The 113,993-nt window shown below is 72.7% G+C and carries 99 protein-coding genes and 2 tRNA genes (1 of these 101 running past the window's edge); 66 read left to right on the forward strand and 35 right to left on the reverse strand.

Features of this window, described 5'->3' with window-relative positions; genetic code table 11:
* Positions 1–128: 128 nt before the first annotated feature.
* Positions 129–2,690 carry an aminopeptidase N gene (gene pepN, locus ACFVQ3_RS07730; RefSeq protein WP_387637116.1) on the reverse strand — a complete coding sequence of 854 codons (2,562 nt, stop codon included), beginning with the start codon at positions 2,688–2,690 and terminating at the stop codon, positions 129–131.
* A 202-nt stretch (positions 2,691–2,892) separates the two neighbouring features.
* Between pepN and ACFVQ3_RS07735 the strand changes: the two genes are divergently transcribed.
* From ACFVQ3_RS07735 to ACFVQ3_RS07750, 4 genes are all read left to right on the forward strand, one after another.
* Positions 2,893–3,540: a disulfide bond formation protein DsbA gene (locus ACFVQ3_RS07735; protein ID WP_387637398.1), complete on the forward strand. Its 648-nt coding sequence runs from the start codon at positions 2,893–2,895 to the stop codon at positions 3,538–3,540.
* 159 nt (positions 3,541–3,699) lie between these two features.
* Positions 3,700–4,170 (forward strand): hypothetical protein, encoded by a 471-nt coding sequence (locus ACFVQ3_RS07740; protein ID WP_387637119.1) that lies wholly within the window; start codon positions 3,700–3,702, stop codon positions 4,168–4,170.
* A 164-nt stretch (positions 4,171–4,334) separates the two neighbouring features.
* On the forward strand, positions 4,335–5,465 hold the full coding sequence (locus ACFVQ3_RS07745) for a hypothetical protein (protein WP_387637122.1): 1,131 nt from the start codon (positions 4,335–4,337) through the stop codon (positions 5,463–5,465).
* A gap of 196 nt (positions 5,466–5,661) precedes the next feature.
* Complete coding sequence (locus tag ACFVQ3_RS07750; RefSeq protein WP_387637125.1) at positions 5,662–8,274, forward strand: LuxR C-terminal-related transcriptional regulator; 2,613 nt, start codon at positions 5,662–5,664, stop codon at positions 8,272–8,274.
* Positions 8,275–8,349: 75 nt separating this feature from the next.
* Here the strand turns inward: ACFVQ3_RS07750 and ACFVQ3_RS07755 are convergent, their stop codons facing one another.
* From ACFVQ3_RS07755 to ACFVQ3_RS07810, 12 genes are all read right to left on the reverse strand, one after another.
* Positions 8,350–8,670: a ferredoxin family protein gene (locus ACFVQ3_RS07755; RefSeq protein ID WP_387637128.1), complete on the reverse strand. Its 321-nt coding sequence runs from the start codon at positions 8,668–8,670 to the stop codon at positions 8,350–8,352.
* Complete coding sequence (locus ACFVQ3_RS07760) at positions 8,667–9,971, reverse strand: FAD-dependent oxidoreductase (RefSeq protein WP_387637130.1); 1,305 nt, start codon at positions 9,969–9,971, stop codon at positions 8,667–8,669. Before ACFVQ3_RS07760 ends, ACFVQ3_RS07755 begins: the two co-directional genes overlap by 4 nt.
* Positions 9,968–10,867 (reverse strand): electron transfer flavoprotein subunit alpha/FixB family protein, encoded by a 900-nt coding sequence (locus ACFVQ3_RS07765; protein WP_387637133.1) that lies wholly within the window; start codon positions 10,865–10,867, stop codon positions 9,968–9,970. The genes ACFVQ3_RS07760 and ACFVQ3_RS07765 overlap by 4 nt, the downstream gene beginning before the upstream one ends.
* A gap of 31 nt (positions 10,868–10,898) precedes the next feature.
* Complete coding sequence (locus ACFVQ3_RS07770) at positions 10,899–11,675, reverse strand: electron transfer flavoprotein subunit beta/FixA family protein (RefSeq protein ID WP_387637136.1); 777 nt, start codon at positions 11,673–11,675, stop codon at positions 10,899–10,901.
* Positions 11,672–13,171 carry an MFS transporter gene (locus ACFVQ3_RS07775; protein ID WP_387637138.1) on the reverse strand — a complete coding sequence of 500 codons (1,500 nt, stop codon included), beginning with the start codon at positions 13,169–13,171 and terminating at the stop codon, positions 11,672–11,674. Before ACFVQ3_RS07775 ends, ACFVQ3_RS07770 begins: the two co-directional genes overlap by 4 nt.
* Positions 13,162–14,016: a MaoC/PaaZ C-terminal domain-containing protein gene (locus ACFVQ3_RS07780; protein ID WP_387637141.1), complete on the reverse strand. Its 855-nt coding sequence runs from the start codon at positions 14,014–14,016 to the stop codon at positions 13,162–13,164. Before ACFVQ3_RS07780 ends, ACFVQ3_RS07775 begins: the two co-directional genes overlap by 10 nt.
* 92 nt (positions 14,017–14,108) lie before the next feature.
* Entirely contained in the window at positions 14,109–15,641 is a 1,533-nt protein-coding gene (gene caiC, locus ACFVQ3_RS07785; RefSeq protein WP_387637144.1) for a crotonobetaine/carnitine-CoA ligase, read from the reverse strand.
* A 93-nt stretch (positions 15,642–15,734) separates the two neighbouring features.
* Entirely contained in the window at positions 15,735–16,940 is a 1,206-nt protein-coding gene (caiB, locus tag ACFVQ3_RS07790) for an L-carnitine CoA-transferase (RefSeq protein WP_387637146.1), read from the reverse strand.
* Complete coding sequence (gene caiA / locus ACFVQ3_RS07795; protein WP_387637148.1) at positions 16,940–18,073, reverse strand: crotonobetainyl-CoA dehydrogenase; 1,134 nt, start codon at positions 18,071–18,073, stop codon at positions 16,940–16,942. The genes caiB and caiA overlap by 1 nt, the downstream gene beginning before the upstream one ends.
* A 44-nt stretch (positions 18,074–18,117) precedes the next feature.
* Positions 18,118–19,083 carry an acetyl esterase gene (gene aes / locus ACFVQ3_RS07800; RefSeq protein WP_387637150.1) on the reverse strand — a complete coding sequence of 322 codons (966 nt, stop codon included), beginning with the start codon at positions 19,081–19,083 and terminating at the stop codon, positions 18,118–18,120.
* Complete coding sequence (locus ACFVQ3_RS07805) at positions 19,083–20,459, reverse strand: MFS transporter (RefSeq protein WP_387637152.1); 1,377 nt, start codon at positions 20,457–20,459, stop codon at positions 19,083–19,085. The genes aes and ACFVQ3_RS07805 overlap by 1 nt, the downstream gene beginning before the upstream one ends.
* A gap of 407 nt (positions 20,460–20,866) precedes the next feature.
* On the reverse strand, positions 20,867–22,921 hold the full coding sequence (locus ACFVQ3_RS07810) for a M13 family metallopeptidase (protein WP_387637155.1): 2,055 nt from the start codon (positions 22,919–22,921) through the stop codon (positions 20,867–20,869).
* Between the two features lie 59 nt (positions 22,922–22,980).
* Between ACFVQ3_RS07810 and ACFVQ3_RS07815 the strand changes: the two genes are divergently transcribed.
* Both ACFVQ3_RS07815 and ACFVQ3_RS07820 read left to right on the forward strand, forming a co-directional pair.
* Complete coding sequence (locus ACFVQ3_RS07815; protein ID WP_387637158.1) at positions 22,981–23,439, forward strand: ribose-5-phosphate isomerase; 459 nt, start codon at positions 22,981–22,983, stop codon at positions 23,437–23,439.
* Between the two features lie 39 nt (positions 23,440–23,478).
* Positions 23,479–24,507: an Fpg/Nei family DNA glycosylase gene (locus tag ACFVQ3_RS07820; protein WP_387637160.1), complete on the forward strand. Its 1,029-nt coding sequence runs from the start codon at positions 23,479–23,481 to the stop codon at positions 24,505–24,507.
* A gap of 88 nt (positions 24,508–24,595) precedes the next feature.
* Here the strand turns inward: ACFVQ3_RS07820 and eis are convergent, their stop codons facing one another.
* Positions 24,596–25,936, reverse strand: coding sequence for an enhanced intracellular survival protein Eis (gene eis, locus ACFVQ3_RS07825; protein WP_387637162.1), 1,341 nt, complete (start codon positions 25,934–25,936; stop codon positions 24,596–24,598).
* Between the two features lie 84 nt (positions 25,937–26,020).
* On the opposite strand from eis, the gene ACFVQ3_RS07830 reads away from it, so the two are divergent.
* Entirely contained in the window at positions 26,021–26,413 is a 393-nt protein-coding gene (locus tag ACFVQ3_RS07830) for an MGMT family protein (RefSeq protein ID WP_387637165.1), read from the forward strand.
* 67 nt (positions 26,414–26,480) lie between these two features.
* On the opposite strand, the gene ACFVQ3_RS07835 is transcribed toward ACFVQ3_RS07830, so the two are convergent.
* The 7 genes from ACFVQ3_RS07835 to ACFVQ3_RS07865 all read right to left on the reverse strand — a co-directional run bounded on the left by ACFVQ3_RS07835 (position 26,481) and on the right by ACFVQ3_RS07865 (position 33,055).
* Entirely contained in the window at positions 26,481–27,515 is a 1,035-nt protein-coding gene (locus ACFVQ3_RS07835; RefSeq protein ID WP_387637167.1) for an LLM class F420-dependent oxidoreductase, read from the reverse strand.
* A 252-nt stretch (positions 27,516–27,767) separates the two neighbouring features.
* The gene (locus ACFVQ3_RS07840; protein ID WP_387637170.1) at positions 27,768–28,769 is read right to left on the reverse strand and encodes a DUF1648 domain-containing protein; all 1,002 of its coding nucleotides are present in this window, start codon (positions 28,767–28,769) and stop codon (positions 27,768–27,770) included.
* Entirely contained in the window at positions 28,766–29,119 is a 354-nt protein-coding gene (locus tag ACFVQ3_RS07845) for a GntR family transcriptional regulator (protein WP_387637173.1), read from the reverse strand. The genes ACFVQ3_RS07840 and ACFVQ3_RS07845 overlap by 4 nt, the downstream gene beginning before the upstream one ends.
* 103 nt (positions 29,120–29,222) lie before the next feature.
* On the reverse strand, positions 29,223–29,831 hold the full coding sequence (epsC, locus tag ACFVQ3_RS07850) for a serine O-acetyltransferase EpsC (protein ID WP_387637175.1): 609 nt from the start codon (positions 29,829–29,831) through the stop codon (positions 29,223–29,225).
* Positions 29,831–30,766: a cysteine synthase A gene (cysK, locus tag ACFVQ3_RS07855; protein WP_138824888.1), complete on the reverse strand. Its 936-nt coding sequence runs from the start codon at positions 30,764–30,766 to the stop codon at positions 29,831–29,833. Before cysK ends, epsC begins: the two co-directional genes overlap by 1 nt.
* A gap of 601 nt (positions 30,767–31,367) precedes the next feature.
* A tRNA-Gly gene (locus ACFVQ3_RS07860) sits at positions 31,368–31,441 on the reverse strand.
* A gap of 69 nt (positions 31,442–31,510) precedes the next feature.
* Positions 31,511–33,055, reverse strand: a complete 1,545-nt coding sequence (locus ACFVQ3_RS07865; RefSeq protein ID WP_387637177.1) for a hypothetical protein — start codon at positions 33,053–33,055, stop codon at positions 31,511–31,513.
* Between the two features lie 120 nt (positions 33,056–33,175).
* Here ACFVQ3_RS07865 and ACFVQ3_RS07870 point away from each other — a divergent pair.
* Positions 33,176–33,249 (forward strand) — tRNA-Pro (locus tag ACFVQ3_RS07870).
* Between the two features lie 3 nt (positions 33,250–33,252).
* Here ACFVQ3_RS07870 and ACFVQ3_RS07875 read toward each other — a convergent pair.
* Positions 33,253–33,444 (reverse strand): hypothetical protein, encoded by a 192-nt coding sequence (locus tag ACFVQ3_RS07875; RefSeq protein WP_387637180.1) that lies wholly within the window; start codon positions 33,442–33,444, stop codon positions 33,253–33,255.
* 254 nt (positions 33,445–33,698) lie between these two features.
* Here ACFVQ3_RS07875 and ACFVQ3_RS07880 point away from each other — a divergent pair, with 254 nt between their 5' ends.
* From ACFVQ3_RS07880 to clpX, 8 genes are all read left to right on the forward strand, one after another.
* Positions 33,699–35,450 carry a glycosyltransferase gene (locus ACFVQ3_RS07880; RefSeq protein WP_387637183.1) on the forward strand — a complete coding sequence of 584 codons (1,752 nt, stop codon included), beginning with the start codon at positions 33,699–33,701 and terminating at the stop codon, positions 35,448–35,450.
* A complete protein-coding gene (locus ACFVQ3_RS07885) occupies positions 35,447–35,647 on the forward strand; it encodes a hypothetical protein (RefSeq protein ID WP_387637185.1) in 201 nt (66 codons plus the stop codon). Before ACFVQ3_RS07880 ends, ACFVQ3_RS07885 begins: the two co-directional genes overlap by 4 nt.
* Entirely contained in the window at positions 35,644–37,731 is a 2,088-nt protein-coding gene (locus ACFVQ3_RS07890; protein WP_387637188.1) for an acyltransferase family protein, read from the forward strand. Before ACFVQ3_RS07885 ends, ACFVQ3_RS07890 begins: the two co-directional genes overlap by 4 nt.
* 308 nt (positions 37,732–38,039) lie before the next feature.
* Entirely contained in the window at positions 38,040–39,428 is a 1,389-nt protein-coding gene (gene tig / locus ACFVQ3_RS07895) for a trigger factor (RefSeq protein ID WP_387637191.1), read from the forward strand.
* A gap of 221 nt (positions 39,429–39,649) precedes the next feature.
* Entirely contained in the window at positions 39,650–40,951 is a 1,302-nt protein-coding gene (locus ACFVQ3_RS07900; RefSeq protein ID WP_387637193.1) for a hypothetical protein, read from the forward strand.
* A gap of 194 nt (positions 40,952–41,145) precedes the next feature.
* The gene (locus ACFVQ3_RS07905) at positions 41,146–41,772 is read left to right on the forward strand and encodes an ATP-dependent Clp protease proteolytic subunit (protein WP_387637195.1); all 627 of its coding nucleotides are present in this window, start codon (positions 41,146–41,148) and stop codon (positions 41,770–41,772) included.
* Between the two features lie 50 nt (positions 41,773–41,822).
* A complete protein-coding gene (locus ACFVQ3_RS07910; protein WP_030150967.1) occupies positions 41,823–42,539 on the forward strand; it encodes an ATP-dependent Clp protease proteolytic subunit in 717 nt (238 codons plus the stop codon).
* A gap of 148 nt (positions 42,540–42,687) precedes the next feature.
* Positions 42,688–43,959, forward strand: a complete 1,272-nt coding sequence (gene clpX, locus ACFVQ3_RS07915; RefSeq protein WP_138824872.1) for an ATP-dependent Clp protease ATP-binding subunit ClpX — start codon at positions 42,688–42,690, stop codon at positions 43,957–43,959.
* Between the two features lie 234 nt (positions 43,960–44,193).
* Here the strand turns inward: clpX and ACFVQ3_RS07920 are convergent, their stop codons facing one another.
* Positions 44,194–46,014, reverse strand: a complete 1,821-nt coding sequence (locus ACFVQ3_RS07920) for an AMP-dependent synthetase/ligase (protein ID WP_387637198.1) — start codon at positions 46,012–46,014, stop codon at positions 44,194–44,196.
* Positions 46,015–46,123: 109 nt separating this feature from the next.
* On the opposite strand from ACFVQ3_RS07920, the gene ACFVQ3_RS07925 reads away from it, so the two are divergent.
* Together ACFVQ3_RS07925 and ACFVQ3_RS07930 are read left to right on the forward strand one after the other, a co-directional pair.
* Positions 46,124–46,477 carry a chorismate mutase gene (locus tag ACFVQ3_RS07925; RefSeq protein ID WP_387637200.1) on the forward strand — a complete coding sequence of 118 codons (354 nt, stop codon included), beginning with the start codon at positions 46,124–46,126 and terminating at the stop codon, positions 46,475–46,477.
* A gap of 107 nt (positions 46,478–46,584) precedes the next feature.
* Positions 46,585–47,784, forward strand: a complete 1,200-nt coding sequence (locus tag ACFVQ3_RS07930) for a Vms1/Ankzf1 family peptidyl-tRNA hydrolase (RefSeq protein ID WP_387637203.1) — start codon at positions 46,585–46,587, stop codon at positions 47,782–47,784.
* A 177-nt stretch (positions 47,785–47,961) separates the two neighbouring features.
* Here ACFVQ3_RS07930 and valS read toward each other — a convergent pair whose 3' ends face one another.
* Positions 47,962–50,697 (reverse strand): valine--tRNA ligase, encoded by a 2,736-nt coding sequence (gene valS, locus ACFVQ3_RS07935; protein ID WP_387637206.1) that lies wholly within the window; start codon positions 50,695–50,697, stop codon positions 47,962–47,964.
* 213 nt (positions 50,698–50,910) lie between these two features.
* Here valS and ACFVQ3_RS07940 point away from each other — a divergent pair, with 213 nt between their 5' ends.
* From ACFVQ3_RS07940 to ACFVQ3_RS07970, 7 genes are all read left to right on the forward strand, one after another.
* Positions 50,911–52,839: a DUF4914 family protein gene (locus tag ACFVQ3_RS07940; protein WP_387637209.1), complete on the forward strand. Its 1,929-nt coding sequence runs from the start codon at positions 50,911–50,913 to the stop codon at positions 52,837–52,839.
* A gap of 295 nt (positions 52,840–53,134) precedes the next feature.
* A complete protein-coding gene (locus ACFVQ3_RS07945) occupies positions 53,135–54,133 on the forward strand; it encodes a TIGR03557 family F420-dependent LLM class oxidoreductase (RefSeq protein ID WP_138824860.1) in 999 nt (332 codons plus the stop codon).
* Positions 54,130–55,086, forward strand: coding sequence for a coenzyme F420-0:L-glutamate ligase (locus tag ACFVQ3_RS07950; protein WP_387637211.1), 957 nt, complete (start codon positions 54,130–54,132; stop codon positions 55,084–55,086). Before ACFVQ3_RS07945 ends, ACFVQ3_RS07950 begins: the two co-directional genes overlap by 4 nt.
* A 100-nt stretch (positions 55,087–55,186) precedes the next feature.
* Positions 55,187–55,696, forward strand: coding sequence for a hypothetical protein (locus ACFVQ3_RS07955; protein WP_387637213.1), 510 nt, complete (start codon positions 55,187–55,189; stop codon positions 55,694–55,696).
* Positions 55,697–56,717: 1,021 nt separating this feature from the next.
* Positions 56,718–57,293 (forward strand): DUF6318 family protein, encoded by a 576-nt coding sequence (locus ACFVQ3_RS07960; RefSeq protein ID WP_387637216.1) that lies wholly within the window; start codon positions 56,718–56,720, stop codon positions 57,291–57,293.
* A complete protein-coding gene (locus tag ACFVQ3_RS07965) occupies positions 57,290–58,177 on the forward strand; it encodes a hypothetical protein (RefSeq protein ID WP_387637218.1) in 888 nt (295 codons plus the stop codon). The genes ACFVQ3_RS07960 and ACFVQ3_RS07965 overlap by 4 nt, the downstream gene beginning before the upstream one ends.
* Before the next feature lie 401 nt (positions 58,178–58,578).
* Positions 58,579–58,968, forward strand: coding sequence for a hypothetical protein (locus tag ACFVQ3_RS07970; RefSeq protein ID WP_387637221.1), 390 nt, complete (start codon positions 58,579–58,581; stop codon positions 58,966–58,968).
* A 41-nt stretch (positions 58,969–59,009) separates the two neighbouring features.
* Here ACFVQ3_RS07970 and ACFVQ3_RS07975 read toward each other — a convergent pair whose 3' ends face one another.
* Together ACFVQ3_RS07975 and ACFVQ3_RS07980 are read right to left on the reverse strand one after the other, a co-directional pair.
* The gene (locus ACFVQ3_RS07975; protein WP_387637223.1) at positions 59,010–59,375 is read right to left on the reverse strand and encodes a VOC family protein; all 366 of its coding nucleotides are present in this window, start codon (positions 59,373–59,375) and stop codon (positions 59,010–59,012) included.
* A gap of 144 nt (positions 59,376–59,519) precedes the next feature.
* Positions 59,520–60,125, reverse strand: coding sequence for an HhH-GPD-type base excision DNA repair protein (locus ACFVQ3_RS07980; protein WP_387637226.1), 606 nt, complete (start codon positions 60,123–60,125; stop codon positions 59,520–59,522).
* 88 nt (positions 60,126–60,213) lie between these two features.
* On the opposite strand from ACFVQ3_RS07980, the gene ACFVQ3_RS07985 reads away from it, so the two are divergent.
* Entirely contained in the window at positions 60,214–60,852 is a 639-nt protein-coding gene (locus ACFVQ3_RS07985) for a TetR/AcrR family transcriptional regulator (RefSeq protein ID WP_387637228.1), read from the forward strand.
* Complete coding sequence (locus ACFVQ3_RS07990) at positions 60,849–61,502, forward strand: NAD(P)-dependent oxidoreductase (protein ID WP_387637231.1); 654 nt, start codon at positions 60,849–60,851, stop codon at positions 61,500–61,502. The genes ACFVQ3_RS07985 and ACFVQ3_RS07990 overlap by 4 nt, the downstream gene beginning before the upstream one ends.
* A gap of 111 nt (positions 61,503–61,613) precedes the next feature.
* Here ACFVQ3_RS07990 and ACFVQ3_RS07995 read toward each other — a convergent pair whose 3' ends face one another.
* Together ACFVQ3_RS07995 and ACFVQ3_RS08000 are read right to left on the reverse strand one after the other, a co-directional pair.
* Complete coding sequence (locus ACFVQ3_RS07995; protein WP_387637234.1) at positions 61,614–62,024, reverse strand: hypothetical protein; 411 nt, start codon at positions 62,022–62,024, stop codon at positions 61,614–61,616.
* 168 nt (positions 62,025–62,192) lie between these two features.
* On the reverse strand, positions 62,193–63,146 hold the full coding sequence (locus ACFVQ3_RS08000; protein WP_387637237.1) for an AraC family transcriptional regulator: 954 nt from the start codon (positions 63,144–63,146) through the stop codon (positions 62,193–62,195).
* A 144-nt stretch (positions 63,147–63,290) separates the two neighbouring features.
* Here ACFVQ3_RS08000 and ACFVQ3_RS08005 point away from each other — a divergent pair, with 144 nt between their 5' ends.
* The 4 genes from ACFVQ3_RS08005 (at position 63,291) to ACFVQ3_RS08020 (ending at position 65,781) form a co-directional block, all read left to right on the forward strand.
* Positions 63,291–64,223: an NAD(P)H-binding protein gene (locus tag ACFVQ3_RS08005; protein WP_387637240.1), complete on the forward strand. Its 933-nt coding sequence runs from the start codon at positions 63,291–63,293 to the stop codon at positions 64,221–64,223.
* Positions 64,223–64,804 (forward strand): DUF1772 domain-containing protein, encoded by a 582-nt coding sequence (locus ACFVQ3_RS08010; RefSeq protein WP_387637242.1) that lies wholly within the window; start codon positions 64,223–64,225, stop codon positions 64,802–64,804. The genes ACFVQ3_RS08005 and ACFVQ3_RS08010 overlap by 1 nt, the downstream gene beginning before the upstream one ends.
* 107 nt (positions 64,805–64,911) lie before the next feature.
* A complete protein-coding gene (locus ACFVQ3_RS08015; protein WP_387637245.1) occupies positions 64,912–65,349 on the forward strand; it encodes a CoA-binding protein in 438 nt (145 codons plus the stop codon).
* A gap of 9 nt (positions 65,350–65,358) precedes the next feature.
* Entirely contained in the window at positions 65,359–65,781 is a 423-nt protein-coding gene (locus ACFVQ3_RS08020; protein ID WP_387637248.1) for a TIGR03667 family PPOX class F420-dependent oxidoreductase, read from the forward strand.
* 95 nt (positions 65,782–65,876) lie between these two features.
* On the opposite strand, the gene ACFVQ3_RS08025 is transcribed toward ACFVQ3_RS08020, so the two are convergent.
* The 3 genes from ACFVQ3_RS08025 to ACFVQ3_RS08035 are packed head-to-tail and all read right to left on the reverse strand — an operon-like array spanning position 65,877 to position 68,916.
* A complete protein-coding gene (locus ACFVQ3_RS08025; RefSeq protein WP_387637250.1) occupies positions 65,877–66,749 on the reverse strand; it encodes a putative F420-0 ABC transporter ATP-binding protein in 873 nt (290 codons plus the stop codon).
* On the reverse strand, positions 66,746–67,819 hold the full coding sequence (locus ACFVQ3_RS08030; protein WP_387637253.1) for a putative F420-0 ABC transporter permease subunit: 1,074 nt from the start codon (positions 67,817–67,819) through the stop codon (positions 66,746–66,748). Before ACFVQ3_RS08030 ends, ACFVQ3_RS08025 begins: the two co-directional genes overlap by 4 nt.
* Positions 67,820–67,851: 32 nt before the next feature.
* Entirely contained in the window at positions 67,852–68,916 is a 1,065-nt protein-coding gene (locus ACFVQ3_RS08035) for a putative F420-0 ABC transporter substrate-binding protein (RefSeq protein WP_387637400.1), read from the reverse strand.
* Between the two features lie 263 nt (positions 68,917–69,179).
* Between ACFVQ3_RS08035 and ACFVQ3_RS08040 the strand changes: the two genes are divergently transcribed.
* The 3 genes from ACFVQ3_RS08040 (at position 69,180) to ACFVQ3_RS08050 (ending at position 72,425) form a co-directional block, all read left to right on the forward strand.
* The gene (locus ACFVQ3_RS08040; RefSeq protein WP_387637255.1) at positions 69,180–70,844 is read left to right on the forward strand and encodes a molybdopterin-dependent oxidoreductase; all 1,665 of its coding nucleotides are present in this window, start codon (positions 69,180–69,182) and stop codon (positions 70,842–70,844) included.
* A 71-nt stretch (positions 70,845–70,915) separates the two neighbouring features.
* Positions 70,916–71,755 carry an SDR family NAD(P)-dependent oxidoreductase gene (locus tag ACFVQ3_RS08045; protein ID WP_387637258.1) on the forward strand — a complete coding sequence of 280 codons (840 nt, stop codon included), beginning with the start codon at positions 70,916–70,918 and terminating at the stop codon, positions 71,753–71,755.
* 418 nt (positions 71,756–72,173) lie between these two features.
* Positions 72,174–72,425 (forward strand): hypothetical protein, encoded by a 252-nt coding sequence (locus tag ACFVQ3_RS08050; protein ID WP_387637261.1) that lies wholly within the window; start codon positions 72,174–72,176, stop codon positions 72,423–72,425.
* A 49-nt stretch (positions 72,426–72,474) separates the two neighbouring features.
* Here the strand turns inward: ACFVQ3_RS08050 and ACFVQ3_RS08055 are convergent, their stop codons facing one another.
* From ACFVQ3_RS08055 to ACFVQ3_RS08065, 3 genes are all read right to left on the reverse strand, one after another.
* Positions 72,475–73,284 (reverse strand): DUF2306 domain-containing protein, encoded by an 810-nt coding sequence (locus ACFVQ3_RS08055; RefSeq protein WP_387637264.1) that lies wholly within the window; start codon positions 73,282–73,284, stop codon positions 72,475–72,477.
* Between the two features lie 188 nt (positions 73,285–73,472).
* Positions 73,473–74,981, reverse strand: a complete 1,509-nt coding sequence (locus ACFVQ3_RS08060) for a carboxylesterase/lipase family protein (protein ID WP_387637266.1) — start codon at positions 74,979–74,981, stop codon at positions 73,473–73,475.
* Positions 74,978–75,580 (reverse strand): TetR/AcrR family transcriptional regulator, encoded by a 603-nt coding sequence (locus ACFVQ3_RS08065; protein ID WP_387637269.1) that lies wholly within the window; start codon positions 75,578–75,580, stop codon positions 74,978–74,980. The genes ACFVQ3_RS08060 and ACFVQ3_RS08065 overlap by 4 nt, the downstream gene beginning before the upstream one ends.
* 99 nt (positions 75,581–75,679) lie before the next feature.
* Between ACFVQ3_RS08065 and ACFVQ3_RS08070 the strand changes: the two genes are divergently transcribed.
* From ACFVQ3_RS08070 to ACFVQ3_RS08225, 32 genes are all read left to right on the forward strand, one after another.
* Positions 75,680–77,056 carry an MFS transporter gene (locus tag ACFVQ3_RS08070; protein ID WP_387637272.1) on the forward strand — a complete coding sequence of 459 codons (1,377 nt, stop codon included), beginning with the start codon at positions 75,680–75,682 and terminating at the stop codon, positions 77,054–77,056.
* The gene (locus ACFVQ3_RS08075) at positions 77,053–77,823 is read left to right on the forward strand and encodes a phosphatase PAP2 family protein (RefSeq protein ID WP_387637275.1); all 771 of its coding nucleotides are present in this window, start codon (positions 77,053–77,055) and stop codon (positions 77,821–77,823) included. Before ACFVQ3_RS08070 ends, ACFVQ3_RS08075 begins: the two co-directional genes overlap by 4 nt.
* A 26-nt stretch (positions 77,824–77,849) precedes the next feature.
* Positions 77,850–80,126 (forward strand): glycoside hydrolase family 3 C-terminal domain-containing protein, encoded by a 2,277-nt coding sequence (locus ACFVQ3_RS08080; RefSeq protein WP_387637278.1) that lies wholly within the window; start codon positions 77,850–77,852, stop codon positions 80,124–80,126.
* A gap of 369 nt (positions 80,127–80,495) precedes the next feature.
* Positions 80,496–83,861, forward strand: coding sequence for an isoleucine--tRNA ligase (gene ileS / locus ACFVQ3_RS08085; protein ID WP_387637281.1), 3,366 nt, complete (start codon positions 80,496–80,498; stop codon positions 83,859–83,861).
* Positions 83,858–85,306 carry a bifunctional folylpolyglutamate synthase/dihydrofolate synthase gene (locus tag ACFVQ3_RS08090; RefSeq protein ID WP_387637283.1) on the forward strand — a complete coding sequence of 483 codons (1,449 nt, stop codon included), beginning with the start codon at positions 83,858–83,860 and terminating at the stop codon, positions 85,304–85,306. Before ileS ends, ACFVQ3_RS08090 begins: the two co-directional genes overlap by 4 nt.
* A 211-nt stretch (positions 85,307–85,517) precedes the next feature.
* Positions 85,518–86,513 (forward strand): dihydroxyacetone kinase subunit DhaK, encoded by a 996-nt coding sequence (gene dhaK / locus ACFVQ3_RS08095; RefSeq protein ID WP_191790569.1) that lies wholly within the window; start codon positions 85,518–85,520, stop codon positions 86,511–86,513.
* A gap of 85 nt (positions 86,514–86,598) precedes the next feature.
* Positions 86,599–87,243, forward strand: coding sequence for a dihydroxyacetone kinase subunit DhaL (gene dhaL / locus ACFVQ3_RS08100; protein WP_387637285.1), 645 nt, complete (start codon positions 86,599–86,601; stop codon positions 87,241–87,243).
* Positions 87,244–87,250: 7 nt separating this feature from the next.
* Positions 87,251–88,012, forward strand: coding sequence for a dihydroxyacetone kinase phosphoryl donor subunit DhaM (gene dhaM / locus ACFVQ3_RS08105; RefSeq protein WP_387637288.1), 762 nt, complete (start codon positions 87,251–87,253; stop codon positions 88,010–88,012).
* A gap of 121 nt (positions 88,013–88,133) precedes the next feature.
* The gene (locus ACFVQ3_RS08110; RefSeq protein WP_387637291.1) at positions 88,134–88,766 is read left to right on the forward strand and encodes a TetR/AcrR family transcriptional regulator; all 633 of its coding nucleotides are present in this window, start codon (positions 88,134–88,136) and stop codon (positions 88,764–88,766) included.
* Positions 88,767–88,854: 88 nt separating this feature from the next.
* Positions 88,855–90,594 carry an MDR family MFS transporter gene (locus tag ACFVQ3_RS08115; RefSeq protein ID WP_387637293.1) on the forward strand — a complete coding sequence of 580 codons (1,740 nt, stop codon included), beginning with the start codon at positions 88,855–88,857 and terminating at the stop codon, positions 90,592–90,594.
* A 5-nt stretch (positions 90,595–90,599) separates the two neighbouring features.
* Complete coding sequence (locus tag ACFVQ3_RS08120) at positions 90,600–91,106, forward strand: DUF4233 domain-containing protein (RefSeq protein WP_387637296.1); 507 nt, start codon at positions 90,600–90,602, stop codon at positions 91,104–91,106.
* Between the two features lie 23 nt (positions 91,107–91,129).
* A complete protein-coding gene (gene ndk / locus ACFVQ3_RS08125) occupies positions 91,130–91,594 on the forward strand; it encodes a nucleoside-diphosphate kinase (RefSeq protein ID WP_387637299.1) in 465 nt (154 codons plus the stop codon).
* A gap of 126 nt (positions 91,595–91,720) precedes the next feature.
* The gene (gene smc, locus ACFVQ3_RS08130; protein WP_387637302.1) at positions 91,721–95,296 is read left to right on the forward strand and encodes a chromosome segregation protein SMC; all 3,576 of its coding nucleotides are present in this window, start codon (positions 91,721–91,723) and stop codon (positions 95,294–95,296) included.
* Between the two features lie 168 nt (positions 95,297–95,464).
* Positions 95,465–95,884 (forward strand): hypothetical protein, encoded by a 420-nt coding sequence (locus ACFVQ3_RS08135; RefSeq protein WP_387637305.1) that lies wholly within the window; start codon positions 95,465–95,467, stop codon positions 95,882–95,884.
* Between the two features lie 49 nt (positions 95,885–95,933).
* Entirely contained in the window at positions 95,934–97,103 is a 1,170-nt protein-coding gene (ftsY, locus tag ACFVQ3_RS08140; RefSeq protein WP_387637307.1) for a signal recognition particle-docking protein FtsY, read from the forward strand.
* Positions 97,104–97,296: 193 nt separating this feature from the next.
* Positions 97,297–98,604 carry an ammonium transporter gene (locus ACFVQ3_RS08145; protein ID WP_387637309.1) on the forward strand — a complete coding sequence of 436 codons (1,308 nt, stop codon included), beginning with the start codon at positions 97,297–97,299 and terminating at the stop codon, positions 98,602–98,604.
* Positions 98,601–98,939 carry a P-II family nitrogen regulator gene (locus tag ACFVQ3_RS08150; RefSeq protein WP_377678366.1) on the forward strand — a complete coding sequence of 113 codons (339 nt, stop codon included), beginning with the start codon at positions 98,601–98,603 and terminating at the stop codon, positions 98,937–98,939. The genes ACFVQ3_RS08145 and ACFVQ3_RS08150 overlap by 4 nt, the downstream gene beginning before the upstream one ends.
* 79 nt (positions 98,940–99,018) lie before the next feature.
* Positions 99,019–100,851 carry a [protein-PII] uridylyltransferase gene (locus ACFVQ3_RS08155; RefSeq protein WP_387637312.1) on the forward strand — a complete coding sequence of 611 codons (1,833 nt, stop codon included), beginning with the start codon at positions 99,019–99,021 and terminating at the stop codon, positions 100,849–100,851.
* Between the two features lie 10 nt (positions 100,852–100,861).
* Positions 100,862–102,484 carry a signal recognition particle protein gene (gene ffh, locus ACFVQ3_RS08160; protein WP_387637315.1) on the forward strand — a complete coding sequence of 541 codons (1,623 nt, stop codon included), beginning with the start codon at positions 100,862–100,864 and terminating at the stop codon, positions 102,482–102,484.
* Positions 102,485–102,604: 120 nt separating this feature from the next.
* On the forward strand, positions 102,605–103,723 hold the full coding sequence (locus tag ACFVQ3_RS08165; protein ID WP_387637317.1) for an amidohydrolase family protein: 1,119 nt from the start codon (positions 102,605–102,607) through the stop codon (positions 103,721–103,723).
* A gap of 315 nt (positions 103,724–104,038) precedes the next feature.
* Entirely contained in the window at positions 104,039–104,473 is a 435-nt protein-coding gene (rpsP, locus tag ACFVQ3_RS08170) for a 30S ribosomal protein S16 (RefSeq protein WP_030150614.1), read from the forward strand.
* Positions 104,473–104,712, forward strand: coding sequence for an RNA-binding protein (locus ACFVQ3_RS08175; RefSeq protein WP_030150613.1), 240 nt, complete (start codon positions 104,473–104,475; stop codon positions 104,710–104,712). Before rpsP ends, ACFVQ3_RS08175 begins: the two co-directional genes overlap by 1 nt.
* A 291-nt stretch (positions 104,713–105,003) precedes the next feature.
* Positions 105,004–105,615, forward strand: a complete 612-nt coding sequence (gene rimM / locus ACFVQ3_RS08180) for a ribosome maturation factor RimM (protein WP_387637321.1) — start codon at positions 105,004–105,006, stop codon at positions 105,613–105,615.
* Between the two features lies 1 nt (position 105,616).
* Entirely contained in the window at positions 105,617–106,444 is an 828-nt protein-coding gene (trmD, locus tag ACFVQ3_RS08185) for a tRNA (guanosine(37)-N1)-methyltransferase TrmD (protein WP_387637324.1), read from the forward strand.
* Between the two features lie 162 nt (positions 106,445–106,606).
* Entirely contained in the window at positions 106,607–106,966 is a 360-nt protein-coding gene (rplS, locus tag ACFVQ3_RS08190) for a 50S ribosomal protein L19 (RefSeq protein ID WP_030150610.1), read from the forward strand.
* A gap of 237 nt (positions 106,967–107,203) precedes the next feature.
* Positions 107,204–107,905 carry a signal peptidase I gene (lepB, locus tag ACFVQ3_RS08195; protein WP_387637402.1) on the forward strand — a complete coding sequence of 234 codons (702 nt, stop codon included), beginning with the start codon at positions 107,204–107,206 and terminating at the stop codon, positions 107,903–107,905.
* Positions 107,902–108,690 carry a ribonuclease HII gene (locus ACFVQ3_RS08200; RefSeq protein ID WP_387637327.1) on the forward strand — a complete coding sequence of 263 codons (789 nt, stop codon included), beginning with the start codon at positions 107,902–107,904 and terminating at the stop codon, positions 108,688–108,690. Before lepB ends, ACFVQ3_RS08200 begins: the two co-directional genes overlap by 4 nt.
* Positions 108,691–108,868: 178 nt before the next feature.
* A complete protein-coding gene (locus ACFVQ3_RS08205) occupies positions 108,869–109,168 on the forward strand; it encodes a DUF2469 domain-containing protein (protein WP_024840525.1) in 300 nt (99 codons plus the stop codon).
* A 174-nt stretch (positions 109,169–109,342) separates the two neighbouring features.
* A complete protein-coding gene (locus tag ACFVQ3_RS08210; RefSeq protein ID WP_387637330.1) occupies positions 109,343–109,699 on the forward strand; it encodes a YraN family protein in 357 nt (118 codons plus the stop codon).
* The gene (locus ACFVQ3_RS08215; protein WP_387637333.1) at positions 109,699–111,237 is read left to right on the forward strand and encodes a YifB family Mg chelatase-like AAA ATPase; all 1,539 of its coding nucleotides are present in this window, start codon (positions 109,699–109,701) and stop codon (positions 111,235–111,237) included. The genes ACFVQ3_RS08210 and ACFVQ3_RS08215 overlap by 1 nt, the downstream gene beginning before the upstream one ends.
* The gene (gene dprA / locus ACFVQ3_RS08220; protein ID WP_387637336.1) at positions 111,230–112,453 is read left to right on the forward strand and encodes a DNA-processing protein DprA; all 1,224 of its coding nucleotides are present in this window, start codon (positions 111,230–111,232) and stop codon (positions 112,451–112,453) included. Before ACFVQ3_RS08215 ends, dprA begins: the two co-directional genes overlap by 8 nt.
* Before the next feature lie 17 nt (positions 112,454–112,470).
* Positions 112,471–113,550 carry a tyrosine recombinase XerC gene (locus tag ACFVQ3_RS08225; protein ID WP_387637339.1) on the forward strand — a complete coding sequence of 360 codons (1,080 nt, stop codon included), beginning with the start codon at positions 112,471–112,473 and terminating at the stop codon, positions 113,548–113,550.
* Positions 113,551–113,925: 375 nt separating this feature from the next.
* On the opposite strand, the gene ACFVQ3_RS08230 is transcribed toward ACFVQ3_RS08225, so the two are convergent.
* Positions 113,926–113,993: the 3' end of a murein hydrolase activator EnvC family protein gene (locus tag ACFVQ3_RS08230; protein ID WP_387637342.1), read on the reverse strand. Its footprint extends 631 nt past the window's final position; the window shows 68 of its 699 coding nt (coding positions 632–699); the start codon falls outside the window, past its right edge; it ends in the stop codon at positions 113,926–113,928.

The following is a 113,993-nucleotide window of genomic DNA, read 5'->3' on the forward strand; positions in this document are numbered from 1 at the left end:
AGGTAGACCTCCGGGAGGTCTACCTCGCGCACACGGGTCTACCTCGGCCAGCGGTCTACCGCGGAGACGGCCGACGCCGGGGCGGGAGGTCAGCCCTCCTGCCCCGGCGTCCGCCGTCCGTCAGACCGTCAGGCGTCGGCGCCCTGCGCCGTGAGCGCCCGCTCGACGCCCGCGAGGTTCTCGACGACCAACCGGCGCAGCGCCGGGGCCGCGTCGGCGTGGGAGTCGAGCCACGCCTGCGTCGCGTCGCGCAGCCCGGCGTTCGCGAGCGGTGCGGGGTACAGGCCCACGACCAGCGTCTCGGCGATGTGGTAGCTCCGCTCGGCCCACAGCGTGGTCAGCGAGGAGAAGTACTTCTCGACCAGGGGCGCCAGGACCGCGGGGTCGTTGACGTGCTGGAAGCCCTGCGTCGTGGCGCGCACGATCGCGTTGGGGGCCTCGTCCGAGTCCACGAGCGACGCGAACGCGGCGAGCTTGGCCTCGGTCGTGGGGGCCGTCGCGGTCGCGCGGGCCGCGGACTGCTGACCCGTGGCCGTGTGGTCCTGCGCGAGCGCGGCGTCGACCTCGGCCTGGTCCGCGCGGCCCAGGAGGACGAGGCCCTCGAGGATCTCCCAGCGCAGGTCGGTGTCGATCTCGAGGCCCTCCAGGGCGACCGAGCCGTCGAGCAGACCGCGCAGCGCGTCGGCGTGCGCGGGCGTCGAGGCGAGGTGCGCGAAGAACTTCACGAACTGGAACTGGGAGTCCGTGCCGGCCTGGGCCGACTGCGCGAGGCGCCACAGCTCGTCGCCCACGACCGCGAGCGTCGCGGCCTGCTTGCCGGGCGTCACGTAGGACTTCGCGGCCAGCGCGAGCTGGTTGAGCGTCGTCCGGATCGTCGTGGACTCGGTCTCGCGGGCGATGTTGCCCAGGACGAGGCGCACGTACTCGCTCGCCGGGGTCTCGCCGTCGCGCGTCGCGTCCCACACCGAGCCCCACACGAGCGAGCGCGCGAGCGGGTCGGTGATGTCGGCGAGGTGCTCGACGGCGACCGCGAGCGACGCCTCGTCGAGTCGGATCTTGGCGTACGCCAGGTCGTCGTCGTTGAGCAGGACGAGCTGCGGCCGGTCGAGGCCCGCGAGCTCGGGGACCTCGGTCCGCTCGCCGTCGACGTCGATCTCGACGCGGTGCTCGCGCACCAGGTTCCCGCCGACGACGTTGTAGAAGCCGATCGCGAGACGGTGCGGGCGGATCGTCGGGTAGTCGGCCGGGGCCTCCTGCAGCACCGCGAACGAGACGATGCGGCCGTGCGCGTCGAGCTCGATCTCGGGTCGCAGCGTGTTGACGCCCGCGGTCTCGAGCCACAGGCGCGCCCACGAGCCGAGCTCGCGCCCGCTCGTGGCCTCGAGCTCGGTCAGGAGGTCGGTGAGCTCGGTGTTCTTGTACTCGTGCTTCTTGAAGTACTGCGCCACGCCCGCCATGAACGCGTCGATGCCGACCCAGGCGACGAGCTGCTTGAGGACCGAACCGCCCTTGGCGTACGTGATGCCGTCGAAGTTGACCTGCACGTCCTCGAGGTCGTTGATGGTCGCGACGATCGGGTGCGTCGAGGGGAGCTGGTCCTGCCGGTAGGCCCAGGACTTCTCCATGGCGGCGAACGTCGTCCAGGCCTCGTGCCACTCGGTGGCCTCGGCGGTCGCGAGGGTCGAGGCCCACTCCGCGAAGGACTCGTTGAGCCACAGGTCGTTCCACCACTTCATGGTGACCAGGTCGCCGAACCACATGTGCGCGAGCTCGTGCAGGACCGTCACGACGCGACGCTCCTTGATGGCGTCGGTGACCTTGGACCGGAAGACGTACGTCTCGGTGAACGTCACGGCACCGGCGTTCTCCATGGCCCCGGCGTTGAACTCGGGCACGAAGAGCTGGTCGTACTTCGCGAACGGGTACGGGTAGTCGAACTTCTCCTCGAAGAACGCGAAGCCCTGGCGGGTCTTCTCGAAGATGTAGTCGGCGTCGAGGTGCGGCGCGAGGGACTTGCGTGCGAACACGCCGAGCGGGATCACGCGGCCGTCCGAGGACGTGAGCTCGCTGCGCTCGACCACGTAGGGGCCCGCGACGATCGCGGTGATGTAGGTCGAGATGACCTGCGTGGGCTCGAACGTCCAGGTCGAGGCGTCCACGGCGGGGTCGGTCGCGTGGGCGGCGGGGACGGGCTCGGGCGTGGGCGAGTTGGACACGACCTGCCAGGCGGAGGGCGCCGTGACCGTGAACTGGAACGTGGCCTTGAGGTCGGGCTGCTCGAACGCGGCGAACACGCGGCGCGAGTCGGGGACCTCGAACTGGCTGTACAGGTAGACCTCGCCGTCGACCGGGTCGACGAAGCGGTGCAGGCCCTCGCCCGAGTTGGTGTAGGCGGCGTCGGCGACGACGCGGAGCTCGTTCTCCGCGGCGAGACCGTCGAGCTGGATGCGGGAGTCGGCGAAGACGCGGGCGACGTCGAGCGTCTCGCCGTTGAGCACGACCTCACGCACGGCGGGTGCGATCAGGTCGATGAAGGTGCTCGCCCCGGGGGTCGCGGCGAACCGCACCACCGTGGTCGAGCCGAACGTCGTGGGTCCGGTCGTGAGGTCGAGGGCGACCTCGTAGGAACGGACGGTGACGACACCGGCGCGCTCGGCGGCTTCGGCGCGGGTGAGGTTCTCTCCGGGCACAAACATCTCCTCAGTACGGATCGGGCTGGCCGGGTGGGCCGCGTCGATTCTCCCACGGGGCGTCCCGCGGGTCGCTGTGTTTGGCGCATCTTCCCGGGAACCGGAATGTCCGGGTCGCCGGGCGTGTTGAGCCTCCCGGGGCGCGGTCGCGCGCACCCGCCCGACCTTCCCACCCGCTGAGGAGACCTGCCCCGTGACTGCTGTGACGACGTCGGACACCACGCGAGACCTGCACGCGAGCGACGCACCCGTGCGGACCGCCGACTTCTGGTTCGACCCGCTGTGCCCGTGGGCGTGGATGACGAGCCGGTGGATGGACGAGGTCTCGACGGTCCGCGACGTGAGCGTGCGCTGGCACGTCATGAGCCTGTCGGTCCTCAACGAGGGCCGCGAGCTGCCCGAGAAGTACCAGGACCTCATGGAGCGCGGCTGGGGCCCGGTCCGCGTCGTGGTCGCGGCGCAGCAGGAGCACGGTGACGAGGTCGTCAAGCCGCTCTACGACGCGATCGGCACGCGTCTGCACCCGGGCGGGCGCAGCGACTTCGACGCGGTGATCGCCGAGGCGCTCGCCGAGGTCGGCCTGCCCGCGTCGCTCGCGGAGCACGCGACGAGCGACCGCTACGACGCCGAGCTGCGCGCCTCGCACGCCGAGGGCATCTCGCGCGTGGGCGAGGACGTGGGGACGCCCGTCGTCGCGTTCGGCGACGTCGCGTTCTTCGGCCCGGTCGTGACGCCCGCGCCCAAGGGCGAGGACGCGGGCCGGCTGTGGGACGGGTGCGTCCTGGTCGCCTCGACCCCGGGCTTCTTCGAGCTCAAGCGCACGCGCACGCAGGGCCCGGTCTTCGACTGACCGCCGCCTGACCGCCGCCTGACCACCGGCCCCCGGCCGGCGCACCGGCACCGCCCTGCCCGACGGCGCATCCTCGCTCCCGCGCGAGGGTGCGCCGTCCGCACGCCGGGCGCGGGACGACGACCCGGGTGCCCCGACCGGCGTGGAAGGATCGACGCCATGGCCACCTGGAAGCAGCTCGTCGACGACGCCCCCGACCTCGCCGCCCGCGTGCGCTCCCGCTTCGAGGCCGCCCGTCGGCACGTCCTGGCGACCAGGACGCTCACGGGCTCGCCGCGCGTCAGCGGGACCGAGGTCGGGTTCTGGGAGGACGACGTGTGGATCGGTTCCACGTCACGTTCGGGCAGGTCGATGGACCTGCTCGTCGACCCACGGTTCGTGCTCCACTCGAACCCGGGCGACGGGTCGCGGACGGACGGGGACGTCAAGGTCGACGGGACGGTCCGCACCGCTCCCCAGGACGACCCCGGCCGGTCGGCGGTCCTGGCCGCGACCGGTGGCACCGAGCCGTTCCAGCTCTTCTGGCTCGACCTGTCCCGGGTCGAGCTCACCACGGTCGTGGCCGGTGCGACGCGGGTCGAGACCTGGCGTCCCGGCGCGGGGACGGACGTCGTCGAGCAGCGGGACTGACGTCGAGCCCGGACGCCGGCGAGGGCTCGGTGGAACCGACCTCACGTCGGGGGCATACGGGACCGATCGGACAGGGGTGCGGTTCGACCGAGGCGGGACGGCCGTGCAATGCTGCGTACTTCTGCCCCGAAACTGCGGGGTCCGAGTCCCCCTGAGGAGCTGTGATGTCCGGCAACGCCCCCGTGCCTCCGCCGCCCCCGCACTCCGAGCCTGCCCAGCAGCCTCCGGCCTTCCAGCCCCGGTCGCAGCAGCCCGCGACCCCGCCTGCCCCCGTGCCGGCAGCCCCCGACCAGCAGGCCACGGCGTACCAGCCCGTGCAGCCCGCGTACGGTCAGGACCAGGCGACGGCCTACCAGCCGGCGCAGCCCGCGTACGGTCAGGACCAGGCCACCGCCTACCAGCCGGCGCAGCCCGCGTACGGTCAGGACCAGGCCACGGCGTACCAGCCTGCGCAGCCCGCGTACCAGCCGCCGGCCTACCAGCAGCAGCCTGCGCAGCCCGCGTACCAGGCGCCGCCGCCCGCCTTCGCGCCCGGCAGCGGACAGCAGGCCGCCTACCAGGCGCAGCCGGCTGCGCCGCAGCCCGCGTACGCCCCGCAGCAGGCGGCCCAGCCGCAGTACGCGGCCCAGCCCCAGTACGCCGCCCAGCAGCCCCCGCAGCAGGCCTACCAGCCCGCGTACGCCGAGCAGCCGGCAGCGGCCGCCCCGGGCGGCGGCCCGGGCCGTGGTGGGGACGGACGCCCGGGAAAGGGCGGTCGTCGGCTCAGCCCCGGGTGGATCGCGTTCATCGCGCTCGACGTGATCCTGGTCGGTATCGTCATCGCGTTCGCGATCAACCTCGCCGGTGGTGCCTCCGGCCAGGCTCCTGCCGAGGGCCCCGGCACGTCGGCCGAGGCGCCGGCCCCGACCCCCGACGCCCCCGCAGAGGGCCCTGGTCCGGTCGCCGTCACGGGCGAGTCGGTGACCAGCCCCAGCCGGAACATCACGTGCACGATCGGTGAGCAGGGTGTCTCGTGCGGCATCGCGGAGCTCGCGAGCCAGCCCGCGCCGGTGGACGGGTGCACCGGCACCACGGGCTACCTGGTGACGCTCACGGCGGACGGCGTCGAGATCCCGTGCGTCCCGACCGCGGACCAGCCGAAGAAGGCGGGGGACGACGTCGCCGTGCTCGACTACGACCAGTCCAAGACCGTCGGGTCGTTCACGTGCACGAGCTCCAAGTCCGGCATGCGCTGCACCGACAGCGAGACCGGCAAGGGGTTCAACGTGGCCAAGGCGGGTCTCTCCTCGTTCTGAGCAGGCAGAGCTCGCGGCTCGCTCCTTCCCGACGGCGTCGCTCGCCCGGGTGCACCACGCACCTGGGCGGGCGGTGCCGTCGGGCGTCTCGGGGAGGACCCGGGACGCCGCCGCGGACACGAACCGACCACTCAGCGGTCTCAGGGCCCGCGCGCCGGAACGGTGGGCAGAATGGTGGCGGAGGGAGACGCCCCACATGCCCAAGCCCGTCCCCGGGTCCGCACCCGCGACCCACCCTGAGCCCTCGCCGGTCCGTCCCACCAAGGACGACGTCGTGCTCCACGCCCGCCACCTCGAGCAGGTCCTGGGATACCTGCGCGACGGCACCAACGTCAACGTGGTCGGCATGCGCTCCTCGGGCCGCTCGGCGCTCGTGCGCCGCGTCATCGAGAGGCTCAACGCCGGCGGTTCCTCGGTGACCCGCATCTGCGGGGTCCGCGCGCTGCAGGACCGTCCGCTGAGCGCGCTCGCGGTCGCAGGGGTGCAGATCGCCACCACCCCCGGGCAGCTGCCGGCCCTCAGCTCCGCCGTCGGCTCGCTCGAGGTGCTGCTGTCCGCCCGCCCCTCCGTGCTCGTCATCGACGACGCCGACGACCTGGACCCCACGACGGTCGGAGCGATCGTCGCCGTCCACTCGCGCGCCCGGACACCGGTGCTCACCACGTCCCGCCCGGGCGGCCGCCGCCAGCCGGGCACGAGCGCCCTGACGGCCGAGCTGCAGCCCGGAGCGCGCGTCACGCTCGCCCCGCTGCGGTTCGAGGGGGTCCACACCCTGGTCCACGACCTGCTCGGCGGCGCCGTCGACCCGGCGACGGTCGCGCGGGTCGCGGCCAAGTCGGGAGGGCTGCCCGGCCTCGTCGCGGCCATCGTCGACACGGGCCGCCGGGAGAACCGGATCGTCCAGCGCGACGGGCTCTGGGTCACGCGGGACAGCCTCTGGACGACCGCGATGTCGCAGTCCGTCGAGCCCTTCCTCACCGACATCGACGACGCCGGGCTCGATGCCGTGACCCTGCTGTCCTTCGCCGGGACCCTGCCCCTGCGCACGGCACAGCGCATGGTGGCGCCCGACACCCTCGCGTCGCTCGACGACGCCGGGCTGCTGCAGGTCCTGGCCGACGGGGACGAGCCGGTCGTGGGCGTGTTCCCGCCGCTCGTCGCCGAGTTCATCACCCACGAGGGGGCGACGATGCGCAACCTCCTGGCCCGGGACCGGCTCGCCGAGGTCGACCGGCACGTCGTCCCGGTGGTGCCCGTGGGGGGCGAGGAGGCCGCGGGCGGGCCTCTCGAGGCGCGGCTCCTCGCGCAGCACTGGACCGCCGAGCGCGTCGCCCGACGGGTCGCCTGGGAGCAGGACCCGACCCCCGGGGCCGCGGTCGCGCTCCTGGAGTCGGTCGTCCTCACCGCAGGAGCCCACCACGAGGTGGAGGCCGTCCTGCAGGGCACGTCCTGCGAGGGCACCGCGCTCGAGCGTGCCCGGCTCGTGGCGTGGACCGCGACCCACCGCGCCCTGTCGTCGGGCACGGCCGCCGACGCCCTGGACGGCCTCGCCCGGCACCGTGGCACGCTGCCGGGCTGCGAGAGCCTGCTCGACGCGGCGGCGATCGACATCAACCTCCTGGTCGGCGGGGTTCCCGCCGCCGATCTCGACGCCGCGGCACCGCCGGCCGACGACGAGCCCGTGGCCCGTGCTGCCCTCCTCGTGAGCCGGGCCGCGGCCGCGCTCGCAGCCGGTCGCCCGACCCGCGCCGACGAGCTGCTCGACGCCGTCCCGGACGTGGACGGACGCCAGGAGCACGTCGCCTCGCTGCGCGCCCTGTCCAGGCTGCTGGCCTGCGACGTGCGCGGCGCGGTCGACGACGCTCTCGCCGGGGTCGAGCGCGCCCGTCGCGACCTGGCGCCGGAGGCGCTGCACGAGCACGCGTACGTCGCGGGCTACGGGATGCAGCTGCAGGGGCGGGTCGTGGAGCTCGACGAGCTCACGTCGTCGGTCCTGGCCCTCGGCACGGCGCCACGGCATCTGCCGCACGTCCAGGCCGCGCTGCTGACCTTCGCCGCGAACGCGGCGGAGTGGCAGGGCAGGCGGGACTACGCCCGCACCACGGCCCTGCAGGCCTCGGCGCTGCGCGGGCCGCGTGGTCCGCACCCGTGGATGGCCGCGGACCTGCTCACGGCGCTCCTGCACGACCCCGACGACGACGCGGCCGCCGACGCGGTCTGGCAGGTCGCCCTGGAGCGGGCCGAGGCCGGGTTCCTCGCCGCCGCGGTGACGGCCGGCGTGCGGGCCGTCGAACGGTCACCGTCGGTCGAGCGGGCCGAGCAGGTGGCCGCCATGGCATCGACCTGTGACGCGCCCTTGCTCGGCCTGCTCGCCGACTACGCCGTCGCGATCGCGTCGGCCGACGAGGAGCAGCTCGCGGTGCAGGAGTCCGCGCTGTACCGGGCGGGCCTGCGCCAGTTCGCCGTGCGCACCGCGGTCGCCCGGTCCGTCCTCCTGCTCGAGGCGGGCGAGGCGCGGGCCGCGCTCGAGCACGCCGACTCCGCATGGAGCCAGGCAGGCCTGCGTGGACGAGACCTGTGCGGCCTGTTCGCACCGCTCGACCGCGCGGTCAACCTCACGGTGCGCGAGCGCGAGGTGGCCGTGCTCGTCGCCCGCGGGTACTCGATGCCGGAGATCGCCGCACGGATGGTGCTCAGCGTCCGCACGGTCGAGAACCACGTCTTCAGCGCCAGCCACAAGGTCGGCGCGGACGGTCGCGAGGGACTGGCGCGCGCGGCGCGCACCTGGCTCACGTGCGGCCAGCGCTGACGTCCGCGCACGGGGGCGGCGGGGTGGTCCGGGCGGGCCGCCCGAGGGCGCCCGGACCACCTGGTCCGCGACGGCTCAGCCCTCGCGGAGCGAGATTCCCATGCCGCCGCGCGGGTAGCGCCAGGTGAGCACCCCGGGCTCGGCCACCGCGGCGCAGGCGCCGCACTCGAAGCAGGCGGCGTACTCGACGGAGATCGTCCCGTCGGCCTCCTCCGCGTAGACCTTGGCCGGGCAGATCGCGACCAGCCGTCGCGCGCACCCCGTGGAGCGGGCGAGGTCCTGGTCGACCTGGATGTGGCTCTCCTCCTCGTCGGTCTCGTAGCGGTTGCCGGCCAGGCGCTCGGCCACGGTCCCGACCTTGAGCCCCCGGGTCCCGGACCCAGTCGTCGTCGTCACAGTGCACGCACCCCCGCCAGCCCGTCGGAGAACAGGTCCCGCAGGCGCACGGGCGAGCGCTTGAAGGCCCTCTTCGCCACGTCGCGCAGGTGGCGACGTGGTCGGAGGTCGTGGTTGAAGGCGCCGTACAGGATGTCGGCGAGGAGCGAGCCGTACTGCTCGTACATGCGCTCGCGCTCGAGGAACGCGGGCGCCTTGGCGTAGGTCTGCATGTCCTGGCCGGCGAACGACGCCGTCAGCGCCGCCCGGTAGCCCGCCAGCCCCGCCTTGGACGTGTCTCCCGCGGCCAGCGCCGACTCGATCCCCGTGGCCGCGGCGATGCCGGACGCCGTGGCGAGGTCCATGCCCCGGACGGTCAGGCCCGTGTTGAGCGTCAGGCCTGCGGCGTCGCCCACGACGACCATGCCGTCCGTGGTGATCTCGCGGACCATGTCCAGACCGCCCTCGGCGACCAGGTGGCTCGCGTACTCGGACACCTCGCCGCCCGCGAGCAGCGGAGCGACGAAGGGGTGCGTCAGGAAGTGCTCGAACACCTCGGACGACGGCACGCCCTTGGCGACGAGGTCGTCCAGCCGCAGCACCACGCCGACCGAGATCGAGTCGCGGTTCGTGTACAGGAACCCGCCGCCGCCGATCCCGAGCGTGCAGTCGCCGACCACGGCGTAGGCCACGCCCTCGTCGTCGGTGCAGTGGAACCGCTCCTCGATGGTCGCCGCGGGCAGCGAGACGACCGCCTTCACGCCCAGCGCCAGGTGGTTCGTCGGTTCCTGGGGGCGCAGACCTGCTGCGCGCGCCAGGAAGGAGTTCACGCCGTCCGCTGCCACGACGACACGGGCACGCAGCTCGTCGTCGCCGGCCCGGACGCCCACGACCTTGCCGTCCTCGGTGAGGACCTCGTCGACGCGGACGCCCGGCATGAGGAACACACCGGCCTCCTCGCACTTCTCGCCCAGCCATGCGTCCAGCCTGGCGCGCAGGACGGTCACCGCGTTGACGGGGTCGGACAGCCGCGAGTCCTGGTAGTCGATCCCGACCGACGACGTGCCGTTGAGGAACTGCACGTAGTTGCGGGTGATGCGGCGCTCCACGGGCGCCTCCGTGAGGAAGTCGGGGAAGACCTCCTCCATGACCCGCGAGTAGAGCACTCCGCCCGACAGGTTCTTCGAGCCGGGCGCCTCGCCCCGCTCGATGAGCACGACCGAGCGTCCGGCCTCGGCGAGCCGGTACGCGGTCACGCACCCGGCGACGCCGGCGCCGACGACGATGACGTCGAAGTCGGGCTCTACCGCCTCGCTCGTCATGACAGCGCCGCCGTGAGGGCCGGGACGACCTGGTACAGGTCGCCGACGACGCAGTAGTCGGCCTCGGCGAAGAAGGGGGCGTCCTTGTCGGAGTTGATCGCGACGACCGTGCGCGCCCCGCGGGCACCGACCGTGTGCTGCAGCTGCCCGGAGATCCCGATCGCGAGGTAGAGCTCGGGGGAGACCTGCTGGCCCGTGACACCGACGTAGCGGTCGTGCGTGTACCACCCGAGGCCCTCGGCGAGGGGGCGGGAGCACGCCGTCTCGGCGCCGATCGCCGCCGCGAGGGACTCGACGAGCCCGAGGTCGTCCTTGGCCTTGACACCGCGGCCCGCGGACACGATGCGCTGCGCGCGCCCGAGGTCGACGACGGCGCGCTCGGCCGGGCGGTTCTCCGTGACGGTGAGCGTGGGGGCCGCCGAGGCCGTGACCTCGGCGATCGCGGCGCTGCCGCCCGTGGCGACGGCGCCGCCGTCGACCACGACGACCACCGGGCCGGAGACCTTGTCGGTCTCCTGCGCGATGCCGCCGAAGACCGACCGGGTCAGCTCGACGCCGTCGGTCACGACCGTCACCGCGGAGACCTGCGTGAACGCCGGGGCGCCGAGGACGGCGGCCGCGGCGCCCGCGAGGACGCGGTCCGCGGGGCGGCTCGACGCGAGGACCACGTCCGGCTGGGCGGCCGCGACCAGGGTGGCGACGGTCGAGGCGTAGGCCTCGACCGGGGCGTCGGCGGGCTCGCCGAGCCAGGTGACGGCGTCCACGCCCGAGGCCGCGACGGCCTCGGCGACGGACCGGGTGCCGACGACGACCGCGGTGGTGCTGGTGCCCTGGGCGAGCTCGACGAGGGCGTCGATGCGGGCGTCCCCGGCGACGAGGATGTAGGTGCTGCTCATGAGGGTGTTCCTTCCCGGGAGATCGGGGTGGTCAGAGGACGTTGTCGGCGCGCAGGGCGGCGACGAGCTCGGCGGCCGCGGCCACCGGGTCGGAGCCGTCGATCACGTGCTGCTTGCGCGCGGCGAGTGCGGGGCGGGCCGTGCCGACGACCTCGGTGAGGGCGACGGGTGCGGCAGGCGTGACGTCGGCGAGGGAGAGGACCTCGACCGGGCGCTTGCCGGCGGCCAGGATGTCCTTCATGCCGGGCACGCGCGGCACGACGGCGTCGGTCGCGGCTGCGAGGACGACGGGGCCCGTGGCGTGCAGCACCTGCGAACCCGAGTCCTGCAGGCGCTCGACGACGAGGTCGCCCGCGCCGCCCGAGATCGCCGTGACGTTCGCGAGGGCCGGCCAGCCGAGCGCGCCGGCGAGGATCGCGGGCACGAGCTGCGCGCCGACGTCCTGCGAGGAGTCGCCCGTCAGGACCAGGTCGACGTCGCCGACGTGCTTGACGACCTCGGCGAGGACCGTGGCGGTGAGCGTCGGCCCGGCTCCTTCGAGCGCCGGGTCCGCGACGACGACCGCGCGGTCGAACCCGCGGGACAGCGCGGACTTGCGGGCCATCGGCGACGCGACGTCGGGACCGCCGACGCTGATGCCGACGAGCTCGGCGCCCGTGGCGTCCGCGAGCCGGCGACCGAGCTCGGCGGCGACCGGGTCGTACTCGGAGACCGACGCCTTGGCGCGGCCCCAGTCGACGGTCCCGTCGGCTCCCACCGCGGCGTCCTGCGGGTTCGGTGCCCACTTGTAGGCAACGGCAATCTTCATCGTGATCCATCTCCTTGGAGGTCGCCGCGGGGTCCGCGGGCGCTGGTGGTGAGGGGGGTGCCCGGTCCTGTCGGAGAGTCGGGCGTCCCGGCCGTGCGGGGGCCGGAGCCCGCCCGCCGGCCGCGGATGCCGAGGCGCAGCGCGCTGGCCTCGACGAGGGTCAGGCCGCGGGTCTCGGGTGCCCACAGCACCGAGACGAGCAGGCCCAGGCCGGAGATGACGGCACCGGCCGTCATCGTCGCGCGGGTGCCGTAGGCGGCGAGGAAGCCGGGCAGCACGTAGGTCGAGACCACGGTGCCGATGCGGCTGAAGGCCATGGCGGCCCCGACGGCGGAGGCCCGGACGTCCGTCGGGAACAGCTCGTTCGGGTACAGCCATTGCAGGTTGCCCGGGCCGCCCGAGAAGAACGCGTACAGGGCGAGGCAGACGATCACGACGGGCATGGCGGCGGTGGGCAGGATGCCCAGGACCGCGAGCGCGACGGTCATGATCGCGAAGCTGCCGATGAGCAGCTTGCGCCGCCCCATCGAGTTCGCCCAGAACATGGCCGGGATGCACCCGACCATGAAGAACGTGCCGATGATCATCTCGCCGATCGTCGCGGTCTGGCCGGCTCCGAACCCGAACTCCGTCATGATCCGCGGCCCGAACGTGTAGATCGCGAACATGGGCACGGCCTGGCACATCCAGATCGTCCCGACGAACAGGATCTTGCCCACGTACCCGCGTCGGAAGAGCGTCGCGTACCCGACCTTCGACGTCGTCTCGGGCTCGAGCTCGACGTCCGCACCGAAGATGCGCCGCACGATCGCGTGCGCCTCCTCGGCCCGCCCCTTGCGGGCGAGCCAGCGGGGCGACTCGGGGATGTCCCACCGGCCGATCAGGATGACGAGGCACGGCACGACGGCGCTCGCGAGCATCCAGCGCCAGCCGCCGTCGACGTCCATGAGCAGGTAGCCGACGAGGAAGGCGACGTTCGCCCCCAGGTACCACGCGGCCGCGACGATGCCCATGGAGATCGCCCGGTGCTTGCGCGGGGTGAACTCCGCGATGAGGGACGTCGCGATCGGGTAGTCGGCGCCGATGACGATGCCGATGAGGAACCGCATGACGACGAGCATGAGCGGCGTGCCCACGAAGGCGGAGGCGACCGACAGGACGGCGATCGCGACGATGTCGATGACGAACATCTTCTTGCGCCCGATGACGTCGGTCAGCCAGCCGCCCACCGAGGTCCCGAGGAAGAGGCCGACGAGCGCAGCCACCCCGACGACGGCCGTCCAGGTCGCGTCGAGGTCGAGCGCGGGGCCGAGCTGGATGAGGGCGACGCCGATGATGGACAGCACGTAGCCGTCGAGGAACGGGCCTCCCGACGAGAAGAGGGTGACCCGCTTGAGGAACGGGGTCATCTCGACGTCGTCGAGCCCGACCCGCCCGGGGGCCGCGGCGGCGACCGCCGCCCCCGTGGGGCGGCGGTCGTCCTGGCTCAGGCCCACTCGATCACGCCGAAGTTGAGGAACGGCTTGGCCGACGGGTCGTCGGCGTCCACCAGACGGAAGTGCACCCGCCCGTCCTCCATGCGCCACATCTGCGTCGCCACCCGTGTCCCCGGGAGGACGGAGGCCGTGATGCGCGTCTTGAAGCGCTTGAGCCGCTCGGGCTCGCCCGGGACGAACGCGCGCACGAAGTGCCGGCACACGATGCCGGCGAAGCTCACGGCGTGCAGGATCGGGCGGGGCTGGCCGTTCTCGGCCGCGTACTCCCAGTCGACGTGCTGGGGGTGGTAGTCGCCCGACAGGCGGTAGATCAGCGCCTGGTTCTCGGGGATGGTCTCGATGGTCTCGACGTCGGGCTCGCGGTCGGGCATCTCGACGATGTCCTTCGGCGCGGCCGGCCCACCCCACCCGCCGTCGTAGATGAGGCAGTCCCAGCTCTCGTTCGTGAACAGGAGGTTGCCCTCGTCGTCGTACGTGTCGCCGACGTGCTGGGCGAGCAGGCCCCTGCCCTCGCCCCGGTCGTACAGGCCCTTGAGCAGCACCTTGGTCGAGAGCTTCCCGTCCAGCCGGGTGATCGGCCGGTGGAAGGTGACGTCGAAGCTCCAGTGCAACGACCCGGAGTAGTCGTAGCCGTAGTCGATGGTCCGGGTGACCTCGGAGTCGACGATCGGCATCGCGGCGAAGGTCGGCAGGACCTTCATGTCCTTCTCGTACACGTACTCGAGGTCGGTGCGACCGTCGATCGCGCAGCCGGAGCCGAGGGCGAACAGGCTCAGGTCGCGGAAGGTGTACTCGCGCTCGAACGGGCCGAACCACTGGCCGACCATCTCGGTCTTGATGACCATCGTTTCCTACTCTCTGCGTGCTCTGCGCGTGTCCGGGGGGACGTGCGCGGGGTTCGGGGCGCGGGAGCCGACCGGCCTCCGCGACGTCGGCCTCAGACCAGTGCGGCCTTGGCGACCTTGAACGTGCTGGTGCGGGGCAGGTCGTCGACGACCTCGACGATCGTGGGGACCTTGAAGTCCGCGAGGTGCGCGGCGCAGTGCGCCACCAGTTGCGCCACGGTGACGGACCCGCCCGGGACGAGCACGACGAACGCCTTGACGGCCTCGTCGTGCACGGGGTCGGGGACGCCGATCACGGCGGCCTCGGCGACCGCCGGGTGCCGGGCGAGCACCTCCTCGACCTCCGTCGGGGAGACGTTCTCGCCCGAGCGCTTGACGAAGTGGGTGCGGCGGTCGACGAACCAGTGCCAGCCGTCGGCGTCCACGCGACCGAGGTCGCCGGTGCGGAACCAGCCCTCGGGGGTGATCGCGGCCGCGGTGGCCTCCGGGTCGCGGAAGTACTCCTTCATGAGCGTGCGCCCGGGGACTCCGCGGACCTGGATCTCGCCCACGGTGCCGACCGGGACCTCGTGCCCGTCGCCGTCGGCGATGCGCACCTCGTACCCGAGGCCGACGCGGCCCACGGACGGCCATCGGCGCTCGCCGGCGGGCGGGTCCGTGAGGACGCCGACGAGGGTCTCGCTCGTGCCGTAGGAGTTGAGGAGGCGCACCCCGAAGCGCTGCTCGTAGGCGACCTTCTCCTCGTCGGTGACCGGCAGGTAGTAGAGGACCTCACGCACCTGGTGGTCGCGCTCGTCCGCCGCGACGGGCTGGAGCATGGTCGTGCGCAGCATCATGGCGATGCTCTGGACCACGGTCGCGCGGTGCTCGCGCACCTGCGCCCAGAAGCGCCGGGCGCTGAACCGCTCGACGGCCACGAGGGTCGCGCCGACCGTGAGGACGGGCATGAGGGCGTTGAGCTGGAAGTTCACGTGGCAGGCCGGCATCGTCGTCAGGAGCCGGTCCTGCGCCGTCATCGTGGCCTGCCAGTCGACGAACATCCCGCTGAACAGCAGGTTCGCGTGCGTCAGCACGACGCCCTTGGGGCACGCGGTGGAACCGGACGTGAAGACGATGCCGACCGGGTCCTCGCTCGTGAGGGAGACACGGTCCGCCAGGACGTCCGGCTGGGCGTCGCGGGCGGGGCCGTACGGCGTCGTGCCGGGCACGTCTGCCCGCGAGCGGGCGAGCAGGATGCGCGGGTCCCCGCAGTAGCCGTCCTCGGGCAGGACGTCTGGCTCGGCGACCACGACGCGCGCCCCGACCCTGCGCTGGATGTCGTTGCACTCGGTCGCCGTGCTGCGGGGGTGGAACGGGACGCTGACGGCGCCGACCAGAGCCAGACCGAAGAGGCACTCGAGCATCTCGGGGCAGTTGCCGAGGTGGATGCCGACGTGGTCGCCCGGGGCGACGCCCCAGGAGCGGAAGAGGTTGGCGGCCCGGACGATCCGCACGGCGAACTGCCCGTACGTCCATTCCGTCACGACGCCGTCCCGGTCCTCGAAGACGAGGAAGGTCCTGTCCGCGGAGGTGCGGGCGAGCTCCTCCCACAGGTCGCGCAGCGTCCTGTTGCCTACGATGTCCATCCACCTCACCCGTTCCCTGGTGCGTCCGGCTCCCCGGGCACGCTTCGTCGGTCGGTGGGTGCGCGCGGTTCCGGCCCGCGCGCACCCGCTCGCTCAGCTCCTGCGGATCGTGCCGTTGTCGGCGAGCGCCTGGATCTGCTCCGGGGTCCAGCCGGCCTCGGTCAGCACGGCGTCGGTGTCCATGCCGAGCGAGGGCATGGGGCGCCAGATCTTGCCGGGGTTCCGGGAGAACTTGGGCACGATCCCGACGCCCTTGACGGGCGTCCCGTCGAGCGTGTCCCACTCGACGATCGCCTCGCGCTGGGCGACGTGGTCCTCGGCGAGGAGCTGGTCGAACTCCAGCACGGCGTTGGCGGCGATCCCCACGGCGGAGAACTCCTCCTCCAGCTCGACGGCCTTCTGCGTGAGGCAGAAGGCGTCGAGGTGGCGCTCGATGAGCTCGGCCTGCGGTCCGTCGAGCCACAGCGCGCTGGTGTCCTCGGGGTACTCCTCGGTGCCCCAGAGGTGTCCGAGGCCGATGCGCTCGAGCAGGTACTTGTTCTGCTTGACGCCGTAGACGCACAGGCCCACGAAGCCGTCCGACGTGCGGTACTCGCCGATCCCGCACAGGTTGGGGTGACGGGCGCCGGGGCGCGGGTAGACGGTCCCGGCGTTGAGGAAGTCCATCATGTAGTAGGCCCCGACGCGCAGGAGGACCTCGTACATCGCGACGTCGACGCTCTCGCCCTGGCCGGTCGTGCGCGCCTTCTGCAGTGCGGCGAGCGCGGACGAGGTCACCATGAGCGACGTGAAGTAGTCGCCCACGTACGGCACCGCGGCCATCGGCTGGTCGGGGGTGCCGTTCTGCGCCATGTACCCGCTGTAGGCCTGGACCGTGAGGTCGTACGCGGCGCGGTTGACGCGCGTCTCGACGCCGTACTGGCCGAAGCCCGACACGTGCACGATGACCAGGCGCGGGTTGTGCTCCCACAGGAGCTCGTCGGTGATCCCGCGGCGGGCGTAGGTGGGGCCCTTGGAGGACTCGATGAAGACGTCCGCGTCCTTGACGAGGGAGAACAGGACCTCGCGGCCCTCCTCGGTGAACGGGTTCATCGAGATCGACCGCTGGTTGCGGCGCTCCATCTCCTTGACGAAGGTGGTGTCGCGCATCGAGTCACCCGTGCGGGTGTTCTCGATCCAGACGACGTCGGCACCCCACTCGGCCATGACGGCGGCCGCGGACGGTGCGGCGATCTCGACCGCGGAGTAGACGACCTTGACGCCCTCGAGGACGCCGAACCCGGGGATCGCGCCGGACATCAGCGGTACTCCTTGAGTGCGGCGCGGCCCGTGGCGAGGATCATCATCTCGTCGGTGCCGCCGGAGATCCGCTCCACGCGCAGGTCGCGGTAGAAGCGGGCGACGCGGTGGTCGCCGGTCACGCCGAGGCCGCCGAGCACCTGGATGGCGTCGTCGACGACCTCGGACGCGGCGCGCGTGCAGTACAGCTTGGCCATGGAGCAGTCGCCCTTGCCGAGCTGCCCGTTCTCGGCCTTCCAGGCGATCTCGTAGACCATGTTGCGCATGTTCGTGAGCTTGATCCTCATGTTCGCGAACTTCTCCTGGATGAGCTGGTAGCGCGCGATCGCCTCGCCCCCCTGCACCCGCTGGTTCGCGTACCGGGCCGCGTCCTCGAACGCGCACAGCGCCCACCCGTAGTCGCACGCGGCGACGAGGAAGCGCTCCAGGTCGAAGTCCGCCACGGTGCGCGCGAAGCCCTCGCCCTCGCCGCCGAACATGTCCTCCTCGCGGAGCTCGACGTCGTCGAGGTAGATCTCGCAGCACGAGTCCATGCGCAGGCCGAGCTTCTCGAGGGGCTCCTTGCTGATTCCGGGGAGCGTCATGTCGACGAAGAACTCGGAGTACTGGTCCATGTCGTCGGAGTTGCGTGCCATGACGACGAGATAGGGCACGTGCTTGGACGACGTGATGAAGGTCTTGTGGCCGTTGAGGTAGATCTTGCCGTCGCGGCACGTGTAGGTCGTCGCCATCTTGGCGAAGCTCGAGCCCGCGCCCGGCTCCGTCATCGCGAAGTTCCAGATCTGCTTGCCGGTGCCGACCAGGGCCAGGATCTTCTCGATCTGCTCGGGGCTGCCGACGCGCAGGACCGTCTCGAGCGTGGGGAGCTGGTAGAGCACGTACGTGGGGACCCCGAGGCGTCCGAGCTCCTCCCAGACCGCCGCGATCGTGGTCCAGCCGGCGTCGAGGCCGCCGCGGTCCTCGGGCAGGAGGATCGTGTCGACGCCGAGCTCGGCGAGCTCGGCGACGAACCGCTCCGGGTACTCGTGGTCCTTGTCGCACTGGGCGAAGTAGGTGTCCCAGCTCTCGCGGGCCATGAGCTCGCGGATGGCCTGGACCATCAGCTCCTGGTCCTCGGTGAGGGAGAAGTCCATGAGAGGGCCTTTCGTTCGGGGTGGTGGGGGAGTCGTGGGTGCGCTCAGACGAGCGCGGCGGTGACGTCGCGGTGGAACGCGGCGCCCTCGGCGAGGACCTCTCGGGCCTCGGGCAGCATCCGCGAGTGGTGCAGGAAGCCGTGCAGCACGCCGTCGACGACGTGCAGGCGGTGCTCGACACCGTGCGCGGCGAGCAGTGCGGCGAGGGCTCGGCTGTCGTCGAGCAGGGGGTCGAGCGAGCTCGCCACGAGGTAGGTCGGAGGTATGCCCCGCGAGAGATCCGCGGAGAGGCAGTCCAGGTAGGGGCTGCGAAGGTCCTGCGGGCCCGAGGTGTACGCGGCCAGGTAGCCGTCGAGGTCGTCCGGGGCCAGCCCGTCCCACGCCCCGCCGAGAAGTCGGCGGGACACGGAGTCGCGCAGGCCGAAGAGCCCGTAGTAGAGCAGGAGCGACTCGATCGCGGGGCCGCCGTGGTCGCGGAGCCAGAGGGTCGCGGCGAGCGCCAGGTTGGCGCCGCCGGAGTCGCCTGCGAACGCGACGCGTCCACGGGCGACCCCGATCTCGTCCGCGTGCTCCGCCACGTGGCAGGCGACGGCGGCACACTCCTCGACGGCCTGCGGGAACTTCGCCTCGGGGGACAGGGCGTAGTCCACGCCGACGACCACGGCCCCCGTCGCGTCCGCCAGGGCGCGCATGATGCGGTCGTGCGTGTCGAGGTTCCCGACGACGAACCCGCCGCCGTGGACGTAGAGCAGCGCGACGCCGTCGGCCTGCTGGACGGGGTGGTACCGGCGGATCCGGACCGGCCCGTGCGGCCCGGCCACGGTGTCGTCGACGGTCCGCGCCATGCGGGGGCCACCCTCGTTCCAGTACACGCGCTCGGTGGCGTAGCGGCAGCGCTGCTCGCGAGGAGTGGCGTCCGGGGCGAGCGCGGGTCCCTGGAGCCGCTCCTGGAGGGCGAGCACCTCGCGCATGCGGGGTGTCAGACGGGCGAGGACGTCGACGGCGGACATCAGGCGTTCACGGGCTCGGTCTCGGTGGACTCTCCGGCGGCGAGGGCCTGGGCTTCCTCGTACCTCGCGTCGAGCCTGGCCTGGTTGGCGCGCACGTAGCGGTTCAGCAGCAGTGCGCAGGCGGACGCGACGACGGCCGAGCCGACGAGGATCCAGAAGATCTGCGGGTAGGCGGCGCCTTCGTTCCCGGCGGCGTCGGCCTTGTCGATGATCGAGCCGAACCAGGTGCTCGAGAAGGTGTCGGGCAGGAAGCCGACGAGCGACACGACACCGGTCGCGGCGCCGAACGCTGCGAGCGGGACCTTGCCCTCGGTGAGCTGGGACGACACGATGCCGAACACACCGTTGGCGATGAAGCCGAGCGCGACGCCGATGAGGGCCACGGACAGGATCAGGCCGGTGCCCGCGGGCAGGACTCCCGGCACGGGGACGATCGCGAGCACCGCGATGCCGGCGGCGGCGATGAGCGAACCGATCCAGATGACGCGCGACGGCTTCTTCGCCCGGAAGGCGAGGGCGCCGAACACCGGGCCGGCGAACAGGGTCACGCCGTACTGGCGCAGGACGCTGAGGATGTTGTTGAGCGTGGCGTCGGCGCCGAGGTAGGTGAGGTACGTCGTCGCGTAGTTGACCCCCGTGTAGTAGAAGTACACGAAGAAGACGGTGACCGCGGTGATGAGGACGACGGGGTTCGTCAGGGCGCGCGCGGTGTCGAGGAGCACCTGCTTGGCGGAGCGGACGCTGCCGATCTCGCCCTCGAACTTCGGGATCATGAGGAAGGCGAGCACGCCGAGAAGGAGGATGAGCACGGCGTAGAAGAGGAGGAAGGTCCGGAAGGCGCCGGCGGCGTCACCCGCCGCGCGGGCGAGGACCCAGGTGCCGACGAGGCCCGCGAGGAAGCCCGCGAGGCCGTAGAAGCCGTAGCTGATGCCGATGTTGCGCGAGTACTCCTCCTCGGCCGAGATCAGCCGCACCAGCTTGTAGCGGCAGCCCCACCACAGCAGGATCGTGGTGATGCCCATGGCGACGAAGATCAGCAGGAGCGTGCCGTAGGACGGCAGCATCGCGTACCAGAAGGTCAGTGCTGAGGTGAGGACGAACCCGGTCGAGCAGAGGGTGCGCATGCGGACGCGGTCGGCGACGAGGCCCGAGGGCAGGTAGCAGATCGTCGCGGTGATGGCGTAGGCGCCCAGCAGCGCGCCGATCTGCGTGTTGGTCAGGCCGAGCGCGGACTTCTGCGCGTCGTAGAAGGCCTGCTTCAGGTAGGCCGGGCCGTAGATGGTGCTGCTCCCGGCGCTGACCAGGATCAGGATGAACCACCGACGGAAGGTCGTGAGGTCCGCGGCCTTCTTCTCTCCTTTGGCGACGATCGCCATGTGCCCTCCTCAGAGCTGTCGCGCACTCTCGTAGTGCGACCTGGACCACACTGGGCCCTCGACGAGATGACAGAGGAGGGTTTCGGCGTCATGACGACAAGGTGCGTAGGGGGTCGAGCAGACCTGAGTAGTGGAGTGGTCGGACCTGAGTGCGCGAACGTACTTACCGAGCGGTTGGGTTCTTGCCGAAGGCTCGCGAGGCCCGGAATCAAGCGCCTTGTACGTTTCTTCACAAGGAATGGGGTGTTCTGCCCGGTACGCCGGGACGGTCGGCAGGGGGGTGCGCGGGGCGTCCCCGGCCCCGGACCCGCGCGAGACGACGAACGGCCGGCGCAGCACCCCGAGGGGGCTGCACCGGCCGTTCGGCCGTTCAGGTGCGACGCCGCGAGACGCGCGCCGTCACGGTGTCACCAGATACGGACGCGCTCGGCAGGGGCGAGGTACAGCGCGTCGGACTCCGACACGTCGTACGCCTCGTAGAACTCGTCGAGGTTGCGCACCACGCCGTTGCAGCGGAACTCGTTGGGCGAGTGCGGGTCCGTCGCGAGGCGACGCACGACCTCCTCGTCACGGCCCTTCGACTGCCACACCTGGGCCCAGCCGAGGAAGACGCGCTCGATGCCCGTCAAGCCGTCGATCACGGGTGCCTCGGACACGGGACGGCCCAGCGCGATGCGGTAGGCCTTGAGCGCGATCGACAGACCGCCCAGGTCGCCGATGTTCTCCCCGATCGTCAGCGCACCGTTGACGTGCGGGCCGTCGTCGGGCAGCTGGACCGGGCGGAACGCGTCGTACTGGGCGATGAGGGCCTTGGTGCGGACCTCGAACTCGGCCCGGTCCTCGGGCGTCCACCAGTCCTCGAGGCGCCCGTCGCCGTCGTACTTGGAGCCCTGGTCGTCGAACCCGTGCCCGATCTCGTGGCCGATCACGGCACCGATCCCGCCGTAGTTGACCGCGTCCTCGGCGTCCGGGTCGAAGAACGGCGGCTGGAGGATCGCCGCGGGGAAGACGATCTCGTTCATGCCCGGGTTGTAGTAGGCGTTGACCGTCTGCGGGGTCATGAACCACTCGTCACGGTCGAGCGGCTTGCCGATCTTGCCCAGCTCGCGGTCCTGGTCGAACGCGTTGGAGCGGCGCACGTTGCCCAGCAGGTCGTCGGCCTCGATCACGAGCGCCGAGTAGTCGCGCCACTTGACGGGGTACCCGATCTTGGGCGTGAACGCCTCGAGCTTGGCGAGCGCCTTGACCTTCGTCTCCTCGGTCATCCAGTCGAGACCCTCGATGGACTCGCGGTACGCCGCGACGAGGTAGTCGACGAGTTCCTCCATGCGCGCCTTGTGCGCGGGCGGGAAGTGCCGCTCGACGTACACCTCGCCCACGGCCTCGCCCAGGGCGCCCTCGACGAGCGAGACTCCGCGCTTCCAGCGCTCACGGACCTCCTGCGCCCCCGAGAGCGTGCGGCCGTAGAAGTCGAAGTTCGCCTCGACCAACTCGTCCGTGAGGTAGGGGGCGCGTGCCGAGACCAGGTGGTACACGGCCCACAGCTTCCAGTCCTCGACCGGGACCGACTGCCACAGCTCCGCGAAGCCCGTCGCGAAACCGGGCTCGCGGACCACGAGCGAGTCGAGCGAGCCCGCGGGGGCGCCCAGGGCCAGGACCCACGCGTGCCAGTCGAAGCCGGGGGCCGAGCCGGCGAGGGCGCCCAGCGTCATGGGGTTGTACGTGAGGTCGGCGTCGCGGTCGCGCACGACGTCCCAGTGGTGCGCCGCGAGCTGCGTCTCGAGGGCCAGCACCCGCTCGGCCGCGTCCTCGGGCGACGCGCCCCACGCGTCCGCCGTGACGCCGGCGAGCGTGAGCATGCGCGCGACGTGCGGCACGTACTTCGCACGGATCTCGGCGTACTGCTCCTCGCGGTAGTACGCCTCGTCGGGCAGGCCCAGCCCGCCCTGGTACAGGTAGGCGACGTACTTCTCGGGGTCCTTGGCGTCGTTGTCGACCCAGAACCCGAACGCGCCCGCCCCGCCCGTGCGCTGCAGCGCGCCCAGGGCGCCCGTGAGCTCGGCCTGGTTCGTGGCGGCGGCGAGCAGCGCGAGGTCCGGCGCGAGCGGGCTCACGCCGCGCGCCTCGATCGTGCCGGTGTCCATGAAGCTCGCGAAGAGGGCGCCGATCTGCGCCTGGACGCCCGTGGCGTTCCCGGCATCGACCGCGGCGGCGGCGTCCTTGATGATCTCGCGCACGTGCTCCTCGGCCTGGTCGTGCAGCGCGCGGAACGCGCCGTCCATCGACCGGTCGGCGGGGATCTCGTGGGTCTCGAGCCAGCGGCCGTTGACGTGCCGGTACAGGTCGTCCTGCGGGCGGACGGCCGGGTCGAGGGCGGACAGGTCGATGCCGGAGGTCGTCGTCCGCGCAGCGCCCGCGGCGGTCAGGTCCCCGCCCGTGACGGAGGGTGTGGTCTGTGTCATGCGTCTCAGGTTATGCGAGCAGGGGCGCGGGCGGGGAGCGCATCGGGGATGATGGACCCATGCGCGTTCACATTGCAGCGGACCACGCGGGGTACGAGCTCAAGGCTCACCTCGTCACGCACCTCAAGAGCTCGGGCCACGACGTCGTGGACCACGGCGCCCACGAGTACGACGCCCTCGACGACTACCCGTCGTTCTGCATCGCGGCCGGCGAGGCCGTCGTCGCGGAGCCCGGCAGCCTCGGCGTCGTGATCGGCGGCTCGGGCAACGGCGAGCAGATCGCCGCCAACAAGGTCGACGGCGTGCGCGCCGCCCTGGCCTGGAACCTCGACACCGCGAGGCTGGCCCGCCAGCACAACGACGCCAACGTCGTCTCGGTCGGCGGGCGCCAGCACACGGTCGAGGAGGCGACGTCGTTCGTCGACGCGTTCCTCGCCGAGCCGTTCAGCGGTGACGAGCGCCACCAGCGCCGCATCGACCAGCTTGCGGCCTACGAGGCCTCGCGCCACCAGGCGTGACGTCCGTCCTTCCCGTGCACGCGGTGGACGGTGCGGCCCGTGCCTGAGGGTCACACCGTCCACCGCCTCGCGCACACGTTCGCCGAGCTCTTCGCGGGGCAGGTCCTGGCGGTCTCGAGCCCGCAGGGCCGGTTCGCGGCCGGGGCCGCGCTGCTCGACGGCGCTCGCCTGGTCGCGTCCCGTGCGTGGGGCAAGCAGATGTTTCTGGGCTTCGCGGACCCCTCGGCACGCACCGAGGCGCCGAGCGACGACGACCTGCGCTGGCTGCGCGTCCACCTAGGCCTCTACGGGGCCTGGACGTTCGCGGGCGACGGGAGCGCCGCCGTCGTGCACGCGATCGGTGCGCCGCGCAAGCGCATCGGCGAGCGGGACTCGGTCCCGGCCGGCCCTCTCGCGTCGCTCCCCGCCGCGGGAGACGACTGGGCTCCTCCCGCGCCCCGTGGCGCGGTGCGGGTGCGCCTGGTCGGCGAGCACGCGGTCGCGGACCTCACGGGTCCCACGGCCTGCGAGGTCGTCGCGGCGGACGAGGTGCGCGCGGTCGAGGCGCGCCTGGGCCCCGACCCGATCCGGGACGACCCGGCCCCTGCGGGCGGCCCCGACCGCCTCGTGGCGGCCGTCCGTCGCTCGCGCACGACCGTCGGGCAGCTCCTCATGAACCAGGACGTCGTCGCGGGAGTCGGCAACATCTACCGCGCGGAGGTGCTGTTCCGTGCGGGCCTGGACCCGCTGACCCCGGGCAGGGACGTGCCCGCCGAGACGCTGCGGGGGATCTGGGACGACCTGGTCGTCCTCATGCGCGACGGCGCGACCACGGGTGCGATCGTCACGACCCGTCCCGGCGACCGCGATCCCGACGGCGCCGCGCCCCCGGGAGCGCCTGGTCGCCCCGGGACGGGGCGCCAGGGGGTGCGCCAGAACACCGACGGCACCGCCGGGTCCGTGCCCGCCGACCAGGCGTTCTACGTCTACCACCGCGACGGCCTGCCGTGCCGCGTCTGCGGGACGCCGGTCCTCATGAAGGACCTCGCGGGTCGCAAGCTCTACTGGTGCCCGACGTGCCAGCGGTGACCCGGGACCTGTCCGGCCGCTGAGTGCATCGTTCGGCTGCGACACGCCCGGCGAGCCGCAGCCGAACCACGCACTCGGCGCCGGGCCGTCAGAACACCCAGCTCGAGACGGGCGCCACGGGCCACCCGAACGCGGCGCTCGCCGCGGCAAGAGCACCCTGGCTGTGCTCGGCCACGAGCCCGGCGGTCACGAGCGAGGCCAGCGAGACGCCGCCCAGGAACGCCGAGCCGAGCTCACGCACGTCGAGCGACAGGTCGGCCGGGTCCTCGGTGCGCTCGCACGTCGCAGCACCGAACGCCGTGGCACGCAGGCGCCAGTGCCCGGTGTTGTCGGGGACGCGCGCGTCGGTCACGTGCAGCACCACGTCGACGTCGCCCGCGTACCGCCTCCCCGCGAGGGCGACGGGGACGTCGAGCACCCGGACCCACAGGTTGTCCGCGACCCGCCCCGCCGCGGCCCGCGGGTCCACGAGGAGGTGCGTGACGACGTCGTCCACGGGGATCATGAACGGCTCGACCTCGCTCGTCAGGTCGAGGTCCGTCAGGACGCCCCACAGCGCGCGTGCGGCGGCGGCGTCGAGCGCGACGACCTCGCCCGTGCTCACGGTGCCGCGCGGGCCGGTGGTCTCCCACGACAGCTTGCGGCGGAACGTCGCGTAGCCGCGCGGCTCGCCGTCGCGCTCGACGACGACGATGCGCTGCGACTCGCGGCCCCTGCGGAACGCCGCAGGGTCGGACCACCAGGCCTCCTGGAGCTCGGGCGACTCGCGCGTGACCCAGCCGGGCCGGTTGACGCCCGTGCCGTGCCCGCCCGGGTCCGCTCCCACCGCGCGGTGCAGCGCGTCGACGAGCTCGCCGTGGCGGGCCCGGTCGGCCTTCTCGATGCGGACCGTGTGCTCGTCGGCGCCCGGGACGTCCCGGAGGGCCGCGCCGCGCGGGATCGTCAGGCGCAGGTCCTGGGCGGCCTGGCCGTAGCCGAACCGGCCGTAGATGGCGGCCTCGGCCGCGAAGAGCGCCGAGACCGGCTCGCCAGCGGCCCTCGCCTGCTCGAAGTGCACGTCGATCATGGCGCTGAGGATGCCTCGACGGCGGTGCTGAGGATGGACCCCGACCCACGTCAGGCCGCTCACGGGCAGCGTCGCACCCGGCACGGGGAACTCGGCGAACGGGTACGAGGCGTGCATGGCGGCGAGCTCGCTCACGGTCGGGACGGCGCCGTCGAACGGGACGGCGTCGGCGTCCTCGTGCTCGCTCACGACCCCGAACGTCCGGGACCACGTGAGCGGGAGCGGGTGCTGGACCTGCTCGTCGAGGTCGACCTCGGACGGGAACGCCCAGGTGTCGACCTCGAGGACGGCGCGCTTGTCCGCCTCCGTCAGCGGCGTGAGGCGGTAGCCGGCGGGCAGGGGACGGTGGGTGGGTTCGGTCATGGACCCATCATCACGGCGGGGCGGGGGAGCGGGCCAGAGGATTAGACCGCGTGCCGCGACCAGGTTCGCGGGTACGCTCGCCCGGTGGGCCAGGCGCGGGAGCAGTCGATCGAGCAGGACGACGTGCGCGTCGAAGCGCGACGGGAGTACGCGGACGCGGTGCTGGCGCTCGTCGAGACCATCCCTGCCGGGCGGGCCATGACATACGGGCTCGTCGCGGAGATCGTCGCGGAGTCCCTCGGGCGGGGTGGTCCGCGGCAGGTGGGTCAGGTGCTCGCGCGCTCCGACGGCGACGGCCCGGGCGGCCCAGGGCTGCCCTGGTGGCGGGTCGTCAACGCGGCGGGCTCACCCCCGGCCCACCACCTGGCGACGGCGCTGGCGAACCTGCGCGCCGAGGGCTGCCCGCTGCGCCCGGGCGGCGAGCGCGTGGACCTGCGGAGGGCGGTCTGGTTCCCGGAGCAGGACACGGACCGCTGAGTGCGGAGCAGCTGTCGTGCGCGTCGGCGAGACGCGACAGCTGCTCCGCACTCGGGCGGCTCGAGCGTCAGGCCAGCAGAGCAGCGACCGTGCGCACCGCCGTCGGGTCCCCCTGGACCAGGAGCGTCGTGACCGCGGTCGCGCGCCACGCCTCGAGGTCGCGCGCGATCTTGGCCGCGGGGCCGACGAGGGCCACGTCCTCGACCAGCGCCGTGGGGACCGCCGCGACGGCCTCGGCCTTGCGCCCCGCGAGGTAGTGCGCCTGGATCTCGTCGCACGCGTCGGAGTACCCGAGCCGGTCGAGCGCGTCGCGGTGGAAGTTCGCGCCCTTGGCCCCCATGCCGCCCACGTAGAGCGCGATGAAGGGTCGCACCTTGTCGGCGGCCTGCTCGACGTCGTCGGCCACCACGACCGGGACGGTCGCCGAGACCTCGAAGTCGGCTGCGGGGGAGCGGTCGGCCGAGCGCTTCGCGAAGCCGTCGTCGAGCAGCCCGCGGAACATCGCGTCCATGCGGGGGCTGTAGAACAGAGGCAGCCAGCCGTCCGCGATCTCGGCCGCGAGCGCGACGTTCTTGGGCCCCTCGGCCGCGAGGTGGATCGGGATCTCGGGCCGCAGCGGGTGCACGGTCGAGCGCAGCGCCTTGCCGAGACCCGTCGTCCCCTCGCCCGTGAACGGGAGCTGGTAGAACTGGCCGTCGTAGGTCACGGGGCCCTGGCGGGCGATCACGTCGCGCACGATCTCGACGTACTCGCGCGTGCGGGCCAGCGGTCGGGGGTAGGGCTGGCCGTACCAGCCCTCGACGACCTGCGGCCCCGAGACGCCCAGCCCGAGGATCGCCCGGCCGCCCGAGAGGTGGTCGAGCGTGAGCGCGGCCATGGCGGTCGCGGTCGGGGTGCGCGCGGACATCTGCGCGACCGCGGTGCCGAGCCGGATGCGCGAGGTGTGCGAGCCCCACCAGGCGAGCGGGGTGAACGCGTCGGACCCGTAGGCCTCCGCGGTCCAGACCGAGTCGACCCCGAGGCGGTCCGCGGCGACGACCGCCTCCTGGATCCCGGGCGGGGGACCGGCCGACCAGTAGCCGGTGTGGATGCCGATGCGCATGCGTTCTCCTCGTTGGTTCCTCGGCGCTGAGGTGCGGACGGGTCCGCGGGCTCGACGTGCGTCGAGCGACAGTTCCCAGGACCGGGAGTCCTGGGAACCGCCGCTCAATCTACCGTGCCGGCCGAGAAACCGGTCGCGGGACGGGTCGAGCTGCCGGCCGCGAGGCCGGTCCACCGGTGCCGCCCGACGACGCCACCCTGCCAGGCGTGCCGGTGCCGTCGCCGGGTGCGTCCCGCGGTGCGCCGGGGGTGGTCAGGCGTGCCGTGCCCGGTCCGCGAGCGAGGTGAGGAGCGCCGCCCCGGTCGCGGCGTCGTCGACCGTCACGACGAGCACCCGCCCGCCCGTGCGCCGGACCTCCAGGCCCGGCCCCTTGCGGACCACGATGCCCACGCGTCCCCCGCGACCCGCGCGCCACCCCCAGCCGCCGAACTCCCGGAACGGGTCGACCGGGACCTCGCGCGCGCCCTCGACCTCGTCGAGCGGCACGAACGTCCGCGGCAGCCCGAGCGCCGAACGGACCTCGAGCCCCGACGCGTCGACCGTCACGGTCCACGACATCATCGCGGCCATGACCAGCCCCAGGGCCACGGGGACCAGGATCATCCACCAGAGGCCCGTGACGACCACGAGGACCAGCGTCCCGACCACGGCGGCCCCGGCGACGGCCATGCCCGGGCCGCCACGGGCCGTGCGGATCCAGGCGGCGCGCTCGCCGTCGCCCAGCGGCGCGCGCGGGTCGGTCGGCGAGACCGGGCCGAGCGCGGGCCGACGGGCGTCGCGCGGTGCGACGACCCCGGCCAGGACACCCACCACGAGGCCAGCACCGAGCGCCACCGCGATGGCCGCGCCCACGTCGGAGGCCTGCGCGGCGTCGTCGAGCCCTCGCTGTGCGGCGAGCGTGCCGAGCAGCGTCGCGCCCAGGAAGGTCGCCATGCCCGCGCTGACCCCCACGGCCATCCGGCGGTTCGACGCGGACTGGCCGAGGAACCAGCCGACGAGCCAGAAGCCCACCGCGAGGACCGCGCCGATCGCCAGCGGGACCGTGACGCTCGCGGCGAGCGACCCGAACCCGTCGACGGTCCCGGCGGCGTCCCAGTGCGTCGCGACCGGGTCGGGCAGGTCGTCTCGCCACGAGAACGCGACCGCGGCGCTCGTGGCAAGGATCGCGAGGGGCAGCACCAGCCCCAGGAGCGTGGTGGACAGGCGGTGCGGGGCAGGGGGCCGGTGCCCGTCGCCGGTCGTGCTGTTGGTCATCGCAGCGCCTCCTTGAGCAGGGCGAGGGTGGTCTCGGGGGGAAGGGAGAGCGCGCGGCTCTCCCGCACGACGGCGTCGATCGCCGCTCGCAGGTCGGTGTAGTCGTGCGCGGCCTGGGCCGTGACGACCGCGCCACGACCTCGGCGCAGGTCCACCAGACCCTCGTCGCGCAGGTCCTGGTAGGCGCGCAGCACGGTGTGGACGTTGAGGTCCAGCGAGGCCGCGAGGTCGCGGGCCGCGGGGAGCCGCTCGCCCGGACGCACGGTGCCCGCGGCGACCGCGAGGCGCACCTGAGCCGCGAGCTGCGCGAAGAGCGGCTCGCCCGCGGTCGGGTCGATGCGGAAGATCATGGGGCGATACTACTAGTTGTTACTGTGCAACTAGAACAACAGTGATTGAGGAGAGGGGCGACGCGCACGGCGTCGCCCCTCTCCTGGACCGGACCTCAGCGGCTCAGATCACGTACTCGATGAGCAGCGACGGGTCCTCGACCGGGTCGACCGTGGGTGGCACGGCCGGCTGCGGGACACGGTTGCGCGCGGGGACGCCCACGGCGACCGACCCGGCCGGCACGTCCTTCACGACCACCGCGTTCGCCCCGACCTGGACGTCGTCCCCGACCCAGACCGGCCCGAGGATCTTGGCGCCCGCGCCCACGACGACCCGGTCACCCAGCGTCGGGTGCCGCTTGCCGCGCTTCATCGACCGACCGCCCAGGGTGGACCCGTGGAAGAGCAGCACGTCGTCGCCCACGACGGCCGTCTCCCCGATGACCACGCCCATGCCGTGGTCGATGAAGAGGCGTCGCCCGATCTTCGCTCCCGGGTGGATCTCCACGCCCGTGGCCGCCCGTGCGATCTGGGCGAGGACGCGCGCGGGCAGGCGCAGGGCTGGCTCCCGCCACATGCGGTGCGTGAGCCGGTAGGTCCAGACCGCATGCAGACCGGGGTAGACGAGCGCGACCTCGAGGCCGCTGCGCGCCGCGGGATCGCGGTGGCGGGCGGCCTCGAGGTCCTCCCTGAGGACTCTCAGGAAGCGTCGCAGTGGACTGGGAGGTCTCATCAGTCCAGCAGGTCGGCGTACAGCACGGAGGTCAGGTAGCGCTCGCCGAACGACGGGATGATCACGACGATCAGCTTGCCGGCGTTCTCGGGACGCTCCGCGAGGCGCAGCGCCGCGGCGATCGCGGCACCGGACGAGATGCCCACGAGCAGGCCCTCCTCCTTGGCGGCGCGACGCGCGTACTCGACGGCGGTCTCGGCGTTGATGTCGATGACCTCGTCGTACACGGTCGTGTCGAGGATCTCCGGCACGAAGTTCGCGCCGATGCCCTGGATCTTGTGCGGGCCCGGGGCACCGCCGTTGAGGATCGCGGACTCCTCGGGCTCGACCGCGACGATCTGCACGCCCGGCTTGCGCTCCTTGAGGACCTGGCCGACGCCCGTGATGGTGCCGCCCGTGCCGATGCCGGCGACGACGATGTCGACCTCGCCGTCCGTGTCGGCCCAGATCTCCTCGGCCGTCGTGGCGCGGTGGATCGCCGGGTTTGCCTCGTTGGCGAACTGGCGGGCCAGGATGGCGCCCTCGCGCTCGGCCACGATCTCGTCGGCCTTGTTGACGGCCCCCTTCATGCCCTCGGAGCCCGGCGTGAGGATGAGCTCGGCGCCGAACGCGCGCAGCAGGGCGCGACGCTCCTTCGACATGGTCTCGGGCATCGTCAGGACGATGTCGTAGCCACGGGCCGCGCCGACCATGGCCAGGGCGATGCCGGTGTTGCCGGAGGTCGCCTCGACGATCGTGCCGCCCGGCTTGAGCTCGCCCGAGGCCTCGGCCGCGTCGATGATCGCGACACCGATGCGGTCCTTGACCGAGTTGGCCGGGTTGTAGAACTCGAGCTTGCCCACGACCGTGGCGCCGAGGCCCTCGGTGAGCTTGTTCAGACGGACGAGGGGCGTGTTGCCGACGAGCTTCGTGACGTCGTCGTAGATGCGTGCCATGACTTCCTCTTCATCGTTGGTGGTCCGCGACCGGGAGCCGGGACCGAGGGGGGATCAGCGGGAGCTGTGCGGGGGTGGCACGAGGCTGCGCCGGGCAGGACGCGCCACGGGGGCCTGTCGTCGGACGGAGCGCCGACCGTGGGGGAGGGGGCGCTCTAGCGACAGGGGCGACACGGACAACAGGACAGGGCGCGCGCGGGGGTGCTCACCGCGCGGGAGGAGTCGGCGTGACGCGTGGTCATGGTCGCCCTCCTCGTCCTGTGTCGTCGCTCGCAGGTGCCGACCGCTGCCGTAGCGGTGCGGTGCCCTGCGGCGTCCTGGTGCCTGGCCCGAGGCTATCGGCCCCCGGACCGCGCTGCAATGCTGTCTCATCACCGTCGCCCCGCGCCGACGTCTCGTCCGGCGCCCGGGTCACGGCCCGTGCGGGGCGCACGGCTCCGTGCGCAGGGTGCCGGAGCGCGGTCCCGCGAGGGGTGGTCCCTGGAAGGGGGCATGTCGGCCCAACGCGGCGAGGCCGGCATTCCTTCCCGCCGCGGCGGGGGAACGGTGGAGGAACGACGACGGCGGCCCCGAGACTCTCGGGGCCGCCGTCGTGTCGCGCTGGAGCGGATGACGGGAATCGAACCCGCGTGATCAGTTTGGAAGACTGAGGCTCTACCATTGAGCTACATCCGCGCAGAGGAACGCCCGCCGTGGTGGCGAGGTCTGCGGCGCTACCTTAGCAAAGTTCCGGCGCTCCTCGTGTCACCGATCCGGCCGCGGGCAGGGGCAGGTCGCCGCGTCGGGGATGCGCAGGCCGGCCGGCACGCGCGCGAGGTAGGCGGCGAGCGGAGCCCGCGCACCCCACCAGTCGCGGACCGTGACGGGGATGGTCGTCCCGTCGACCCCGACGACCAGGAACCCCTCGGCGGTGTCCTCGACACCCACCAGGTCCTCGTCGGTCACCGTGACGCTCAGCTCCGGTCCGACGACGCCGATCGCGTGCTCGTCGAGGACGAGCCGGAACGCGGCGGGAGTCCCGCGGAACGGCTTCGGGCGGAAGGACCTTCCGGTCAGCGGTGGTGGCGGTGGGTCAGCCAGGACGAGGCCCATCGAGCGCAGCTCGGCCTCGAGCTTCGGGTCGCTCTCGTCGGGCAGGACGGCGAGCAGGCTCGGGAGGGCGTCGGCGAGCCAGGACCGCACGTCCTCGCCCGAGGTCGCGAGCACCTGGTCGCGCTCCTCGTCGAGCGGGACCACGAGGCGTCCCAGGAGCGCGCGCGCAGCGTCCTCGTGCGCACGCGCCGCGATCCAGCCGGGGTGGTCGAGCAGGGCGAGCGCCCGGTGCCGTCCTCGCTCGAGCACGCCGTCGGGCAGGCCCTCGGCCGCGATCCTGCGCAGGAGGCGGACGACCGTGAGGACCGCGACCGCTGCGCCGTCCTCGACGGCGTCGCACACGAAGGTGACCTGGCTCAGGTCGTGGTCGAGGTCCTGCGTGTCCACCTCCGCCAGGTAGGCGAGCTGCTCCTCGGTACGCACCCGCTCGTACAGCAGGACGTCGAGGACGTTGACCGCGAGGGTGTGGCGCGGGTCGGCGCGCGAGCCGAGCACCGAGATGCTGACCGGTGCTCCCGGTCGGCGCACGAAGCCCGGGGTCACGAGCGGGAGCAGGGTGAGTGCCCCCCGGCCGGGGCGCGCCGTCCCGGCCGCGGGGAGGGCGCCCAGGTCGATGCCCTCGGGCGCCTCCCCGACTATCACGAGCACGGCGTTCTCGCGCACGAGGTGCTCGCGCGCGTGGTCGATCACCTCGGCCGTGGTGAGGAAGCACCGGCCGGGCGGGTCGACCGCGCCCAGGGCCTCGCCGCGCACGCCGAGCCGCTCGCGGATCGCGTACAGGGAGGGGTGCGGGCTCCACGACCTCATCTCGTGGTCGATCACGCGCTTCTCGGCGAGGGCCTCGGCGTCCGTGAGCGTGCCGAGCCCGGCGATCGTGGCGACGACGCGTTCCAGGAACTCCTTGACCACGGTCGGCGTGCCGTGCGCCTCGAACGACAGGTGGTGCGGCGCGGTGGTCGCGTTGGCCTCGATGTCCAGCGGCCCGAGGCGGCGCATGACGAGGTGCTCGACGAGGTGGACGACGCCGCCCCGCGCGTACGACTCGTCGAGACGCCCGGTGCCGAAGACGAGATATCCCGACGTGGTGCCCGGCGCGGGCACCCGGACCTCGGGGACGACCGCGGGGGAGGCCCCCGCTGCGGGGGCGCTCCCCGCCGCGGTGGCGGAGGCGACGCTGGGTGGTGTGGCGGAGCTCATCGGTGGACCCGTCGACGTCGGAACAGTGGCGCATTTCTACCACGACGACCCCGTACACTTGCCGAGTGCCTGTCGCCCTCGACGGTCCTCGCGGACCCTCCCGGCGCTGGACGGCACGTTCGGGGTGTGGCGCAGGTTGGTAGCGCGTCCGCTTTGGGAGCGGAAGGTCGCAGGTTCAAATCCTGTCACCCCGACGATCACGAAGGCCCCCGGCACTGCCTTGCGCAGAGCCGGGGGCCTTCGTCGTTCCCGCACGCTGCCCAGCCGGGCTGGGGGCCGGGCGCCGCGAGCGTCGCGAGCGTCGCGAGGACCGCGAGGACCGCGAGGACCGCGAGGACCGCGAGGACCGCGAGGACCGCGAGGACCGCGAGCGTCGCCGCGGGCGTCACGAACTACCGACCGGTCGGCTCTGATCGCGCCTGCAAGAGCGGGTGATCGCTGCAGCAACCTGACAAAACGCATCAATCTGTCTTATGGGATGAGACGTCCTGTGGTTTTGGTCGTTTTGTCAAGAACGCCCGACCGTAAATCGTTAGCGTTCCTCCCATATCGGCTTGCGGGCCGGTTGCCGCCGAGTCAGCGTCGCCGCGGCGAGCCATCCCACGCCCTCGGGCGTCACTTGGTATCGAAGCGGAGAACACCTGTGACACTGCTGCACGGCACGAGACCCACCCCGCACCAGGCCGGTCGTCCACCGGCCCCTCACGACCGGTCGGGGCGCCCGCTCCACGGGGGCGCGGCTCCGGCCCCCGAGCCCGACCACCACCTCGCACCCCCGACGCGCCCGCCGACGGAGGCCCACCGCCTGCTGCCGTCGCCGCCCGCCGACGAGGACGTCTACCAGGACCTCACCCGCGCCCAGCGCTGGGTCCAGCCCGTGGGGGTCGTCGCGACGCTCCCGATCCTCGTGGCGGTGTGCGTCTTCGCGGCCCGCTCGCCGTGGCTGTGGTGGCTCTACCTCACGGTCGGCCTGACGCTCGTGAGCATCACGCTCTGGCTCCTGACGGGTACCGCGAAGGGGCGCGTCACGCGTGCCTCGCACGAGCGAGCGGTCGCCGGCTGGGCACCCGCGACCTACCCGAGCATCGACGTCTACCTGCCCGTGTGCGGCGAGGACGGCGACGTGCTCGACAACACCTTCGGTCACGTCGCACGGCTCGAGTGGCCCGGCGTGGTCGAGGTGTGGGTGCTCGACGACGGCGCGGACCCCCGGGTCGCGACCCTGGCGAAGCAGCACGGGTTCCGCTACCGGGTCCGCCCCGACAGGGGGCACCTCAAGAAGGCCGGCAACCTGCGGTCCGCCTACGCGCTCACGAGCGGCGACGTGATCGCGATCTTCGACGCCGACTTCTGCCCGCGGCCCGACTTCCTGCACCACCTGGTCCCGTACCTGGACGACCCGGCCGTCGGCATCGTCCAGAGCCCCCAGGACTTCGACACCGACGAGCGCATGGGGTGGCTCCAGCGCACGGCCGGTGCGACCCAGGAGATCTTCTACCGCTGGGTCCAGCCGTCGCGCGACCGCTACGGCGCCACGGTCTGCTGCGGCACCAACGCCCTGTACCGCCGTTCGGCGCTCGACACGATCGGCGGGTTCCCCGAGATCGACCACAGCGAGGACATGTACACCGGGATCGGGCTGCTGCGGACGGGCTTCGTGACCCGCTTCGTGCCGGTGCGCCTGGCCCGCGGGCTGTGCCCCGACGAGCTCGGCCCGTTCCTGACCCAGCAGTACCGCTGGGCCAACGGCTCGGTGGCGCTCGTCGCGGACGGGGCGCAGGCTCGGGCGGGTCTCGACCGGCGCCAGCGTCTCGCGGTCTGGGCGGGCTTCGTCTACTACTCCGAGACGGCGCTCTTCGCGCTCAACCTGTACGTGCCGTCGGTCGTCATGTGCTTCTGGTACCCCGAGCAGGTCAGCCCGTCCAGCTTCCTGGTCTTCCTCCCGAGCCTGTGGGTGCTGCTCGTCCTGTACCCGGTCGTCCACCGCACCCGGTGGCGGCCCGAGGTCCTGCGGGTCCAGCTCGCCCAGAGCTTCAGCCACCTCGTGGTGCTGGGGCACGCCGTGATCGGTCACCACGCGGGCTGGGTCCCGACGGGGGGCAGGGGGTCGTCGAGCGCCCTCGCGCGGACCATCGCGCGCGTCATGGTGGTGACGCTCGTCGTCGGGACGGTGACGTGGACCGTGGGGATCGTCCGGGGAGCCGCCGCGCACGGCGTCGACAGCTACTGGGCCATGGTGGTGCTCGCGGCCTTCTACGCCTACGTCTCGGTGCCGCTCGTCGTGGCGGGGCTCCAGGTCCTGGTCGCCCGTCGGTCACCGGCCGCCCCCGAGGACCGCGCGGCTCCGGCGTCGTCGGGGCCCGCGACGGCCCCGGCGACCGAGGTGGACGCGTGAGCGCGCCCGGCAGGGACGTGGCCCACGACGCCACGGTCCACGAGACCGACCATGTGGTCGCCCCGGTCCGCGCGACCGCGGCGCCCCGACCCCACGGCTCCCTGCAGTGGCCCGCGGTCGTCGCCCTCACGGCGGCCCTGGCCTTCGCCGGGCTCGTCGCGGCCGGGGTCTTCGACCCCATGATCGAGGCGCTGTGAGCACCCGGACCGGGCGGGCACGGCCCGGCTTCCGGGGGGACGTCGAAGGACTGCGCGCGCTCGCCGTCGTCCTGGTCCTGCTCTTCCACGCCGAGGTGCCGGGCGTGCTCGGCGGGTACGTGGGGGTCGACGTGTTCTTCGCGATCTCCGGGTTCCTCATCACCGGGATCCTGCTGCGGCAGCTGGCGTCGACCGGGCGGATCGCGCTGCCCGCGTTCTTCGCGGGCCGGGCGCGCCGCATCCTGCCCGCTGCGTCGGTCGTCCTGGTGGGTACGGCGCTCGCGGCGTGGCTCGTGCTGCCGCCGCTGCGGGCGCGCGACACCATGGTCGACGTCGTCGCGAGCGCGCTCCAGGTCGCGAACCTGCGCTTCATCGCGCAGGAGACCGACTACATGGCGGCCGCGGCGGCGCCGAGCCCCGTGCTGCACTACTGGTCCCTCGCGGTCGAGGAGCAGTTCTACCTCGTGGTGCCGCTGCTGCTCGCGCTGGTCGGGGCGGTCGCGGCGCGCCTGCGGCGAAGCCCGCTGCCCGGGGCGTTCGCGGTGCTGGCGGTCGGCACGGTCGCGTCGTTCGCCGTCTCGCTCGTGCTGACCTCGAGCGACCCGGCGCTCGCGTACATGTCGCCGCTCACGCGGGCGTGGCAGTTCGGGCTGGGAGGTCTCCTGGCGGCGGCTGTGCTCCGCACGCCCGACGGCGTCGCTCCTCTCGATCCCGGTGGCCTCGCCGTGCGTCGTGGTCGTCCCGCCCTGCGGCGCGTCGCGTGGACCCTGGCAGGGTGGGCCGGCCTCGGCGCCGTCGTGTGGTCGGCCCTGGCGTACGACGAGTCGACGCCCTTCCCGGGGACGGCCGCACTGTGGCCCACGCTCGGGACGGTCGCGATCCTGGCGGTCCCCGCAGCGGTCCGCACGGCCCGGGGGAGCGTGGGGCACCTGCTCGCGCTGCCCCCGGTCCGGGCGGTCGGGCGGCTGTCCTTCGCCTGGTACCTCGTCCACTGGCCCGTGCTCGTCCTGGCCGACGCGGCCTGGGGGCCGCTCACCTGGCCTCAGCGCGTGGTCCTGACCCTCGCAGCGGGCGGGGTGGCCTGGCTCGTCCTCCAGGGGGTCGAGTCGCCGCTGCGGCGCTCGCAGGTCGTCGCGCTGCGACCGTCGGCGAGCTACTCGGTGGGGTTCACGGGCGTCGTGCTCGCACTCACCGCGAGCCTCGGTGCGGGTTCGGCCGTGTACGCCCGCCTGGAGGGGGAGGAGGCCACCTCGACGCAGGTGCGGCTCGACACGATCTTCGAGCCGGCCGCGCTCGCACGGACGGGCGGGCCGGTCACCCCGGGGCTGACGCAGGCCGCGCTGGACGCCCCGCCGTCGGAGACCCCGTGCCTGGGGTCGCTGAGCCTGAGCTCGACGGACTGGCCTGCCGAGTGCGTCGTCGGACCGCCCGACGGGCGCGAGGTCGTGCTGTTCGGCGACTCGAAGGCGTTCCAGTGGAGCGGGGCGCTGCGCGACATCGCGATCGTGCAGGGATGGCACCTGTCGATCGTGACCAAGGGCGGGTGCACCCCCGCCGACCTGCCGCAGACGATGCTCCAGGAGTCGCAGCACTGCGAGACGTGGCGCGACGCGCAGATCGACCGGGTCGCCGCTCGTGCCGACGTCGTGATCGTGGGGTCGAGCGCGGCGTACTTCGACGACGAGGAGGCGGCCGACCGGCGGGAGGCGGCCTGGGAGAGCACGCTCGGACGGTTCGCCGGCGCAGGGGTGCCGGTGGTCTACCTGCGGGACACGCCCACGCCCGAGGTCGACGTCCCGAGCTGCGTCTCGGGGGCGCTCGACGACTGGGACGCCTGCTCGTTCCCGCGGGCGCAGGCGCTGCGGGCAGACCCGCTGCTCGTCGACGTCGCCCTCGGCGACGTGCCGGGGGTCGAGGTCGTCGACGTCTCGGGGGTCGTGTGCGGGACGGGAGACCGGTGCCCGGCCGTCCTGGGCGGGCTCCTGCTGTATCGCGACGGGAGCCACCTGACGGCCACGGCCGTCGAGGCGCTGCGCCCCGAGCTCGAGCGGCGCCTCGTCGAGACGAGCGCGCTCGGCGGGTGACGGCGACGGACGAGGCGGTGGCGTCGGGCCGGGTCGGTGTCCGGTGCCGCCGCCTCGTCCGGGCCGTCTCCCCGCTCCGCGCGTCGGCGCCCACGAGGTGTGGCGTACCATGGACGGGTTGTCCGTGCGCCCTTTCCGGCGGAGGCCCTCCGAGGCTCCCGCCGCACCGCTCGAGGCGACGCGATCGACCAGGCGTCAGCGTCTGCCACCGATCGATGAACGTTCGAACAGGTCCCGCTGCAACCGGCGGGACATGCACGCACCCCGTTGCCGCACGTCGGCTCCCCGATCAGTTGGAGATCATCGAAGTGAAGAGCGCCGTCGAGACCCTGGACCCCACCAAGGTCAAGTTGACCGTCGAGGTGGAGTACGACGAGCTCAAGCCGAGCATCGACCACGCCTACAAGCACATCGCGGAGCAGGTGAACGTCCCCGGCTTCCGCAAGGGCAAGATCCCCGCGCGCATCATCGACCAGCGCGTCGGTCGTGCTGCCGTGCTCGAGCACGCCATCAACGACGGCCTGTCCGGCTTCTACCGCCAGGCCGTCAACGAGACGGGCATCCGCCCGCTCGGCCAGCCCGACGTCGAGGTGACCGAGGTCCCGCTGGACGCCGAGGGTGCGCTGCACTTCACGGCCACCGTCGAGGTCCGCCCGGAGATCGAGATCCCCGCGCTCGACTCGGTCACGCTCACGGTCGAGGCCGCCGAGGTCTCCGCCGACGACATCGCCGAGCGCCTCGACGCGCTGCGCGAGCGTTTCGGCACGCTGGTCGGCGTCGACCGCCCGGCCGCCGAGGGCGACTTCGTCGTCATCGACCTGAAGGCCGTCATCGGCGACGAGGAGATCGACTCGGTCTCCGGCATCAGCTACCAGATCGGCTCGGGCAACATGCTCGAGGGCCTGGACGAGGCGCTCACCGGCCTGTCGGCCGGCGAGACCACGACCTTCAAGGCGCCGCTCGCGGGTGGCGACCACGAGGGCAAGGAGTCCGAGGTCACCGTCACGGCCACCTCGGTCAAGCAGCGCGACCTGCCCGAGGCCGACGACGAGTTCGCCGAGCTCGCGTCCGAGTTCGACACGATCGAGGAGCTCAAGGCGGACCTGCGCGAGCAGGTCGCGAGCATCAAGACCTCGAACCAGGCCGTCGCGGCCCGCGACGCCCTCGTCGAGCACCTCCTCGAGAACACCGAGATCCCCGTTCCCCAGGGTGCCGTCGAGGCCGAGGTGCACCGTCACCTCGAGTCCGAGGGACGCCTCGAGGACGAGGCGCACCGCGCCGAGGTCGAGGTCGACGCTGCCAAGGCGCTCAAGAGCCAGATCCTCCTCGACACGCTCGCGGAGCAGCTGAAGATCAAGGTCGCCCAGAACGAGCTGCTGGACTACCTCGTCAACGCCTCGCGCCAGTACGGGATGGACCCGAACCAGTTCATCCAGTCGCTCGACCAGGGCGGCCAGATCCCCGCCATGGTCGGCGAGGTCGCCCGCTCGAAGTCGCTCGCCGTGGCCCTGCGCCAGGTCGAGGTCAAGGACTCCGAGGGCAAGGTCGTGGACCTGAGCGAGTTCATCGGCTCGGACGAGGAGGACGCTGCCGCTGACGCCGCGGCCGCCGCTGCCGGTGAGGACGTCACCGACATCACCGACGAAGAGGGCATCGAGGTCGTCTCCGAGGACGAGGCAGCCGCCGACAAGGCCTGATCCTCCTCACGACACCCCGGCTCCCCGAGCCGCCCGACGCCGGCCCCCACCTCCCTCGCGGAGGTGGGGGCCGCCGTCGTCCCGGGCGAGGTGGCGCGCCTGTTTCCTCGGCAGCCCGGCCAGACGGTAGATTGCCGCGGTCGACGCAGCGCGGGGCCTTCCGAGCGGGCCCGATCCGTCACCAGTCCCGCGGCCCAGGCCGCCACCCGGGGGAGCCCGCCATGTCTCGTCGCCGACCGTCCTTCGAGCTCTGCTTCGCCGCCGTCCGGGTCCCGCCCGGTGGCGACACGGTCCAGGTCGCGCACGCCTTCGCCGACGTGCTGCGCGCGGCGGGCGTCGTCGGTGCGACGATCGCCGGACGGCACGTGGGCGTCGACGGCTGGGTGGTCGCCAAGCTGCTCGCCGCGCCGCAGGGCGACGACGTCCGACCCGTGGTGGTCCGCCGCACGCAGGTCGGCGAGCCGACGGTCGTCGGCGACGGCGAGGAGGTCCTGCTGTCCGACCCCGAGACGGGATGGACGCTCGTGGTCGCCGCCGGGACCGGGGAGCTGCACCGCGCGCTCGACGCCACGTTCGGCGACGCCAGGATGGGGACCTCGCTCTCGTTCGACGAAGGGGCGTTCCCGGACACCAGCGGGATGCTCTCCGTCGGTTTCGAGTACCGGGACGTGGTCGTGGCGGACTTCCCGCCGCACGAGTCGGCCATGCTCGCGCACACCGCGAAGGCGCCGGTGCGCTTCGTGACGGTGCCCGCGACCGCGACCACCCGCGGCGCGGCGATCGTCACCGGGCTCGAGTCGACGCAGGACGTCTCCCAGGTGGCGACCTGGCCGACGAAGGGGCCCGTGCTCCACCTGTGGGTCAACGGAGGGTGGTCCGGGTTCCTCGTCGTGGCAGGCAAGACCGTGGTGGGGCACGAGTTCGGTCCCGGCTGGGACGTCGTCGACCCCACGCGGCAGGACGGCAGCGTCGACGACGAGTCCGTCGCGGACGTCGTGCTCGACCAGATCATGTTCGAGCCGGGCGACGCCCAGGAGGTCGCGCACGCCCTCGGGATCGACGGCGAGCGGGCCGCCGCCCTGCGTGAGCTCCTCTCCGAACGGGACCCCGCCGACGCGCTCGACCGGCTCGCCGCGATCCTGGCCCTGCCGGCCGAGGTGCTGCCCGCACTGCACGGGCGCCTCCGGCTCGACGAGCTGCCGGGCGCGGTCGTGGAGCATCCGCGGTCGTTCCTGCGGTCGATCATGGCGGACAGCGCGACCGGGGAGGACGACCCCGTGGCGCGGAAGCTCGGTGCGGCCGGGCTGGACCTCGAGGGTGCACGGCGTCGCAGGCCGTGGTGGTTCCTCACGTGGCAGATCCTCGCGATCCCCATCATCGGCGGGGTCTCCTGGGCCATGTTCACGTACTTCGACAGCCCCGTACGGGGGTGGTTCTTCGCCGTGCTCTGCGTGCTCAACGCTGCGTGGGCGTTCTGGCCGCGCAACCCCGGAGGGGCGCCGCGCGACGCCCGGGGGGCGTGACCGGCGGGCGGCGAGCGACGCCGTCGGGCAGCCGGGGCGGCCTTCCTGCGCCCACAGCGAAAACCCCGGATATCGGGACGGTTTCCGCTCCCTGCCCGCGTTAGGGTCACAGCAACGGTGAGTCCGTCCAGACGGACGAACCGACCAGCCGCGACGTTCGAGCGTCGCGAGCGACTGAGGGATCGACGAAGGAGATGGACGTGAGCGATCAGTTTCCGGTGGCACGAGCCGAGGGGCCGGGACTCGGCCTGAACGACTCCATCTACAACCGGCTGCTCAAGGAGCGCATCATCTGGTTGGGCTCGGAGGTGCGCGACGAGAACGCGAACGCCATCTGCGCCCAGATGATGCTGCTCGCCGCTGAGGACCCCGAGAAGGACATCTGGCTCTACATCAACTCGCCGGGCGGGTCGATCACGGCCGGCATGGCGATCTACGACACGATGCAGTACATCCAGCCTGACGTCGCGACCATCGCGATGGGCATGGCCGCCTCGATGGGCCAGTTCCTGCTCTCCTCGGGCACCAAGGGCAAGCGCTACGCGACGCCCCACGCCCGCGTCATGATGCACCAGCCCTCGGGCGGCATCGGCGGCACGGCGACCGACGTGCGCATCAACGCGCAGCTCATCATGCACATGAAGAAGGTGCTCTCCGAGCTCACGGCCGAGCAGACCGGCCAGCCGCTCGAGAAGATCCTCAAGGACAACGACCGTGACAGCTGGTTCACGGCGCCCGAAGCCCTCGAGTACGGCTTCATCGACCACGTCGTGACGAACGCTTCGTCGGTGACGGGTGGCGGCGGCACGGCGAGCAGCTGAGCTCACCGACGCCCCGGACCCCCACCCACGATCCCACCCGAGGAGACACCTTGAGCTACGCAAGCCAGGAATCCCAGTACATCTCGACCGCTCAGCGCCTCGCGGGCGCGGGCGCCGGCGGCGGCATCGCCCTCCCGCACGGCGCGCCGTCCTCGCGCTACGTGCTCCCGCAGTTCGAGGAGCGCACGGCCTACGGCTTCAAGCGCCAGGACCCGTACACCAAGCTGTTCGAGGACCGCATCATCTTCCTGGGCGTCCAGGTCGACGACGCGTCGGCGGACGACGTCATGGCGCAGCTCCTCGTCCTGGAGAGCCAGGACCCGGACCGCGACATCATCCTGTACATCAACTCGCCCGGCGGCTCGTTCACGGCCATGACGGCGCTGTACGACACCATGCAGTACATCAAGCCGCAGATCCAGACCGTGTGCCTCGGGCAGGCGGCCTCCGCCGCGGCCGTGCTGCTCGCTGCCGGCCAGCCCGGCAAGCGCCTCGCGCTGCCCAACGCCCGCGTGCTGATCCACCAGCCCGCGATGGAGGGTGGCGGCTACGCGCAGGCCTCGGACATCGAGATCCACGCGAACGAGCTCATCCGCATGCGCGAGTGGCTCGAGGACACCCTGGCCATGCACTCGGGCCGCGACGTCGCGCAGGTCCGTGAGGACATCGAGCGTGACAAGATCCTCACCGCCAAGCAGGCGCAGGAGTACGGCCTGGTCGACCAGGTCCTGGAGAGCCGCAAGCCGGTCATCCAGAACAAGCCCTGATCTCGACATTTCCCCCCGACCCACCGGGGTGCCCGGCTGACAACGGGCCCCCGGTGGTGTGCAATGGTGGTAGGTCGGCGCGTGTCGTCCCAGATCGCAGGGGCCTCAGTCCCAGCGCAAGAGCAAGACCGAGGCTAGGAGGCTCGTAGTGGCTCGGATCGGAGATGGTGCAGACCTGCTGAAGTGTTCCTTCTGCGGTAAGTCCCAGAAGCAGGTCAAGAAGCTCATCGCGGGCCCCGGCGTGTACATCTGCGACGAGTGCATCGAGCTCTGCAACGAGATCATCGAGGAAGAGCTGTCGGAAGCGGCAGAGCTCGGGCTCGTGGAGCTCCCCAAGCCGCGGGAGATCTTCGACTTCCTCGAGCAGTACATCATCGGGCAGGACGCCGCCAAGCGGGCGCTGGCAGTGGCCGTCTACAACCACTACAAGCGGATCCAGGCCGGGGAGCACGCACGCCCCTCGGACGACTCCCAGGTGGAGATCGCCAAGTCCAACATCCTGCTGATCGGCCCCACGGGCACCGGCAAGACGTACCTGGCGCAGACGCTCGCGAAGATGCTCAACGTGCCGTTCGCGATCGCGGACGCCACGGCCCTCACGGAGGCGGGCTACGTCGGCGAGGACGTCGAGAACATCCTCCTCAAGCTCATCCAGGCCGCCGACTACGACGTCAAGAAGGCCGAGACGGGCATCATCTACATCGACGAGGTCGACAAGGTCGCCCGCAAGTCGGAGAACCCCTCGATCACGCGTGACGTGTCGGGCGAGGGCGTGCAGCAGGCCCTGCTGAAGATCATCGAGGGCACGACCGCCTCGGTTCCCCCGCAGGGCGGCCGCAAGCACCCGCACCAGGAGTTCATCCAGATCGACACGACCAACGTCCTGTTCATCGTGGCAGGGGCGTTCGCCGGGCTCGACGAGATCGTGGCCACCCGTTCGCGCAAGCGCGGGGTCGGCTTCGGCGCTCCCATGGACTCGCACGAGGAGGCGGACCTCTTCGCCGAGGTGCGCCCCGAGGACCTGCAGAAGTACGGGCTGATCCCCGAGTTCATCGGACGCCTGCCCATCATCACGTCGGTCGCGAAGCTCGACCAGGAGGCGCTCGTGCGCATCCTGACGGAGCCGCGCAACGCGCTGGTCAAGCAGTACCAGCGCATGTTCCAGATCGACGGGGTCGAGCTCGAGTTCGAGGACGACGCGATCAGCGCGATCGCCGACCAGGCGCTGCTGCGCGGCACGGGCGCCCGCGGGCTCCGCGCCATCATGGAGGAGGTCCTCCAGCAGGCCATGTTCGACGTCCCCAGCAGGGACGACGTCGAGCGTGTGGTCATCACGCGCGAGGCCGTGCTCGACAACGTCAACCCGACCCTCGTCCCGCGGTCCGCGATCAAGCGGGCGCCGCGCGAGAAGAGCGCGTAGGGAGAACGTACGACGAAGGGCCCCGGAACCTCGGTTCCGGGGCCCTTCGTCATGCACCTGCCGAGCGGTGCGCGTGCCTCGCCCCACGGTGCGTGCGCCGCGCTGTGCGGGCGGGACCCGCCGTGCGGTGCATGGCGGCCGCGCCGCGAGGTCGGGCCTCGCTGTGGGGACGGGCCTCGCCGTGCCGTGTGGTGGCCCCGTCGTGCGGGCTGACCGCGTGGTGGCCCGGGCGGGTCAGGCGTCCGCGTTCGCGGGGGCTCCGTAGAGGTCGTCGATCGTCGTCGTGAAGTCACGCAGCACGAGGTTGCGCTTGACCTTGAGGGACGGCGTCAGATAGCCGTTCTGCTCGGTGAAGTCGGTCGTGAGCACCTGGATCTTGCGGATGGACTCGGCCCGGGACACGGCCTCGTTGGCGCGTGTGACGGCGCGGTCGAGGGCCGCGAGGACGGTCGGGTTCGTGGCGGCCGTCGCGACGTCCATGGCCGGCAGCCCGTGCGTCGTGAGCCAGCCGGGGAGCATCTCGTGGTCGATCGTGACGAGGGCACCGATGAAGGGACGCTGGTCACCGACGACGACGACCTGGCTCACGAGCGGGTGGGCGCGCAGTCGGTCCTCGAGCTGGGCAGGGGCGACGTTCTTGCCGCCCGCCGTCACGATGATCTCCTTCTTGCGCCCGGTGATCCGCAGGTAGCCGTCCGCGTCGAGAGAGGCGAGGTCGCCCGTGCGGAACCAGCCGTCCTGGAGGACCTCGGCGGTGAGCTCGGGCTGGTTGTGGTAGCCCCGGAAGACGTGGTCGCCCTTGACGAAGAGCTCGCCCTCGGCGTCGACCTTGAGCGCGGTCCCGGGGAACGCGGGGCCGACCGTGCCGATCTTGAGACGGCTGGGCAGGTTCACGGCGGACGGGGCCGTGGTCTCGGTGAGGCCGTAGCCCTCGAGGATCGTGAGCCCGACGCCTCGGAAGAAGTGGCCCAGGCGTTCGCCGAGCGGTGCCCCGCCCGAGATCGAGTGGGTCAGGTCGCCGCCCAGGGCGGTGCGCATCGAGCCGAACACGAGCCGGTCGGCGAGGGCGTGCTGCGCCTTGAGGACGACCGAGGGGCCGCCTGCCGAGTCGAGCGCGCGCGAGTAGGTGATGGCGACCTTCGCCGACCAGTGGAAGATGCGGCGCTTGGCCCCGGCGCCGGCCTTCTGCTCGGCGGCGTTGTAGACCTTCTCGAACACGCGGGGGACCGCGAGGAGGAACGTCGGCTTGAACGAGCCGAGGTCCGGCACGAGCTTCTTGATGTCGGAGCTGTGCGCGAGGACCGCGGTGGGCGACGCGATGCACACGACCTGGACGAACCGCGCGAAGACGTGCGCGAGCGGGAGGAAGAGCAGGGTGCGTGCGTCGGGCGTGGCGACGATCTCGGCCAGGCCCGCCACGCCGTTGCGGGTCAGGTGCACGAAGTTGAGGTGCGTGAGCTCGACCCCCTTGGGTCGCCCGGTCGCCCCCGACGTGTAGATGATCGTCGCGAGGTCGTCGCGCCCGGTGGCGGCGCGGCGTGCGTCGACCTCGTCCCGCGACACCTCGGTGCCGCCTGCGCGCAGGTCGTCGACCGCGCCGTCGTCGATCACCAGGACCTCCCGCAGGAGCGGGAGACGCTCGCGGACGCTCTCGACGATCGCGGCGTGCGCGGGCGTCTCGACGAGAGCGACGCTCACGCCCGAGTCCGACAGGATCCACTCGACCTGGTCGGCCGAGGACGTCTCGTAGACGGGGATGGGCACGCCGCCCGCGGCCCAGACCGCGAAGTCGAGCAGCGTCCACTCGTACCGGGTGCGCGACATGATCGCGACGCGGTCGCCGGCCTGCACGCCGCGTGCGAGCAGCCCGCGGGCCACGTCGACCACTTCGTCGTCGAAGGCGCGGGCGCTCACGGGCTGCCAGGGGCCGCCCGGGGTGAGGCGTCGCTCGATCACCGCGTCGTCCCCGGAGCGCTCGGCGCGGTCGGTGAGAAGCGTGCTGATGCTGCTGGTGGCCGGTACCTCGACGAGGCTCGGCGACGCGAATTCGGTCATGTCAACTCTCCGCTGAGTGGTGGGGCAAGGACCGATTTTACTGTGTACCCGGCGTCCCACGTTCCGTCGGCCACCTCGGCGGCTGCCCGGGCGAGCCTAGGATCGACGGATGAGCGAGCACCCCGCCCCCGCCACGCCGTCGCACCCCGTCCCCGCCGAGATCCTCAGGCTCCGCGAGAGCATCGACAACATCGATGCAGCCCTCGTGCACCTGCTCGCCGAGCGCTTCAAGTTCACGCGTCGGGTGGGCGAGCTCAAGGCGCAGGGAGGCCTCCCGCCCGCGGACCCTGCGCGCGACCAGCAGCAGATCGCCCGCCTGACCGGCATCGCAGAGTCCTCGGGTCTCGACCCGGCGTTCGCCGAGAAGTTCCGTGAGTTCATCGTGAGCGAGGTCATCCGGCACCACCAGCGGATCGCCCGCGAGCACCAGGACGACGCCCCCGTGCTGGACACCTACTCCTGAGCACGTCCCCGGTGGCGTTCGTCGGCGACGTGCCGCAGGCTGGGGAGGACATCGGGGCGGTCGGCCTCCGACCGTCCCTCCGACGATGGATGTCTAGAGGTGCCTGCATGAAGATCGACTGGCTCAAGCCCCTGCTCGGCCACCCCGGCCCGTTCGCGACCGTCTACCTCGACGCGACACGTGGCGACGAGGCCACCGCACGCGAGGTCGAGAACCGGTGGAAGGGGGTGCGCCGGGCGCTCGCCGCCGCGGGAGCCCCCGCGAGCATCATCGACGAGCTCGAGGAGTCCGTCACCCTCCCCACGAGGATGCCCGGCCCGCACGGCCGCGTCCTCATCGCCGACGAGGAAGGCGTCCTCGTCGACCGGGTCCTGAAGGACCCGCCCGCCGTCACCAAGGGGCTCTGGGGCCCCGTCCCCGCCCTGCTCCAGGCTGCTCGCGCGGCCGACGAGTCCGTGGACTACGTCCGCGTCGTGGTCGACCGTCAGGGTGCGGACCTCACGTGGTCCGTGGCCGGAGGGCACCTGCCCTACGGTGACGCCGAGTCCGTCGAGGGCGGGCACGACGTCATCAACAAGGTCCGCACGGGTGGCCTGTCGCACAAGCGGATCGAGGCGCGCGCCGAGGACTCCTGGGAGCGCAACGCCGAGGCGGTCGCGGCCGAGCTCGACCGGCAGGTCCTCGAGCACCGTCCCGAGCTGATCCTCGTGACGGGCGACGTGCGCGCCGTTCCCCTCGTGCGCGCGGCGCTGACCAAGGCCACCGACGAGCTCGTGGTCGAGGTCGCGGGCGGCGGGCGCGGGGCCGGGATCAACGAGGCGGCCTTCGAGGCGAAGGTCGCCGAGGCGCTCGAGAGCTTCCGTGAGCGGCGCCGCGAGGCGGTGCTCGCCGAGTTCCGGCAGGAGCAGGGCCGCGAGGCGGCCGCTGTGACGTCGCTCGAGGACGTGGTCGCGGTGCTCTCGCGCGGACAGGTCAAGGAGCTGATCCTCGCGGACGAGTACGGCCAGGACACCGAGCTCGACGGTCGCACGCTGTGGGTCGGGCCGAGCCCGTTGCACATCGGGTCCTCGCGTTCCGACATCACCGACCTGGGCGTGAGCGAGGGGATCGAGGAGCTGCCCGCGACCGTGGCCCTCGTCCGGGCCGCGATCGGCCAGGACGCAGGGCTCACGTTCTCGCCCGACGGCAGCGTCGAGCTCATCGAGGGGGTCGGGGCGACGCTGCGCTGGAACGACGACGGGACGCCCAACGAGGTGGCAGCGACCATGTCGGGCGACGACGCGCGGTTGCGGGGCGAGATGGTGTGACCGCGCTCGGCGAGGCGTGACCGACGCCGAGTGTGCAGTTCGGGCCGTCCATGGCCCGTCGTGACGACCCGAGCTGCACACTCGGTGCGACAGCCGGACCGCGCCAGCCCGTCAGCACGACGCAGGGCCCCGACCGCGACGTGCGGTCGGGGCCCTGCGTCGTGGAGCGGGGGAGCGTCAGCCGCGGTTGCGGACCTCGGGCTCACCGAGCTCGGAGTGCACGACGACGATGCCTCCCTGGACGGCAGGGTCGCCCTGGCCCTCGGTCGCCTCGACCAGGTCGAGCGTCCCGGTCACGCGCCCTGCACCACGGACGTCCTCCGCTGCGGCACGGACACCCTCGATCGAGGCGGCGGGGACGGCCAGCGTCACCGCGAGGATCGGGGTGCGCATCGACACCTTGGCCTCGGACTTGACCTTGCGCAGCGCGGCCAGCGCGTGGCCGGCGGCGGTCAGGACGGCAAGGTCGGCGTCGCCCGCGCCGGCGCGCAGACCGGCCGACGTGGGCCACGGTGCGCGGTGCACCGAACCGGTGCGCCACCACGACCACACCTCTTCGGTCGCGAAGGGCAGGTAGGGCGCGAACAGGCGCAGCATCGTGTCGAGAGCCAGGGCGAGCGCGACGCGCGCCGACTGCGTCTCGGTCGTGACGTCGTCGGGCCCGGCTCCCGCGCCGTACGCGCGGTCCTTGACGAGCTCGAGGTAGTCGTCGCAGAACGTCCAGAAGAACGTCTCCGAGAGCTCCAGGGCGCGCGTGTGGTCGTAGGTCTCGAGCGCCTCGGTCGCGCGGTCCACGACGTCGGCGAGGCCCGCGAGCATCGCGCGGTCGATCGTCTCGGTCACCAGGGCCGGGTCGAGCGTGATCTCGCTGCCACCGAACGACAGCGCGAACTTGGACGCGTTGAGGACCTTAATCGCGAGGCGGCGGCCGATCTTCATCTGGCCGACCTCGAACGCCGCGTCGGTCCCCAGGCGCGCCGAGGCCGCCCAGTAGCGGACCGCGTCGGAGCCGTGCTCCTCGAGCAGACCCATGGGCGTGACGACGTTGCCCTTCGACTTGGACATCTTCTTGCGGTCGGGGTCCAGGATCCAGCCCGAGATCGCGGCGTTGGTCCACGGCAGCGAGCCGTGCTCGAGGTGCGAGCGCACGACCGTCGAGAAGAGCCACGTGCGGATGATGTCCTGGCCCTGGGGGCGCAGGTCCATCGGGAAGACGCGCTCGAACAGGTCCGGGTCGGACTCCCAGCCGCCCGCGATCTGCGGGGTCAGCGACGACGTGGCCCACGTGTCCATGACGTCGGGCTCGCCCACGAAGCCGCCCGGGACGCCGCGCTGGTCGGCCGTGTAGCCGACCGGGACGTCGGAGGACGGGTCGATCGGCAGGAGCGCCTCGTCGGGGACGATCGGGTGCTCGTAGTCGGTCTCGCCCGACTCCAGGACCGGGTACCACAGCGGGATCGCGACGCCGAAGAAGCGCTGGCGCGAGACGAGCCAGTCGCCGTTGAGGCCGCCGACCCAGTTCTCGTAGCGCACCTGCATGAACTCGGGGTGGAAGTCCAGCTCCTTGCCGCGCGCGAGCAGCTCCTCGCGCAGCGCCACGTCCCGACCGCCGTTGCGGATGTACCACTGGCGCGAGGTCACGATCTCGAGGGGCTTGTCGCCCTTCTCGAAGAAGTTCGCCTTGCGCTGGGTCGCGACGGGCTCGCCGTCCAGGTCGCCCGCCTCGCGCAGCGCGTCGACGACGGCCGTGCGCGCCGAGAACGTCGTCTTGCCGGCGATCTCCTCGAACAGCGCGACCGAGCGCTCGGACGTGAGCCACGCGGGGGTCTCGCGCGTGATGCGCCCGTCGCGGTTGATGATCGAACGGGTCGGGAGCTGCAGCTCACGCCACCACTGGACGTCGGTCAGGTCGCCGAAGGTGCAGCACATCGCGATGCCCGCGCCCTTGTCCTTCTGCGCGGCGGGGTGCGCGAGGACGGGCACCTCGACGTCGAACAGGGGAGAGGTGACCGTGGTGCCGAACAGGCCCTGGTAGCGCTCGTCGTCGGGGTGCGCGATGAGGGCGACGCAGGCCGCGAGCAGCTCGGGGCGCGTCGTCTCGATGTAGACCTTCTCGCCGCCGGGTGCGTGGAACGCGACCTTGTGGAAGTGGCCGGGGTAGTCGCGCGCCTCGAGCTCGGCCTGCGCGACGGCCGTCTGGAACGTGACGTCCCACAGGCCCGGAGCCTCGGACTGGTAGGCCTCGCCGCGCGAGAGGTTCCGCAGGAAGGCCTTCTGCGCGACGACGCGGGCCGGGACGCCGATGGTCTGGTAGTGGTGCGACCAGTCGACCGACAGGCCCAGGCGGCGCCACAGCTCCTCGAACTGGACCTCGTCCTCGGCCGTCAGGCGCTCGCACAGCTCGACGAAGTTGCGGCGCGAGACGGGCTGCTGGTCGGCGGCCTTGACGCTCTTGCCCTCGGCCCCCTGGAGCGGGGGCTCGTAGCCCTCGACGTAGGGCAGCGACGGGTCGCAGCGCACGCCGTAGTAGTTCTGGACGCGGCGCTCGGTCGGCAGGCCGTTGTCGTCCCAGCCCATGGGGTAGAAGACCTCGCGGCCGCGCATGCGCTGGAAGCGGGCGACGACGTCGGTGTGCGTGTAGGAGAACACGTGGCCCACGTGCAGCGAGCCCGAGACCGTGGGGGGCGGGGTGTCGATCGAGTAGACCTGCTCACGGGTCTTGGAGCGGTCGAACGAGTAGGTGCCCTGCGCGGTCCAGGCGGCGTCGAACTTGGTCTCGAGACCGTCGAGGCTCACCTTGTCCGGTACCTCGCCGACCACGGCGCGGACTACCTCGGTGCCCTCGGTGGGGGCGGGTGCGGCGGCGGTCTGGGGGTCGGGTGCGGGCGTGGTGCCCTCGGCGGGTGAGCTCATGGACGACATTCTCCCAGAATCTCGGGGGCTCCTGCGAAACGGCCGCTCCCCGGACGCGGGCGTCGCGCCCGAGTTTTCCCGAATGAAACAAAGGTCAAAGGTCCCTGGTTGACATGGTCATCGGCTCGTAACCTTCAAGCAAAGGCGGGGGCGTACGTGGACGCGCCTCATCTTCTCGACGCCTTTCGTTCGAGGTCCGACCCAGGAGTTGCAATGACATTGATCGACAGCGTGGCCGTGCACGGAACCGGAAGCATCCCCGCCGGCATGGTCCTTCCCCCCGCTGTCCAGGCCGCCCTGGATGCGTGCGCGAACGTCATCGTCCCCGCCTCCCGCGAGGAGCTCTACCGGCTGGCGCTCGGCCCCGAGGGCGGGCCGCGGTTCACCGTCGAGTACGACGTGTTCGGGACCCCGGTGCCCGAGGCAGAGGTGGTGCGGTGCAAGAACGGCATCGCCGTGAACTACCCCGAGGACTACATGCGTCGGCGCGACCCCGACTGCATGCGCATCGCCGACGACCTGCCCACCGACAAGCCGCGCTACCGGGACGTCTTCGGGGCCGAGTTCGCCGACGTCAAGGCCGAGACGCTCGACTGGCTCGCGGGGCAGGACCTCGTCGTCGTGCCCTTCAAGGCAGGCGGCCTCACGCACGGCTACCCCTCGCTCGCGATCTGCCCCGTCAACTCCGCGTTCTTCGCCCTGACGCTCGTGGACCTGCAGGGCTGGGTCACGTTCGACGAGATCGGCCCGTTCGAGCCCCGCTCGATCCTGTACGTCGCACCGCCGTTCCGCCACACGCACTTCGACGGCCGCCAGGTCGTGGTCCACGACCGCTCCGAGACGCTGCACGAGGTCTTCGCGTACAACCTCTACCCGGGCCCCAGCGCCAAGAAGGGCGTCTTCTCCGTCCTGCTCGACGTCGGCGAGCAGGAGGGGTGGGTCACCGCGCACGCGTCCTCGGTCCGTGTGACGACCCCGTACGAGAACGAGACCGTCATCATGCACGAGGGCGCCTCGGGCGGCGGCAAGTCCGAGATGTGCCAGGAGATCCGTCGCCAGGAGGACGGGCGCATCCTGCTCGGCACCAACGTCGTGACCGACGAGCCCTACGTCATCAACCTCGGCGAGACGAGCGCCCTGGACCCCGTGACCGACGACATGACCCTGTGCCACGTCGACCTCCAGACCGGCGACGGGCGCCTCGTGGTCGCCGACGCCGAGGACGGCTGGTTCGTCCGCGTCGACAACCTCACCGGCTACGGCCAGGACACGCACCTCGAACGGGCCTGCATCCACCCCGACCAGCCGCTCGTCTTCTTCAACATCGACGGTGTCCCCGACGCGACCGTGCTGCCCTGGGAGCACACGCTCGACTCGACGGGCAAGCGCTGCCCCAACCCGCGCGTGGTCGTGCCCCGCCACCTCCTGACCGACGTCACCGGTGCGGAGGAGGTCGACGTGCGGACCTTCGGCGCCCGCATGCCGGCCTGCACCCGGGACAACCCGACCTACGGGATCATGGGCATGATGCACATCGTGCCGCCGTCGCTCGCGTGGATCTGGCGGCTCATCGCCCCGCGCGGCGACAAGAACCCGTCGATCGGCGAGTCCAAGACCGCGACCGACAAGCTCGCGCACGGCGGCATGGTCGCCGAGGGCGTCGGGTCGTACTGGCCCTTCTCGACCGGCACCAAGGTCGCGGCGGCGAACCTCCTGCTGCGCCAGCTCGTCGACATGGACCGCACGCGCTACGTGCTCACGCCCAACCAGCACATCGGCGCCTACAAGGTCGACTTCGCGGCCGAGTGGCTCACCCGCGAGTACCTCGCGCGGCGCGGCGGCGGCAAGCTGCGGGCCGAGGAGCTGACGCCGTCGCGCTGCCCGCTGTTCGGGTACACGCTCCAGGAGATGAAGATCGACGGACAACTCGTCCGGCCGACCTTCCTCAAGCCCGAGATGCAGTCCCAGGTGGGCGTCGAGGCGTACGACGCGGGCGCGAGGATCATCACCGACTTCTTCAAGAGCGAGCTCCAGCAGTTCCTCACCGACGACCTGGACCCGCTGGGACGCCAGATCATCGAGGTCTGCCTGCGCGACGGCTCGGTCGAGGAGTACGCGGCGCTGACCCCGCTGTTCACGTGACCGGCCCCCGCTGAGCGCGTCGGGCGGCTGCCCGGCCCTGCTGAGCGCGTCGGGCGGCTGCCCGGCGGTGCTGAGCACGTCGGGTGGCCGCCCGGCCCTGCTGAGCGCGTCGGGTGGCTGCCCGGCCCTGCTGAGCGCGTCGGGTGGCTGCCCGGCCCTGCTGAGCGCGACGGGCGGCTGCCCGGCCCTGCTGAGCGCGTCGGGTGGCTGCCCGGCGCCCGGGCCGGGCAGCCGCTCACGAACGGGTACCCGATACCGGGGCTCAGGCGCGGGGAGCCCGTACTAAGGTCGGTCCATGGACTTGACGATCGGCTACGCCGCCATGCTCGAGCAGTTCCACCCGACCGAGGTCATCGCCCTCTCCGAGTACGCCGAGAGCAAGGGGTTCTCGGGCGTCATGGCCGCGGACCACTTCCAGCCCTGGGTCCCCGCGCAGGGGCACTCGGCGTTCGTGTGGAACGTCCTGTCCGCCCTCGGCGAGCGCACGCGCGGCGACCTCGGCCCCGGGGTCACGGCGCCCACGTTCCGCTGGCACCCCGCGATGGTCGCGCAGGCCTCGGCGACGCTCGCCGCGATGTACCCGGGGCGCCACTGGCTCGGCCTGGGGTCGGGCGAGGCCCTCAACGAGCACGTCACGGCGCAGTACTGGCCCGAGGCCCCCGAGCGCATCAACCGTATGTTCGAGGCCATCGACATCATCAAGAAGCTCTTCGCCGCGTCGCTCGCGGGCAAGGACACCAAGCACTCGGGGCAGTTCTACAAGCACGAGTCCACGCGGCTGTGGACCATGCCCGAGGTCGCCCCCGAGATCCTCGTCGCCACGGCCGGACCGGTCACCGCGAAGCGCGCGGGCAAGCACGCCGACGGCCTCATCACCGTGGGCGCTCCGCTCGAGAAGATCTCGATGCTGTTCGGCAAGTTCGACGACGGCGTCCGCGAGTCCGGCCGCGACCCCCAGACGATGCCCAAGGTCCTCCAGCTCCACATGTCGTGGGCCGAGACCGACGAGGAGGCGCTCACGAACGCCATGACGGAGTGGCCCAACGGTGGCATGAAGTTCCCCAAGGCCGACATCCGCTCGCCGTTCGACTTCGAGCAGATGGCCAAGCTCGTGCGCCCCGAGGACTTCGAGGGACGGCTCGTCATCTCGTCCGACCCCGACGTGCACCGCGCCTACATCCAGAAGTTCGTCGACCTGGGGTTCGACCGCATCTACCTGCACAACGTGGGCCGCAACCAGCGCGAGTGGATCGACACGTTCTCGCGCGACGTCCTGCCGAAGCTCGTCCGATGACCGGCACGCCCGCCCCCCTGCCCGACGGCGCAGCCCGCCCCGGTCCCGAGGGGTCGCCCGGGCCGTGGCGCACCGAGGGTGACGAGACCCGCTTCACGGTCGTGGCGCCGTCGGGCATCGGGGAGATCTCGCCCGGGGACGACCTCGCGCGCATCGTCGGGGACGCGCTCGACCGCGAGGGCGGGCTGCGTGACGGGGACGTCGTGGTCGTGACGAGCAAGGTCGTGTCCAAGGCCGAAGGACGCGTCGTCGCGGCCGCCGACCGTGAGCAGGCCATCACCGACGAGACCGTGCGCGTCGTGGCGACGCGCCCGTACCCCGGGGGCGTGCTGCGGATCGTCGAGAACCGGCTCGGTCTCGTCATGGCCGCTGCGGGCGTCGACGCGTCCAACACGCCCGAGGGCACCGTGCTGATGCTGCCCGTCGACCCCGACGCCTCGGCGCGCGCGCTGCGGGCGGCGCTGACGGAACGGTTCGGGGCGAGGATCGGGGTCGTCGTGTCCGACACCGCCGGGCGTGCCTGGCGGGAGGGGCTCACGGACCTGGCGATCGGCGTCGCCGGGGTGGTCGCGCTCGACGACCTGCGCGGCGGCGTCGACTCCCACGGGCGCGAGCTGTCCGTGACCGTGACGGCCGTCGCGGACCAGATCGCGGCGGCGTCCGAGCTCGTGCGCGGCAAGGCCGCGGGACGACCCGTGGCCGTGGTGCGCGGGCTCGGACGGTTCGTGACCGACGACGACGGACCCGGCGCGCGCGTGCTCGTGCGTGACTCCGAGACGGACCTGTTCCGCGAAGGGTCCGCCGAGGCGTACGCGCGAGGAGTGACCGCGGGACAGGTCGCCGGCCGCGAGGCGATCGAACGGGTCGCCCACGAGGGCGGGTACGCCGACGGGTACCGCGAGGGGTTCGCGGAGGGGTTCCGCGAGGGGACGGGGAATCCGGTGCAGGGCTGATCCTCCGGTGGGGCGGTGGGCGTCGAAGACGGAGTTGTGGTCGTTCTGGGGCGGTTGACGACCTGAAGGTCGTGGTCGAGTGCGGGAAAGGTCGTGGTCGGTGGCGCAGGTTTTAGGGGCCGTATCCAGTGCAGGGGAGTCAGGGCTGACGGCGCTCGCTCACGCCGTCGGGGTCTCCGGCGACCTGCGCGACGAGCACGTCCGGTGGGAGCTGTACCAGGAGGCCCTGCGGCGGGGCGCGCTCGAACTGCTCCTTGCCACGGTCGTCGAGGACCCCGACCACACCATGGCGGCAGGGGCCGTCGTCGCGGCTCTCGAGCAGGTGCTCCCCGGTGAACGAGAACGATGGGTGACCGCCACCGCGGGCTGGTCGACCGCCGACTTCGTGGCGCGGCGGGCCGACGAGCTGGCCGTTCTGGAGCTCGTGTCGCGGACGGTCGGTGACGAGGGGCTGGTCGGCGACGAGGACGTCGGCGGCTGGTCCGACTGGCTGCAGCGGCGCGCGTCGGTTCCGGCGACCCGGTCCGCGGTCCTCGAGACCCTGGCGGCGAACGGTCGGACGCGCAGGATCCGGCTCCAGGCGGCCGAGGCGCTGGCGCGACGAGAGTGAGTGTGCCGGCCTCGTGATGGTCGGGCCCCTGGAGTGGGTGCGGGGCGCGACGAGGGTGAGTGTGCCGGCCTCGTGATGCGGGGACCCCTGGAGTGGGTGCGGGGCGCGACGAGGGCGAGTGTGCCGGCCTCGTGATGCGGGGACCCCTGGAGTGGGTGCGGGGCGCGACGAGGGTGAGTGTGCCGCTCTCGTGATGCGGGGACTCCTGGTGTCGAGCGGGGAGGGCGTGGGAAGTCGGGGCGCGCGGAGAGTCTGGGCTGGAGCGCGAGCCGGGCCGGTTGGCGTCGACTGTGCAGTTCGGGTGGTCGGAGTGGGGGTGTGGACGACCCGAACTGCACACTCGGTGAGCGGACCGTTCTGGTGGTTGTGTCCGGTCGCGGGTTGTGGGGGTCTCGGTGCCGAGGTCGGCGTTCCTCGGGCTCCGGCTGCTGGGTGGCAGCGGGTCGAGGCGTCGAGTGTGCAGTTCGGGTGGTCGGGGTGGGGGTATGGGCGACCCGAACTGCACACTCGGTGGTCGTAGTCGGGGTCGCGGTGCCGAGCATGCGGTTGGTCGGGTTTCGGGCTGATCGGGGCGCTGTCCGCATGGTCGGGAGTAGCCGCATGTTCGGCTCGGCTCGGTCGGGTCCGACCTGGCCTGGCCCGGCCCGACCTGGCCTGGCCTGGCCCGGCCCGACCTGGCCTGGCCTGGCCTGGCCCGGCCCGGCCCGGCCCGGTTGGGCTCGGCTCGGCCTGGTCTGGCTGCTGGCTGATGCGGTCGTGGTTGTTCGGTAGCGGGGTGGGTGGGGTGGTTGTCCACAGCCTGGGACGTGGGGTTTCGGTGGGGTGGTTTGACCCGTTAGGTTCCTTGGAGGTAGGGGGCGGTGTGGCCTTTTGCCGGGTACCTACCGAGGGGGCAGGGATGGGTTGGCAGGGGTTGGTCGTGCGTGGGTGGCGGGCTGTGGGGGTAGTGGGTTGGGAGGGGCCGGGGGGCGGTCTGGTTCCTGGTTCGGGTGTCCGACGGCGGAGGGGTGCGCTGGCGCTGATGGTGGGTGCGGTGCTCGCGGGTGTGGTGGTGGGGTGTTCGCCGGCTGGGCCGGTGGTGGAGTCCCCGGCGCCGGTGGTGAGCGAGGAGGTGGGCCCGAGCCCGTCGCTGACGCCAACCCCGACGCCGACGGGTCCGGTCAAGCCTGAGCGGCCGGCGGACATGGACCGGACCGACGAGGTCGGGGCTGCTGCGGCGGCGACGTACTTCCTGGAGCTGTACCCGTACGTCATGGCGACCGGCGATCTGACGGAATGGGACGCGATGACGTGGGCGGAGCTCTGCGGTTTCTGTACCGCGGTGCGTGACCAGGCGCAGGAGATCTCTCGTGATGGCAGCAGCTATGTCGGGGGCGCAGTCGATGCTGAGGTGATCAAGACCTACGCACTTGACGATCTTGTTGGCGGCTACCCCTTGGACGTCCAGGTCGCGATCGCGAGCGCGGTCCTCCTCGATTCGTCGGGCGTGGAACTCGATCGTCAGGAAGCCCAGTCCGACCCGTACCGCGTTGAGTTGATGCATGACGGCACCACATGGCGTCTTCTCACCGTTTCTACCGAGATGCCTGTCTCATGAGCCTCGCAGCCATGGTGAAGACGTTGACCACGTCAGCGTTACTCGGTGGGCTTCTTGCGGCGTCGAGTTCCATCGACTTCGACAGCAAGGCGGAAAGAGACTCAATCGACGTCAGGGCGGTCGATGTCTCTGCGGATGGGTCGGTGCATCGGCCGCGGAATGGGGATGGTTCGCTGGCGTCGGAGGAGTATCGGCGGATGCCTGCGTCGATCTGTTTCACGAACGACTTTCCCACGAGCAAGGGCCGGGTGGGGGCGTGTGCGTCGGGGGAGCGTGAGGGGGCGTTGGTCGCGGCGTGCGAGGCGGATCAGGTCGCGTTGGACCCGATCTTCCGGCAGACCTGGGTCAACAACCCGGACGGCACGATCAGTGACCTGTCCCGGTGGGAGCTGCAGGACCCGGCCAGTCCTGGGGACTGCCTGGCCGGGGTGGATCTGGTGCCGTTGGCTGAGGCGGAGTTCCAGCGGTTGACGATCGTCCCGTCGCCGGTCACGATCCAGCCGCCGGACGGGTGGACGCTGGTCAACGTCGAGACGATCACCTACACCAGCCCGGCGCCGCAGAGGTTCGCGACCGTGCTGCTGGGCATCCCGGTCACGATCGAGGCCACCCCGGACACCTTCACCTGGGACTACGGCGATGGCACCAGCCCGCGCGCCACGACCGATCCCGGCGCGCCCTATCCCCGTCACAGCGTCGCGCACGTCTACGAGGACGAGGCCGTGGCGACGATCACCTTGACCACGACCTGGTACGGGCGTTTCCAGATCACCGGCACCACCACCTGGACCTCCATCACCGGCGCCGCCACGACCACCACCACCGCCCCACCCCTGACCATCCACGAAGCCCGCACCCGCCTCGTCACCGAACCCCTCGACTGAACCCCAGCCGCCACCCGGCATCCAAGACACATCAACACCGAGACACATCCGCAACGAGGCGCTCCCGCACCGAGGGCGCACCCACACCAAGGCGCACACACGCACCGAGGCGCACCCGCCACCGAGACGCACACACACCGAGGCGCACCCGCCACCGAGGCGCACACACGCACCGAGGGCGCACCCACACCAAGGCGCACACACGCACCGAGGCGCACCCGCCACCGAGACGCACGCACACCGAGGCGCTCCCGCACCGAGGGCGCACCCCCGCCAAGGCGTACCCACAACGAAGCGCACCCACGAGCGACAGCGACCAGCATCTCGACACCGGCCCGCCCGCACAGGCGTCGCGCGCAATCCACTGGGCACCGAGGGGCGGTCGTCGCTATCGTTCCGGCATGCTTCCCGCCGACTGGATCCCGCACCGCCGACCCGACGACCGTGAGCACGTCGGCTGGATCCGTCCCGAGGGTGACGGCTGGGTGGCCGTCTCGCTCCTGGGGCACGACCTCACCGACCCGGTCGACTGGCTCGACGCCGAAGAGGCGCTCGACAGCACGGGGCTGTCGTGGCTCGCCGAGGTGTGGATGCTCGAGGACGAGGAGGGCGACCCGTTGCGGGTCCGCCTCGTCGAGGTCACCCCGGAGCGCGTCGTCGTCCAGACCGACGACTTCGGGGCGATCGACGCGCACGTCGTCCGGTACGAGCTGCCGTGGCCGGCGCCCGCACGCCTGCGACCGCGACGCGCCGACGACCCTGACGGACGAGTGCTCTTCGGTCCCGCCTGACGAGGTGGTCGAGCAGCCGGGCGGAGACGGACGTGCGGGCGTCAGTCCATGGTCGTGACGCCCTCGTAGAGGCCGAGCTGGTTGCCGTCGAGGTCCTCGAAGACCGCCCACCAGCTGGTCGGGCTGATCTGCGTCCTGGCCATGAGGGTCTTGCCGCCGAGCGAGCCGACCTGGGCGAGCGTGTCGTCGATCGAGTCGACCTCGACATAGCTGCGCGGGCTCGTGAAGCCCTCCTCGCGCGGCGCGAGCCCGCCGCCGCTGATCTGGTTGGGGGCCCGCCACATGGGGTACCCCTCGAAGCCGGGGACCTCGGCGATGTCCCAGCCGAACAGCCCGCTGTAGAACGTGCGGGCCGCCTCGGTGTCGCCGACGGGGATGTCGATGTGCGTGATGTCGCCGTGAGCCATGACAACTCCTCAGGGAGAACGGGCGAACGGACGCACGCCCGACCTCTCCCACGCTACGTCCGTCGAGCGCGACAGGCACCCGTCGGAGAAGGGGGAGCGACGCCGTCGCGCATCCGTTGGTGCCCGACGCGGCAACGAGACGGCTCAGCCCTTGGCGGCCCGCTCCGCCTTCGCCGCGGCCTTGGCCGCCTTCTTCGTCTCACGCACCTGGTCGAGCGAGTGCTGGTCGACGACGTCGGCGATGGAGCGTCGCGCGCCGTCCTCGCCGTAGACGCCCGCAGCCTCCCGCCAGCCCTCCGGCCGGACGCCGTACTGCTTGCCGAGGAGCGCGAGGAAGATCTTCGCCTTCTGCTCGCCGAATCCCGGCAGCGCCTTGAGCCGCTTGAGGACGAGCGGGCCGTCGGGGGCTGCGCCGTCCGGCCCGGGATCGGTCCAGATGCGGGTGACGTCGCCGTCGTACTCCTCATCGACGACCTGCGCCACGGCCTGCACGCGCCCGGCCATCGAGCCCGGATAGCGGTGGATCGCCGGGGGAGTGGCCGCCATGGCAGCGAACGGCTCGGGCTCGGCCGTCGCGATCCGGTGCACGTCGAACCCGCCCATGCGCTGGGAGATCTTGAGCGGCCCGGCGAACGCCGACTCCATGGTGACCTGCTGGTCCAGGAGCATGCCGATGAGCAGCGCGAACGGGTCGGTGGACAGCAGCTGGTCGGCTTCCGGGTCGCCGGTGAACCACAGGTCGGGTGCCATGTCCCCATCATGGCAGTCGGGTCGTGGTGGTGCCCGTGCGTCGGGCATCTTGTTTGACCATTGTCAAAGAGCAGCATAGGTTTGACTCATGTCAAACAATAGCGAGGTGAGTCGCCTCAGCCCCGACGAGCGTCGCGAGCAGATCCTGCGCGTCGCGTCCGCGCGCTTCGCCGAGCAGGGGGTCGACGCGGTCTCGGTGCGCGACGTCGCGCAGGAGGCCGGAGTGACCCGAGCGCTCGTCTACCACTACTTCCCGGGCAAGGACTCGCTGCTCGACGCCGTCCTGCGCCGCGAGGCCGAGGCCGTCCTGGCGGCCACCGCACCGCTGCCCGGGCGCAGCGCCCGCGAGAACCTCGAGCGTGCGCTGGGCGCGTACCTCGACCACTTCTCCGCGAGCAGCGGCCAGCTGCGCGACCTCTACGCCCCGCACGCCTCGGCGCCCGCGCTGGTGCACGAGCTCGCCGCCGCGAACCATCTGGTCCAGGTCGAACGGATCCTGTCCTACCTCGACCTGGCCGACACCGCCCTGTCCCGCCTCGCGGTCGGCGGGTGGCTGGGGTTCGTCGAGGAGGTCGCGCGCGAGAGCGGTGGCGGCGCGACGGTCCCGCGCGAGCAGGTCCTCCTGCTGTGCCTGCGCGCGCTGAGCGTCGTGACCGGCGCGCCGCTCGCCCTCGGGACGGACGAGGAAGACACCACGGAACCATCGACCAAGGAGAGCAGCTCATGAAGATCGTCGTGCTGGGTGCCACCGGCAACCTCGGGTCACAGGTCGTCGAGCAGGCCGTCGCGGCGGGCCACGAGGTCGTCGCGTACGCGCGACGCCCGGAGGCCGTGCCGACCCGTCCGGGCGTGAGCGTCGTCGGAGGTGCCCTCGACGACTCCTCCGCGTTGGCCGACGCCGTGCGCGGCGCAGACGTGGTCGTGTCCGCCGTGGGCGGGCCCGCCAAGGACAGGACCTTCATGCAGCGGGTGCTGCCCACGATCGTCGCCGGGCTCGAGGAAGCGGGCGTCGACCGGTTCGTGCTGGTCTCGGCGTTCGGCGTGGGTGACACCGCGACCAAGGCCTCCTGGTTCGCGCGCCTGGTCTACCGCACGGTCATCTCCGCGATGTTCGCGGACAAGGCCGCGTCCGAGGCGATCCTGCCGACGTCGCCGCTCCGGTGGACGATCGCCTGTCCCGTCAACCTCAAGGACGCCCCCGCGCTGGCGAGCGAGACCGTCAAGCCGCTCGACGAGGTCGGTGCGGTACCCGGCCTGCCGACCCTGCCGTTCGCGAACGCGGGCAGGGCGCTCGTGGAGATCGCCTCGAACCCTGAGTACGTGGGCGAGCGGGTCCTGGTCACGACACCGACCGGCTGGCGGGCCGCGTCGCGCTGATCCTGGCAAGTCGCCCGGCGATCCTGGCAAGCCGCCCGGCCCCGTCGCGGCAAGCCGCCCGGCCCCGTCTGCCCGACCCGCCCGTCCCCGACGGGCAGGCGTGCCCCGGCCTCAGCGGGGTGGCCCCACCCGCCCGTCGAGGAACTCGTCCACCCGTAGCCCCCGCAGCGCGACCCGGATCACGGCGGGCACGAGCCGCAGCCCGTCGTCCCCGTGCAACCGCCGCAGGTCGTCGACGACGTAGCCGTGTCCACCTCGCGTGAGCCCGAACAGCCCGACCGCCTCGACGTTCCTGAGCCAGTCGACGTCTGCGCCGTACGTCAGGGCGATGACCACACGGACCTCGCGCGCGCCGGTCGAGGGTGGTTCGCGGAAAGCCATGACGGGCGTCGCGAAGGGGCGGCCGGTGCGGCGGCCGTGGTGGTGGACCGTCGCGAAGGGCGGCACGCGCGACGAGACGCGCAGCACGAACGGGTTGAGGAACCGCCGGTTGGTCCGGGCGATGACGTGCGGGATGGGCATGTCAGCCATGGTGCGCGCGACCGTGCGTCGCGGCCACCGCGCGGCGCACCATCGAGCCGCTCGTCGAGCACGACGTCTCGCGCACCCGAGCACGACCTTGTGGTCGTCACGACCGCCATGTCGACCGAAACCTCGTTCTCGGCACCGACGAGCCGCCCGGAGACCCGCTCACGCCGCCCCCGCCCGTTCCCGGTGCGCCGTCGGGCTCATCCCGCGTACCCGCGTGAACGCGGCGCTCAGCGCGAACGGCGTCCCGTACCCGACCTGCCGGGCCACGGAGCCGACGGTCGCACCGGGCTCCAGCAGGAGGTCGGCCGCGAGGGTCAGCCGCCACCCGGTCAGGTAGCTCATGGGGGGTTCGCCCACGAGCTCGGTGAAGCGGCGGGAGAACGCGGCTCGCGAGAGTCCCACCGTCCGCGCGAGCGACTCGACGGTCCAGGGCCGGGCCGGGTCGTGGTGCATGAGCCGCAGCGCGTGCCCGACCACGGGGTCGGCGTCGGCGCGGTACCACCCGGGGGCGTCGCCGCTGTCGAGCCAGGCGCGCAGGGCGCCGATGAGCAGGATGTCGAGGAGCCGGTCGAGCACGGCCTCCTGACCGGGCCGGTCCTGGGAGACCTCGCGCGCGAGCAGGGACACGAGGTCGGCGTCCAGGTCGCCGCGGCGCAGCACGAGCAGCGGTGGCAGCACGCTCAGCAGCCGACCGCCGACCTCGCCGTCGAGCGGGTACGTCCCGGTGAGCAGCACGGTCGGCCCGTCGGGGTCGTTGCCCCAGGTCCGCACGCCGAGGTCCACGAGCGGCGAGGGCCCGTCCCCGAGGGCGCGGCAGGCCCCGACGGCGTCGCTCACCATCTGCGGCGGCGTCCCGGGGGAGTCGGCCACGGTGTAGTGGCGTGGCCCGCGCACGAGCGCGACGTCGCCCTCCCCGAGGTGCGCCTCGAGCGGTGGTTCGTCGGTGCCCTGCCCGGCGTCCATCCCGATCCATGCCTCCCCGCGCACGACGGGAACGAGCGTGAGCGGCGCCTCGTCCTCGATGCGCAGGGACCACGGTGGCGCGAGGAGCGAGCGCAGCAGGAAGGCACCCCGTGCGCGGGGTCCGTCGAGAAGGCCGGCGACAGCGTCCATGCCTCGACGGTACGCCGCCCGGCCGCGCGACGGAAGACGGATGGACATGCAGACGAGCCGATCGGCCATGGAACGTCTCGTCGGGTGCCGGTTGACTCGAACCACGGAAACACCCCTGCACCACATCGACCTCAGGAGACCGACATGACCACGCACCAGCCCCTCCCTCCCCGTCCCGGCACGGACGCCACGTCCGGCGCCGACGGCCCCACCGCCGCGCCTCTCGTCGCCGTCGTCGGCGCGACGGGCAAGTCGGGCCGCCGGGTCGCGGCCCGCCTGACCGCGGCAGGCGTCCCGGTCCGTCCCGTCTCGCGCAGCACCGCGGTGCGCCTCGACTGGGACGACCCGGCCACCTGGGCGCCCGCGGTCGAGGGGGCCGACGCCGTCTACGTCGCCGTCGCTCCCGACCTCGCGGCCCCCGGGACCCCGGAGGTGGTCGCCGGCTTCGCCCGCGTGGCCGCCCGTGCGGGTGTCCGGCGACTCGTCCTCCTCTCGGGCCGTGGCGAGCCCGAGGCTCAGCGCGCCGAGCAGCTCGTCGCCGAGGTCTTCCCCGCGCGGACCGTCGTGCGGTGCGCGTGGTTCGCGCAGAACTTCAGCGAGAGCTTCCTGCTGGACCCCGTGCTCGACGGCGTCGCCCCGCTCCCGGTCTCGGACGTCGTCGAGCCGTTCGTCGACCTCGAGGACGTGGCCGAGGTCGCGGTGGCGGCGCTGACCGAGCCGGGCCACGAGGGGCGCGTCTACGAGCTCACGGGTCCGCGGCTGCTGACGTTCGGCGAGGCGCTCGCGGAGATCGGCGCGGTGAGCGGGAGGGAGGTCCGGCTCGAGACGGTCACGGGCGAGGAGTTTGCGGTCGGTCTGTCCGCGGCGGGCCTCCCGTCCGACGTCGTCGACCTCGTGCGGTACCTCTTCGAGGAGGTGCTCGACGGACGCAACGCGCACCTGGCCCCCGGAGTCCGCGAGGCACTCGGGCGCGAGCCGCGGGACTTCGTCGAGTTCGTCCGTCGTGAGGCTGCCGCCTGGGCGGTGCCGTCCGGGTTCCCGGCCGTGCCGGCCGGCACGTTCTCCGAGGTGCGCTGATGGACGCGCTCGGTGCCCTCGGGTGGGCCGTCGTCGCGGCGGCGGTCGGCTGCGCGCTGGTCGGGGGAGTGCTCTTCGCGTTCTCGACGTTCGTCATGGCGGGTCTGCGGTCGGTCGCGCCGGAGATCGGTGCGGCCGCGATGGCCTCGATCAACCGGCACGCGACCAAGGTGCCCTTCGGCTCGCTCCTGCTCGTGACGACAGGGCTTGTGACGGTCCTCGGCGTCCTCGCCGCGACGCGCCTGGGCGATGCGGGGATGCCGCTCGTCCTCGCCGGGACGGTCGTCTACCTCGTGGGCGGGATCGGCGTGACCGCGGCCGTCAACGTCCCGCTCAACGACCGCCTCGAGGCCGCCGATGTGGCGGCCTCGACCTCGGGTCGATGGTCGGGCGAAGCCTCACCCTCAGGTGGAGGGTCGGGTGGAGTGAGGGTTCGCCCCTCGAGCCCGACGGCGGAGCGCGACCAGGTCTGGCAGGTCTTCCTCGGGCGCTGGGTCGCCTGGAACCACGTGCGGACGGGTGCGTGCGTGGTCGCCGCGCTGCTCCTGACCCTGGGACTGGTGACGCGCCTCGTGGGGTGAGCGGCGCCGTCGGGCCGGGGCGTCGGGTGCGGAGACCAGAGACCATGTCCGGGGGCTCCGCACCCGACGGCCGGAATAGCCGCTCCCGCGCCGGGGTTTGCCCCGGTATGAGCGAACAGAGCTGGGGCGACGACGCCACGATCCGCACGGTCCTCGCGGACACCGAGACCTGGGCCGTGGTGGGCCTGTCGAACAACTCGGCCCGGGCGGCCTACGGGGTGGCGCAGCTGCTCCAACGACAGGGCAAGCGGATCGTGCCCGTCCACCCGGCGGCCGAGACGGTGCACGGCGAGCAGGGGTACGCCTCGCTCGCCGACATCCCGTTCCCGGTCGACGTCGTGGACGTGTTCGTGCGCTCCGACCTCGCGGGCGAGGTGGCGGACCAGGCGGTGCAGGTCGGCGCCCGGGCCGTCTGGTTCCAGCTCGGCGTGGTGGACGAGGACGCGTTCGACCGAGTGCGGGCGGCAGGCCTGGACATGGTCATGGACCGCTGCCCCGCGATCGAGTGGCCGCGCCTGGGCCCGAGCGTCCCGGCCCAGGGCTGAGGGGGCGACGTGACCGCGATCGACGTGGCCACACCGGTGGGGGCGCGCGCGTCCGAGCGTCTCGACGAGGACCTCGTCGTGTGGCTCACGACGGTCGACCCGACCGGCACCCCGCAGCCGACACCGGTCTGGCAGCTGCGCACCGGCGACGACGTGGTGATCCTCAGCGAGCCGCGCAAGGCCAAGCTGCGCAACGCCGCCGCCAACCCGCGTGCTGCCCTGCACTTCAACGCGACCGCCACCGGGTGGGACGTGCAGGTGCTCACGGGGCGCCTCGTCCTGGACCCCGACGGGTTGAGCGACGACGAACGCTCGCGCTACGACGCGAAGTACGCCCGGTCCATGGCGGACCTCGGGATGAGCCCGGCGCAGTTCCACGCGGCGTACTCGCAGGTCCTGCGCTTCACGCCAGAACGCCTGCGCGGTTTCTGAGGTGCGATCGCGTCCGCCGAGAACGGGTCTGAGGTCGCCCTGAGGCGCTCGACGGCCTCAACCCCGTTCTCGGCACCACAAGGGACACGGCAGGGTCAGTCGCCGAAGACCAGGACCGGGCGGCCCGTGCGCGGGTGCGTCAGCACGTCGCAGCGGACCCCGTAGACCGGCTCGATCACCGCGGGCACCAGCACGTCCCGCACCCCGCCCGCGGCGACGACACGCCCTTCCGCGAGAACCACGACGTGGTCGCACGAGGCGGCCGCGAGGTTGAGGTCGTGCAGTGCCGCGAGCACCGTGACGCCGTCGGCCGCGAGCTTGCGCAGCACGGTCATGGCCGCGAGCTGTGCCGCGATGTCGAGGTGGTTGGTGGGTTCGTCGAGCAGCAGCAGCGCGGGGTCCTGAGCGAGCGCGCGGGCCATGTGCACGCGCTGGCGCTCGCCGCCGGACAGCGTCGCGAGCGACCGGTCGGCGAGGTCCTCGACGCCGGCCCGGACCAGGGCCTCGTGCGCCACGGCCCGGTCGGCCTCGGTGTCCCCGGCCAGCAGCGAGCGGTGGGGGATGCGGCCGAGCAGCACGGCGTCGAGCACCGAGATCGGCAGGTCGGTCGACGCGTCCTGCTCGACGAGCGCGAGGCGGCGTGCCCTGCGTCGGCGCGGCATGCCCAGCAGGTCCTCGCCGTCGAAGCGGATCTCGCCCGCGTCCGGGACCTGCGTGGCCGCGATCGCGCGCAGCAGCGTCGACTTCCCGGACCCGTTCGGCCCCAGGAGGCCGCTCACAGCCCCCGGAGGGGCGGTCACGTCGACCCCGTCGAGGATCAGCCGCGCACCGGCCGACCACGAGACGCGCGCGGCGTCGAGGCCGTGCTCCGCCGCCCGCGCGCCCGCCGCCCGCGCGCCCGCCCGCGCGCCCGCGGACCCGTCGCGTCTGCTCGCCACCGTGTCGTCGCCGGTCGTCGCCGTGCTCACAGGGCCCGCCTCCCTCGCCACAGGATGATCGCGAAGACGGGCGCGCCGATCGCGGCCGTCAGGATGCCCACGGGCAGCTCGCGCGGGGCGAAGATCGTGCGGGCGAGCGTGTCGGCCCACACGAGGAACGAGCCGCCGAGCAGTGCCGCGAGGGGCAGCAGCACGCGGTGGCGTGCCCCGGTCAGGAGCCGGACGGCGTGCGGCAGGATCAGCCCGACGAACCCGATCGCCCCGGACACCGAGACGAGGGCGCCCGTGAGCAGCGCGACCCCCACGAGCAGCAGCCAGCGCGTCCTGTTCACCGCGACGCCGAGGCCCGCGGCGGCCGTGTCGCCGAACGTGAACGCGTCGAGCACCGACCCGGTCGACGCGAGCAGCGTCCCGAGGACCAGCACGGCGCCGCCCGCGATCGCGACCGACGTCCACGTGGCGCCCGCGACCGAGCCCATGAGCCAGGAGAGGATCTCGCGGTAGGAGTCGCCGGTCGCGGACCAGAAGATGATGAACGACGTCGCCGCGGCCGCGAGCTGGCTCACCGCGAGACCGGCGAGCACGGTCCGGGTCGGGGTGATGGCCCCGAGCGATCCCGCGAGCCCGAGCGCCGCGACCAGGGCCAGGACCGCGCCACCGAACGCCGCGACGGGCAGCAGGACGCTCACGCCGAGGACCAGCACGAGGACCGCGCCGAGCGACGCGCCCGACGAGAGCCCCAGCAGGTACGGGTCGGCGAGCGGGTTGCGCGTGAGGGACTGCATGACGGCCCCGCAGATCGCGAGCCCGGCCCCCACTGCCGCTGCGGTGAGGACGCGCGGCAGGCGCAGCTGCCACACCATGCCGTCCTGCAGCAGGGGCAGCGGGTCGAGTCCGAGCAGCCCGCCGAGCCCGACGTGCGTCGCGACCGAGCGCCACACGTCGCCCCACGTGAGGTCGGCGGGGCCGATCGTCACGGCGACCACGACGCTCACGACGAGCGCGACCGACGCCCCGGCGAGCCACCACGGGGTGGCTCGCCGACGGCCCGCCGGCCGCCCGGCGGGTGCGTGGACCGCCGGTGGTTCGGCGCTCCTCACGGGAACGAGGGTTCGCACGGGGTCCGGACTCCTCAGGGGACGGTGATCGCCGCGAGCTGCGCGCCGAGGTCCTTGACGGCGTCGACGTTGCGCACACCGGCCTCGGTCGCAGGGAACGGCACGGTCAGGAAGCGGTCGCCCTGCACGGCCGTGAGGTTCGCGGTCGCGGGGTTGGCCTTGAGCGCGTCGATCTTCGACTGCGCCGTGTTCCAGGCGGAGTCGACGAGGACGATCACGTCGGGGTCGGCCGCGATGACCTCCTCGAACGAGAACGGCGTCCACGTGTCCTGGACCGAGGCGGCGATGTTCTCGAGCCCGACGGCGTCCATGATCATCTGCGGGGCGCCGATCCCGGCCCCGACGTAGGGGATGTCCGAGCCCGAGGAGTACCACAGCGCCGTGAGCCCGCGGTCGTCGGCCTCCAGCGCGTCGAGCTCGGCGCGCTGGGCCGCGACGAGGTCCTCGGCCGTCCCGGCGACGTCGAAGATCTCGCCCGCCTCGGTGATCTCGGCGAACACGTCGTCGAACGTCAGGGGGTTCGGCTTGTACGCCTCGGCCTTGCAGGCCGAGGGGGAGACGTAGGTCTGGACGCCGAGCTGCTGGAGGGTCGTGCGGTCGCCCGCGCCCTCGGCCGTGAGGTTCGACTCCCAGCCCGCGTACACGAGGTCGGGAGCGAGCGTCAGCACGGCCTCGGCGCCAGGGACCTTGTCGGAGAGGGGCGTCGCGACGGCCGGGAGGTCTGCTGCGGTGCCGGCCCACTGCTCGGCGACGGGGCCGTCGGGGAAAGCGGTCCCCACGAGCCGGTCGCCCAGCCCGAGCGCGAGCATCATCTCGGTCGTGCTCGACTTGATCGTCACGACCTTGCGCGGCGCGGCGTCGAACGTGACGTCGAACCCGCAGTTGTCGAGGGTCAACGGGTACGTCGTGGACGAGGCCTCCGTGGTGCCGGAGGGCGCTTTGCTCGGCTCGCCGGACGCGAGCTCCTGACCGCCCGCGCACCCGGCCAGGGCGAGAGAGGAGGCGAGGACGAGCGCCGTCGTCGGGCCTGCGCGCAACGAGCGGCGCGAGGGGCGGACGGACGGTCGGGCAGGGCGCAGCGTGGGCACGGCACTCCAGGTCGGGAGGTCGCCTGCCGGTGCAGGGCACGGCGGCGCGGCGAGATGCGAGAGGGTAGGGCGCCACAATCCGCGACGAGGATCCGCGGTCCAAGCACGGGCCGCTGCGGCGAGCCAAGCGCGGCTCGCGATCCGTGTCCCAGCCTAGTAGGTCGGCGGGCGGGTGGTGCGACGGTTCAGCGGTCGGCGAAGCGTGCGGTGCTCCCGCGGGGACCTGCCAGGCCGGGCGGTCCTACAGTGGGCACATGAGCCCGACGGCGGAGCCCACCTCTCCCGGCACCCCCGGCCGCGCGCCCCGGGGGCGGGGCGGGCGCACCGACCCGGCACACCTGTGGGCGCCCCTGCTGGGGATCGCCTCGGCCCTCGGGGCGTTCGCGGTGGCCGAGCTCGTCGCCCTCGTCGTGGGGGCGGGGTCGAGCCCCGTGCTCGTCGTGGGTGCCGGCGTCGTCGACAGGGTCCCGCCCTGGCTCAAGGACTTCGCGGTCGAGACGTTCGGGACCGCGGACAAGACCGTGCTGATCCTCGGGATCGTCGTCGTGCTGGCCGTCGCGGCGGTCGCGGCGGGGATCCTCGAGACGCGGCGACCGCCGTGGGGGACCGTGCTGCTCGTGGCGGTCGGCGCCGTGGGCGTCCTGGCCGCCGTCACGCGACCCGACGCGACGCCCCTGTGGGCGCTGCCGACCGTGGTGGGGGTCGGCGTCGGAATCATGCTGCTGCGGACGGGAGCGGCGCGGCTGCGGGCCTGGCGCGGCTCGGCGCTCACCCCCCTCACGGCCCCGACCGCAGAGCCCGAGACCCCGCTGAGCGCGGCCCGTCGGCGCGAGGCGCTCGACCGCCGGTCGTTCCTCGTCCTCGTGGGCCTGACCACGGCGACCGCGCTCGTGGTCGGCGGTGCGTCCCGCATCCTGTCCGCAGGGTCGCGCGCACTGACCGCCGCGCGCGACGCGATCCGCCTCCCGGCCCCGGCCGGACCGGCCGTCGTCGTCCCCGCGGGCGCGAACCTCGACGTGCCCGGCCTCACGCCCTACGTGACGCCCAACGACGCGTTCTACCGCATCGACACGGCCCTGCGCGTGCCCGAGGTGAACCCGGACGACTGGCGGCTGCGCGTCGTCGGGCTCGTCGAGGAGGAGGTCGAGATCTCGTTCGACGAGCTGCTCGCGCTGCCCCTCGTCGAGCACGCGACGACCCTGACGTGCGTGTCCAACCAGGTGGGCGGGGACCTCGTCGGCAACGCGGTGTGGCTCGGGCACCCGCTGCGCGACCTCCTCGCCCGGGCACGGCCGCACGCCGACGCCGACATGGTCCTCTCGCGCAGCGCGGACGGCTGGACCGCGAGCACGCCGCTCGACGTGCTGACGGACCCGGACCGGGAGTCGCTCCTCGCGGTCGGCATGAACGGCGAGCCGCTGCCGCTCGCGCACGGCTTCCCCGTGCGGATGGTCGTGCCGGGGCTGTACGGGTACGTGTCGGCGACCAAGTGGGTCGTCGAGCTCAAGGTCACGCGCTTCGCCGACGACGTCGCCTACTGGTCGACGCGCGGCTGGTCGCAGCGCGGGCCGATCAAGATGTCGTCGCGCATCGACGTGCCGCGCTCGGGTGCGTCGGTCGCCCCGGGAGCCGACGGGGACGTGGTCGTCGCGGGCGTCGCGTGGTCGCAGCACACGGGGATCGCAGGCGTCGAGGTGCGGGTCGACGAGGGGGAGTGGGAGCGGGCGGAGCTCGCGGAGACGGTCTCGGCCGACACCTGGCGCCAGTGGTCCTGGAGATGGGCGTCGCCAGAGAAGGGCCGCCACGACCTCGCGGTGCGGGCGACCGACGCGGACGGGACCGTCCAGACGTCCGTCAAGGCACCGCCCGCCCCGGACGGGGCGAGCGGCATCTACTCGATCGGCGTGACCGTGGCCTGAGCCGCCGTCCAGCATGCGAGAGGCTGCGCGGTCGGCGTCGGGCGTGGCGTGGGGCGTGGCAAGGTAGGGACGTGACGATCTCGCAGACCACGCCCTCGACCTCCACCGACGCGTCCACCGACGCGTCCGCCGCTGCGGACACGCCTGAGCAGACCATGCGAGCCGTGGTCACCGGTGCCTCGTCGGGCATCGGCGCGGCGACCGTGCGACGCCTGCGCGCCGCGGGGTGGGACGTCGTCGCGTTCGCGCGCCGTGCGGCCCTGCTCGACGCGCTCGCGGTCGAGACGGGCGCGCACCCCGTGGTCGGGGACGTCACGGACGACGACGACGTCGCGCACCTCGTGCGCGAGGCCGAGGCCCGCGGCCCGGTCCACGCGGTGCTCAACATCGCGGGCTTCGCGAGCGGGACCGACCCCATCGACGCGAGCGACCTGGACCGCTGGCGCGCCATGTTCGAGACGAACGTCCTGGGTACCGTGCGCGTGACCAAGGCGTTCCTGCCCGCGATCCGCCGGGCGGGCTTCGGCACGGTCCTGGTCCTGACCTCGACCGCGGGGCACGACGCGTACAGCGGCGGGTCGGGCTACGTCGCGACCAAGCACGCCCAGGCCGCGGTCGCCGAGACCCTGCGGCTCGAGCTCAACGGCGAGCCCGTCCGGGTCCTGGAGGTCGCGCCCGGGATGGTCCGCACCGAGGGGTTCTCCCTGACCCGGTTCGACGGCGACCAGGCCAGGGCCGACGCGGTGTACGACGGCGTCGAGGCGCCGCTGACCGCCGACGACGTGGCCGACGTCGTGACGTTCGCCGTGACCCGGCCCCAGCACGTCGCGATCGACACGCTCGTGCTGCGGCCCGTCGCGCAGTCGTCCACGACGCTGCTGGCCCGCGGCCCCCTCATGACACGGAGCTGACGTCCTGCCGTCCGGGGCTGAGCGCTGCCCGTGGCCCGCTCGTGCCCCGGGTGGATGGGGGCGGGCGCTGCGCGGGGCTGAATGCTGTGCGGGCCGAGCGCTGCACGAGGCCGGGCGCGGGAGCCTGCGCCTCCAGGCGCTGGGACGCGCTTGTCGGTGCGGGCCCGGGCTGGCATGATGACGCCCGTGATCCCTGCCGCGCACCCTCTGAGCACCCGCGTGCTCCCGGTGCGCCCGCGGGCGGTCCGCGCGTCGAGCTGTTGTTGAGGGCTCGCTGACGCTCCAGCAGCGTGCGACCTGGTGTCAGCGAGCAGTGCCACGCCCCTCCCTCGGTATGAGGGCGTGATGGTCACCGATCAGTTCCCCGGGCCTGGTCGGTCTGCCCTCGTGAGCACCCGCCTCGACTCCAGGACCTCCCATGAACCTCGCTCTGATCGCCCACCCGTTCGCCGTGACCGGGGACGTCGACCCCCTCGGCCACCTGGTCGCCCACGACCCGTGGTTCGCCGCGGCCTCACGGGGCGCGGCGCCGTCGGCGTCCCCCGTCCCGACGGCGCAGCCCGGCCCGGGCAGCGCGCTCACCATCGAGTGGCTCGTCGCGCGCGACATCGACACCTACCGGGCACGGCGCGGCGGGTCCTCGCACGGTGGGTCGGCGACCGGGCGCTGACCTTCCGGCCCCGCGGAGCGACGGCATCGCGACGGCCTTGCCGCCGACGTCACGCCGCGGCACGCACTGCAGCGGGTGAGGTCATGCGCAGCCCTGGCAGGTTCCGCCGCGCGATCAGCCACTCGGCGATCACGACGTTCGGCAGCCAGCACAGGAACGCGACCGGCGCGTAGGCGGTCTCGAACAGCAGTCCCGGGTCGGCGTCGGGACCCGCGAACGGCGTCTGGACGGCCACGAGGACCCCGACCCACAGGCGCAGCGTCACGGCCGCGTAGGTCAGCGCGAAGCAGCGGATCATCCACGCCTGGTGCTCGGCGACACGGCCCGCACGGATGGCGCGGTACGCCTTCCAGCCCGTCCACGCCCACAGCACCGCGAGCGTCCCGAACCCGAAGAACCCGAGGAAGGCGACCGAGCTCGCGGTCGAGATGACGAGGCCGGTGAGCGCGCCGACACCCACTCCGACCAGGTAGACCCGGCCCAGCACGCGATGCAGGCGCGGGGCGCGGCGGCGCCAGCGGGAGACGAACTGCAGCGGTCCGACCAGGAGCGCGACCCCGGCGAACGCGATGTGCAGGTAGAACGCGAGCTGGATCGCGGGCGGGCGGTTCGCGAACGTCGACGCGAGCCCCGTGTCGTCCTGGGCCAGCTCGTCGAGCGTCGCGCCCGTGTAGGAGGTGAGCAGGACCGCAGCCATGGCGATCGAGCTGAGCGCGACCCAGACGAGGCCCGGCCGGAAGCGACGGGCGCGCCCCGCAGGACCGGTCGGTCGCGGGGGACGGTCGGTACGGGTGGGCCTCGTGCGGCCGGGTGCGGTGGTGGCGCCGGGGGAGGCCGTCGCCTCGGAGGGAGTGGGCATCGTCGCCTCGTTCTCGGGTCGGGGTGCGGGGCGGGTGGACGGGCCGGCGGGCCCTCGCCCTTCGACTCCAGCGTCCCGTCCCGCGCGCTCCCGGCGACAGGGGGGAGTCCCCCCGGAAACCTGGCGGTCCGCCCCCGCCCCTCGCGTGCCCGATCCTGCACCCCGGTCCAGCAACCCACCCGGGGGGCTCACACCAGTGCGCGGACCTCGCTGTAGCCGTCGGGCAGGACGGCGGGGGCCGAGGCGTCCCCGCCGAAGACGCGCGTGGCGCCCGGGGCCTGCGACCAGGCGCTCCACCCGGGAGCGCCCTCGCGGACGAGGGTGACGGCCGCGCCGTGCAGCTCGACCGCCAGGGCCCGGGGCGGGTCGTCGCCCGCGATGAGGTCCACCTTCTCGGCGTCGAGGCAGTCGAACCAGAACGGCACGTCGAGGCAGTGCGCGGCCCAGCCGAGCCTCGGGGACGCCCACGAGAAGCGGTAGACCCAGGTGGGGTGGGCGGCGCGGGCCTCGGCGATCCGGACGATCGGCGCGCGGAACATGCTGTCGGTCAGGAAGCGGCCGAGCACGGCCGCGGTGCCCTTGCGGCGCTGGGCCTTGTTCGCGGCGAGGTACGCCGTGCGCCGCGCGCGGTCTCCGAGGAGCTTGCCGAGCACGATCGAGGCGGGCAGGAAGCGCAGCTTGTTCTTCGCGGCGTCGGTCGCCATCGTGAACTCGTCGTCGGTCGCGCCGAGCACGAGCGGCTTGTCCCCGCCGACCCCGGCACGCAGGGAGTCGAGCGTCGGCCGCGTGATCAGGTCACCGTCGATCATCGGCCCCCACGGCAGGCCGTCCTTGAGCATCGCCGCCACGCCCGCCATCGGGTCGAGGCCGTCGGGGTTGGAGGCCTCGTCCTGCAGCTCGAGGACGCGGGTCTCGGGGAGAGACGCGAAGCCGTCCCGTGTGGGCTCGACCCCGGCGAGGCGGGCGAGAGTGTCGGCGAAGGTCTTCGCGCGAGCCTCGGACACGTCGCCCACGGCGCCGGACAGGCACCACACCGACCGGAACAGGTGCTGCGCCGACGGCATGCCCAGCAACGTCAGCACGGCGCCGCCACCGGCGGACTGCCCGGCGAGCGTGACGCGCCCGGGGTCGCCGCCGAACGCCGCGACGTTGCGCTGGACCCAGTCCAGGGCCAGCAGCCAGTCCCGCACGCCGCGGTTGGACGGCGCGCCCTCGATGCGCCCGAACCCGTCGAAGCCGAGGCGGTAGGAGACCGAGACGGTCACGACGCCGTCGCGGTTGAACGAGCGTCCGTCGTACCAGGGGCTCGCCGGGGATCCGGCCGTGTAGCCGCCGCCGTGGATGTAGACGAGCACCGGGAGGGCCGCGTCGGGCGTCCCGGGAGCGGGCGTGCACACGTTGACGTTCAGGGTCGAGTCGCCGGGGATCGACGGCTCCGGGATCAGCGTGATCTCGGCGAGCTGCTTGCGCTGCGGCGTCGCGCCGAGCTCGGTCGCGTCCCGCACGCCCTCCCAGGGGGCGACCGGGACGGGGGCCTCGAAGCGCAGAGCGCCGACGGGGGCCTCGGCGAACGGGATGCCGAGGAACGCCGCGGAGGTCTCGCGCCAGACGCCTCGGACCTGCCCGGTGTCGATCGTGACGACGGGGCCGTCCAGGGTGGGGTCGGTCGCCTCGGTGTCGGTCACGGGGGTGCTCATGCGGTCGTGCTCCGTTCGGGGGAGAGGGCCCCGAGGGAGACGAGCAGCCGCTCGAGCTCGGAGGCCATGTCGATGGTGGGGTCCTGGAGCCACAGGGTCTGGAGCCCGTCGGCGGCGGCGGTCAGGACGAGGGCGAACGAGGCGGTGTCGAGGTCGGCGGGGTATCGCCCGGTGCGCTTGCCCTCGGCGACGAGCTCCGTGAACAGCCCGTCCATCGCTGCGCGGCGCTCGGTGAAGAACTGGTGGGCCGGGTGGTCGTGGTCGCTGGCCTCCGCGTTGAGTCGCGTGTAGAGCTCGACGAGCCCCGGGACCTCGGCGTTGTGCCGCATGACCTGCAGGAAGATCCGGATCGGGTCGGCGTCGGACTCGATGCGGTACGTCTCCAGGTCGATCTCGTCGCGCTTGCGCAGGATCGCGGTGAACAGCTCGTCCTTGCTGTCGAAGTAGTGGAGCAGGCCCGCCTGGCTGAGCCCGACCGCCTCGGCGAGCTCCTTGACCGACGCGCCGCGGTATCCCTCGCGTGCGATCACGTCGAGCGCCGTCGTGAGGATCTCCTCGCGCTTGGCGATGCCCTTCGCATATGAACCCCGTCGTGCCATGCGTCGACCCTAGACGCAGACCCTTGCCCTTTCAATACCGAGTGCCATACTGTTTTCGCGACGCTCAAGGATGAGCGCCTGTCCGACGAAGGATCCGCCATGACACTGCCGTCAGATTCCGCCGCCCCGGCCCCGGCTCCGGTCCCCGTGCCGGCCCTTGCGCCCGCCCTTGCACCGGCACTTGAGTCGCCGACCGACGTCTTCGCCGACGCCGAGGGCTTCATCGAGGAGGCCTCGGGCCAGGACGATCCGCCCCCGCTCGTCACCGGCACCCCCAAGCGCCTGCTCGGCTGGATCGTCCCCGCCAACTTCTCGGTCTTCATGATCTGGGGAGCCGTCGGCGGGCTGCTGATGCCCCTCCAGGTGCAGTCGCTCGGTGAGGCCGACAAGGTCGGCAACCTGGCCGTCGTCGGCACGTTCGGCGCCCTGGCCGCGCTGCTCGCCCAGCCGATCGCGGGCCAGATCTCGGACCGCACCCGCAGCCGGTTCGGTCGGCGTGCGCCGTGGCTCGTGCTGGGCGCCCTCGTGGGCGGTCTGGGTCTGCTGGCCATGGGCTTCGCGAACAGCCTCGTGGGCATCGTCATCGGCTGGGTGGTCGTCCAGATCGCCTACAACTTCGCGCAGGGACCGCTCAGCGCGATCATGCCGGACCGCGTCCCGCGCGCGCTGCGCGGCACGTTCGCCGCCCTGTCGGGGCTCGGCCTCATGCTCGGCGCGCTCGGCGGTTCGGTCCTCGGGGCGCAGTTCGCGGGCTCGATCCAGCTCGGCTACCTCGTCTTCGCGGGCTTCACGCTCGTCGTGCTGACGCTGTTCGTGGTCTTCAACCCCGACCACTCCAGCAAGGACCTCGTCAACGAGCCGTTCAGCGTGGGCGAGTTCCTGCGCACCTTCTGGGTCAGCCCCGTCGAGCACCCCGACTTCTTCTGGGCCTTCACGGGACGCCTGCTGCTCTACACCGGGTACTTCGCCGTGACCGGGTACCAGCTCTTCATCCTCCAGGACTACATCGGCCTCGGCCAGGCCGGTGCCGTCGCGGCGGTGCCGTTGTTCAGCCTCGTCAGCCTCGCGGGCGTGCTCCTCGCGACGCTCGTCTCGGGGCCGCTCTCCGACCGGTTCCAGCGTCGCAAGATCTTCGTCTTCCTGTCCTCTGCCCTCGTCGGCCTGGCGCTCCTGATCCCGATGGTCCTGCCGAGCTTCGCGGGCTGGGCGGTCTTCACGTTCGTCTCAGGCCTCGGCTTCGGGATGTTCCAGGCCGTCGACACCGCGCTCATGAGCGAGGTGCTGCCCTCCGCGAAGTCGTTCGCGAAGGACCTCGGCGTCGTCAACATCGCCGCGACCCTGCCGCAGACGCTCGCCCCCGCGTTCGCCGGCCTGATCATCCTGAGCCTCGGCGGCTACATCGCGCTGTTCCCGGTCGGCATCGTCCTGAGCATCCTCGGTGCCTGCGCGGTCTGGCCCATCAAGGCGGTCCGGTGAGGGCGGCCGAGGTCGAGCAGCCGCAGCGGGCGGACGTCCGCGCGCCCCGCGCTCAGCGGCCGAGGGCGATGCTGTGGTCCTCCCTGGGGCTCGTCGTGGCGTTCGCGCTCATGGGGCTGCTGGTCGCGCAGGACGCGGCGGCGCCGTTCACGCAGCCGCTCGACGACTGGTGGCGGGGGCTCGTCGGGGTCGGCCCCGACAGCGACGTGCACCCGTCGGCGCTGCCCATGTTCTTCCAGCACCTCGGCGAGGGCCCGGGAGCGCTCGTGGGCATGGTCCTGATCCCCGGGGCGCTCGCGCTCGTCGGCCGCTGGCGGTCGGCGCTCTTCTTCCTGACGGTCACCCTGGTCGGACCGGGGCTGTTCTCGCAGGGCATGAAGAACCTCGTGGACCGTCCGCGGCCCGCCGCGGACGAGACGCTCGGGCTGTTCGGACCGCTCTTCCGGGTCGACCACGGCTCGTTCCCCTCGGGGCACGCCGTCATGGCGGGCGCGCTCGTCGTCGGCATCGCGGCCCTGGTCCCGGCAGCACGCCGCACGGCGCGGGCCCTCTGGTGGTCCGTCGGGGGGCTGGTGCTGCTGGGGATGGTGTGGCAGCGCACCCTCGTCAACGCGCACTGGCTCTCCGACACGGTCTTCGGGCTCGTCGCGGGCGTCGCCGGTGCGCTCCTCGTGTGGTGGGTGTTCTGGCCCCTCCTCCAGAGCGACCACGGGCGGCCCGTGTGGTTCCGCCACCTCGGGCGTCGCGCCCAGCCCTCCCCAGCCTGAACGACGATCGAGAGAGAAGGACAGACATGACCGACACCACCACCGAGGACGGCACGACCACGTCCGTCGCCGACCTGACGCTCGAGGAGAAGGCGTCGCTGACCAGCGGTGCGAGCTTCTGGTGGACCAAGGGGGTCGAGAGCGCCGGCATCCCCGCCGTCATGCTCACCGACGGACCGCACGGCCTGCGCAAGCAGCGTGGCAGCGCCGACCACCTCGGCATCGGCGACAGCGTCCCGGCGACGTGCTTCCCCCCGGCAGTGGGGCTCGGCTCGTCGTGGGACACCGAGCTCGCGCACCGGGTGGGCGAGGCGCTGGGCGTCGAGTCGTCGATCGAGGACGTGGCCGTCATCCTCGGCCCGGGCGTGAACATCAAGCGCTCGCCGCTGTGCGGCCGCAACTTCGAGTACTTCTCGGAGGACCCGGTCGTGTCCGGGGTCATGGCCGCGGCCCTGGTGCGTGGCACGCAGTCGACGGGCGTCGGCACGTCGCTCAAGCACTTCGCGGCCAACAACCAGGAGCACGACCGGATGCGCGCCTCGAGCGACGTCGACCCGCGCCCGCTGCGCGAGATCTACCTGCGCGGCTTCCAGCGGGTCGTGGAGGACGCCCAGCCGTACACCGTGATGTGCTCCTACAACCGCGTCAACGGCGTCTTCGCGTCCGAGGACCCGTTCCTGCTCACCCGCGTGCTGCGCGACGAGTGGGGCTTCGAGGGCCTGGTGGTCTCGGACTGGGGTGCGGTGAACGACAGGGTCGCGGCGCTCGCGGCGGGCCTGGACCTGGAGATGCCGTCCTCGGGCGGTGCGACCGACGCGCAGGTCGTGGCCGCGGTGCGCGACGGCTCGCTCGACGAGAGCGTCGTGGACGTCTCGGCCGGACGCGTCGCGCGGCTCGCGAGGCGCTGGCAGGAGACGCCGCGGGTCGCCGGTCCGCTGGACGTCGACGCGCACCATGCTCTCGCGCGCGAGGCGGCGGGCCGGTCGATCGTGCTCCTGAAGAACGACGGCGGCCTGCTCCCGCTCCAGGGGCAGCGCTCGGTGGCGCTCGTCGGCGCCTTCGTGGACCAGCCCCGCTACCAGGGTGCCGGTTCCTCGATGATCAACCCGACCCGTATCGACTCGGTCGCGCACGAGATCGCGGGCAAGGCGAGGGAGGGGGCCGTGTCCCGGGCGCAGGGCTTCACGCTCGACGGCACCGGGGACGCGGCGGCGCTGCGTGCGGGTGCCGTGGCGCTCGCGGCGGCCAGCGACGTCGCGGTCGTGTTCCTGGGCCTGCCCGCCGCCGCGGAGTCCGAGGGGTACGACCGTGAGCACATCGACCTGCCCGCCGTGCAGCTCGAGCTGCTGGACGCCGTGCTCGAGGTCAACCCGCGCACGGTCGTCGTCCTGTCGAACGGCAGCGTCGTCGCGCTCCCGTTCGCCGACCGCGTGCCCGCGATCGTCGAGGGCTGGCTGCTCGGTCAGGCCGGCGGCGGAGCGATCGCCGACGTGCTCTACGGCGACGTCAACCCGTCGGGCAAGCTCACCGAGACCATCCCGGTACGGCTGGAGGACAGCCCGGCGTTCCTCAACTTCCCCGGGGAGGACGGTCACGTCCGCTACGGCGAGGGGCTGTTCGTGGGATATCGCTGGTACGACGCGCGCCGGATCGAGGTGACCTTCCCGTTCGGGCACGGTCTGTCCTACACGACGTTCGCGTACGGGGACGCGGCGGCCGCCGTGAACGGCGACGGTGACGTCGAGGTGCGGGTCACGGTCACGAACACGGGGGAGCGGGCCGGTCGCGAGGTCGTGCAGGTCTACACGGGGCTCGTCTCGGCGGCCGTGCAGCGCCCCGAGCGGGAGCTCAAGGCGTTCGCGCTCGCCGCTCTCGAGCCGGGCGAGAGCCGCGAGGTCGTCCTCACGGTCCGCCGGGCCGACCTCGCGTACTGGCACGTCCGCGCCGACCGCTGGGTCGTCGAGGGCGGCGGGTACACGGTGGACGTGGCCGCGTCGTCGCGGGACCTGCGCTCGTCCACGACCGTCGAGGTCGCGGGCGACCCGTTCGTCATGCCGCTCACGCGCGAGTCCTCGCTCGCCGAGGTGTTCGCGCACCCGGTCGCGGGGCCGGTCGTGCAGCAGGCCGTCGCGCAGATGGCCTCGGCCATGGAGGGTGCGGCGTCGATCTTGCCCGAGGGCGTCGACATGGCCAAGATGATGGGCTCGTTCCCGATCGGGCGCATCGGCATGATCGCGGGGGACGCCTTCGGTCCCGAGCAGGTCGACCAGCTCCTGGCGGCGGCGAACGGCGCGAGCGCCTGAGCCCTGCCGGACGAGGGGGGCGGGTCGCGGTGCCACGAGGCGCCGGGGCCCGCCCGCCCGTCCGCGCCGAGCGGGCTCGGCACGCTCGCGGGGGCGGCGCGTTATCATGGGGCCACAGGCATCGACCCGGCCATCACCGGTGAGCCTCCGGAAGAACGGGTCCCGTCCGCGGGACCTCAGTAGAACCGGACGGGTAGGCCCGTCACAGCCGTGTCGAGCGGTCGCCGCTCGGGTGCTCGCCGCGCCCGACGACGGCAAGCGGGGTGGTACCGCGGCTCGCTTCTCCCTCGGTCACCGGGGAGGGGTGGTCGTCCTCGCACGAGCACGTCCCGGACCACCGCCTGCCACTCACGATGGAGCCACTGAGCCATGGCCTACCCTCTGCACCGCACCGACGACACCGCCCCTGACGGTCAGGGCCACCAGATCCCCGCCAGCCCGAACCTGCCCGCGCTCGAGCGTGGCGTGCTCTCGTACTGGTCGAAGGACGACACGTTCATCGCGTCGGTCGAGCGCCGCGAGGCGGGCCAGGACGGCGACAACGAGTTCGTCTTCTACGACGGCCCCCCGTTCGCGAACGGCCTGCCGCACTACGGCCACCTCCTGACGGGCTACGCCAAGGACGTCGTGCCGCGCTACATGACGATGCGCGGCAAGCGCGTCGAGCGCCGCTTCGGCTGGGACACGCACGGTCTGCCCGCCGAGCTCGAGGCCGAGCGCGTGCTGGGCATCACCGACAAGTCGCAGATCGAGGCCATGGGCATCGCCGCGTTCAACGAGGCCTGCCGCGAGTCCGTGCTCCGGTACACGGACGAGTGGAAGGACTACGTGACGCGCCAGGCGCGCTGGGTCGACTTCGAGAACGACTACAAGACGCTCGACATCACCTTCATGGAGTCGGTGATCTGGGCGTTCAAGCGCCTGTACGACAAGGGCCTCGCGTACGAGGGCTACCGCGTGCTGCCGTACTGCTGGCGTGACGAGACGCCGCTGTCGAACCACGAGCTGCGCATGGACGACGACGTGTACCAGTCGCGCCAGGACCCGGCGCTCACGGTCGGGTTCCGCCTCTCGGGCGACGTCGCGGACGACGCCGCGTCTCCCGCGGCGGGGGCGCTCGTCCTCGTGTGGACCACGACTCCCTGGACGCTGCCCTCGAACCTGGCGGTCGCCGTCGGGCCGGACGTCGACTACGTCGTGGTGCGCGCCGGCACCGGCTCGGCCGTGGCGGGGGACACGGTCGTGCTCGCGGCAGCCCGGCTGGGCGCGTACACCAAGGAGCTCGGGGAGGACGCCGAGGTCCTGGCGACCGTCAAGGGCGCCGACCTCGCAGGCCTGCGCTACACCCCGGCCTTCGACTACTTCACGGACCGCTCGGCCGAGGGCTGGCCGAACGCGCACCAGGTGCTCGTGGCCGACTTCGTGACGACCGAGGACGGCACGGGCATCGTCCACCTCGCCCCCGCCTTCGGTGAGGACGACATGGCCGTGTGCGACGCCGCGGGCATCGTGCCCGTCGTGCCCGTCGACGCCCGTGGGCGCTTCACCAACGCGGTCCCCGACTACGCGGGCGCGCAGGTCTTCGACGCCAACCCCCAGGTCATCAAGGACCTCAAGGAGGGCACGGGACCGCTCGCGCGCGTCGACGCCGCCTCGCGCGCCGTCGTGCTGCGCCACGAGACCTACCAGCACTCCTACCCGCACTGCTGGCGCTGCCGGAACCCCCTGATCTACAAGGCGGTCTCGAGCTGGTTCGTGCGCGTGACCGAGTTCCGCGACCGCATGGTCGAGCTCAACCAGGACATCACCTGGACGCCCGAGCACATCCGTGACGGCCAGTTCGGCAAGTGGCTCGCGGGTGCGCGCGACTGGTCGATCTCGCGCAACCGCTACTGGGGCACGCCCATCCCCGTGTGGGTCTCGGACGACGCGAACTACCCCCGCATCGACGTCTACGGCTCGATCGCCGAGCTCGAGGCGGACTTCGGCGTGCCCGTCACCGACCTGCACCGCCCCTTCATCGACGACCTGACGCGCCCCAACCCGGACGACCCCACCGGGAGGTCCGTCATGCGCCGCATCCCCGACGTCCTGGACGTGTGGTTCGACTCGGGCTCGATGCCGTTCGCCCAGGTGCACTACCCGTTCGAGAACGCCGACTGGTTCGAGCACCACTACCCGGGCGACTTCATCGTCGAGTACATCGGCCAGACCCGCGGCTGGTTCTACACGCTGCACGTCCTGGCCACCGCCCTGTTCGACCGTCCGGCGTTCCGCTCGGCCGTCTCGCACGGGATCGTGCTCGGCTCCGACGGGCGCAAGATGAGCAAGTCGCTGCGCAACTACCCGGACGTCTCCGAGGTCCTGGACCGCGACGGCTCCGACGCGATGCGCTGGTTCCTCATGAGCTCGCCCATCCTGCGCGGCGGGAACCTCATCGTGACCGAGGACGGCATCCGCGACTCGGTGCGCCAGGTGCTGCTGCCGCTGTGGAGCACCTACTACTTCTTCACCCTGTACGCGAACAACGCCGACGGCGGCGCGGGGTACACCGCGCAGCGGGTCGCCCCCGAGCGCGTCGCCGACCTCCCGGCTCTCGACCGCTACCTGCTGGCGCGCACGCACGACCTGGTCGGGACCGTCACGACCCAGCTCGACGCCTACGACATCGCCGGGGCGTGCGAGACCGTGCGCGAGCACCTCGACCTGCTGACCAACTGGTACGTCCGCACGCAGCGCGACCGCTTCTGGGACGAGGACGCGGACGCGTTCGACACGCTGTGGACGGCCCTCGAGGTGCTCACGCGCGTCATGGCACCGCTCGCGCCCCTGCTCTCGGAGGAGGTCTGGCGCGGGCTCACGGGCGGGCGCAGCGTGCACCTGACCGACTGGCCGAGCGTCGTGGCCGGAGCCCCCGACTCGCTCGCGGGCGTCCTGGTCGCGAACGCCGCGCTCGTCGACTCGATGGACCTGGTCCGCTCGGTCGCCTCGCTCTCGCTGGGTCTGCGCAAGGCGCACTCGCTGCGCGTGCGTCAGCCCCTGAGCACCCTGACCGTCGTGACCGAGGACCCGGCGGCGCTCACGCCCTACGCCGACCTGCTCGCCCGCGAGCTCAACGTCAAGACCGTGCGCTTCCTCGACCTGGAGTCGGGGGCCGCGGACGAGTTCGGCGTCTCGCAGAAGCTCACCGTCAACGCGCGGGCTGCGGGTCCGCGCCTGGGCCGCGGCGTCCAGGCGGTCATCAAGGCCGCCAAGGCGGGCGCATGGCGCGTGGGCGACGACGGGTTCGTCGTCGTCGAGACGCCCGACGGCGACGTGCCGCTGCTCGGCTCGGAGTACGAGCTGACGACCGTGGTGCTCGCCGAGCAGGGCCACGACGAGGTCGACCCGGCGGCGCCGTCGATCGCGGCGGCAGTGCTGCCCACGGGCGGGTTCGTCGTCCTCGACCTCGGGCTGGACGACGCGCTCCTGGCCGAGGGGTACGCGCGCGACATCGTGCGCGAGGTCCAGGACGCCCGCAAGGCCGCAGGCCTCGAGGTCTCCGACCGGATCGACCTGTCGCTCTCGGTGCCCGGCCCCTGGCAGGGGGCGGTCGAGGACCACCGCGAGCTCATCGCGGGCGAGACCCTCGCCGTGAGCGTGACGATCGACCTGTCGCCGACCGACGCGCGCCAGGTCCTCGTGACCAAGGCCGCCTCGAGCGTCGGCGTGTCCGGGACGGAGGCGCAGGCGTGAGCGGCATCCGCGTGGGCCGGGGCGCCGGCGAGCGCCCCGGCGACAAGGACGCGCGCCGCCCCGGCGGTGCCGGGCACCAGCGCACGGCAGAGGAGGCCGCCGCGCTGGAGGACCTCGCCACGGTGTACGCGCACATCATGGACCGTGCTCCCGAGCACGACATCGACCCGACGCTCGAGCGCGTGCAGCGGGTCCTCGAGCTCCTGGGCGACCCCCAGAAGGCCTACCGGACCGTCCACATCACGGGGACCAACGGGAAGACGTCGACCTCGCGCATGGTCGAGCGGCTCGTGCGCGAGCACGGCCTGCGCACCGGACGCTTCACGAGCCCGCACCTGACGTCGGTCACCGAGCGCATCGCGATCGACGGCGACCCCGTGACCCCGGCACGCTTCGTCGAGATCTGGGAGGACGTCGCGCCGTACGTCGGCGTGGTCGACCGCGAGTCGCAGGAGGCCGGCGGCCCGAGGCTGAGCTTCTTCGAGGTGCTCACGGTCATGGCCTTCGCCGCGTTCGCCGACGCCCCCGTGGACGTCGCGATCGTCGAGGTCGGCATGGGCGGCAGCTGGGACTCGACCAACGTCGTGGACGGCGACGTCGCGATCGTGACGCCCATCTCGATCGACCACACGCGCTGGCTCGGCCACACGATCGAGGAGATCGCGACCGAGAAGTCCGGGATCGTCAAGGAGGGCGCGGTCGTCGTGCTCGCCGAGCAGAGCGACGTGGCCGAGGCCATCGTGATCGAGGCGGCCGCCGCCAAGGACGCCCGCGTCCTGCGCGAGGGCCAGGACATCGCGGTCGCCGGACGCACGCCGGCGGTCGGGGGACAGGTCGTCGACCTGCGCACCCCGGCAGGTCTGTACACGCAGATCTTCCTGCCCATGATCGGCGAGCACCAGGCGCACAACGCCCTGCTCGCCCTCTCGGCGACCGAGGCGCTGCTCTCGGGTGGTCGCGCGCTCGACGGCGGGGTCGTCGAGGCCGCGTTCGGCGACGTGTCGTCGCCGGGTCGTCTCGAGGTCCTGCGGTCGAGCCCCACCGTGATCGTCGACGCGGCCCACAACCCCGCGGGGGCCGAGGCGCTCGTCGCGGCCGTCGACGAGGCGTTCGAGTTCGAGAGGCTCATCGGGGTCGTCGCGATCATGGGCGACAAGGACTCCGAGCAGATCCTGTCGGTGCTCGAGCCCGTGCTCGCCGAGATCGTCGTGACGCGCAACTCGGCCGAGCGCTCGGCCGACCCGGCGGACCTCGCCGAGATCGCGGTCGACGTGTTCGGGGAGGACCGGGTCCACTCGGCCGAGCGGCTCGACGAGGCGCTCGCCATCGCGGTCGACCTGGCCGAGCGCGACGACTCGGTCGGGGTCGGCGTCGGGACCGGCGTCCTCGTGACCGGGTCCGTGATCACCGCGGCCGACGTGCGGATCCTGCTCGGGCGCGGCTGACGCCTCCCGCACGACCACCGCGCAGGGCGCCCCTCGGACGAGGGGCGCCCTGCGTCGTCGGCGCGCACCCGGCGACGGTCCGGCTCCCTGCGTGCCGGGTGCCGCGCGGGGGTGTTTGATGGGGGGACGGGCACCGGGGGCACGCGTCACCGGTGCGCGAGCAGTGCACGCGGCCGCCCGGTGCCGCAGCAGTCCGACGAAGGGATGCGCCATGAAGAAGCTGCTCAACGACCCGCAGGACGCGGTGACCGAGTCGCTCGACGGGTTCGAGCTGGCTCACGCCGACCTGGTCGAGGTCCACCGCGCGCCGCTGTACGTCTCGCGTGCGGGCGGTGCGGTGCCCGGCAAGGTCGGGCTCGTCAGCGGGGGCGGCGCGGGGCACGAGCCCCTGCACGCGGGCTTCGTGGGCGCCGGGATGCTCGACGCCGCCGTACCCGGTGCGGTGTTCACCTCTCCCACGCCGGACCAGATCGTGCCGGCGATCCTCGGAGCCGACTCGGGAGCGGGCGTGCTCGCGATCGTCAAGAACTACACGGGCGACGTGCTCAACTTCGAGACCGCGCTCGAGCTCGTCGAGGCCGAGGGCACGCAGGCCGCCAGCATCCTCGTCAACGACGACGTCGCGGTCGAGGACTCCCTCTACACCGCGGGTCGTCGTGGCGTGGCCGGGACGGTCGCGGTCGAGAAGATCGCCGGGGCCGCCGCCGACCGCGGGGACGACCTGGGCAAGGTCACCGAGATCGCCGGCCGGGTCGTCGCCAACGTCCGCTCGATGGGGGTCGCGCTGAGCGCCTGCACGGTGCCGCACGTGGGCAAGCCCAGCTTCGACCTCGGCGACGACGAGATCGAGATCGGCATCGGGATCCACGGCGAGCCGGGCCGCCACCGCATCCCCCTGGCCTCCGCGGACGAGATCACGGGCATGCTCGTCGACGCCGTGGCCGAGGACCTGCGGCTCGAGGGCGGCGAGCGAGTGTTGCTGTTCGTTAACGGAATGGGCGGTACGCCCCAGTCCGAGCTCTACGTCGTCTATCGTCAGGCGAGGAGGCTGCTCGAGGCGCGCGGCGTGGCGGTCACCCGCTCGCTCGTGGGCAACTACGTCACCTCGCTGGAGATGCAGGGGGCCTCGGTCACCGTGCTCCGGCTGGACGACGAGCTGACCGCGCTCTGGGACGCGCCCGTGCACACCGCCGCGCTGCGGTGGTGACTCCGGTCGTCCCCCGAGAGCCGGGGGACGGCGCATCCGGGGCGGTTCTCGCGAACCACCCCGGCCAGTAGTGAAAGGGCGATTGATGACGCTGGACGTTGCGTGGGCTGTGCGCTGGATGAGGGATGCGGCGACGATGATCGTGTCGGCGCGGGACGAGCTCACCGAGCTGGACCGTCAGATCGGCGACGGCGACCACGGCGAGAACCTGAACCGAGGGTTCCAGGCGGTCGTCGCCAAGCTGGACGGGCTGGAGGCCGAGCCCGCGCAGATCGGTGACGTGCTCAAGCTCGTGGCGACGACGCTCATGTCGTCGGTCGGAGGCGCCTCGGGGCCCCTCTACGGCACCGCGTTCCTGCGCGCGGCCAAGGTCACCGGCCTGGCAGAGCTCGACTCCTCGGCCGTCGTCGCGCTGCTCGAGGGTGCGCTCGAGGGCATCACCGCGCGCGGCAAGGCTGCGCCGGGCGAGAAGACCATGGTCGACGCCTGGCAGCCCGCGGTCGACGCCGCGGTCGTCGCGGCGGACTCCGGAGCGGACCCCGTGGGCGTCCTCGAGGCGGCGCTCGCCGCGGCCGAGGCGGGGGCCCTCGCGACGGTCCCCCTGCTCGCGACCAAGGGTCGGGCGAGCTACCTGGGCGAACGGAGCATCGGGCACCAGGACCCGGGGGCGACGTCGACCGTCGTGATCCTGCGGGCTGCGGTCGCGGCCGCCACCGCTCCCGGTGAATGATGGCCCGATGACTACCCCACAGGTCGGCGATCGCGCACGGATCGCCCTGGTGCTCGTGTCCCACTCTGCCCGTCTCGCGCAGGGGGCGGCCGAGCTCGCTGCCCAGATGGCTCCCGGCGTGCTGCTCCTGCCCGCAGGTGGCACCGACGACGGCAGCCTGGGGACGAGCTACGACGTGGTGTCTACCGCGGTCGACGAGGGCCTCGTGGGGACCGAGGGGGTCGTGGTGCTCGCCGACCTGGGGTCGGCGGTCATGACGATCGAGTCGGTCATCGAGCTCGACGACTCGCTCGAGGGTCGTGTCGTCCTCGCGGACGCCCCGTTCGTCGAGGGGGCGGTCGCCGCCGCGGTCACGGCGCACGGAGGGGGCAGCCTCGCCGAGGTGCTCGCCTCGGCGGAGGCAGCGGGCAGCACCTTCGCGCAGAGCGCGGCCGGGGTCGGGGGAGAGTTCGTCCCCGCTGCCGGGCCGGCGGACCAGCTCGCGGGCGCCGCGGGCATCGAGGACGACTCGCCGGGCGCCCCGCGCGCGGTCACGCTGCGCAACCCGCTCGGCCTGCACGCCCGTCCGGCGGCGATCCTCGCCCGACTCGTCGCGGGGTACGACGCGAAGGTCACCATCAACGGCGTCAACGCGGCGAGCGTGCTCGAGATGATGAAGCTGGGCGCGACCGGGGGGCGTGAGCTCGTGATCGCGGCCGAGGGCCCCCAGGCGAGCGAGGCCCGGGACGCGGCGATCGCCGCGGTCGAGGGGGGCTTCGGCGAGGTCTGACGCACCGCCCTCCGCCCTCCGCGCCCCGGCGACGGTGGCGGCGGCGGCAGGTCGCCCGTGACCGGCGTCACGTGAATACTGCATTGCCTGCAAAGTTGCACGACGTGTAATGTTGCATGCTGTGCAGAACATCGTCGAGCCCTCCGCAGCCCCCACGGGGCTGCGCGAGCGCAAGAAGCGCGAGCGCCGCGAGGCGCTCATCGACGCCGCCCAGACCCTCGTGCTCGAGCGGGGTCTGGACGACGTCACGGTCGAGGACATCTGCTCCTCGATCGGCGTCTCGGCGCGGACGTTCTTCAACTACTTCGCGTCGAAGGACGACGCGGTGCTCGGGGTCGAGGAGTTCTCACCGTCTCCCGTCGCCGTCGACGCCTTCGTCGGGGGCGGCCCCACGGGGGACCTCCTGGACGACCTCCAGGCGCTCGTCGCCGACCTGCTCGCCCACCAGGTCATGTCCCTCGACCGCGTGCACCGGGCGATCGAGCTCGTCGAGCGCGAGCCCCGGCTCCTCGCCCGCCACATGTGGTGGATCGAGAACCTGCGCACGGGCCTCATCGACGTGTTCGACCGGCGCCGCGCCGCCCACCCGTTCGTCCCCGAGCCCGAGCTGCTCGCCATGGTCGTGATGAGCCTCCTGCGCACCACGACCCTCGAGTGGGAGCGCCTCGGGCGCACGGGCGAACCCGTCGACCACCTCGGCTCGGTCGTCGCCCAGCTCCGTGCTCTCGTCTGTCCGGGGTCCACGCCGGGCTGACGGCGTCTCGCACCACCTCTCTCGCTCCCCTTCGCACCCGCGGTCCGCGTCCGCCGGGTGGCTCCCCACCGACCTGAACGGATTCCTCATGCCCACCTCCCGCTCCACGACACCGGCCTCGCCTGCCGGGTCCGGCGCGTCTCCCGCGGAGAGCGGCAAGCCGCTCATCGTGCTGACGCAGCGCACCGTCTGGCTGATCTTCGGCGCGCTCATGGCCTCGATGTTCCTGTCCTCGCTCGACCAGTCGATCGTCGGCACCGCGATGCCGACCATCGTCGGCGAGCTGCACGGCGTCGAGCACCAGGGTTGGGTCATCACGGCCTACATCCTGGCGATCGCGATCGTCATGCCCCTCTACGGCAAGTTCGGCGACCTGTGGGGTCGCCGCTGGCCGTTCCTCGTGGCGATCGGCCTGTTCACCGTCGCCTCCGCGGGTGCGGGCTTCGCGCAGACGTTCCCCGAGCTCGTCGCGTGGCGCGCGGTCCAGGGCCTCGGTGGCGGTGGCCTCATGATCCTGTCGCAGGCGATCATCGCCGACATCGTCCCGGCCAAGGACCGCGGCAAGTACATGGGCCCCATGGGTGCCCTGTTCGGCATCGCGGCCGTGATCGGCCCGCTGCTCGGCGGCTGGTTCACCGAGGGGCCGGGCTGGCGCTGGGCCTTCTGGATCAACGTCCCGATCGGCATCGCGGCGTTCCTCGTCGCGTGGTTCACGCTCAAGCTCCCGAGCCACCGTTCGGGTCGCAAGATCGACGTCGCGGGCATCTTCTTCCTCGTGGTCGGGACGTCCGGGATCGTCCTGCTCACGAGCTGGGAGTCGCTGACCTCGAGCCGGGGCTACGACTGGTCCGACCCCAAGCTGCTGGGCATGGTCGCCGCGACCCTCGCGTCGATCGCCCTGTTCGTCGTGGTCGAGCGTCGTGCGGAGGAGCCCCTCCTCCCGCTGCACCTCTTCAAGAACCGCACGTTCACCATCGCGACGCTCATCGGCCTCGTGCTCGGCATGGGCATGTTCTCCGCGCTCGCGTTCCTGCCGACGTTCCTGCAGATGTCGACCGGTGCGGGCGTGACCGAGTCCGGCTTCCTCATGCTGCCCATGATGGTGGGCGTCATGCTCACGGCGATCGGGTCCGGGTTCGCGATCACCAAGACGGGCCGCTACAAGATCTACCCCGTCGCGGGCCTCGCGATCACGACCGCGGGCATCATCTGGCTCACGACGATCACGGGCGACATGTCCATGGTCCTGTTCGGCGCCATGATCTTCGTGATGGGCGCCGGCATGGGTCTGGTCATGCAGACCATCGTGCTGGCCGTCCAGAACTCCGTGGACCCCCACGAGATCGGGACCGCGACGAGCGCGAACAACTTCTTCCGGGAGATCGGTGCGGCCGTGGGCACGGCGCTCTTCAGCACGATCTTCACGACGCGCCTGTCGGCCAACCTCGCCGAGGTCATCCCCGGCGGCGCGGCCACGGGTGGGGGAGAGGCGTCGAGCCTGACCCCTGCCGCGGTCCAGGCCCTCCCGGAGCCCGTCAAGACGGGCGTGATCGACGCCTTCACGAACGCTCTCGCCCCGGCGTTCTGGTACCTGGTCCCGCTCGTCGTCGTGGGCTTCGTGCTCGCGCTGTTCCTCAAGGAGGTCAAGCTCTCGGGCGAGGCCGGCATGGTCGCCCGCGGCGAGGCGATCGCCGACCCCCGGGGTGAGCTCGTCGAGGGCGCGCAGGACGCCCCGGCGCGCGACGCCGTCGGGCCGGACGGGGCGAGCATCCCCGCGGGGGACGACCCGACGGGCGCCCCCGCCCGGCAGGACGCGCCGGTAAACTGAACCGCGTGAGCTCCACCATCGAACCGGCCGACAAGCCGGCAGAGCAGGTCCGGCCCGCCGCGTCCTCCGCCCCCTCGGGCGAGGACGTGGCGGGCCCGCCCCGCATCAAGGCCAAGAAGTCCGCGAAGATCCAGTTCACGTCGACGACGCTGCTGCTCGAGGCCTTCCTCGTGCTGTTCGCGACCCTCGTCGCGTTCGGCCTGCGGACCGTGCCCTACGCGTGGCCGGACCGGATGCAGGTGCCCTCGGGCCCCGCGATCTGGATCGTGGGCGGGACGCTCATGGTCGTGCTGATCCTCCTCAGCCGCATGGTCGGCGGGCCGGGCGGCTACGTCGCGGGCTCGGTCGTGCAGCTCCCCGTGATCGCGTGCGGCTTCGCGGTGCCGCTGATGTTCCTGGTCGGGGGCATCTTCGTGGTCCTATGGATCGTGTCGCTGCGGCTCGGCGGACGGATCGACCGCGAGCGCGCCGCGTACGACGCCGAGCACCCGGAGACCGCACCGAACATGTGAGCGCGGCCGGTAGGGTCGTGCGCATGACTGATGTTGCAGCCCCCGTCGTCGCCGACGCGCTCTCCGAGACCATCGAGCGCACCCTCGTCCTCGTCAAGCCCGACGGCGTCCGCCGCGGCCTGTCGGGAGAGATCCTGCGCCGCGTCGAGGCCAAGGGGTACACCCTGGCCGCCGTCCGGCTCCTCGACGCCACCCCCGAGCTCCTCGCGGCGCACTACGCCGAGCACGAGGGCAAGCCGTTCTTCGCACCGCTCGTCGACTTCATGCTCTCGGGCCCGATCCTCGCGGTCGTCGCCGAGGGGCAGGGCGTCGTCCCGGGCTTCCGCTCGCTGGCCGGCACGACCGACCCGACGGCGGCCGCCCCCGGCACCATCCGCGGCGACCTGGGTCGTGACTGGGGCCTGAAGGTCCAGCAGAACCTGGTCCACGGCTCGGACTCCCCGGAGTCGGCGGCCCGCGAGATCGCGCTCTGGTTCCCGGCTCTCTGAGCACCACCCGCACCACCGGCAGGCGCTCCCGTCGCACGACGGGGGCGCCTGCGGTCGTCGGCGAGGAGGACGGGGAACACCACCGCCTCCCCATTTCACCCGCAGATCCGCACTAGGCTCTGACCCGTGCACCTCAAGACCCTGACCCTCCGCGGGTTCAAGTCGTTCGCGTCGGCGACGACCCTGCGCTTCGAGCCGGGCGTGACGTGCGTCGTCGGGCCGAACGGTTCGGGCAAGTCGAACGTGGTCGACGCCCTGTCCTGGGTCATGGGGGAGCAGGGCGCCAAGTCGCTGCGCGGCGGCAAGATGGAGGACGTCATCTTCGCGGGCACGGCGGGGCGCCCGCCGCTCGGTCGCGCCGAGGTGTCGTTGACGATCGACAACACCGACGGCGCCCTGCCGATCGACTACTCCGAGGTGACGATCTCCCGGACCCTGTTCCGCAACGGCGGGTCGGAGTACGCGATCAACGGGTCGTCGTGCCGCCTGCTGGACATCCAGGAGCTGCTCTCGGACTCGGGCATCGGGCGCGAGATGCACGTGATCGTCGGGCAGGGGCAGCTCGACGCGGTGCTGCGGGCGACGCCCGAGGAGCGGCGCGGCTTCATCGAGGAGGCCGCGGGCGTCCTCAAGCACCGCAAGCGCAAGGAGAAGGCGCTGCGCAAGCTCGACGCGATGCAGGCGAACCTCACCCGGCTGGGGGACCTGACCGCGGAGATCCGTCGTCAGCTCGGGCCGCTCGGACGCCAGGCGCAGATCGCGCGCAAGGCGCAGGTCGTCCAGCGCGACCTGCGCGACGCCCGGGCGCGCCTGCTCGCGGACGACCTCGCACAGCTCACCGCGACGCTCGAGCAGGAGATCGCGGACGAGTCGGCGCTGCGGGCCCGGCAGGCCGAGGTCGAGCGGTCGCTCGCCGCGGCGCGCGAGGCCCTGGGGTCGTTGGAGGCGCAGGCCGCCGAGGCCGCCCCGGCCCTGGCTCGGGCGAGCGACGTCTGGTACCGGTTGTCGTCGCTCAAGGACCGCCTGGGCGGGACGCGCACGCTGGCCGCGGAGCGCCTGCGCCTGCTGGGGCGCCCGGAGACGGTCCAGCGGGGCCAGGACCCGAACGACCTCGACGCGCAGGCGGCACGGGCGCGTGCGGCCGAGCAGGAGCTCGAGTCGGAGGTGGCCGTCGCACGCGCGACGCTCGAGGCCGCCGTGGCGGAGCGGACCGCGGTCGAGGCGCAGGCGCAGACCGCGGAGCGCGCCCTCGCGACGCTGCTGCGCGGGGCCGCGGACCGCCGCGAGGGGCTCGCACGGCTCGCGGGTCAGGTCGCGGCGCGCCGCTCGCGCGTCGAGGCGACCGAGGCCGAGATCGGGCGGCTGCAGGAGAGCCTCGCGGAGGCCGAGCGGCGCGGGCACCAGGCGAACGTCGAGTTCGCGTCCCTCGAGACGCAGGTCGTGGGCGTCGAGGAGGGCGAGGAGGGCCTGGACGCCGAGCACGAGGAGGCGGCCGACGCCGTCGAGCGGACAGGGGCCGTCGTCGCCGGGCTGCGCGCCGAGGAGCAGACCGCCGACCGCGACCGCGCGACGTGGAGCGCCCGGGTCGAGGCGCTCGAGATGAGCCTGGTCCGCAAGGACGGAGCGGGTGCCCTGCTGGCCGCCGACGGCGTGGCCGCGCTCGGGTCGCTCGCGGCGCTGCTGAGCATCGACGCGGGGTACGAGGACGCGATCGCGGCGGCCCTCGGTCCGGCCGCGGACGCCGTCGCGGTCGAGAGCCTCGAGGCGGCGGTCGACGCGCTGCGTCATCTGCGGCAGGAGGACGCGGGCCGGGCGAGCCTCGTGGTCGGTGGCGGCACGCGTCCGTCGTCGGGGGTGGGGGAGTCCACCGCACTGCCCGACGGCGCCACGTGGGCCGTGCGGGTCGTCACGCCCGCGCGCTCGGTCGCCTCGGCGGTCGAGCTCCTGCTCGACGGCGTGGTCGTGGTCGAGGACCTCGCGCAGGCGCGTGCGCTCGTGGCGGCGTCGCCGCAGGTCACCGCTGTGACCATGGGCGGGGACCTGCTCGGTGCGCACAGCGCGTGGGGCGGCTCGGCGACCGCGCCGAGCGTGCTGCACCTGCAGTCGGCCCTGGACGAGGCGACGACGGCCCGGGACGACGCGACCGCTCGCGGTGAGCGGACGCGGTTCGCGCTCGTGGGGGCGATCGAGGAGGCCGAGGGGGCGCAGCAGCGCTACGACGCGACCCTGGAGCGGCTCAACGAGTCCGACGCCGCGCTGGCCGCCGTCGCCGAGCAGCTCGGGCACCTGGGGGCCACGGCTCGCGCGGCTGCGGCCGAGTCGGCCCGCGTCCGGGCCAACCTCGACAGGGCGCAGGCCACGCTGGTCACCGAGCAGGCCGAGCTCGCGGGCCTGGTCGTCCGGCACGACGAGGCCGAGGCGGCCCCGGAGCAGACCGAGGAGTCCGTCGCGGCGGCGACCGCCGCCCGCGACGAGGCCAACGCTCTCGCGACCGCGACCCGCGCGGCGGAGACCGAGGCCCGTCTCGCGCTGCGCACGAGCGAGGAACGAGCGCGGGCCCTGACCGGACGCGCGCAGTCCCTCGCCCGGGCGGCGGCGGCCGAGCGGGCCGCGCGCGAGCGGGCTGCGGCACGTGAGGCCGCCAGGGTGCGTCAGGCGGGCCGCGCGGAGGCCGTGCGCGACGGAGCAGAGGTGGCCCTGGCGGCGATCGAGCGGTCGCTCGCGCGGGCAGGTGACGAGCGGGCGGCAGCCGAGGCGGCGCGGGGCGAGCTGGACGCCGCGGTGACCGCTCGTCGGGCGGAGGTCGACGCGCTCGCCGGTCAGCTCCGCGAGCTCACCGACGTCGCTCACCGCGACGAGGTCGCCCGTGCCCAGCAGCAGCTGCGGATCGAGCAGCTCCAGGAGCGCAGCGTCACCGAGCTCGGGCTGGACCCCGAGGTCCTGCTCGACGAGCTCGGCCCCGACCGTCCCGTCCCCGTGCTCGCCGAGGACGGCACGGTCCGCGAGGACGAGGACGGGGAGCCCGTGACCGAGCCGTACGTGCGGGCCGCGCAGGAGAAGCGGCTGCGTTCCGCCGAGCGCGCCCTGGGGCAGCTCGGGAAGGTCAACCCGCTCGCGCTCGAGGAGTTCGCCGCGCTCGAGGAACGGCACACGTTCCTCACGACCCAGCTCGCCGACCTCAAGAAGTCCCGCGCGGACCTGCTGGAGATCGTCCGCGAGATCGACGAGCGCGTCGAGCAGGTCTTCACCGAGGCGTACCACGACACGGCGGAGCAGTTCGTGCACGTGTTCGGACGGATGTTCCCCGGAGGCGAGGGGCGCCTGGTCCTGACGAACCCCGAGGACATGCTCACGACCGGCATCGAGGTCGAGGCCCGCCCGGCGGGCAAGAAGGTCAAGCGTCTGTCGTTGCTGTCGGGCGGCGAGCGCTCGCTGACCGCGGTCGCCCTCCTCGTCGCGATCTTCAAGGCACGGCCGAGCCCCTTCTACGTCATGGACGAGGTCGAGGCCGCGCTCGACGACGTGAACCTGGGGCGCCTGCTCGAGATCTTCCGTGAGCTCCAGGAGGACTCGCAGCTCATCGTCATCACGCACCAGAAGCGGACGATGGAGATCGCGGACGCGCTGTACGGGGTCACGATGCGCGGGGACGGCGTCACGACCGTCATCAGCCAGCGGCTGCGCGACGAGGTCGGTGTGTGACGGACGTCTCGGGTGGTGCGGCGCACGCAGCGCGCTGCCGCCCGAAGCGTGGAGAGCCTGTCGACCCGCACGATCCTGCGGGTTCCCCGGTGTGAAGATGCTGTACCGATCCTCGGACTCGCCGGTCTCCTTCAGGTCTCACCCGGTCGCCCCGGTGATACTTGACGGATGCTCTGGATGTACGTGTTCCTCGGGATCGCGCTCGTGGCGGCCATCGTGGTCTTCCTGTTCGCGAGCGTCGTCACGCGCATCGACGACCGCAACGAGCGCCAAGGCCCACCCGTCGGTATCCGGGGGTTCTGGCGTGACTTCCGCTCGGGCCTGTCGAGGTGGCGCCGCCGGTCGGACGACGACCGCGCAGCCGGGTCGGCGGCACCGGTCGACACGGGCATGGAGGAGTTCTTCGCGGCGACCGAGGTCGCCGACCCCGCGTACATGGACGCCGACGAGATCACCGACGTCCTGCACCGGGCCCGCGAGCGGGCCGCGCACACGCTGCACGGTGCCACGGTGCGGCGCCCGCACACCGGCTCCGTGCGCTCGGTCCCTGCGACCCCGCCCGCGGGACCGACCGCCCACCAGGACTGATGCGGTCCGGCCGCCCGCACCGCGCGCCGGGATTTGAGAGACTTCGACGGTGAACGATCTCCTCTGGCTCTGGATCACCCTCGCCGTCCTCGTCGTCGTCTCGGTCGGTCTCGTCGGCTTCCGCCGTCGCTCCGGGACGCGCGCGACCCTCCCGCCGCCCGCCACAGGTGCGACCACCGACTCCGCGGAGGAGCCCGCCCCGGTGCCCGAGCCAGGGTCCGTGGCCACGGCAGAGGCTCCGACCGACCTCGAGGCCCCGCCCGCGGTCGAGGTGCCCGAAGCCGTCGGCGGCCGCCTCGCCAGGCTGCGCGGCCGCCTCGCCCGGTCGGGGTCGCCGCTCGGTTCCAAGCTGCTCGCGGTGCTCTCGCGCGACCACCTGACCGAGGACGACTGGGACGAGCTCGAGGAGACGCTGCTCCTCGCGGACGTCGGCGCCGGTCCCGCGGGCGAGCTCATCGAGTCGCTCCGCACCCGTGTGCGGGTCCTGGGCGTCCGCGACCCGGCGAGCGTCCGTGACCTGCTCCGCGAGGAGCTCGTCGCGCTCGTCGACCCGAGCCTCGACCGCTCCCTCGCGACGGCCCCGCAGACTGCCGAGGACGGGACCCGGCTCCCCGCCGTCGTGCTCGTCGTCGGGGTCAACGGCACGGGCAAGACGACGACCGTGGGCAAGCTCGCGCGCGTCCTGGTCGCGGAGGACCGCACCGTCGTGCTCGGCGCGGCCGACACGTTCCGGGCCGCGGCGGCCGACCAGCTCGAGACCTGGGGTGCCCGCGTCGGCGTGCGCACGGTGCGCTCCGACCGTGACGGAGCCGACCCGGCGGCGGTCGCGTTCGACGCCGTCCGCACCGGCCGCGCGGAGGGGGTCGACGTCGTGCTCGTCGACACGGCCGGCCGTCTCCAGAACAAGGCGGGCCTCATGGACGAGCTGGGCAAGATCCGGCGCGTCATCACCAAGGAGGCGCCGCTCTCCGAGGTGCTGCTGGTCCTCGACGCCACGACGGGCCAGAACGGCCTCAACCAGGCACGGGTGTTCGGCGAGATCGCCGGGGTCACGGGCATCGTGCTGACCAAGCTCGACGGCACCGCCAAGGGCGGGATCGTCGTCGCGGTCCAGCGCGAGCTGGGCGTGCCGGTCAAGCTCGTGGGCCTGGGCGAGGGACCTGACGACCTGGCGCCGTTCGACCCGCAGGAGTTCGTCGACGGGCTCCTGGGCGACTGACGTCGCGCGAGGCGACCACGTCCCGGGGGCCGACGGCCCCCGGGACGGCCCGTGGCCGACCGGGAAACGCAACGTTTACACACGAGTGCTCCCCGTTACACCTCCGTCACCGTGCGAGCGTCGCGGGGAAACTCCGCTGCCCGACTCTTGACCTGTCCGGCCGCCCGGCTGGCGAGGTGAGAGGCGACAGCGCATGCCATTCGAACTTGACACTGGAAACACGGCCTGGCTCCTGACGTCGGCCGCCCTGGTGCTGCTGATGACCCCGGCCCTGGCGTTCTTCTACGGCGGCATGGTCCGCGGCAAGAGCGTCCTGAACATGATGATGATGAGCTTCGGCGCGATCGCCGTCGTCGGGATCGTCTGGGTCCTGTGGGGCTACTCGATGACCTTCGGGTCCGACGTGGCAGGCATCTTCGGCAACCCGACCGAGTTCTTCGGTCTGGCCCCCCTGACCGACGACGCGAACAGCCTCCTGGCAGGCAGCGGCGTCCCGGCCCTCGTGGCGGCAGGGTTCCAGGCCACCTTCGCGATCATCACGGTCGCCCTGATCAGCGGCGCGATCGCCGACCGTGCGCGCTTCGGCGCCTGGCTCGTCTTCGCGGGCGTCTGGGTCACGCTGGTCTACTTCCCGCTCGCCCACATGGTGTGGGGCGGTGGCCTCCTCGGCGCCGGGGAGAACGGCATCGCGGCCGCGATCTACGGTGTGACCGACGGCATCGCCAACGTGGCCCCCATCGACTTCGCGGGCGGCACGGTCGTCCACATCAACGCCGGTGTGGCCGGCCTGGTGCTCGCGCTGATCATCGGCAAGCGCAAGGGCTTCGGCAAGGAGCCCATGCGGCCGCACAACCTCCCGTTCGTGATGCTCGGTGCGGCGCTCCTGTGGTTCGGCTGGTTCGGCTTCAACGCCGGTTCGGCCGGTGCCGCGAACGAGGTCGCCGGACTGGCCTGGGTCAACACCACGGTCGCGACGTGCGCGGCGATGGGCGCCTGGCTGCTGACCGAGCGGCTGCGTGACGGCCACGCGACGAGCCTGGGTGCTGCGTCGGGGGTCGTCGCGGGTCTGGTCGCCATCACGCCGGCGGCCGCCGCCGTCAACCCGATCGGTGCGATCGCCCTGGGCGCCGTCGCCGGCGTCCTGTGCGCACTCGCTGTCGGCCTGAAGTACCGCTTCGGCTACGACGACTCGCTCGACGTCGTCGGGGTCCACCTCGTCGGCGGCCTCGTCGGCACCGTCCTGATCGGGCTGCTGGGCACCGACACGGGGCTGCTCTACGGCGGAGGGATCGACCAGCTGGTGATCCAGGTCGTCATCGCGCTGGCCGCCGTGATCTTCTCCGGGGTGCTCACGTTCGTCATCGGGTTCGTCATCAAGGTGACGATGGGCTGGCGGATCAGCGAGGAGGCCGAGGTCGGCGGTATCGACCTGGCAGAGCACGGAGAGACCGCATACGAGACCATCGCGCAGGGTCGTGTCATCCAGGAGGTCAGGGCATGAAGCTCGTCACAGGAATCATCCAGCCGCACCGTCTCGACGACGTGAAGTCGGCGCTCGAGGCCGCAGGGGTCCGCGGCATGACCGTCAGCGAGGCCAGCGGCTACGGCCGGCAGAAGGGCCACACCGAGGTCTACCGCGGTGCCGAGTACACCGTGGACCTCGTCCCGAAGGTCCGCGTCGAGGTCCTCGTGGACGACGAGGACGCGGCGACCGTCACCGAGGTCGTCGTCAAGGCGGCCCAGACGGGCCGGATCGGCGACGGGAAGGTGTGGACCATCACGGTCGACGACGTCGCGCGGGTCCGGACGGGCGAGCACGGCGCGGGCGCCCTCTAGGGCGGTTCGCACGGGCCGCATGGGCGGGCGGCACGAACGGTGGGAACGGTGCGACGCGGGTGACGGAGGCAGAGCCGAGATGACCGGTACGGCAGACGCAGGAAGGGCCCGTGGCACCGACGGACCGACGGAGGCCCCGCACCCCACAGGGGTGCGGGGCCTCCGGGCCGAGATGCTCGAGGTGGCCCGGGGGCTCAGCGGCCCGGGCAGCTCGGGGGTGGCGCGACGGTCGGCGGTCTGCACCCTGGTGACCGACCGGCTGCGGGCGCTGTGGGACGAGGCGACCGCGGGGGAGAGCGTCGAGGGGATCGCGCTCGCTGCGGTCGGGAGCCTCGGCCGGGCGGACATGGGCCCGGCGAGCGACCTGGACCTCGTGCTCGTGCACGACGGGCGCGGGCGCACGGCCGACCAGGTCGCGGCGGTCGCCGAACGGCTCTGGTACCCCCTGTGGGACGCCGGGGTGGACCTCGACCACGCGGTGCGATCGTTGTCGCAGTGCCGCCAGGTCGCGTCCAAGGACGTGCCCGCTGCGGTGGGCTGGCTCGACGTGCGAGCCGTCGCGGGGGACGCGCTCGTGGTCCACCGGGCGGCGTCGGCGGTCCTCACGGACTGGCGGTCGGCCTCGCGTCGTCGGCTGCCGGAGCTGTTGTCCTCGATCAGGGAGAGGGCCGAGCGGTCGGGGGAGCTCGCGTACCTGATCGAGCCCGACCTCAAGGACGCCCGCGGCGGCATCCGGGACGCGGTGGTCCTGTCGGCGCTCGCGGCGACGTGGCTCACGGACCGCCCGCACGGGACGGTCGACCGCGCGTACGCGCACCTGCTCGACGTGCGCGACGCGGTCCAGGTCGTCACCGGGCGGCACACGAACAAGCTGCTGCTCGCGGACCTCGACGAGGTCGCGGCGACGAGCGGCCACGACGACCCCGACGAGCTCCTGGCGAGCCTCGCGGAGGCGGGCAGGGAGATCTCCTACGCCCTCGACACCACGGTCCGGCGGGCGCGCCAGGCCCTCCAGCGACCGAGCGTCGCGCAGCGACCGGTCCTGGTCCGGGGCCGCCGTGCGGCGCCCCGGCTGCGCTCGGTCGGCGACGGGCTCGTCGAGCACGACGGCGAGCTGGTCCTCGCGATCGACGCGCACCCCGAGACGGACCCCCTGCTCGCGCTGCGAGCGGCGGCGACCGCGGCCCGCACGGGTCTGACACTGTCACCGGTCTCGGTCAGCAGCCTCGCGCACTGCCCGCCCCTGCCCGAACCGTGGCCCAAGGCCGCGCGCGCGTCGTTCCTCTCGCTCCTGGGGAGCGGTCCGGCCCAGGTCGCGGTGTGGGAGGCGCTCGACCTCGTGGGCGTCGTGACGACGTGGATCCCGGAGTGGGCCGGGGTGCGCAACCGGCCCCAGCGCGCGGCGATCCACCGGCACACGGTCGACCGCCACCTCGTCGAGACGGTCGCACGTGCTGCGCGCGACCGCAGGACGGTCGAGCGGGGCGACCTCCTGCTGCTCTCGGCGCTGTTCCACGACATCGGCAAGCGCCGGGGTGCGCAGGACCACTCCGAGGAGGGCGCGCGCCTCGTCCCGGGCATCCTGCGCCGCATGGGCTTCGGTGACGGGGTGCCCGACGACGTCGCGCGCCTCGTGCGTCATCACCTCACCCTGTCGCGGCTCGCCGTCTCGGCGGACCCGGACGACCCGGCGACTGTCGCAGAGCTCGCCGCTGCCGTCGGGCACCGACGAGACCTCCTGGACGTGCTGCGCGCGCTGACCGAGGCCGACTCCTCCTCGCTCGGACCGGTGGGCTGGACCGCGTGGCGCGCGCGCCTCGTGGACGACCTGACGGCCGCGACCCGGGCGACCCTGCCCGAAGGGCCGTCCCCGACCGGTAGGCTGGGGACTTCCCTGATTCACGAGCGGTAAGGATGACGCGGTGTTCGCCACGCTGTCAGATCGATTGACGTCGACCTTCAAGAACCTGCGGAGCAAGGGCCGTCTCTCCGAGGCGGACATCGACGCCACGATCCGTGAGATCCGGCGCGCGCTCCTCGACGCGGACGTCGCTGTGCCCGTCGTCAAGGACTTCACCGGTGCGATCCGGGAAAGAGCCCTGTCGGCCGAGGTCTCCGGCGCGCTCAACCCTGCCCAGCAGGTCGTCAAGATCGTCAACGAGGAGCTCGTCGCGATCCTCGGCGGCGACAGCCGCGGGCTGCGCCTGGCGAAGAACCCGCCGACCGTCATCATGCTCGCGGGCCTCCAGGGCGCCGGCAAGACGACCCTGGCGGGCAAGCTCGCGCTGCACCTGCGCGAGCAGGGGCACACCCCGCTGCTCGTCGCCGCGGACCTCCAGCGGCCCAACGCGGTCAACCAGCTCTCGGTCGTGGGCGAGCGTGCCGGCGTGCCGGTCTACGCCCCGCTGCCGGGCAACCAGGGGGCCGAGGGCGAGTCGGGCACGAGCGTCGGCGACCCGGTCCAGGTCGCCCGCGACGGCGTCGAGACCGCGCGCCAGCGCCAGCACGACGTCGTGATCGTCGACACCGCGGGCCGCCTCGGCGTCGACGCCGAGCTCATGCGGCAGGCCGCGGACATCCGCGACGCCGTGAACCCTGACGAGATCCTGTTCGTCATCGACGCGATGATCGGCCAGGACGCCGTCGCGACGGCCAAGGCCTTCGAGGAGGGCGTCGACTTCACGGGCGTCGTCCTGTCGAAGCTCGACGGCGACGCCCGCGGTGGTGCCGCGCTGTCGGTCGCGCGCGTCACGGGCCGTCCGATCCTCTTCGCGTCGACCGGTGAGAAGCTCACCGACTTCGAGGCGTTCCACCCCGACCGCATGGCGTCGCGCATCCTGGACATGGGTGACGTGCTCACGCTCATCGAGCAGGCCGAGAAGGCGTTCGACGCCGACGAGGCCGCGAAGATGGCCGAGAAGGTCGCCAGCGGGCAGGACTTCACGCTCGCGGACTTCCTCGTCCAGATGCAGCAGATGCGCAACATGGGCTCCATGAAGAAGATGCTCGGCATGCTGCCCGGCATGGGGCAGATGCGTGAGGCGCTCGACAACTTCGACGAGCGCGAGGTCGACCGCATCGAGGCCATCATCCGCTCGATGACCCCGGGCGAGCGTGACAACCCCAAGATCATCAACGGGTCGCGCCGTGCGCGCATCGCCCGCGGTTCGGGTGTCACGACGAGCGACGTCAACCAGCTCCTCGACCGGTTCGCCGGTGCGCAGAAGATGATGCGCCAGATGAGCCGCGGCGGCGGGATGCCCGGCATGCCCGGCATGGGGAACCTGCCCGGGATGGGCGGCAAGAAGGCTCGCGGCCGCGTCGCGCCGCCCGCCAAGGGGCGCAAGGCCAAGTCCGGCAACCCCGCCAAGCGTGCCGCGGAGGAGGCGGCCCGCCAGGCGCGTGCCCTCGGTGGACCGGCGACGCCCCCGGCCGCGCCCGGTGCGGCGTTCGGCGCCCTGGGCGGTGCCAAGAGCGCCCAGAAGTCGCCCGACCCGGCCGATCTCCAGCTCCCGCCCGACCTGGAGAAGTTCCTGGGGCGCTAGCGCGCTAGGTTATGTCCTGCAGGTCACGGTGGCCCTCACCGTGACCTCCGTCAGTCCGTCCGTCCCGCCTCCGGTCCGTCCGGGTCGGGCGAGCCCGACCGCCCGAGAACTGGGAGTCCGATGTCCGCGCTCGAAGGCCCCTCGCTGCACCTCCGGGGGCACATCCTCCTGGGAGACGATCGTGAGGTGTCCGACCTCTGGGTCAAGGACGGTCACGTCACGCTGACGCGGCCCTCGGCGCAGGGCACCAACATGATGGCTCTCGAGGGGTGGGTCCTGCCCGGCCTCGTGGACGTCCACTGCCACGTGGGCCTCGGCAAGGACGGGGCGGTCGACAACGCGACCGCCCAGGCGCAGGCGATCGCGGACCGCGACAGCGGCGCGCTCCTCCTGCGCGACGCCGGTTCGCCCCTGGACACGCGGTGGGTCCGGACGCGGCGCGACCTGCCGCGTCTCGTGCGCGCCGGGCGGCACATCGCGCGTCCCAAGCGTTACCTGCGCGGCTACGGCCTCGAGCTCGACGACGTCGCGCAGCTCCCGGACGCCGTGCGCCAGGAGGCGCGTGCCGGCGACGGCTGGGTCAAGCTCGTGGGCGACTGGATCGACCGCGACCTGGGTGCCGACGGCGACCTGCGACCCCTCTGGCCCCAGGACGTGCTGACCGAGGCCGTCGCGGTCGCGCACGCCGAGGCCGCGCGGGTCACGGTGCACGCGTTCTCGAGCGAGGTCGTCCCGTCGCTGCTCGCGGCGGGCGTCGACTGCATCGAGCACGGCACCGGGATCCACCCCGACGACATGTACACGCTGTCCGAGCGTGGCGTCGCCGTGACGCCCACGCTCCTGCAGATCAACGAGTTCGAGAACATCGCCCGCCAGGCGGACGAGAAGTACCCGCTCTTCGCTGCGCGCCTGCGCGACCTGCACGAGCGCCGCTACGAGCAGGTCCGCCAGCTCCACGAGGCCGGCATCCAGCTCCTCGTCGGCACGGACGCCGGCGGGACGATCGGCCACGGCCGGATCGCCGACGAGTGCGCCGAGATGGTCGCAGCGGGCGTCCCGGTCGCCGACGTGGTCGCTGCCGCGAGCTGGCAGGGGCGCGAGTTCCTCGGGTACGGGGGACTCGTCGAGGGATCCAGCGCGGACCTGATCGTGTACCCGGCCGACCCGCGCGAGAACATCGAGGTGCTGCGGCACCCGACCGCGGTGATCCTGCGCGGGGAGATCGTGGCGCCGCTCTGAGAGGTGCGTCGCCTTCGTCGACGGCCGGTGGGCGTGGTCGCGGAGGGCTGGTGGCGCCGCTCTGAGAGGCGGGTCGCCTTCGCTGACGGGCGACGGGCGTGGTCGCGGAGGGCTGGTGGCGCCGCTCTGAGGGACCTGGTCCACGAGTCGTCGCGGGATGTTGGTCGGAGCGTGCCGGGTCTGGCACAATAGCCGGGTACTCGGCGTGCCCGGCCCCTCTCTCCGCGCAACGCCGTGTCCCGACACCGTGCTCACCTGGTCCCCACCGGGAGGACGCACGGGTCACCTCACCCAGAACCAGGAGAGACCACCACAGTGGCCACCAAGATTCGTTTGAAGCGTCTCGGCAAGATCCGTGCGCCGTACTACCGTGTCGTCGTCGCGGACTCGCGCACCAAGCGTGACGGTCGCGTCATCGAGGAGATCGGCAAGTACCACCCGACCGAGGAGCCGTCGCTCATCGACATCTCCTCCGAGCGTGCGCAGTACTGGCTGAGCGTCGGCGCGCAGCCGACCGAGCAGGTTCTCGTGCTCCTCAAGATCACGGGTGACTGGCAGAAGTTCAAGGGCCTGCCGGGTGCCGAGGGCACCCTGCGCGTCAAGGGCGAGAAGGTCGACCCCGCCGCCGCCATCGAGGCCGCCGCCAAGGACGCCGAGAAGGTCAAGGCCAAGGCTGCCGAGAAGAAGGCTGCTGCGCCGGTCGAGACCGAGTCCGCTGACGCGGCTGAGGCAGCCGAAGAGCAGGCCTGATGCTCGGCGAGGCGCTCGAGCACCTGGTGCGCGGGATCGTGGACAACCCGGACGCCGTCCGGGTCAACGCGAAGCCGCTGCGTCGGGGCGAGCTGCTCGAGGTCCGGGTCCACCCCGAGGACCTCGGTCGCGTCATCGGCCGCGGCGGGCGGACGGCCCGTGCCCTGCGCACGGTGATCGGTGCCCTGTCGGTCGACGGTCCGGTGCGTGTCGACGTCGTCGACGTCGACCGCCGCTGACGACGGCTGAGCGCAAGCCGAACCACAGCACGAACGTGACGGTCGGTCCGCCGACCCGCACGCCGACGAGGCCCGGTCCCCCTCAGGGTGGACCGGGCCTCGTCGTCTGCCCATCACCGGCAGCAGTCCGGCAGCAGTCCGGCCACAGCCCGGCCGCAGCCCGGCCCGCACCTGCTCGCGGGGTGCGACCAGGACGTGCGTCCGCACCGCACGGGTGACACCGTGGGAGCGCCCGGTCGACGGGCGCGTCCCACGCACGACGAGCACGAACACGACGAGAAGGAGCACACGATGCAGCTCACGGTGGCCCGTATCGGCCGCGCCCACGGACTGCGCGGCGAGGTCGCGCTGGACATGCGCACCGACAACCCCGAGGCGCGTCTCGTCGTCGGGTCCACGATCGACACCGAGCCCGCCGAGGCAGGACCGCTGACGATCGAGCGCGCGCGGCTGCACCAGGGCAAGTGGCTCGTGACGTTCGCAGGCGTGGCCGACCGCTCGGCGGCCGAGCGCATGCGCGGCATCACGCTCGTCGTCGAGGCCGACGTCTCCGACGAGGAGGACGCCTGGTACCCGCACGAGCTCGTGGGGCTGCGCGCCGAGCTCGAGGACGGCACCGTCGTGGGCGAGGTTCAGGGGCTCGAGCACCTCCCGGCGCACGACCTGCTCGTGCTCAAGGAGACCGACGGCACGCGCACGCTCGTGCCGTTCGTGCACGCGATCGTGCCCGTCGTGGACGTGCCGGGCGGCCGGGTCGTGCTCGACCCGCCGGGGGGCCTCCTGGCGCGCGACGCCGAGCTGCTCGAGGTCGCCGAGCCGACCCCCGGCTCCGCCGCCGACGGCGCCGACGAGCCCGACCTCGACGGCACGGACGAGGGCACGACCGACGGGGCGAACGACTGACGTGCGCATCGACATCGTCTCGATCTTCCCCGAGTACCTCGCCGCCCTGGACCTCTCGCTCGTCGGCAAGGCGCGCGTCGCCGGCCTGCTCGACCTGCGCGTCCACGACCTGCGCGACTGGACCACCGACCGCCACCGCACGGTCGACGACACGCCCTTCGGCGGGGGAGCAGGCATGGTCATGCGCCCCGACGTCTGGGGGCAGGCCCTCGACGAGCTGACCGCGTCCGGACCCGCGCACCTGGTGGTGCCGACGCCGTCGGGCACGACGTTCACCCAGCGCACCGCGGAAGCCCTCGCGACCGAGGACCAGCTCGTCTTCGCGTGCGGGCGCTACGAGGGGATCGACGCGCGCGTCGCCGAGCACTACCGGGCCGCCGGGCACCGCGTGAGCGAGCTCTCGATCGGAGACTACGTGCTCAACGGGGGAGAGGTCGCCTCGCTCGTCATGGTCGAGGCCGTCGCCCGCCTGCTGCCCGGCGTGATCGGCAACCCGGAGTCGCTCGTCGAGGAGTCGCACGGCGCCGCCGGGCTGCTGGAGTACCCCGTGTACACCAAGCCGCCCGTGTGGTCCGACCTCGAGGTGCCCGAGGTCCTGCTCTCGGGGCACCACGCGAAGATCCGTCGCTGGCGCCGTGACCGGGCGCTCGAGAAGACCTCCGCCCGCCGGCCCGACCTGATCGCCGCGCTCGACGCGAGCACCCTCGACAAGCACGACCGGGCCTTCCTCGCGACGCTCGGCTGGGAGGTGCGTGGGGGAGCCCTGCACCGGGTCCCGGGCAGCGCCGAACCCGCCCCCGGGGACACTGCCGGTGGTGTGGCAGAATAGACCCTTGGTGTGCGCCGGTCGGGCCTCTGCCACAGGGGAAGCCCACCGCACGTCAGCGTGCGCGACCGATCACATGCGAGCACCAACCACGTACTGAACCGGACCCACCTCGCGGTGGGCCACGAGAACGCGTCTGACCTGTGGCAGGGCGGGGAGAGATCAATGCACACGCTGGACAGCGTCGACGCAGCATCGCTGCGTAGCGACATCCCGGTCTTCCGGGCCGGGGACACCGTCAAGGTCAACGTCAAGGTCGTCGAGGGCAACCGCTCTCGTGTCCAGGCGTTCCAGGGCGTCGTCATCGGCCGCCAGGGTGGCGGCATCCGCGAGACCTTCACGGTCCGCAAGATCAGCTTCAGCGTCGGCGTGGAGCGTACCTTCCCGGTGCACTCCCCGACCCTCGAGTCGATCGAGCTCGTCACGCGCGGTGACGTCCGTCGCGCCAAGCTGTACTACCTGCGCAAGCTGCGCGGCAAGAAGGCGAAGATCAAGGAGAAGCGCGACGCGCTCCCCTCGAAGTGATCCGAGCCTGACCCCGCGTCAGCCTCGTCACACGTCCACGGGCGGCCACCCCTCGGGTGGCCGCCCGTCGGCGTCCCGGCGCCTGCCTGCCGCCTCAGGGCGCCTGCGCCCGGTTTCGCCCGAAGGCCCGCGCAGTGGCACAGTGAGCGCGTGACAGACAGCGCCGCACAGGCAGCACCCCTCCCCGAGCCCGTGCTGGGCGCGGTACCCACGACGGAGACGGACACGAGGAACCAGATGGAACCGGGCTCGTCCCGCACGCGGCCGGCGCCCCGGCGCGGCTCGCTGATGCGCGAGACCGTCATCATCCTGCTCAGCGCACTGGTGCTCTCCTGGCTGATCAAGACCTTCCTGGTGCAGGCGTTCTTCATCCCCAGCGCCTCGATGGAGGACACCCTCGTCGAGGGGGACCGGGTCATGGTCTCGCGTCTCGTCCCCGACGCGTTCGACGTGCACCGCGGCGACGTGGTCGTCTTCAAGGACCCTGGGGGCTGGCTGCCTCCGTACGTCGCGCCGGACCGGGGCGCGGTCGGCAACGCCGTGACGTCGGCGATGACGTTCGTCGGGCTGCTCCCGCAGGACACCGGGGAACACCTCATCAAGCGCGTCGTCGGGACGCCGGGCGACCGGGTCGTGTGCTGCGACGCACAGGCGCGCGTGAGCGTCAACGGGCAGCCCATCGACGAGACCTACATCAAGCCGGGCTCCGTCCCGAGCCAGGACCCTTTCGACGTGGTCGTCCCGGAGGGCATGCTGTTCGTCATGGGTGACAACCGTCAGCACTCGGCCGACTCGCGGTACAACACGGGCAAGCCCGGCGGGGGGTTCGTGCCCATCAGCAACGTCGTCGGGACGGCCTTCGTCAAGGTCTGGCCGCTCAGCGACCTCACCCTGATGCGCAACCCGGGCGACGTGTTCGCCGAGGTGCCGGAACCATGACGACCGACCTCGGCGCTCCGCTCGTCGCGGGCGAACCGCAGACCGTCGCGGCCCGCCGCGCGCCGCGCAAGGCTCCTGCGAAGCGGTCGACCGGGCCCAAGCCGCCGACGCTGCGCCACGAGCGCGCGATCCTCGACTCGGGCGCGCGGTTCGTCGCGGGCATGGACGAGGTGGGACGAGGAGCCCTGGCCGGTCCGGTGAGCGTGGGCGTCGTCGTGGTCGACCTGAGCACGGGTGCGTTCCCGAAGGGGCTGACCGACTCCAAGATGCTCACGCCCGCGGCCCGCGAGGCCATGCTGCCCGCGGTCCGCGACTGGGGGCTCGCCTGGGCCGTGGGCCACGCCGGGCCCGCGGAGATCGACGCGCACGGCATCGTCGTGGCGCTGCGGCTCGCGGGGCGCCGCGCGCTCGCACAGGTGCGACGTACTCTCGGCCCGGTCGACGCGGTCCTGCTCGACGGCAAGCACGACTGGCTGACCCGCCCGAGCGCGGACCTCTTCGAGGCGTTCGACCTCGACCCCGAGGACGACCTCGCCCTGCCCGACCCGGCCGTGCGCACGCTCGTCAAGGCCGACCTCCAGTGCGCGTCGGTCGCGGCCGCGAGCGTCCTGGCGAAGTGCGAGCGCGACGGCCTCATGACGGGCCTCGCCCGTCAGTACCCCGCCTACGGGTGGGACGGCAACAAGGGGTACGGCGCGGCAGTGCACGTGGACGCCCTCAAGGCACACGGCCCGACGCCGCAGCACCGGCGGAGCTGGCGGCTCCCCGAGCGCGACGAGGCCTGAGCGCCGCCCTCCGCGGTGGGGACCGCCGCGGAGGGCGGCGGGGCCGGGCGCGGCGCGCGGCGTGCCGTGCCGCGGAGAGCGGCGGGGCGGGTCGGGAGCGGGTGCGGCGGGACCGGGCGCGGCGCGCGACGGGGCCGGCGATCCGGAGTTGTGGCACTGGATGGTCCATGATGGTGCAGTGAGCGCCGAAGACCTCGAGAACTATGAGACCGAGATGGAACTGGCCCTCTACCGCGAGTATCGCGATGTGGTGGGCCTGTTCTCCTACGTGGTCGAGACAGAGCGACGTTTCTACCTGGCGAACCAGGTGGACCTCCAGGTCAGGTCGGCCGCAGGCGAGGTGTACTTCGAGCTGCGGCTCGCCGACGCCTGGGTGTGGGACGTGTACCGTTCCGCGCGCTTCGTGAAGTCGGTGCGCGTGGTGACGTTCAAGGACGTCAACGTCGAGGAGCTGGCCAAGGCCGAGCTCCAGCTCTAGCCCTCGCTCCAGCAGCAGTCCTGCGTCCCTCGCTCCGGCCGGGTCGCAGGACTGTCGTGCTTCCGCCATGGCGAGCCGTGCACAGGACCCGACGGTGAGCGCCTGTCCACAACCGGACCCTGCGCGCTCCCGCCGCCGCCCTGACCGGGCCAGGGTGTGAGCCGGAGGTGGGACATGAGAGCGAAGGACGCTGTCGGGCGGTACGGGGAGAAGGTCGCTGCGACGTACCTGGTCGAGGCCGGGTGGGTGGTCCTGGACCGCAACTGGCGGGGCACCCGGGGCGAGCTCGACCTGGTCGCCCGCGACGGTGACGTGCTGGTCGCGGTCGAGGTCAAGACCCGGCGAGGGACGGGCTTCGGTCACCCCGCCGAGGCCGTGACCCCCGACAAGCTGGCTCGGCTGCGTCGCCTGACCGGGGAGTGGGTCGCGACGCACCCGGTCCGCCCGGCGTCGATACGGATCGACGTCGTGGCCGTGGTCCTGCCCGCGGCCGGGGCCGCGCAGGTCGAGCACATCGTCGGGGTGAGCTGATGTCGCTCGGGACGACGTTCGCGGTCTCGCTCGTCGGTCTCTCAGGGCACCTGGTCGAGGTGCAGGCCCACCTGGCCGCCTCGGTCCCGGGGTTCACCCTCGTCGGCCTCCCCGACGCAGCGCTCTCGGAGTCGAAGGACCGCGTCCGCGCCGCGATCGCCTCGTCGGGCATCGAGTGGCCCCAGCGCAAGATCACGGTCAACCTGTCCCCGGCCTCGTTGCCCGAGGCGGGATCGGGCTTCGACCTCGCGATCGCGGTCGCGATGCTCGCCGGGGCCCGCAGGATCTCCGTCTCGGACCCCGAGCGCGTCGTGCACATCGGCGAGCTCGGGCTGGACGGTCGGCTCCAGCCCGTGCGCGGGGTGCTCCCCGCGGTCGCCGCCGCCGTCGCCGCCGGGTTGCGCGACGTCGTCGTGCCTGTGCAGGACGCGGACGAGGCCCGGCTCGTCCCCGGAGCGCGGGTCGTCGGCGTCGCGAGCCTGGCCGAGATCGCCGCCCTGTACGGCGCCGAGGTGCCGGGGATCGTGACGCCGACCTCCGCGGCGCGCCCGGCCCGGACCGCCGGGCCCCGGCGGTCCGCGGGGGACCTGCGCGACGTCCTGGGACAGGAGCAGGCGCGTCGTGCGCTCGAGGTGGCGGCCGCAGGCGGTCATCACCTGCTCCTCGTCGGGCCGCCCGGGGCGGGCAAGACAATGCTCGCGTCTCGGATCACCAGCATCCTGCCGGACCTCGACGAGTCCGAGGCGGTCGAGGTCACGGCCGTGCACTCGGTCGCGGGGGTCTTCGACCCGGGGCAGGGGCTGATCCGTCGCCCGCCCTACGAGGACCCGCACCACACCGCGACCCCGGCGTCGATCGTCGGCGGTGGCAGCGGACTGCCACGGCCCGGGGCAGCGTCACGAGCCCACCGGGGCGTGCTCTTCCTCGACGAGGCTCCCGAGTTCGGTTCGCGGGTCCTGCAGACCCTGCGCCAGCCGCTCGAGCACGGCGAGCTCGTCATCCACCGCGCCGCCGGGTCCGCGCGCTACCCGGCCCGCTTCCAGCTCGTGCTGGCCGCCAACCCCTGCCCGTGCGGCCTCGGGATCGGCAAGGGGCTCGAGTGCTCCTGCAGCCCGCTCGTCCGGCGACGGTACTTCGCCCGGTTGTCGGGACCGCTGCTCGACCGCGTCGACGTCCAGGTCGAGGTGCGCCCGGTGTCGCGCGTCGACCGGGCGGGAGGGGACGACGTGGAGTCGAGCGCGACCGTCGCGGCGCGTGTCGCGGCAGCTCGTGCGGCCGCCAGGACCCGGCTCGCGGGGACCCCGTGGGGCACCAACGCCGAGGTGCCCGGCACCTGGCTGCGCGAACGGCTCGGGCCGGACCCCGGGCTGCTCGCCGGGATCGACAAGGCCCTCGACCGCGGAACTCTCTCGTTGCGCGGTGCCGACCGGGTGCTCCGGCTCGCCTGGACCGTGGCCGACCTGGCCGGTCGTGCCGCGCCGAGCGCAGGCGACGTCGGGCAGGGGCTCGCCCTCCGGACGCGAGGGCACCATGGCTGACGCGGGGCCGACGTTCGACGTCGGCGACCCCGTGCTCGCACGCGCAGCGTGGAGCCGGATCGCCGAACCGGGGGACCAGGTCGCCGGCGCGCTCGTCACGCACCTCGGTGCCGGAGACGCCCTGGCCTGGCTCTACGACGCCGCGTCGAGCGTGAGCCCCGTGATGCCACGACTGCTCGAGCAGCACGCGGGACGGCCGTCGGTCGGCCGCGTGCAGCGGGCCGTGGAACGGTGGCGAGGTCGGCTCGCGACCCTCGACCCCGGTCGCGAGATCCGCGCCCTCGACCAGCTCGGCGGTGCGCTCCTGGTGCCCGGCGACCCGCGATGGCCGACCGCGGTCGACGACCTGGGCGATGCCGCGCCCCTCGCGCTGTGGGTCCGCGGCGAGAGCGACCTCGCGGGTCTCGCACGGCGGTCGACCGCGCTCGTGGGGGCTCGCGCCTGCACCGAGTACGGGCGGCACGTCGCGGCAGACCTCTCCTCGGGCCTGGTCGACCGTCGCTTCACGATCGTCTCGGGCGGCGCGTACGGGATCGACGCCGCCGCGCACCGGGGCGCGATCGCAGCGCGCGGACGCACCGTCGCGTTCCTCGCGGGAGGTGTGGACCGCCTCTACCCTGCCGGCAACACCGACCTCCTGCGCGCGGTCCTGGACGAGGGGAGCCTGGTCAGCGAGGTGCCGCCGGGCTCCGTCCCGAGCAGGGTCCGCTTCCTGCAGCGCAACCGACTCATCGCTGCCTTCTCCCGGGCGACCGTCGTCGTCGAGGCCGCCTGGCGCTCGGGAGCCCTGAGCACGGCGACGCACGCGAGCGCGCTGCTGCGTCCCGTGGGGGCGGTGCCCGGGCCAGTGACCTCGATGGCGTCCGGCGGGTGCCACCAGCTCCTGCGCGACGCGAAGGCCGTGTGCGTGACCGACGCCGACGAGGCCGCGGAGCTGGCCGGGCAGGTCGGGGCAGACACGCCGACCCCGCGGGTCGGGCGTGCCGCACCCCAGGACGACCTCGACGAGCTGGGCAAGCACCTGTGGGACGCCCTGCCGCTGCGTGCGTACGCAGCCGTGGACTCGGTGGCCCGCGCGGCCGGGCTCGGGCTCGACGAGACGCTCGGGGGGCTCGGGCACCTCGAGCTCGCGGGTCTCGCCGAGCAGTCCGGGGGCAGGTGGCGACGGGCTTCTCGGCCCTCGCGGGGCGTGGGTTCCACCGTACGGAGGGGGTGAGCGGCGACACTGGGACCATGAGCGACACCGAGCGGCACGGCACAGGTTCCGGCACCGGAGTCGGCAGCGGCAGCGGCAGCGCTGCCGGCAGCGGCAGCGCTGCCGGCAGCGGCAGCGGTGCCGGCGCCGGTACGAGCGCCGCCGGTGAGTCCGACCTGGCCGGCACCTCGCCCCGGAACGAGTCGAGCCTTCCCGTCGAGCTGGCCGTGGCCGTCGCGGAGTTCGAGCTGTACCTCGACGTCCAGCGAGGACTGTCGACCCACACGGTGCGTGCCTACACGGGCGACGTCCGGTCGCTCCTCGCGCGCGCCGTGGCGACGGGAGTGCGAGGCCTGGACGACGTCGACATCGCAGTCCTGCGCGACTGGCTCGCCGACCTCGGTGCTCGTGACCTCGCCCGCACCACGATGGCCCGGCGAGGAGCGGCCGCCCGCGCCTTCTTCGCCTGGACGACGAGCACCGGGCGCACGGCCCACAACCCGGCACTGCGCCTCGCGAGCCCCAAGGTCGCCCGTCACCTGCCGACCGTCCTCGCTGTCGACGCCGCCACCCACCTCATGGAGACCGCACGCGACGCGGCGGCGGACGGCGACCCGGCGCGACTGCGCGAGTGGGTCGCGGTCGAGGTGCTCTACGCCTCGGGCCTGCGCGTCGCCGAGCTCGTCGGCACCGACGTCGACGACGTGGACCTGGGCGAGCGGACGCTGCGCGTGGTCGGCAAGGGCGACAAGGAACGCGTCGTGCCGTTCGGTGTCCCCGCGGGGCGCGCGCTCCGACGCTGGCTCGACGTGGGGCGTCCCGCGCTCGTCGTCGCGGACTCCGGTCCCGCACTGCTCCTCGGGGACCGCGGCCACCGTTGGGGGCAGCGGCAGGCGCGCGAGACGGTGCACCGTCTTGCGGCCCTCGCCGGGGTCGACGACGTCGCGCCCCACGACCTGCGGCACAGCGCGGCGACCCACCTGCTCCAGGGTGGCTCCGACCTGCGCAGCGTCCAGGAGGTGCTCGGCCACGCCACGCTCTCCACGACCCAGCGGTACACGCACGTCAGCGCCGACCGTCTGAGAGCCTCGTTCGAGCAGGCCTTCCCGCGGGCGTGAGGCCTGGGTGCGGGAGCCCCGGGTCGCCGAGATGCGGCCAACGGGGGTCGTCACGGCCGGAGTGCCCCCGTTGGCCGTATCTCGCGGCGACCGGGCTCTGCGCGACGGGCACCGACCGGCCTTCGGGACGACGCGCCCCGCGGCGTGGGGCGCAGGGCGCTAGGTGTAGGAGGGAGATGCGGTCTGCGGGTGCGAGGCGCAGGTGGGAGATGCATGGTGCGGCCTGCGGGCGCGAGGCGCGGGTGGGAGGTGCGGCCTGCGGGCGCGAGGCGCGGGCGCGAGGCGCGGATGCGCGGCGGCCGCAGCCGCCCGGAGCGTGTCGCACCACCGGGCACGGCCCCTCGTCGGCGACCGGCACCGCGACGGGGACGCTGCTCAGCGCAGCGGCAGCAGCACGATCGGTTCGCGTGGCCCGAGCAGGGCGAGGGGGTCGACGTACGTGT

The organism is Oerskovia sp. NPDC057915, assembly GCF_042887685.1.
Taxonomy (GTDB): domain Bacteria; phylum Actinomycetota; class Actinomycetes; order Actinomycetales; family Cellulomonadaceae; genus Oerskovia.

Excerpts from the sequence above, each read along its gene's own strand:
- ACFVQ3_RS07740 (WP_387637119.1), top strand. The coding sequence starts at position 3,700 with ATGGCCACCTGGAAGCAGCTCGTCGACGACGCCCCCGACCTCGCCGCC.
- ACFVQ3_RS07745 (WP_387637122.1), top strand. The coding sequence starts at position 4,335 with ATGTCCGGCAACGCCCCCGTGCCTCCGCCGCCCCCGCACTCCGAGCCT.
- ACFVQ3_RS07750 (WP_387637125.1), top strand. The coding sequence starts at position 5,662 with ATGCCCAAGCCCGTCCCCGGGTCCGCACCCGCGACCCACCCTGAGCCC.
- ACFVQ3_RS07760 (WP_387637130.1), bottom strand. The coding sequence starts at position 9,971 with ATGACGAGCGAGGCGGTAGAGCCCGACTTCGACGTCATCGTCGTCGGC.
- ACFVQ3_RS07765 (WP_387637133.1), bottom strand. The coding sequence starts at position 10,867 with ATGAGCAGCACCTACATCCTCGTCGCCGGGGACGCCCGCATCGACGCC.
- ACFVQ3_RS07770 (WP_387637136.1), bottom strand. The coding sequence starts at position 11,675 with ATGAAGATTGCCGTTGCCTACAAGTGGGCACCGAACCCGCAGGACGCC.
- ACFVQ3_RS07780 (WP_387637141.1), bottom strand. The coding sequence starts at position 14,016 with ATGGTCATCAAGACCGAGATGGTCGGCCAGTGGTTCGGCCCGTTCGAG.
- caiC (WP_387637144.1), bottom strand. The coding sequence starts at position 15,641 with ATGGACATCGTAGGCAACAGGACGCTGCGCGACCTGTGGGAGGAGCTC.
- caiB (WP_387637146.1), bottom strand. The coding sequence starts at position 16,940 with ATGTCCGGCGCGATCCCCGGGTTCGGCGTCCTCGAGGGCGTCAAGGTC.
- caiA (WP_387637148.1), bottom strand. The coding sequence starts at position 18,073 with ATGGACTTCTCCCTCACCGAGGACCAGGAGCTGATGGTCCAGGCCATC.
- aes (WP_387637150.1), bottom strand. The coding sequence starts at position 19,083 with ATGTCCGCCGTCGACGTCCTCGCCCGTCTGACACCCCGCATGCGCGAG.
- ACFVQ3_RS07805 (WP_387637152.1), bottom strand. The coding sequence starts at position 20,459 with ATGGCGATCGTCGCCAAAGGAGAGAAGAAGGCCGCGGACCTCACGACC.
- ACFVQ3_RS07810 (WP_387637155.1), bottom strand. The coding sequence starts at position 22,921 with ATGACACAGACCACACCCTCCGTCACGGGCGGGGACCTGACCGCCGCG.
- ACFVQ3_RS07815 (WP_387637158.1), top strand. The coding sequence starts at position 22,981 with ATGCGCGTTCACATTGCAGCGGACCACGCGGGGTACGAGCTCAAGGCT.
- eis (WP_387637162.1), bottom strand. The coding sequence starts at position 25,936 with ATGACCGAACCCACCCACCGTCCCCTGCCCGCCGGCTACCGCCTCACG.
- ACFVQ3_RS07835 (WP_387637167.1), bottom strand. The coding sequence starts at position 27,515 with ATGCGCATCGGCATCCACACCGGCTACTGGTCGGCCGGTCCCCCGCCC.
- ACFVQ3_RS07840 (WP_387637170.1), bottom strand. The coding sequence starts at position 28,769 with ATGACCAACAGCACGACCGGCGACGGGCACCGGCCCCCTGCCCCGCAC.
- ACFVQ3_RS07845 (WP_387637173.1), bottom strand. The coding sequence starts at position 29,119 with ATGATCTTCCGCATCGACCCGACCGCGGGCGAGCCGCTCTTCGCGCAG.
- epsC (WP_387637175.1), bottom strand. The coding sequence starts at position 29,831 with ATGAGACCTCCCAGTCCACTGCGACGCTTCCTGAGAGTCCTCAGGGAG.
- cysK (WP_138824888.1), bottom strand. The coding sequence starts at position 30,766 with ATGGCACGCATCTACGACGACGTCACGAAGCTCGTCGGCAACACGCCC.
- ACFVQ3_RS07865 (WP_387637177.1), bottom strand. The coding sequence starts at position 33,055 with ATGAGCTCCGCCACACCACCCAGCGTCGCCTCCGCCACCGCGGCGGGG.
- ACFVQ3_RS07900 (WP_387637193.1), top strand. The coding sequence starts at position 39,650 with ATGTCTCGTCGCCGACCGTCCTTCGAGCTCTGCTTCGCCGCCGTCCGG.
- ACFVQ3_RS07905 (WP_387637195.1), top strand. The coding sequence starts at position 41,146 with ATGGACGTGAGCGATCAGTTTCCGGTGGCACGAGCCGAGGGGCCGGGA.
- ACFVQ3_RS07920 (WP_387637198.1), bottom strand. The coding sequence starts at position 46,014 with ATGACCGAATTCGCGTCGCCGAGCCTCGTCGAGGTACCGGCCACCAGC.
- ACFVQ3_RS07925 (WP_387637200.1), top strand. The coding sequence starts at position 46,124 with ATGAGCGAGCACCCCGCCCCCGCCACGCCGTCGCACCCCGTCCCCGCC.
- ACFVQ3_RS07930 (WP_387637203.1), top strand. The coding sequence starts at position 46,585 with ATGAAGATCGACTGGCTCAAGCCCCTGCTCGGCCACCCCGGCCCGTTC.
- valS (WP_387637206.1), bottom strand. The coding sequence starts at position 50,697 with ATGAGCTCACCCGCCGAGGGCACCACGCCCGCACCCGACCCCCAGACC.
- ACFVQ3_RS07940 (WP_387637209.1), top strand. The coding sequence starts at position 50,911 with ATGACATTGATCGACAGCGTGGCCGTGCACGGAACCGGAAGCATCCCC.
- ACFVQ3_RS07945 (WP_138824860.1), top strand. The coding sequence starts at position 53,135 with ATGGACTTGACGATCGGCTACGCCGCCATGCTCGAGCAGTTCCACCCG.
- ACFVQ3_RS07950 (WP_387637211.1), top strand. The coding sequence starts at position 54,130 with ATGACCGGCACGCCCGCCCCCCTGCCCGACGGCGCAGCCCGCCCCGGT.
- ACFVQ3_RS07960 (WP_387637216.1), top strand. The coding sequence starts at position 56,718 with ATGGTGGGTGCGGTGCTCGCGGGTGTGGTGGTGGGGTGTTCGCCGGCT.
- ACFVQ3_RS07965 (WP_387637218.1), top strand. The coding sequence starts at position 57,290 with ATGAGCCTCGCAGCCATGGTGAAGACGTTGACCACGTCAGCGTTACTC.
- ACFVQ3_RS07970 (WP_387637221.1), top strand. The coding sequence starts at position 58,579 with ATGCTTCCCGCCGACTGGATCCCGCACCGCCGACCCGACGACCGTGAG.
- ACFVQ3_RS07975 (WP_387637223.1), bottom strand. The coding sequence starts at position 59,375 with ATGGCTCACGGCGACATCACGCACATCGACATCCCCGTCGGCGACACC.
- ACFVQ3_RS07980 (WP_387637226.1), bottom strand. The coding sequence starts at position 60,125 with ATGGCACCCGACCTGTGGTTCACCGGCGACCCGGAAGCCGACCAGCTG.
- ACFVQ3_RS07985 (WP_387637228.1), top strand. The coding sequence starts at position 60,214 with ATGTCAAACAATAGCGAGGTGAGTCGCCTCAGCCCCGACGAGCGTCGC.
- ACFVQ3_RS07990 (WP_387637231.1), top strand. The coding sequence starts at position 60,849 with ATGAAGATCGTCGTGCTGGGTGCCACCGGCAACCTCGGGTCACAGGTC.
- ACFVQ3_RS07995 (WP_387637234.1), bottom strand. The coding sequence starts at position 62,024 with ATGCCCATCCCGCACGTCATCGCCCGGACCAACCGGCGGTTCCTCAAC.
- ACFVQ3_RS08000 (WP_387637237.1), bottom strand. The coding sequence starts at position 63,146 with ATGGACGCTGTCGCCGGCCTTCTCGACGGACCCCGCGCACGGGGTGCC.
- ACFVQ3_RS08005 (WP_387637240.1), top strand. The coding sequence starts at position 63,291 with ATGACCACGCACCAGCCCCTCCCTCCCCGTCCCGGCACGGACGCCACG.
- ACFVQ3_RS08010 (WP_387637242.1), top strand. The coding sequence starts at position 64,223 with ATGGACGCGCTCGGTGCCCTCGGGTGGGCCGTCGTCGCGGCGGCGGTC.
- ACFVQ3_RS08015 (WP_387637245.1), top strand. The coding sequence starts at position 64,912 with ATGAGCGAACAGAGCTGGGGCGACGACGCCACGATCCGCACGGTCCTC.
- ACFVQ3_RS08040 (WP_387637255.1), top strand. The coding sequence starts at position 69,180 with ATGAGCCCGACGGCGGAGCCCACCTCTCCCGGCACCCCCGGCCGCGCG.
- ACFVQ3_RS08050 (WP_387637261.1), top strand. The coding sequence starts at position 72,174 with ATGAACCTCGCTCTGATCGCCCACCCGTTCGCCGTGACCGGGGACGTC.
- ACFVQ3_RS08055 (WP_387637264.1), bottom strand. The coding sequence starts at position 73,284 with ATGCCCACTCCCTCCGAGGCGACGGCCTCCCCCGGCGCCACCACCGCA.
- ACFVQ3_RS08060 (WP_387637266.1), bottom strand. The coding sequence starts at position 74,981 with ATGAGCACCCCCGTGACCGACACCGAGGCGACCGACCCCACCCTGGAC.
- ACFVQ3_RS08065 (WP_387637269.1), bottom strand. The coding sequence starts at position 75,580 with ATGGCACGACGGGGTTCATATGCGAAGGGCATCGCCAAGCGCGAGGAG.
- ACFVQ3_RS08070 (WP_387637272.1), top strand. The coding sequence starts at position 75,680 with ATGACACTGCCGTCAGATTCCGCCGCCCCGGCCCCGGCTCCGGTCCCC.
- ACFVQ3_RS08080 (WP_387637278.1), top strand. The coding sequence starts at position 77,850 with ATGACCGACACCACCACCGAGGACGGCACGACCACGTCCGTCGCCGAC.
- ileS (WP_387637281.1), top strand. The coding sequence starts at position 80,496 with ATGGCCTACCCTCTGCACCGCACCGACGACACCGCCCCTGACGGTCAG.
- dhaK (WP_191790569.1), top strand. The coding sequence starts at position 85,518 with ATGAAGAAGCTGCTCAACGACCCGCAGGACGCGGTGACCGAGTCGCTC.
- dhaL (WP_387637285.1), top strand. The coding sequence starts at position 86,599 with ATGACGCTGGACGTTGCGTGGGCTGTGCGCTGGATGAGGGATGCGGCG.
- dhaM (WP_387637288.1), top strand. The coding sequence starts at position 87,251 with ATGACTACCCCACAGGTCGGCGATCGCGCACGGATCGCCCTGGTGCTC.
- ACFVQ3_RS08115 (WP_387637293.1), top strand. The coding sequence starts at position 88,855 with ATGCCCACCTCCCGCTCCACGACACCGGCCTCGCCTGCCGGGTCCGGC.
- ndk (WP_387637299.1), top strand. The coding sequence starts at position 91,130 with ATGACTGATGTTGCAGCCCCCGTCGTCGCCGACGCGCTCTCCGAGACC.
- ACFVQ3_RS08135 (WP_387637305.1), top strand. The coding sequence starts at position 95,465 with ATGCTCTGGATGTACGTGTTCCTCGGGATCGCGCTCGTGGCGGCCATC.
- ACFVQ3_RS08145 (WP_387637309.1), top strand. The coding sequence starts at position 97,297 with ATGCCATTCGAACTTGACACTGGAAACACGGCCTGGCTCCTGACGTCG.
- ACFVQ3_RS08150 (WP_377678366.1), top strand. The coding sequence starts at position 98,601 with ATGAAGCTCGTCACAGGAATCATCCAGCCGCACCGTCTCGACGACGTG.
- ACFVQ3_RS08155 (WP_387637312.1), top strand. The coding sequence starts at position 99,019 with ATGACCGGTACGGCAGACGCAGGAAGGGCCCGTGGCACCGACGGACCG.
- ACFVQ3_RS08165 (WP_387637317.1), top strand. The coding sequence starts at position 102,605 with ATGTCCGCGCTCGAAGGCCCCTCGCTGCACCTCCGGGGGCACATCCTC.
- ACFVQ3_RS08175 (WP_030150613.1), top strand. The coding sequence starts at position 104,473 with ATGCTCGGCGAGGCGCTCGAGCACCTGGTGCGCGGGATCGTGGACAAC.
- rimM (WP_387637321.1), top strand. The coding sequence starts at position 105,004 with ATGCAGCTCACGGTGGCCCGTATCGGCCGCGCCCACGGACTGCGCGGC.
- rplS (WP_030150610.1), top strand. The coding sequence starts at position 106,607 with ATGCACACGCTGGACAGCGTCGACGCAGCATCGCTGCGTAGCGACATC.
- lepB (WP_387637402.1), top strand. The coding sequence starts at position 107,204 with ATGGAACCGGGCTCGTCCCGCACGCGGCCGGCGCCCCGGCGCGGCTCG.
- ACFVQ3_RS08200 (WP_387637327.1), top strand. The coding sequence starts at position 107,902 with ATGACGACCGACCTCGGCGCTCCGCTCGTCGCGGGCGAACCGCAGACC.
- ACFVQ3_RS08210 (WP_387637330.1), top strand. The coding sequence starts at position 109,343 with ATGAGAGCGAAGGACGCTGTCGGGCGGTACGGGGAGAAGGTCGCTGCG.
- ACFVQ3_RS08215 (WP_387637333.1), top strand. The coding sequence starts at position 109,699 with ATGTCGCTCGGGACGACGTTCGCGGTCTCGCTCGTCGGTCTCTCAGGG.
- dprA (WP_387637336.1), top strand. The coding sequence starts at position 111,230 with ATGGCTGACGCGGGGCCGACGTTCGACGTCGGCGACCCCGTGCTCGCA.
- ACFVQ3_RS08225 (WP_387637339.1), top strand. The coding sequence starts at position 112,471 with ATGAGCGACACCGAGCGGCACGGCACAGGTTCCGGCACCGGAGTCGGC.